The following is a 115,343-nucleotide window of genomic DNA, read 5'->3' on the forward strand; positions in this document are numbered from 1 at the left end:
GATCTAGGCTTAAAAGATATTGCCACCTGTTCTGATGGCACTGTAATTTCAAATCCAAAATTCTATCGAAAATATGAGCAGAAATTAGGTATTGCTCAGAGAGCCAGGAATAAGAAGCGTGTTCGTGTATTACACGCCAAGATTGCAAATAGTCGAAAAGATCATTTGCATAAAGCAAGCACCAAGCTTGTGAATGAAAATGCATTGATTATTGTAGGTGACTTGAGTGCTAAAAAATTAGTAAAAACCAAAATGGCAAAATCTGTTTTGGATACAGGATTTTCTGCACTAAAAACAATGCTCAAGTATAAATGCGAGAACGCAGGCGTATTGTTTGAAGAAGTCCAAGAAGCCTATACCACCCAAATCTGTTCGTGCTGCGGTGAGATCACCTCAAGTAGTCCAAAAGGTAAGACAGATCTTGGAATAAGAGAATGGGAGTGCATGAGCTGTGGTACAGCTCATGATCGAGATATAAACTCAGCTCTAAACATTCTTGCGCTTGGGCATAAGCGTCTAGCTGTAGGAATCACCCTCTTTTAAGGGGGTGAGGATGTCAACTGCCCATGCTTGTTGTTTGGGTTGGTCATAAATCCCGGTTAATGGTGGATGTGCGCCTGCAAAAATAGGCAGATCCCATTCTTTTAAATCGACAATTTCAGTTTCTACGGTACTGTAGTCATAGCTTTCGATTTCTGAAAGTAGCCAGTTGGCAATCTTAATTGCCGTGCGGCCTTCGCGGACACTGCCGACAATAATATGAAGTTTCATCTTATTTCCCGTCTTGTTTTAAAGTCTTGCATTAAATTAATATGAATTCGGTCCGTTGCATATACAGAAAATGTATCGAGTCGATTGATAGTTATAAAAATAGTGATAAAAAAAAGCTCCCGAAGGAGCTTTCATTTGCTGAAACTTAGATCAGTTTCACGCCTTGTTGACCAGCAGGGGTCACTTTGAAAATTTCAACTTCAAAGGTGATATTTTTACCGGCTAGAGGGTGGTTGAAATCCACTTCGGTAATGTCTTCACCTACAGTTTTGATCACCCCATACAGACTTTGTTTGGCTTTATCTTCAAACTCAATCATATGGCCTTCAACAGGACGTTGCTCAAATTTGACAGTATCAAATTTTTGTACGTTTTCCGGGTTCCATGGACCAAAAGCATCTTCAGGAGGAAGGCTCACAGTACGGCGGTCACCTGCACGTAAACCGAATAAAGCTTTCTCAAAACCCGGTAATAAGCTGCCATCACCCATGACAAGGCTGACAGGTTCAGCACGGCTACGGGTATTGTCAATTTCTACGCCATTTTCAATAGCAACAGAAAAGTGAAGGTCTACTTTAGAACCTTCTTCAATACGAGTTTCCTCGTTAGGATTGATAAAATCAGTCATTTTGCGCTTCCGCACGTTGAATTCGGTGTTTTTCTAAGAAAAACGTATCGATAAGAAGCAGAATCGTGCCTAATGTAATGGCACTGTCTGCAATATTAAATGCAGGAAAGTGGCTGTTGTTGTAATACACGTGAATGAAATCCACCACATAACCTAAAGATACGCGGTCAATTAAGTTACCTATTGCGCCGCCTAAAATCAGGGCAATGGCAATTGGAAGGACTTTCACGTTTTTTGGCATACGCATGAGCCAAAATACAAAAATGACAGACACAAGTCCTGCGAGTGAAGTAAAGAAATAACGTTGCCATCCACCGGCATCGGACAAGAAACTAAAGGCAGCGCCATAGTTATGTAGTAATGTCCAATTTAAAAAGGGCATGACAGGTACAGGATCTGCGTAGTTCAGATGTGTACTTGCAATCCATTTGGTCCATTGATCCAAAATAATGGCAACAATGGATAAGCCCACCCACACTAAATTGTGTGGGTAGAATTGAAAGAAGCCCTTTTTTTCTTGTGGATTAGGCATATTTTCTCTCTTCGCCTTGACCTGTAGGAAGGTTAATAATACAACGAGAACAAAGACCTGGATGTTCGTGATGTGTATTCACATCTGGTAGTACATGCCAGCAGCGTGCACATTTTTCACCATCAGCAGCAGAGACTTTGACATTTAAACCGTCAAGGTCAGAGGCTTCACCTTGCGCTGCATCAAACGCATTGACAATCACTTGAGAAGTGATGAGGACAAAACGCAGTTCTTCACCGAATTTGTCTAAAACAGCTTTCAGCTCAGCATTGGCCCAAAGTTCAACTTTGGCAGACAAGTTTGAACCCACAGTTTTTGCAGTACGTGCAGCTTCAATAAACTTGTTCACCGCAGATTTAACGGTGATCAAGGTTTGCCATTCAGCTTCAGTCACCAGATTCGCTGTAGAAGCTACAGGAATGTCATACCACTCCGCAGTAAATACATATTTCTCAGACTGCTCTGGAATCAACGGCCAAGCTTCTTGTGCGGTGAAACTCAAGATTGGAGACATCCAGCGGACAAAGGCTTGAACCAAGTGATACAACGCAGTTTGTGCAGAATGACGCGCTGCAGAGTCTGCTTTGGTGGTGTACTGACGGTCTTTGATGATGTCGAGGTAGAAACCACCCAAGTCATTAATACAGAAGTTGGTCAATGCGCTAGTCACGATATGGAAGTTCATATCTTCATAGGCTTGCTGAATGGTTTTTTGTACTTCCGCCGCACGTTGCAAGATGTATTGATCCAGTGCGATCAATTGATCAACAGGCAAAGCATCAGTCGATGGTTTGAAGCCATTCAAGTTCGCCAACAAGAAACGCAATGTGTTACGGATACGGCGGTAACCATCTGATGCACGGCTGAAGATTTCTTTACCTGCAGTCATTTCATAACGGTAGTCTGCAGACGCAATCCAGAAACGTAGGCCATCTGCACCCATGTCTTTAATGATGTCTTGCGGCGTGATCACGTTACCGATCGACTTCGACATTTTGCGGCCTTTTTCGTCCACAACGAAGCCGTGAGTCAATAAGCCTTTGTACGGTGCGCGGTTATTAATCGCCATAGACGTTAACAATGAAGACTGGAACCAACCACGGTGTTGGTCAGAACCTTCAAGGTACAAGTCAGCTGGGTCTTGCAATTCTTCACGTTCACGGAGTACTGCAAAGTGTGTTGTTCCAGAGTCAAACCAAACGTCTAGAGTGTCACGAACTGCATTGTACTGCTCTGCATCTGCACCGATAAACTCAGACGCATCACGGTTATACCAACCATCAATACCTTCTTGTTCAATCAGCTTCGCCACTTCTTCGATCAGCTCAGGCGTACGTGGGTGAAGTTCGTTAGTATCTTTATGCACAAAGAACGGAATCGGCACGCCCCATGTACGTTGACGTGAGATACACCAGTCTGGACGACCTTCAATCATCGATTGGATACGGTTTTTACCCCAATCCGGTACGAAGCTGATGTCATTTTCAATCGCGTTTAATGCACCTTGGCGTAAACCTTTTGCATCCATGCTGATGAACCATTGCGGTGTTGCACGGAAGATAATCGGTGTTTTATGGCGCCAGCAATGTGGATAGCTATGTTTGATCACCACATGTGCCCAAAGTTTACCTGCTTCGATTAAAGCAGCAATGATTTTTGGATTGGCTTTGTAGATGTGTTCGCCTGCAAAAATTGGTGCAGTCGGTAAATACACACCGTTGCCGCCAACTGGATTGTCGACTTTCAGGTTGTACTGTAAGCCAACTTTATAGTCGTCCACACCATGGCCTGGCGCGGTATGTACAGCACCTGTACCACTGCCGTCTGTGACATGCTCACCTAAAATCACTGGTACTTGGCGTTCAGCAATTAACGGATGTTGTAGTACTAGATTTTCAAGTTTTGCACCAGCAAATTCAGCAATCACTTCTACTGCGTTAAAACCATAACGCTGAGTTGCAGATTCAACCAATGATTTTGCAAGGATGAAGTTTTGCGCTGCTTTGTCTTCGCCAGTTGCTTTCACCAATTGGTATTCAAGTTCAGCGTGTAGAGCAACCGCTTGGTTGGCAGGCATAGTCCAAGGTGTGGTTGTCCAGATTACGATATCTGTAGAATCGCTAACTGTAACACCTAGGCGTGCAGATAAATCAGCTAAATCAACAACGCTAAAACCAACGTCAATCGCATCTGATTTTTTGTCTTCGTATTCCACTTCAGCTTCAGCTAAGGCAGAACCACAGTCCAAACACCAGTTCACAGGTTTAAGACCCGGCTCAATATGGCCTGCTTTGGCAATTTCACCGAGCGAACGAACGATGTCGGCTTCTTGTTTGAAGTTCATGGTGAGGTAAGGGTTGTCCCAATCACCAAACACACCCATACGCACGAAGTCTTTTTTCTGTAATTCAACTTGGGTGTAGGCATATTCACGGCAGGCTTTACGGAAAGTTGAGGCATCTACTTTCACGCCGACTTTACCGACTTTTTCTTCAACTTTCAGTTCGATTGGAAGACCGTGACAGTCCCAACCTGGTACATACGGTGCGTCAAAACCGTCCATTACACGGCTTTTGATGATGATGTCTTTCAGGACTTTATTCACCGCATGGCCTAAGTGAATTTGGCCATTTGCGTATGGAGGGCCGTCATGAAGCACATATTTTTTCTTGCCAATACGCGATGCACGAATCTGCTGATAAATGTTGTCGGCATACCACTCTTCTAACCATTTCGCTTCACGTACTGCGAGATTTGCTTTCATCGCAAATTCAGTACCTGGGAGGTTTAGCGTGGCTTTATAATCCACTGCATTTTCAGGAGTTTGCTTATCGCTCATGCAAGTTGTCTTCCAAATTTATCAGCCCGTTGACTGACGCGTTTTACAATAAATAATCGGGGTTTAAAAGGGGAAATGAGGGTGCTGACCTCGAAACTCAAGGAGCTTTTCGACGTCGTCATCAATTCCGGCTTTCAGTGCTTCAAGCGAAGGGTAGTCCTTTTCGCCATGTAAAAAGTTCAAGAACGTCACCCGCATTAACAGGCCATACAGATTAGCAGAAACATCAGGAAAATGTACTTCTAATCGCCATTCAGGATGTTCCTGTTTAATTGCGGGACGCGTACCAACATGCCCTGCACCAAACAGAGCAGAGGGTGCATAACCTGCAACCCCTAATTTGTCAGCATTTTCGTTTTTTACTTTATCTGTTAAAGATTCGGTTTCACAAATGACATCGACTGCATAAATGCCATTTAAACAAGGTTTATGACGGTTTAAACGCACATTAATGGTAGGAAAATTAATGGTGCGACCGATTTGATCGCCATACTGCACACGACCGGTGATGCTATAAGGACGACCTAAAAGTTTTGCGGCATGGGCAAGGTCGCCTGCTTGTAATGTCTGACGAACCAGTGTCGAACTGACACGTTCGCCATCAACTTCGACATTTTGCAGGGCTGTGACTTGGAAGCCGTATTGGCGTAAAAATTCGCTATTGCCTTGGCGGTTTTTGCCAAAGTGATGATCTTCGCCCAAAACTAAACTTTGTGTATTGAGTTTATTTTTTAAAATATCGGCAAATTCTTCGGCGCTGAGATTACGAAAGGCATTGTCAAATTTCGCCACCACAATATAGTCGACGCCTAGTTCAGTTAAATATTCGACTTTTTCACGTAGTGAACTGATTCGAGGCGGTGCATCATAAGCTTTAAAGAATTCAAGCGGTTGTGGCTCAAAAATCATCACAGCTGTTTTTAAGTTTTGTTGCTGTGCTATGTCTTTGAGCTGGCTGACCATCGCTTGATGACCCAAATGTACACCATCAAAATTGCCAATGGTCACGGCAGTTTTGGGGAGTTCTAAGTGGGGCGCTAAAGCATTCAGACGGAGCAGCTTCATGGGCGAATCAATTGTTGAAAATGTTTGAGGGCTATATATTGCCATAATCTTCTGCGTTCGTCTTGTTGTTGTGTTTTTACTCAAGTTTTTTTATGCAGAGATGAATTTACTATCAATAAAATAAATTATAAAAATAAATATTAATCAATTTTTCTTGTTTAATGGTGTGCTTAAACTATAGACATTCCATTTTGATGAGCATCATGCGATGAAAATGCCATTTTATCAACTCCAGCATAAACAAGACTTGATTCGTCATTTCACCCCAAACTGGTTTACGGTGGTGATGGGCACAGGTGTGGTGGCCCTCATTTTACCATCTATAGCGGTGGCGCCGCAGTGGATGTGGTCCTTCGGAGCAGCGCTGTGGCAGATCAGCATCGTGTTGTTCATATTGTTTAGTGGGATGTATCTCAGCCGATGGATATTGTACCCACAAGCAGATTTTCCAGCATCCAGTGATGAGTTTATTTCTTGGGGCGATCCTCATGGCACTGGCAACCCTGATCAATGGCGCATTGAAATTTGGCACCACGCTATACACAGAGTTTTTGGGCATGAGCATCATCACATGGGCTGAATATTTATGGTATGTCGATGTGTTGATGTCAATAGCGATTGCATGGTGTGTTCCATTTCTGATGTTTAGTCGTCAGCAACATGCGCTGCAAGGCATGACCGCAGTATGGTTATTGCCGATAGTGGCTTGCGAGGTGGTTGCCAGTTCAGGCGGTTTATTGTTGGCGCATTTACCTGCACAGGCCCATTCTGTCCATATTTTGCTGGGGAGTTATCTGCTTTGGGGGATCTCAGTATTTCCTGCATTTGCCATCTTAAGCATCTTGTTGCTGCGTCTGGCTTTACATCAATTGCCAAGCAAGGAAATGGCGATCAGCAGTTGGTTGGCCTTAGGACCGATTGGGACAGGGGCTTTAGCGCTGTTACTTTTGGGCGAGCAAGCCCCACGTATTTTGACAGCAGTAGACTTGGCAGATTTAGGACAGGTGTTGCTTCAAGGCGGCGTGTTCGCAGCCCTTGTTCTACTTGGATTTGGTGTATGGTGGTTCGGAATCGCTATACTCATCACGCTAAAACATTTGCGAGATTTACCCTTTAATCTCGGGTGGTGGGCGATGACGTTTCCATTCGGCGTTTTTAGTTTAGCAGTCATCAATTTGGCGGAACAGACGCAATTACACGCTATTCAACAGTTCGGTACTTTTTTTGCAGTATTGCTCTGTACGCTTTGGTTATTGGTGATGCTGAAAACCATACAAGGGTTTTATCGCGGTAGCTTATTTTTTTCTCCGTGTTTAAAAGCGTATTGTAATGCTCAGCGCGCATCTTAAATGATGTCGGGTGAATGTAAATCCGTTGAAGAAAACTATAGCGCGTTGGCTTTGACGGATTTCAGCAAACAAATATAGAGCTTGTGCAAGCGTGTGATGCAGTTACGTTATTTTGCTATCCATGCAAAACATTCATGTATAAAATTTGCGCGTATTTTCAAGAGATCAACAGGTTTCGAGATATAAACTTGCTTGTAGTGTAGGTGCTAGAGTAAGGATTATGGATTAAAACAAAAAAGATAAAAATAAGGATCGAATTATGTGTAATCAAACCAGTTTTTGGGATGATGCCAAAGGATTATTATAAGAATGGTACGTCGCTTGTACCTCTAAAGAACTCAAAAAAGATCAGCCTTTTTCAGCCACCCTGTATGGTAAAAAAATTGTTCTGTTCCGACAAAAAGATGGAACAGCCGCTGCATTGCTCGATCAATGTGTGCATCGTGGTGTGCCTTTGTCTAAGGGTAAAATGACCGATGGCTGCGTGACATGTCCATATCATGGTTGGTCGTATCAGGGCGATGGGCATGTGGCGCATATTCCTAGTGTCAATGGACAATTTTTTCCAGAAAAACCGCATCCCTTTAAACAGCGTAGTTTTGATGTATGTGAGCAAGATGGGGTGGTATGGATTTATCTCGGTGAAAAGCCCAAACAGGAACGCCCGGAAATATTTAAATTACCGTTTTATGATCAAGCCGGCTGGGTCAGCTATTACATGGTCGGCAGTTATGATGGCGAGATGGGCGCTGTTGCACAGAATATAATGGATGTAACCCATACCATATTTGTCCATGAAGGCTGGTTTCGTTCAGAGTCGGGAAAAGCCGTGGATGCCACCATAGATGTCGGGCCGCGCAAAGTAGTCGTTGACTATCATGACCATGATGCAGATGTCGGCATGATGCCATGGCTGACCAATCCGCATGGTGCTGAACAGGTCCACCGCGACAGTTTTATCGCGCCGAATATTACCTTGGTGGAATACCATTGGGGAGAGCCATCGGGCATGGTGTTTAATAGTCTGATTAGCCCTGTGGGGCCGTATGAGTCACGGGTTTATACCTGTGTCAGTTATAAATTTCCGATTCCAAAATTGTTGTCTAAGGCATTGATGCCGGCTGTGAATGCCTATACTTGGGTGGTCAACAAACAAGACATTAAAATTTTGTCAGCGCGAAGAGCTGGCATCGAGCATATGCCGATGACCCATTCGCATAGTGTACGAGGGGATATGGCACATATTGCCTTAGAGAAGATTTTAGATGCCTTACGTCATGACCAACAATTGGCACCGTCTTTTATTGGCAAGCGGCCGATGCAATTTCAAATTTGATAGCATTCAAATCTGCGTGAGGAATTTATTTTCTGAGCAATGTGATTTTTGAAGATGATTTTTTCTGCGCACGTGCAAATGTATGCTATATGAAGGCATCAATTTGAGGAGACCGCTATGCGTCAGCAAATCGCTTTAATTATGGCACTGCCGAGTGAATCTAAAGGCTTGTTTGAAGCCGCAGGCATTGAAGTACATTACAGTGGTATTGGTAAAGTCAATGCCGCATTTAAAGCCTTTGATGTGATTCAAAAAACCGGATGTCATACTTTGCTGAATTTGGGCACTGCGGGAAGTTCACATTTTGATGCACATGCTTTGGTTGAAGTAGCTCAATTTGTACAACGGGATATGGATGTATCGCCTTTGGGTTTTGATGTGGGGGTGACGCCGATGGATACCGATCATCCTGCTGAAATTCAGCCAGAGAGCATGTTTAGCCATTTGCCTAAAGGAATTTGTGGTACAGGCGACAGCTTTGAAACTGGGCTGCCGAAAGTACCGTGTAATCTTGTCGATATGGAAGGCTACGCAATCGCTAAAGTATGTAAAAAACTGGGTGTTCGCTTTGTATCGGTAAAATATATTACCGATGGTGCGAATGACACAGCGCATCTGGATTGGGAAGAAAATTTATTATTCGGCGCAAAGAAATTATTGAAATTATATCAAACAGTCAAATAAGGCATTTAGCTAATTTCGGTCGGCGACCATAGAATGCTATGGTCGTATGCCAATTCGACCCAATTCAATTTACTTTTCTGGGCGTGGAATTACACCGTAAAGCATCATATGGACGGTATGTTGAATAATCCGTTGTTGCATACTGCGATTACGTAAGGTTTTTCCAGTGACCATTTCCATTTGGGTTGCAAAGTCAGCATAGTTTTGCGTGATTGCCCAAATGTTCAGAATTAAAAGTTCTGGATCAATATCTTTTGAAATTTTACCTTGCTCTTGCCAGTTGCTAATGACTTTGGCTTTGCGTTTCACTAATTTTTTTAGTGGGCCTTTTAAAATTTCAAGAATGTGTGGTGCGCCCTGAATGACTTCAAGTGCGAACAAACGTGAGGCTTTCGGTTGCGTACGAGATACTTCAATTTTCTGCAATAGATAATTGGTGATCGCTTCTTCAGGCTCAAGGTCTGCTTCCAACATTTGTAGCGGAGCAAGCCACTTTTGTAGAACCGTTGTCAGAACTTCAACATAAAGCGCTTCTTTATTTTCATAGTAATAGAAAATATTCGATTTATGCATTTCTGCAATCTGTGCGATCTCATCCAAGCTGGCGCCATTGAAGCCATACAGGGAAAAGACATCCAGTGCTGCATTAAGCAACTGGTGGCGTTTCTGGGTACTCTTTTTTTGTTCCATTAGCTCTTTTAAGAAAATGAAAAGGGAATATTGAATTGTACGGCAAATCAACAGATTTGTGCACAATCATCGTTTTTAATTTTATGAATTTTGGCAGTTTATTCTGTTCAACGGTCAAATAAATACGACGAATGCCATAATATTTCAAATAATCATTTTAGGGTGAAATTTAAATAAATCATTATTTTTAGTCATGGATTTATATGATTTGTCGTAATTTTTGTGATGTATTTGTCAACAGGCGATAAATCTCCCCTCAATGCTAAACGTGGTTATGTTGCGATATTGCTCTAGAACAGGACAGGAAGTCACACAGTTTAAGTGATGATTTCCTGCACAAGTATAGCTTAAGTGGCCAAGACTGCTTGTAAGACTTGTTGTTCAAGTTCAGTAAATTCAATGCCTTTTTTTCGTGGACGGGCCAAATTGACACGAAATTCTTGGGCAATATGGCCTTTATCGAGCAAGATTATACGGTCTGCCAACTGCACGGCTTCACTTACATCATGCGTGACCAAAATCGCGGTAAAACCTTGCTCGGTCCAGAGTTTTTCAATCAAATTCTGCATATCTAAACGTGTTAAGGCATCGAGCGCACCCAGTGGTTCATCTAGCAGCAATATACGTGGTTTATGTGACAAAGCACGTGCCAGTGCAGTACGTTGTCGTTGCCCCCCTGACAGCTGTGTTGGCCAAAGCCCCGCTTTGTCTTTTAAACCGACTTTTTCGAGGAGTGCTGTGGCATTGGCGTGTTGGTCTTTGCTTAAACCAAGTTGTACATTTTTCTCAATGCTACGCCAAGGCAGTAGGCGAGGGTCTTGGAACATCACACGAATATCATCACTGGTGATGCCTTCACGTATATGACGTGCAGACTTAAATTTAATTTCGCCATAACTCGGTTTTTCTAAGTCGGCGATGAGGCGAAGCAGGGTACTTTTACCACAGCCACTACGACCGACAATCGCCAAGAATTCACCGGGTTGAATATGCAGGTCAAGGTCCTCAAGGACTTTAACATCGCCATAAAATTTGTGTAGTTGTTCAATCAGGATCTCTGCGCCCAACACCGCATGGGGGTTGATATCCTCGACTGAAGAACGCTGAGGTTGGGTTGAGTCGTCTGCATGACGGCTTATGCTTAAATCGGTCATCACATGCTCCTTATTTTTGGTAACCCGAGTGCCAACGGAGTAAATATTTTTCTAAGGCAACAGCCAGTACATCGGCCAATTTACCGAGTAGGGCATACAATAAAATCCCGACCAAGACGATATCGGTTTGTAGAAATTCGCGTGCATTCATGGTCATATAACCGATGCCGGCTTGTGCAGAAATGGTTTCTGCCACAATCAACAAAACCCAAACGAGCCCGAGTGAAAAACGCAGACCAACCAAAATAGACGGCATCGCCCCCGGTAGAATGATTTCTTTATAAAGTTGCCAGCCACTCAAACCGTAGCTTTTGCCCATTTCAATCAGTTGAGGGTCTACAGAACGAATACCATGATAGGTATTGATATAAATGGGAAAGAATACGCCAATAGCGACTAAAAAAAGTTTGGCCGATTCATCGATCCCAAACCATAAAATCACCAAGGGAATCAGGGCAAGAGCAGGAATGTTACGGATCATTTGCAGCGTGGTATCGAGTAGCGTCGATGCTGTTTTGGATGAACCATTCAGCAGCCCTAAAAAAAGACCTAATCCACCGCCGACTAAAAGCCCAACCAAAGCACGACCGGCACTGATTTGAACATGCTTCCACAGTTCACCACTGATCAGTAAGTTCCAAAAGACCACCACCACCGCACTTGGCGCAGGCAAAATACGACTTTCTAACAGCCCTGTAACAGAGGCAATTTGCCAAACAATAATTAATGCAATAGGAAACAACCAAGGCAGCAAACGCTGCCCGAGTTGTGTTCCACGTGAAACCTTCGGTGCTTTGAAGGTTTCAACAGAAACAGTTTTGGACATTAGGCCGGCTCCTGAATCTTTTCAGCTTTTTTATTTTCATCTGGTGTGTAATTGTTCGCGACAATCTCACCAAATGGGCCGGTTAAGTTAGGTTGAACCAATTTCTGACGTGTTTCCAATGGCAGTAATGGGAACACTAATTCTGCAAAACGGATAGACTCTTCAAGGTGTGGGTAACCAGAGAAAATAAAGGTGCTAATCCCGAGATCGGCATATTCTTGGATACGTGCGGCGACAGTTTCAGGATCACCAACGAGTGCCGTACCTGCACCACCACGAACCAATCCAACACCTGCCCATAAGTTTGGAGATACTTCTAATTTGCTACGGTCGCCATTGTGCAGTTCAGCCATACGGCGTTGCCCTACAGAGTCCATGGTTTTGAACTTGGCTTGCGCGGCTGCAATGGTGGCATCGTCGACATATTGGATTAGTTCTTCAGCTGCTTTCCATGCCTCTTCATTGGTTTCGCGTACAATGACATGTAAACGAATGCCATAATTCAGTTCACGTCCTTTGGCTTTGGCTTTTTCACGCACCACTGCAATTTTTTCTTTTACCGCAGCAGGTGGCTCACCCCAAGTTAAATAGGTGTCAACTTGATCTGTCGCGAGTTCAACAGCAGCTTCTGACGAACCGCCAAACCATAGTGGTGGATAAGGTTTTTGTACCGGTGGATAGAGTAATTTGGCGTCGTCTACACTCAAACGTTCGCCATGGAAGGTATAGCTTTCACCAGTATGTGAACGGGTTAAAATTTCACGCCAAATTGTGGTGTATTCCGCGGCAGTTTGGTAACGCGTTGCGTGATCTTCATAGACACCATCACCCTTGAGTTCTTGCTCATCACCGCCTGTAACTAAATTCAGTAAGATACGACCGCCAGATAAACGGTCAAATGTTGCAGCCATACGTGCAGTCAGTGCAGGCGTTGTCACCCCTGGGCGTAGCGCGACTAGAAATTTTAGATTTTTAGTGGCATCAATCAAGCTTGCAGCTGTAAGCCATGGATCTTCACATGAACGACCTGTCGGAATCAGAACGCCTTCATAGCCAAGATTATCCACCGCTACTGCAATTTGCTTCATGTAGGCGTGATCGACTTGGCGTGCACCTTTACTTGTTCCTAAGTAGCGACTGTCACCGTGGGTAGGGATAAACCAGAAAATTTTCATGTTCAGTTCCTTGTATTTTTGATGGCTCGGGTATCAATGTGATGAAGGTGTCCAAACTTGCTTTTGGACTTGAATGTTGTTTGGAATCAGTTGGACTTGTTTAAATAAGTCCGCAATATTTTGCTGTGCTTGAATGACCTCAGGTGTCAGCGGGCGCACAGGAGATGGTTTAGATCGGCGAGAAAAGGCTTGCGCAGCAATATTCTTTTGCAGCCCAGTGCTGTTTTGATAAATCTCTAAAGCCACATTTTGGTTCTTCACAATCCACTGATCGGAAGCATCTAGGGCCTTTAAAAATTTAGCTGGGGCATTAGGGTGCGCTTGAACGACTTTTGGATTTGCCACATAAAATGAATAGGTCTTTGGAAAATCACCGGATTGAATCAGCACTTTAGCCTGAGCATCCAACTCCGCAGCAGATAAAAACGGGTCCCAAATGGCCCATGCATCAATTGATTTTTTATCAAATGCGGCACGTGCATCTGCTGGTGGAATCCAAATCGGTTGAATGTCATTCCAAGTCAAACCGGCTTTTTCTAAAGTTTTGGCTAATAACTCATGCGCACTCGAGCCTTTTTGTACAGCAACGCGTTTGCCACGTAATTCTTGAATGGTTTTGATTGAGCTATCCGCTGGAATCACGACAGCAAGCGACTGTTCAGGCACCACTTCATAGCCAATATAATTCAGGTCTTTATTGGCAGCTTGGGCAAAAATAGGCGGGGTGTTGCCGACATAGCCATAATCCACCGCACCGACCGCAAGGGCTTCTAACATTTGTGGGCCAGCAGGGAACTCCTTCCACTCAATGTGAGCACCGGGAAATTGTTGTTCAAAGAGCTTTTGTTCACGGGCAACCAACAAATTTAAGGCTGATTTTTGAAAACCAATAACCAAGGTTTTTACGGCTGTTTCAGTTGGTTTTTCACGATCCTGCTGTGCTGTTTCTTGTTTTTGGCACGCACTGAGTCCAAGGCCCAAAGTGGCTAAAGTCAGTATGGAAAATGTTCTTAGAATACGCATGGCATCGCCCTTATGCTGTAGTCGGCTTATTTGATAATGGCCGACTCAATATTTAATTTATTGGGAATTAATTTTTCGTTATAAAACGCATCAGCGACTTGCTGCTGCTCTTGCGCCACTTGTGTAGTAATCGGCGTCACTTGATTGCCTAAACGGGAAATTGAGGTTTTAAGCACATCTAGACCTAAGCCGGTTTTGCCTTCGAGTAACTTGGCCGCTTCATCTTGATTTTTTGAGACCCATTGCGTGGTCAAATTCAACTCATTCACCACAGCTTGCAGGACTTTTGGATTTTCCTGAGCAAATTTACGATCGGCCAAATAGAACTGGTAGTTCTTCACCAAGTTTTCGCCATTGGCAATGGTGCGAGCATTAAGTTGATGCTCAGCAGCAGAAAGGAACGGGTCCCAAATTACCCATGCATCAACGGCACCTTTTTCAAAAGCAGCACGTGCGTCGGCAGGTGGTAAATACACGACATTGATGTCGCTAAATTTAAGCTGATTGGCTTCCAACAGCTTGAGCAACAGGTAATGCACGTTTGAGCCTTTGTTTAAGGCCACACGTTTACCTTTTAAGTCCTGAATACTGTGAATAGCCGAATCTTTTTGCACAATTAATGCTTCAGCTTTTGGAACTGCAGGTTGGTTGGCAATGTAAACCAAATCGGTTTGAGCGGCTTGAGCAAAGATAGGCGGTGCTTCACCGACTTCACCAAATGACACGCTGCCCACATTGAGCCCTTCAAGCAGCTGTGGACCCGCAGGAAATTCCACCCATTTGATATTTACACCTTGGCTTTTTAAGGCTGTTTCTAAGGTTCCGCGTTCTTTTAAAATTGGCAATAAGCCATATTTTTGGAAGCCAATATTTAAGGTGACATTTTCATCAGCCTCTTTTTTGCCACAGCCCGACATCATCATGGCACCCACAACCGCTGTAGACAGTACAAGTGTTTTTGTCCAAAGTTTTACTTTGTGAGTACGCATGTGTTGCTCCTATAAAGGTCTAAATGTGCAGAACTGTTGATTTATGAACACATAAGCTAAAGAGTTTTCTTTTTCGAAAAAAATAAGAAAACTTAAATTTAAAATCAGGAAAAAAGATAAATAAAAATCAGCAAAACTTATGAAAAATTATGATTTTAGAAAAACATATAATGTGTCAAAGTGTTATTTTAAGTTATTGAAATTATTTATTTATTTGGGTTATTTAAATGGCAGATATGGTTATTCTGTGGCTTGCAAAGTGATTTGAGGGGGATAGCCAAGGGATTAGGCATAACCTTATGCAAAATAATGCTATTCAGCGCATAAAAAAAGCCACTTTAAAGTGACTTTTTACAAACCAATGAGTTTCTTTGGTAGTTGTATAAGGCCTGACGGGCATTCGGTAAGTCATCGACACTGACTTGTTCAAAACCTTGTTCAAGGAACCAATGCGCTGTTCGTGTGGTCAAAATAAACAATTGTTCAATACCTAAATCTCGCGCTTTTTCTTCTAAATAATGCAAAATTTGGCTACCGCGATTCGATTTTCGATACCCCGGATGCACAGCCACACATGCGATTTCAGCAGAGCGTTTTTCATTCCCTGTGACAGGAATCGGATATAACGCAGCGCAGGCCAAAATCGTACCGTCACGTTCAATCACTGCAAATTGTCCAATTTCATTTTCCAGACGTTCACGTGAGCGATAAACCAAAATGCCTTCTTGTTCGAGAGGGCGTAACAGATTGATTAAGCCACCCACATCTTGAATATCGGCAGTACGCACTTCTTCATAATGCGCATCGGTGATCATGGTGCCAGAACCGTCACGTGTGAACAGTTCTTCGATCAATGCGCCATCATAGGCATAGGAAATAAGATGAACACGGTGTACGCCTTGTAGGGAGGCATCTTTGGCAACGCTTAAATGCAGGGCAATATCGGGGTTAGAATCTTGATATTGCAAAATATGCTGATCAAGTTGATGAGGCGTAATTTCGCGTTGTAGTTGCCCATGTTCATTGTGCAAACCGTGTTGTTTGCCCAAGAAAATTAACTTATCCGCTTTTAAACTGATCGCAGTTTTGGTCGCAACTTCTTCAGCCAATAAATTAAACACTTCACCTGTAGTGGAATAACCTGTCGGCCCAAGCACCACAATGTTTTGGCTCTCTAAATGACGTTGAATCGCATCAATATCGACGGAACGAACTTCACCAGACAGTTGAAAATCGATACCGTCACGAATGCCATACGGTTTTGCCGTGACTAAATTACCTGAAACCACATCAATACGCGCGCCGTACATCGGTGAGTTGGCTAAACCCATAGATAGGAGGGCTTCAATTTGCAGACGAATGGAGCCAACAGCATTCATCACTGCAGGTAAAGATTCGCGTGTGGTAATGCGACGATGATGATGAAATGGTGTCTGGATGCCGCTGCTTTGTAAATTATGATTGATTTGCGGACGGGCACCATGCACCAAAATTAGACGAATACCAAGCGAGTGTAATAAGGCAATATCGTGAATAATGTGTTGAAAATTTTCATGTTGCAGCGCTTCACCATCAAACATGATGACAAAGGTTTTGTTACGATGCGCATTAATATAGGGTGCAGAATGACGGAACCAATGCACATACTGTAAGGTTGTGCTGGAAGATGGTTCAGTGATATTCGTTTGCATGCCTATGCCTGTTTATTCGCTTTGGTATGGATGATTCTAAACAAAAACATATGACAGCGGAAAGCAAATATAAAAAAACACCTGAACAGTGTTCAGGTGTTGGGAAAGGGACTCAAGAGATCGTCGAATGATTAGCCATTCTTAATTCGAATGATGCGATCGGTACGATCATTGACTAGCACGTAATCACCATTGATTTTGTACCATTGTTGATAACGACCGGTGTTCGGTAAGCGGCGTGCTTCACGATCACTCACTTTGTAGCGGCTTGAGTCGAAATAACGTGGAAAGCTTTGACCGACACGCCAATCACGGCTTGGGTTTACACGACGAAAGTCATTACGGTCGTAGCGATTATTGTCATAACGGTTGTTGTTATTCCAATTGCCCGGACGGTGATCTTTGTCCCAACGGTTGTCTTGATGTTGGTATGACGGATGGTAACGGCGGTCATCTTGACGATGGTCTGGCGCAGCAATGGCTGCTGTTGTTGCCATCAAAGCCGATACGGAAAGAACTAAACTCGATACGATTTTGTTCATGGGACACCTCTATACATTTCTAATCTGTTTTTCGATGATTCAAAATTAGCGAGAAAGTTCAGAGAAAGCGTGGGGGCAATATAGTTGAATTGTGAAATGTATGGAGGAAATTTGAAGGTGTGTAAATGATCTGAACGTTAGGCAGCATCAGCTTTTGCGGTTAAACATTAAAAAAAGCCCAGAGTTGATCTGGACTTTAAAAATATGGCGAAATTAAATTCAAAACGGCTTACATACCTAAAATTTTCAGAATACTGTTACTATCTGAGTTGACCAATATGTAGTCATTATTGATTTTATACCATTGCTGATTACGCGATGGTTTAGGTAAGTTATGGTCTTTATAATCGACTTTATAACCATTACCACGATAATGCTGTGGCATCACATAGCCCGTTTGCCATTTATGTTGTTGCAAACGTTTGACTCCACGTTGTTCACGCATACGGCGTCGATCTTCAAGATCGTCATCGTCCTGATAACCACGGAAATCACGATCTTTTTTCATTTGACCATATGCATTGCCGCGTGGGCCATCAAAGCCACGTTCATCGTTCTTGAAGTGAGGCGCTGCAGACGTGATGCTGCTTGCTATTAAAGCACTGAAAGAAATAGCCAAAATTGGCAAAATCTTTTTCATGTTCAACCCTCATGAGTAATTTATCTTCAATATCACTACTGTACGCATTAAATGCAGAGAAACTGTGAAGAAAGATGAATATTTCTTTAAATAAAACGAAGAGATTGCGGATATTATGCGATAAATTTGGCGCCGAGAACAATCTTTCCATCTTGAAAGCGATGGTCCGATAATGCGTGCTTTTTATCCTTGCAATGCAGTCTTGATCAAATTTGAGGTCTATTGTAAGCACGATCAAAACAGCCCATCAAGTCTTGACAGGCAAATGAGGGGAGAGATGAAAGACTGAAAATGTTGAGTAACTTCGGGTTTTAGTACCACTGCTCGTTTAGGCATTGGAGTGAATAAATTGCTTGAGCCACATATTCAGCTTGCTCGGCATCGTCCATTGCAGAGATCAAATTTTCAGTCAGTTGTAAGGTTTTAATTGAACGAATGGTTTCAATTTTGCGTTTTTGATCAGCCATTTGGGTCTCCTTGCCGTCGGTCTATGTCATGGCCAGCAGTCTATGCTTTTATACTTAATTTGAAAAACCGAATATTATTATAAAAATAATTTAAAAATACGATCAATGGCAAGTTGGGTAATGAAGCTGTCTATTGATCAAAGCTTGTTGAATTTCAAATGCTAATCTAAGGGTTTAAAAAAAGGGCATCAAATGGCCCTTTTTAGTGCTAAATGTGTCACTTGGAACTTAATTAGTATGCGTATTTCAGGTCGGTATAATCCGTTAATGATTTTTGAATATGAGCTTGAATAAATTCATTAATATCTTCAGGTGTCATTGCTGCACCTTGTTTGGTAATCACATGCTCAAACGGTGCTTGATCTTGCGCAATGATGCGATAAACAAAGTTAGTGATCACTTGAAAGCCTGCTTCTTGCTTTTGAATGCAAGTGACATAGAAATAGGCATGCTCAAAGTTTAAGTCAGTATGCGAAAAAATAAATTGTTCAAATAATTTTGCATTTTGACCGACATCTAAGCCCTTTAAATCGTCCACGATACTCGGGTCGAATTTCATGCCATATTTTGCTGAAATCGGTTGACCATCGACCAGTAGGTTAACCATGCCATCCTCAGTTGGAGTCACTGTAATATTGCTAAAGTCAGACATGTATCAATCCAATGTTTTTAAAGAATGCCCCAAGTATCGGCAAATTTGCTAAAAACTCAAGTCGACTTTCGCGTGGACACCGCGAAATCAGTCGGTTAATGATGTCTTGTAGGCATTCAATACATAAAAAAGGAAGCTCGCGCTTCCTTTTTAAATTGGGTTTTCACCCTATTCATCTTGGGCATCTATGCTGGCACCGGTTAAATGCAAGCTGTCGTCACCCATTAAATATAAATATGCAGGCATAATGCTTTCAGGCGTAGGCAAAGTTTTTGGATCTTCGTCTGGATACGCCTTTGCACGCATGGCAGTACGTGTTGCCCCTGGGTTAATGCAGTTGAAGCGAATATTCGGATGTACATTTTCTTTTGCGAATAAAGTGCTGACCGCTTCAATGGCAATTTTTGAAACCGAGTACGCGCCCCAACGTTCACGGGCTTCACGCCCCACACCTGAACTGGCAAAGACCACTGAGGCATGCTCAGATTTTTGCAGTAGGGGCATCAGCTCTTGAGTCAGTACAAAGGGCGCACGAAGGTTCACCGCCATGACATCATCCCAAACATCCACAGGATAATGTTCTAGTTCAGTTCGCTCACCCAAGATCCCTGCATTATGCAAAATGCCGTCTAGGCGACCAAATTGCTTTTCTAAGGTGTCGACCAATAGCTCATAGTCACGAGGAGAGGCACTAGACAGTTGTAGCGGTAAAATCGCCGGTTGGGGGGCACCCAATCCTTCAATTTCATCGTAAATCACTTCTAGTTTATTCAGTGTGCGTCCATGTAAAACCACGGTTGCGCCATGTAAGGCATAGCTGAGGGCAGCCGCACGCCCAATACCATCGCCCGCACCTGTAATCAGGATAATGCGATCTTTGAGCAGATCGGGGCGAGGTTGATATTCTGAATATTTCATCCGTACCTCCTCGTTTTATTGTGTTGTGTTCTATCGTTATAAAGTCGCTGTGTTTAGCGTTTTCGGTTTGATGACCAAATCATGAATGACTTCATGCAATTCAGCAACAGTCTTCACTATACAATCTGCATGCCAAGCTGTTAAGTCATCTTTGTGCTGTAAAGGTAAATAGCCATAAGCCGCAAGAATTGTGTACATCTGCGCATTACGACCGGCATCGATATCACGTGGATGATCACCGACATAGATACAGTCTTGAGCATCTAGATGAATGTGCTTGGCTGCTAAATACATCGGCTCTGGGTCTGGCTTGGTTTTACTGACATCGTCTGGGCAAACCAATACCGAGCAGCGTTCAGTTAAATTCAACGCTTTGAGCAACGCTTCACTGAGTGAACGCGGCTTATTGGTGACAATGCCCCACGGAATTTGATGTTGTTCTAACTCTGCGAGTAGTGGATACATGCCTTCAAACAGATCGGTATCAACTGCAATATCAGCACCATACAGATCTAAAAAGCGTTGACGATGTGCCAGAAAGACAGGATCTTCAACGTCTAACTCTGGATAGACCAGTTTGACCATGGCACGCGCGCCTTCAGATACCTGTACACGAATGTCGTCAGCACTGACCACCGCAATGTCTTTGTCACGGCACATGTCTTGAATAATACGAATAAAATCAGCCGCGGTATCAATCAGTGTACCGTCAAGATCAAAGAGTACAGCTTTCATTAGGCTTCTTTCACCGTATGAACCATGTAGTTCACATCCACATTCGGTGCGAGCCAATAGCGTTTGGTAATCGGGTTATAATGTAAACCTGTCATATCTTTGAGTTTTAACTCGGCTTGACGAATATCATGAGCTAATTCTGAAGGTTTAATAAACTTGGAATAATCATGAGTGCCTTTCGCCAACATGCGTAAAACATATTCCGCACCAATAATCGCAAACAAATAGGCTTTAGGATTACGGTTAATGGTCGAGAAGAACACATGACCACCCGGTTTTACCAGCTTTTGACAGGCTAAAATGATCGAAGCTGGATCGGGTACGTGTTCGAGCATTTCCATACAGGTGACGACGTCATATTGACCTGCTTGCTCTTCTGCCAATTGCTCTACAGGTACTTGGCGATATTCAATATTTTGTACATTTTCTTGTTCGGCATGTAAGCGTGCAACATTCAACGGCGCTTCGCCCATGTCGATACCCAATACTTGCGCACCGCGACGTGCCATGCTTTCAGCTAAAATACCGCCGCCACAGCCCACATCTAATACTTTCTTGCCAGTGATACCATTTGAATGCTCATCAATCCAGTTCAAACGCAGGGGATTAATCATGTGCAAAGGGCGGAACTCAGAATGCTGATCCCACCATATGGCTGCGAAAGCTTCAAATTTGGCAATTTCTTGTGGATCAACATTCAATTGCGACATCGGTTGCACCTCAATCAAGTCTTTATATTTTAGAAAAAAGTTTATGGGAGTTAGTGTAGCGCGTCCTGAAAAAAAAGCGATAAAAGCCTTAAAAAAGTTCACAGAATGAAAACGAAATCGACAGATTTGATTTATAGTGTTGCCATAAACTAATCATAATGATTTTGAGGACGATAAGTTCAATGAAAAAATTCCTTTTAGGCACGATTACAACAGCTATTTTGGCTTTTTCTGGCAGTGCGATGGCAGCGCAATTTGTCGCGGGGACTGATTACACAGTTATTCCAAAACCGATTAAAGTCGAACGTCCGGGTAAAATCGAAGTCCGTGAGTTCTTTTGGTATGGCTGCCCACATTGTTTTACATTAGAACCGCATATGCAAACGTGGTTAAAGCAATTGCCTAAAGATGTACGTTTTGTCCGTACACCTGCAGCAATGAATCCACTTTGGGAACAAGGCGCGCGTGCTTACTATGCATCGGAAGCACTGGGTGTTCGTCAAAAAGCACATTTACAATTGTTCCATGACATTCATGTGGGTCAAAAAAATATCTTAGAACAAGGCGCATTTGCTAAGTTCTACACCCGTTATGGTGTTCCTGAAGCGAAATTTAACAGCACATTTAAATCATTTGCTGTGTCTTCAAAAATTGCTCAAGCGAAAAGCTTAGCGGCTCAATATCAATTGAGCGGCGTGCCTGCGATTACCGTCAATGGTAAATACATCGTACAAGGTGAAGATGCACGTACCGTTGAAATCGTGAAATTCCTTGTTGATAAAGAACGCAAAGCGAAATAACAGATGTCATAAAAAAGCCGCACTCGATGCGGCTTTTTTTATGACGGTACATTTTGCGTTTTAGGTCGATAAATTTTGCGGATCAGCGATTTGAGCCAAAGATCGATCCCAATGTAAGATGCCACGAAATAAGAGCTGAACTTGAGTCTGAGCTTGGCGGCGAAATTGTTGTAGCGCATCCGTACGTTGTGGAAGGTCAATATGTCGATGTAAGTCAATCCACTGCATTGCCCAACTTAAGGCCAATTCAAACAAAATTTGTCCCAATACTTTGAGGTCTTGTTCGGATTGAATGTGTTGAGTCGCTTCAACTTGAGCCAGTGCATGGGCCAAATCAGTACTGAGAAAATTAAATTCACGTGTAATGGCTTGTCTTAAGGAAGCTGAACCACCCCAACGCTCTGCAATGAGAAACATCCATGCCTCAGGAAATTGCTCAACGGCATGAAATAAATAATCCAGACTCTGTCGTGTACGTGCATCGGGTGCTTGAAAGCATTGCTGACTCAGTTGATTGAGTACATTACGAAGGTGCAGGGCCATTTGGTCGACCAGTTCCAAACCGAGTTCGTCCATGTCCTGAAAATGACGATAAAATGCAGCGGGGACCAAGCCAACATGACGGGAAATTTCGCGTAAGCTCAGACTACTGAAAGAACGGCCTGTGGTACTCAATGCAAGCGCTGCATCAAGGATGGCTTTACGACTTTGTTGCTTACGTTCTTCCCGTATCGACATGCAATTCGTCCTGAATTTTGCGTGGCTTCAGTCTAACAAATTTCCTGATGTCGTACGATGGGCCTATCAAAACTTGGATGAATGGATTTTGTAAATGCACACGAATGCGTCCCGAATCTGGCTGTACCTTCTGTTATAATGTGCCGCAATCAATTTTGTCAGATTAAGGACTCATTATGCGTATCGACCAACGAGCATTAGATCAATTACGTGAAGTAAAAATTACCCGTAACTACACACGTTATGCGGAAGGTTCTGTATTGGTTGAATTTGGTCATACAAAAGTTCTTTGTACTGCAAGTGTCGACAACTCAGTGCCGCGTTTCCTTAAAGGAAAAGGTCAGGGTTGGGTGACTGCTGAATATGGCATGTTACCTCGTTCAACACATACACGTACTGACCGTGAAGCGGCACGTGGTAAACAAAGTGGTCGTACACAAGAAATCCAACGTTTGATCGGTCGTAGCTTACGTGCCATGGTTGATTTGAAAAAATTGGGTGAAAATACCATTAGCATCGACTGTGATGTGATTCAAGCAGATGGCGGTACACGCACAGCATCAATCACAGGTGCAGCTGTTGCTTTGGTCGATGCGATGAATGTCTTGCTTGAAAATAAAAAAATCAAACAAGATCCGCTTAAAGGCTTAGTTGCAGCTGTTTCTGTAGGTATGTATCAAGATGAAGCATTACTTGATCTTTGCTATGAAGAAGATTCAAACTGCCAAACTGACTTAAATGTGGTCATGACACAAGCAGGTGAGTTCATTGAACTTCAAGGCACAGCAGAAGACAAACCATTTACACGTACACAGTGTAATGAAATGCTTGAATTGGCTGAAAAAGGCATTCAAGAATTGATCAAAAAACAACAAGAAGCTTTAGGCTGGTAAGTTGTTTGATTCAGTTCAAACTGAATAAAGAACGCATCTTCGGATGCGTTTTTTATGCGCTGAATATAGAAAATCCAACATGAATCGGCTTTTAAGTAACGTGTCTTTGACTCAAATTAATAGAATCAGGATGCTTTGAAGGACTAAAAATGAAAAATTGGATGATGCATTTTTCTTTATTCAGCGTATTTTTGATCAGTGGTTGTGATTTTTGGGAAATCAGGTTCAAGAGCGTGAAGGTGGTCGTTTTTCTGAACAAAGTGAAAACTCAAAAGATCATGACGATGATCAAGATGAGCGCGAGCAGCATGAAGACGATGCGGAGCATGAAAAGGACTCTGAACATGAAGATGAAACTGAACGAGCTAAACAACAGCAAGATGATGATTACGTCATGCTAGAGGTTAAGCATCAAAAAGGGTGCAATAGCACCCTTTATTTATGTTTAGAGCAAGTCTAGAGCGTTAGGCATTAAAGCGCATAGATAAATCAATCGCTGTGACATCTTTGGTGAGCACACCCATCGAAATATAATCGACCCCTGTCGTTGCCACTTCACGTAAGTTTGCAATAGTGATATTGCCTGAGGCTTCAAGTTTGCAGCGACCATTGACGTGTTTAACGGCATCAATCATTTGTTGCTGACTAAAGTTATCCAACATCACAATATCCGCACCTGCTTCTAACGCTTGGTTGAGTTCATCCCAAGTTTCGACTTCAACTTCCACAGGTTTACCCGGAGCAATGGTATGCGCTTTAGCAATAGCTTGGCTAATGCCACCTGCTGCCATGATGTGATTTTCTTTAATTAAAAACGCATCAAATAAACCTAAGCGATGGTTTTGACCACCTCCGACAGCAACTGCATATTTTTGTGCAATACGTAGGCCTGGTAAGGTTTTACGGGTATCGAGTAAACGAGTATTCAAACCTTCAAGCTGCTGGACATAGGCAGCAGTTTTAGTCGCTACTGCAGATAATGTTTGTATAAAATTTAAGGCTGGACGCTCAACCGTGAGTAAACTACGCGCAGAACCTGCGAGTTTTAAAAAGGCTTCGCCTGCGGCAACACGGTCACCATCATGTTTCAACCAAGTGACTTGGACAGCGGCATCGTAAGCCTGAATGAGTGCATTAACCCAAGGCTGACCCGCCAAGATCATCTCTTCACGGCTGATAATCGTTGCAGTGGCTTGTTCGTCTTCTGGAGTTAACAGGGCTGTAATATCGCCTTCGCCAATATCTTCTTGTAGTGCGTGTTGAATATTGATTTGGATTGATTGTTCAAGCAAAGATTGCGATATGCTCATAAGAAGTTCCGTATCTTTTTAACCCAGGAAAATGTGCGCGTTATATTAGCATTGTTCCTTAAAAATGAGCGATTTTTAACTCCTTTCACAGACTTGAATTGAGATTTCAATGTGAAAGTTTTAGCATTAAACCTTTCAAGTAGGGCTCGGCGTTTTGATCTGCAGCATTGCAGGCCGGCTTAGACACAGGATTTTTTTATGTCACAAGCAACAACATTTCAGGTGCAGGATGGGCAATTGCTAGGTGCGCGTCAAATTCCATCACCGAATTTTAACCAGCGTCCCGCAGATACCGAAATTCAGCTTGTCGTCATTCATAATATTAGTTTGCCACCTTCTCAGTTCGGCGGTGGTTATATCGAACAATTTTTCCAAAATCAGTTGGATTGGTCGAAACATCCTTATTTTCAAACCATTGAAGGTATGGAGGTTTCTACCCATTTATTGATCTTGCGTACAGGTGAAGTACTGCAATTTGTGAATTTTAACGATCGTGCTTGGCATGCAGGGCGTTCTACCTATTTAGCACAAAAAGAATGTAATGATTATTCGATTGGGATTGAGCTGGAGGGCAGTGATGACTTGCCTTTCGAACCTGCACAATATGCCGTGCTGACCGAGGTCGTGGCGTGTTTACAACAGGCTTATCCTAAAATTCAACAACATATTGCAGGGCATTCAGATATTGCACCGGGACGTAAAACTGATCCGGGTTCATTTTTTGAGTGGAACGCTTTTCGTCAACAGCTGCATCATTTTAAAAACAAATAAACAATACATACTGCGTTTAATAAACCAATGAAATTCCTTGACGAGTTTCATTACAATAGGCGCACTTTCAAAAGTGAGAAATACCGATGGCGCTTTGGCGTTCGACAGTCATTGTCAGTGCAATGACTATGTTGTCCCGTGTATTGGGACTGGTACGGGATATTGTCCTGTTAAATGTATTTGGTGCAGGTAAAGACTTCGATACCTTCGTGGTTGCCTTTCGTATTCCTAACTTTTTTAGGCGCTTATTCGCAGAAGGGGCATTTTCGCAAGCCTTTATTCCTGTATTAACTGAATATAAAACCAGTCGAACCCATGCCGAAGTCCAGATTCTGATTAGCCGTGTTTTTGGCTGTTTAGGTCTGGTGATGACTAGCTTGACGTTCATCGCAATGGTGGCGGCACCCGCGATTATTTATATCTATGCACCGGGTTTCCATGGTGATGCAGACAAGTTTGCGTTAGCTACCGATATGTTCCGCCTAACGATTCCTTACTTACTGTTTATGTCCTTAACGGCATTTGCCAGCAGTATTTTGAATAGTTATGGCTCATTCAGTACACCTGCGTTCGCTCCAGTGTTACTTAATGTCGCGATGATTGCCGGTGCGCTATGGTTAACCCCTTATATGGCCGAGCCAATTATGGCTTTAGGTTGGTCTGTTGTCGCGGCAGGCTTCTTACAATTGGCGATTCAGATTCCAGAGCTATGGCGTAAAAAATTACTGATTCCACCGAAAGTTGACTTCAAACATGAAGGTGTTGATCGCATCATGAAGTTGATGCTGCCAGCGCTGTTTGGTGTCTCAGTGACGCAGATCAACCTACTGTTGAACACCATTTGGGCGTCTTTCATGCAAGATGGTTCAGTATCATGGCTGTATAGTGCTGAACGTATGACCGAGCTGCCTTTAGGTTTGATTGGGGTGGCCATTGGTACCGTGATTTTACCGTCATTGTCTGCACGCCATGCTGAACAGGATCAGGACAAATTCCGCCGTATGATTGATTGGGCGGCTAAAGTCATTATCTTGGTGGGTGTGCCTGCTAGTATTGCGCTGTTCATGCTTTCGACACCTATTATTCAGGCCTTATTTGAACGTGGTCAATTTAGCTTTGAAGATACACAAATGACTGCATTAGCATTGCAATGTATGAGTGCTGGTGTGATTTCATTCATGCTCATCAAAGTGTTTGCACCAGGGTTTTATGCGCAGCAAGATACAAAAACTCCAGTACGTGTAGGTTTAATGGCGGTCGCAGCCAATGCCATTCTTAACGTGGTGTTTATTGGGTTCTTTAAACTGATTGATTGGCATGCCGAGCATATGGCTTTGGCATTGGCATCATCGGGTTCCGCTTTAGTGAATGCAGGGATGCTGTATTTTTATTTACATAAGCGCAATATTTTCCGTTTTGGTGCGCATTGGAAAAAATTGGTGATTCAGTTTGCGATTGCCAATGCTGTGATGATTGCTGCACTGTGGTATGGCTTAACATGGTACAACGGTGATGTATCTGCGTGGATGCGTGTCGCGGAAGTGATCATCTTATGTGTGATTGGCATTGCTGCTTATGGGATTGCTTTAATTGCAACCGGCTTTAGACCTCGTCACTTAAAACCTTAAAGCTAAAACCTACAGCGTAATGCGTTTGACGTTGATGTAAAAAATAAGAGCCCATAGGCTCTTATTTTTTTGATTGAGACTCAAGATGATAAAAACCTACGTTTCTTATCCATGAGTCTAAGGGGGTAATTTGTAGTTTAAAACGACATACAATCCGTCGCCTAAACTTTTCCTCGAGAGAGGAAACCAACAATTGCGAGAATGACTGCAATAACCAAAAGAATAACAGCAAAGTCTTTGGATAAGCCTGCCACACCACCAAAACCTAGCAGACTCGCAATCAATGCAATTACAGCGAAAATAATAGCCCAGCGGAACATAGTTTTATCTCCATGTGATTTTTTATTCTGTCTCATCAGTATAGGAGTCACAGAAAGCATGCTATGTATTCTTTTGTTTATTTAATGTTCAATATTCGGTAACTTAAACAAGGAATTTATGTGCGGGTTCAGTTAATATGCCTGCCACCTTCGTTGCGAGCGAGAAGATGACCGATACTCTACGCCCACATTTTTGGAAAAAGCATGCTTTGACTGAACTCACTCATTTGGAGTGGGAGTCCCTCTGTGATGGTTGCGGGCTGTGTTGTTTAATCAAGCTTGAAGATGAAGATACGCAAGAGGTGGCATACACCAAAGTGGCATGCAAACTTTTAGATTGTGAAACTGCCAGTTGTTCCGATTATCCAAATCGCAAATCACATGTTGCAGACTGCATACAGCTGACACCTGAACAAATTCACCAATTTCATTGGCTACCGCCGAGCTGTGCTTATCGTAGAATTTCTGAAGGTAAAGATTTACCGCGTTGGCATCATCTCGTGACGGGAAGTCGTGACAGTATTTTGAAGGCACGAAAGTCTGCCGCAGGGCGTTGCATCAGTGAAGAAGACGTCAACCCTGATGATATTGAAGATTATATTGTGCGTTGGGTACGCTAAAGGACATAGATACGCTCTATCTTGGGGCTAGAGTTGATCTTGTATCATGGCCAGAAAGTCTTGTTCTGACAGAACCTGAAAACCATGCTGTTTGAGGAGTGCTGTGGTTACTCCATAGCCTTCAATTTTTGTACGCGTAAAGGTGCCATCATAAATATAATGACTGCCGCACGACGGGCTACGATCTTTTAAGACCACCACATCAACCTTATGCAATTGGGCCAATTCCAACATGCGGTGGGCACCCGCGATAAATTCAGCACTGACATCTGTGCCCAAGACATCTTTGACTTGGGCTGTACCATTGAGCACATCAGTGGCTTGACCATTTTGAATTTCTGCAGGAAAACGTGGACAGCTCAGGCCGCCCATCATTTCTGGGCAGGCCGTAATGACTTGGTGAGTCTGCATCAGTTGGCAAATTGCTTGTTGTGTATTTGATTTGGCATCATAACGAACGGGTTGGCCTGCCAGACAGGCACTGACTAAATACTTCAGTGTCATCATGTCTTGCTCCACAAGTTTTAGTGACTCAAAAGTTCCATCGCATGGTCATAACTGAGCGGACGATAAAAGTAAAAACCTTGTCCAGTATGACAATTACATTCTTTTAAGGTATCGACCTGTTCCGGTTTCTCTATACCTTCGACTAATATATTCAGGGAAACACTCGCACCAATTTGGGTAATCGCTTTGACAATGGCAAGTGCTGAACAGTCGATATGCATGCGTTCCACAAAATTACGGTCTATCTTAATACAGTCGACAGGGTAATTACTCAAACGTGTTAATGATGAATGACCTGTACCAAAATCATCTAAAGAAATGTGTATGCCATGCTCTTTTAATAAATGGAGAGCGCGAATCACATAATTTGAGCCACGTTCTGACAGGCTTTGCTCGGTAATTTCGACTTCAATAATGTCAGGTGAAATACCAAACTGCTTTAAGCGATTCAGTAGTTTTTCCGCATAATCATCACGTAAAAATTCGACAGGGGCTGCATTTATTGAAATTGGTAGCGGTTGAAGTCCGAGTTCAATCCATTTTTGAATATCTTGAAAGATTTTAATTTGCATCGTTTCACTAATGCGTGAAGCCAATTCATAATCTTGAAATGCAGCAAAAATTTGAGAAGGTAATTGTAATTGTTGGTCTTTATCGTACCAACGCAGCAAAGCTTCAAAGCCGACCACTTGACTGTCAGAAAGGCGAACTTTGGGTTGATAAAACGGAATAATTTGATTGGACTTAATCAGGCTGCGGGCTAGCGTTAATTGGCGAGTGGTGTTTTCAAGAATTTTAAACATGGTGTGGTTGAACATTCGCACCCCACCACGACCACTGCCTTTTAAATCATTCAGTGCAATATCTGCGCATTTAAGTAAATTCGAGGAATTTTGTGCATCGCGTGGGTAGATCGCACAGCCAATACTCATACCTATATTGATGCTTTGTCCATTATAGAAAATCGGCATATCCATTTGCTGACAGGCGATGCTGGCAATATCTGTTAATTGTTGTTGCGATTTTAAGTTCGGAATAGAAATGGCAAATTCATCGCCACCTAAGCGTGAAACCACGATATTTGCATCAAAACAGTGCTGAAAACGCTGTCCAAGGGTATGCAGTAAATGGTCTCCAGCACTATGCCCTAAGGTGTCATTAATATGCTTAAAATAATCCAGATCGATCAATAACAAACCCAGTTGTTGCTGATGTTCTCGTGCCACTCTTAAGTGACTTTTAAAGACTCGACTAAACGCACGGCGGTTTAATAAACCTGTTAAATCATCCTGTTCAATGATCCGTTGGAGTTTATTTTCCGCCAGTCGCTGTACCGTAATATCACGGGAGACACAGAGAATTTCTTTGACTTGACCATATTCATTGAATACTGGGCTGAGCATGTTATCCCAATAAGCCATGGGTTCATCGGCCACTTGGCTCATGCCGACAAAGCGAGAAGTTTTTCCTTGTTTGGCTTCTGCAAAAGCATTCAGACACGCGTCGCGGACTTCTTCAGGCAATAATTTGTGCCATGACATACCAAACTCAGTTTCAGTCGGCGACACACCGAGAGCTAAGCAACCAGCGCGGTTCATATGCAGAATATGACCGTCTAGGCTTAATAATTTAATACAGTCGACACTGGCATCTAACATTTGATTACGGCTGTCGAGTTTTTCGCGTAATTCTGCACATTGGGTATGTTGTAATTGTATATTCTTGGCTTGAGGCATTTGTTGAAATGAATATATAGATAGATCAATGCCTTGTTGAACTTGAGGTATTTGCTTTTGCTTTAATGATTGCTTCATACAATCTGTCCAATTGGGTCAGGCAAGCTAAAAATGGGATATCTAGCCGATCATACTTTAATTTGATCGATAAGGGATAAGATCTCTTGTTACATTATAGTTAACATTCGCCTAAGGATTTTTACATGCAAGATACTTAAATAATGACATCAAACCAGCCTCTTAAATTGAATATCGAATAAAGCAAAGATTCTGCCAAGGCAGTGTTAGAATAGAAAAAACGTCCCCAATTGCCGGAAACGAAATAATAAGATGTCAGACAGCCAAATTCCTCTTCCTGAACGCATGCGTCCTCATGATTTATCTCAAATTATTGGACAAGATCACCTTTTGGGTGAAGATGCACCGTTACGTCAGATGATTGACCAAGGGCATTTACCATCGATTATTTTTTGGGGACCACCGGGTGTAGGTAAAACCACGATTGCATTGTTGTTAGCGCAGGCTGTTGACCGACCATTTATTAGTTTATCTGCGCTTAATACTGGGGTGAAAGAATTACGTGAAATCATCGCCGATGGTGGAGATTTACTGACACCTGTGGTGTTTATTGATGAAATTCATCGTTTTAATAAGTCACAACAAGATGCCTTACTGAATGCTGTCGAAAAGGGCAAAATTACCCTGATTGGTGCAACCACAGAAAATCCCTCATTTGAAGTCAACAATGCCTTATTGTCGCGTTGTCAGGTCTATACCTTAAATGCTCTGGATAATGACGCAATTCAGCGCTTATTGGATCAAGCGATTCAGCAAGATTCGTTTTTAAAAGAGCGTTATATTCAAATCGAAGAATATGAAGCTTTATTTCAATTTGCCGCAGGTGATGCTCGTAAAGCATTAAATCTTTTAGATTTAATCGCCAGTACGTTTGAGCCAGACTTAGAAAATATCATTAACAATGCGGTGGTGGTCAAAGTTGCGCAGCAAAATATTGCACGCTATGACAAATCGGGCGAACAGCATTATGATTTAGTTTCGGCTTTTATTAAGTCGATTCGAGGCAGTGATCCAGATGCCGCTTTGTATTGGATGGCTCGAATGCTCAAAGGTGGTGAAGATCCTGTTTTTATTGCCCGTCGTATGTTGATTGCGGCATCTGAAGATATTGGCAACTCAAATCCAAATGCTTTACTGTTGGCTGGAGAATGTTTCCGATCTGTGCAGGCAATTGGTATGCCTGAGTGTCGAATCATTTTGGGGCAATGTGCGGTGTATTTGGCAACCAGTGCTAAAAGTAACAGCACTTATTTGGCCATCAACAAAGCCTTAGATTTGGCAGAAAAAACCTCGAATCTACCTGTGCCACTACATTTGAGAAATGCACCAACCAAATTGATGAAAGAGCAAGGCTATGGCGTGGACTATTTATATCCACATAATTATCCTGAGCATTTTGTCATGCAGGATTATATGCCGCCTGAACTGAAAGGCACTAAGCTGTATGAGTCTGCACGTAATAAACGTGAAGTTGAAGGTGAGCGTTTGCAGCAACGACGTTGGATGCAACAACAGCAACAATGATTTGAATGATCATAATGGCAAGGCGCTTCGGCGCCCTTTTTTATGTCTATTTCATGCAAAAAAAAGCCCAACTCAAGGCGAGCTGGGCTGAAAAAATAGGATGTCTTTGGGGAGATACATCCTAGAGGGTAGATGGAAAATCTGGTCGGTATACACATTGGAAACTTATAGATCCTAGTGCTGCCTGGTATGTAGCTATCTTAGTGTGAACTTGGGTAAATGTGAAACAGAGGATTTTTATGGTTAACATTTGTTTTTTCGATCATGGATTAATCGAGTAATATTTCATTAAAAAACCGAGCTAAAGAGCTCGGTTTTTCAAATCGATGAACGACTTAGATATCAGAAAGGTCGATACCTAAACGTGCAGCAACTTCTTCATACGCTTCAACCACACCGCCTAAACCTTGACGGAAACGGTCTTTGTCGAGTTTTTTCTTAGTGTCTTTGTCCCATAGACGGCAGCCGTCTGGAGAGAATTCGTCACCCAATACGATACGGTCGTGGAACACGCCAAATTCAAGTTTAAAGTCAACAAGCAGCATGTTGCCTGCATCGAATAGACCTTTAAGTACTTCGTTTACTTTATAAGTCAATTCTTTCATTTGAGCGAGTTGTTCTGCAGTCGCCCAACCTAATGCAATCGCTTGTGATTCATTCACCATTGGGTCGCCTAACGCATCGTCTTTGAAGAACAATTCGAAAGTTGGCGGAGTAAGTTCTTTACCTTCTTCAACGCCTAAACGACGGCAAAGTGAACCTGCTGCATAGTTACGAATTACGCACTCTACAGGAACCATGGTTAATTTTTTCACTAAAACTTCAGTTGGAGAAAGAAGTTTTTCGAAATGAGTTTCGATACCAGCCGCAGCCAATTTCTCCATGATAAAGGCGTTAAAACGGTTGTTCACCTTACCTTTGCGATCCAGTTGTTCAATTTTTTCACCGTTGAATGCAGAAGCATCGTCACGGAAAACTAGGATGAGGTGGTCAGAACTATCTGTTTCATAAACAGATTTCGCTTTACCAGTATAGAGCAAGGTTTGTTTTAACATGAGGGAACCTTTTTCGAGAAAAAATGCCTAGTACGACTAGGCTGGCCAATTTTGGTAAATCTGAGCTAACAGATCTGCAGCTTTTTCTTTGTCTGCAAAACTGTTATCGGCATTGAACACAGCGATGTTATTGCTTGAACCTACAGAAGAAAGTCTTAAGACATAGGTCTGCTGATCGACCTTGACGGTTACTTCGTAACGGTTTTTGCTCTGACCAACAATGGTATGGTTAAGGCTGCTGAGGGTAGCAAGTGTGTATTGCCAAATTGTAGCAGAATTTCCTTCAACTTTGATCAGCGGATTTTGATTTCCATCCACCAATAGTTGAGGACGGCTAATATTTGTACTGTCTGTTGAGGAATTAGCAACGACATTATTTTTTTCCGCGGCTGGACGCGGAAGGGCATAGCGATTGCCGCGCTTATTTTCAAGCTTTGGTGCATGCTCAATTGCTAGTGGGTCAACAGATGGAGCAGGATACAAAGGCGTTGCAGGACGAACCATCGACCCTTCAGGGTATTTCAGTGGTTCAACATCTGTGGTTTGTTTATAGTCCAGTGTGCCATTATTAAAGGCAAGTGAACTACAACCGGCTAATGTAAACACTGAAAGTGCCAGGCTAAGTCCTAAACGTAATTGCATGATGTTTGCTCTTCTTTATTTGATAACGCCCGCAGTGATGAGTGCTTCACGAAGCGGAGTGCGATATTGTTCTGCAAGGGGTGTTAATGGTAAGCGAATGCCTGTTTCAATCAGGTTCATCTCATGAAGTGCCCATTTCACAGGAATTGGGTTCGATTCGCAAAATAAAATTTGATGTAAATTTGCAACAGTATTGTTTTGTTGCTCGGCTTGGACTGCGTCACCCGCCAAAGCGCTTGCACACACTTCGCTCATTTCTTTTGGCGCCACGTTCGCAGTAACCGAAATGTTGCCCTTAGCACCTAAACCCATTAACTGATAAGCCGTTGCATCATCACCTGAGTACACCACCATATCTTTGCCTTTAAGGCCTTCAATGAGTTCTTGACCACGAGGAACATCGCCAGTGGCGTCTTTAATGCCCACGATTTGTGGAATATCAGCAAGACGGATCACGGTGTCGTTGTGCATGTCTACACCGGTTCGGCCAGGTACATTGTATAAAATTTGAGGTAAATCAACAGCTTCAGCAATCGCTTTGTAGTGTTGATACAGGCCTTCTTGGGTAGGTTTGTTATAGTATGGTGTAACTAATAATGCCGCATCTGCACCTAACTCTTTGGCTTCTTTGGTGAGTTCAATCGCTTCGTGGGTTGAGTTTGCACCTGTGCCGGCAATAATTGGAATGCGTTTGTTCGCCACACGGATGATTTCTTTGATCACCTGAGTGTGTTCGGCCATGCTCAAGGTAGAAGCTTCACCTGTAGTCCCTACAGCAACAATACTATTGGTGCCTTGCTTTATATGCCACTCAACCAGCTTCTCGAGGCTCTTCCAATCTACGCTGCCATCTTCAAACATTGGGGTGACGATTGCGACAATTGAACCTTGAATGGTCTGAGCTTGCTGAGTCATTTTGAAAAGCTATCCTATTTGTCCATCCGACAAGATGAAATATTGATTTCTGGATGGTTTCGAATTTTGATTTGTAGCATGTTCATTGGGCTATACCCAAATTGAATAATGCTTACGCAAATTATGACTGATCAAACGCATAAGAACAATATGCTTTGGTCAAAGCCATAAAATTCTTTATACAAATCAAACTTAAAACAATCAAGTGTAAAATAGCGGTTTTTTTGCAGCCTGAAAATTGTTCAGCAGGGGCTGAATCTTGAAAATGTTTTATTCAATCGAGAGGGTTGGCATGGTTGATGGGATTGATTAAATCATCAGCAAAAGGTTGATCTATGTGTATTCCGTGCTTTTTAATCAGAATTTAAGATTAAATAACAATGACTAAAGATTTAAAAACTATATCAATTCGCTCGGGTTTTATTACAAATGATTGTTAAAAACTTGGGTAATAATCTTTTTTATATCTAATAGAAATAGACATGTTTTTATGAGTGTTTAAAAAGATCGCTTGATTTGACTGTTCATTGCACGATTCATATTTTTTTATTTTAAATTTTTAATTGTTTTTACGACTTTGTGACTTAAAGCACAAAAACTATTACACCATGCACGTAATCCAATTTTGGACGAAAGGCTTCAACTTATTGGTAGTTATATCCTTTATAAGGCTCAGCGATGATGCGACTTAATTTGAACGCTGATGACAACAAGGATTCTCCAATGGAAAAGTCAGATAATAAGCATGCTATTGTCACGGTAGCAATCTGCTTCCTTATTGCCGTAATCGAAGGTCTGGATATTCAGGCTGCAGGTATTGCAGCAGCAGGGATTCGTGAATATTTCGGGCTGGATAGCTCGCAGCTAGGGGTGTTTTTTAGTGCCGGTATTTTAGGATTATTACCTGGTGCTTTGGTGGGTGGTCGGATTGCAGACCGAATGGGCCGTAAAAAAGTATTAATTTGGTCTACGGGGATGTTCGCCATCTTTACCTTATGTACGGTATGGGTAAATAGCTTCCATAGCTTACTCGCTGTACGTTTTCTTGCAGGTGCAGGTTTAGGTGCAGCAATGCCAATTTTAATTACCTTGGCATCTGAAGCGGTAACGCCACAAAATCGTGGTCGTGCAGTCGGTTTGATGTACTGTGGTATGCCTGTGGGTGCGGCAATCTTATCATTGGTCGCAATGACGGACTTCGGTGCAAACTGGAAAAATATTTTCTATTTAGGCGGTTTATTACCGATTGTTGTGATTCCATTGATGATTTGGTTCCTGCCCGAATCGCGTGAATTCTTGAAAGCCAAAGATCAAGCGGTTCAAGCGACCGCCAATGGCGAAGTGCAACAAGGTGCTTTCAAAAACCTCTTTAACACAGAAAACCGTTTACGTACTTTCTCAATTTGGGTGAGCTACTTCTTCACCTTGATGGTGGTGTACATCATGTTGAGCTGGTTACCGTCGTTGTTCACCGAACTCGGTTTCACTCGTAAAGATGGTGCAACTGCGCAGTTCTACTTCATGGTGAGTGCAACCATTGGTACGATCATTTTAGGTATGTTGACTGATCGTTGGAAGAAAGCTTATGTGATCATTTTGATGTACGGCGGTATTTTGGCAGGTCTATTTGCGCTGAATGGTGCAGGTTCATTGACTCAAATGTACATGGCGTCAGCTTTAGTCGGTGCATTCGTGATTGGTTGCCAAGGTGTATTGTATGCCTTCGGTGGTATCGTGTATCCGACACAGTTACGTGGTACGGGTGTTGGTGTAGCTTCAGCCGTTGGTCGTGTCGGTGCAATGTTAGGCCCTGCAATTGCTGGTCAGTTATTGGCAGCAGGTTTTGGTGCGGCAGGGGTGATTACCGCGGCAATTCCATGTATCGCAATCTCTGCAATATTTATGTTGTTATTGGTACGTCGTATTCCATCATAAGAAACATGTTATATCAAAAAAAGCCCGCATCATGCGGGCTTTTTTTATGGCGACAATAGAAGTCGCACTAATGCTCTAAACCAATATAAATAAATGTATTTTATGTAAAAATACAGCAGAAAGAGAAAACAAAAAATCAACGTAGAGGGGCTATGTCAGCAAGAAAACTGGTCGCAATTTTTAAAGTTGATCAACGTGAATTCAGTTTGTATCTACATCAATACGAATTTATCTTGGAACTCAAACCTGTATTTCAAAGAAATCGCCAACATCCGAGACAAAATGCGTGGTTGGCCTTTGCCGATGAACCTACCCTAGAAGATGTTGCTGAAAATATTAATGCGTTTGAGGTCATGCAACAGACACGCAGCCATTTATTAAAATATATCTTTCAACATCAACCGCGATATTTTTATTTTCATGCTTCGACTCAGCGAAAAGCCCGTATTTACCCACGCTTTGCACAACGTTTGGTTGAGCATTTGCCCAAGTATCGGTATTGTCAGGAAGGACAGTCATTTTATTTTTACGCACAGGACTGAATACTAAGGCTTTTAAAATATGAGCGAATCAGTAGAGTCGCCGAAAATGCATGACAACGGATGGAGAGATATGCAAAAAAATACAGCGCTGATTGTGGTTGATGTACAAAATGGTTTTACCCCAGGCGGTCAGTTGGCTGTTGCCAATGCCGATCAAATTATTCCAGGGATTAATCAACTGGGGCAATACTTTACGAATATTGTGCTGACTCAAGATTGGCATCCAGCCGACCATATCTCTTTTGCTGAAAATCATCCTGAGCATGTACCTTATGACAGCATAGAGCTGAATTATGGAACGCAAGTATTGTGGCCGACGCATTGTGTACACGGCACACAGGATGCCGAATTGCATCCTGATTTAAATTTACCAACGGCGCAGCTAATTATCCGTAAAGGTTTTCATCAGCATATTGACAGCTACTCTGCTTTTATGGAAGCAGATCAGAAAACTTCAACAGGTTTGGCGGGCTATTTGCGCGAACGTGGTATTGATACAGTCTTTGTGGTGGGCATTGCCACGGATTTCTGTGTTGCATGGACGGCAATGGATGCACGTAAGCTTGGTTTTGAAACTTTTGTGATTGCTGATTTGACCAAAGGGATCGATTTACAGGGTTCTTTACAGCATGCATGGCAAGACATGTTGGCGAATGGGGTGAAGCGTATTTACCTGAAAGATATTGTGCAGCAGCATGCACAGGCATTATCTTTGGCATGACCCAGTGGGCTCAGTTGAGAAAAGGCACAAGGGTGTGCCTTTTTTTGTCCCTGTATTTAAATGGAAGATGCCTATGTCGGCTTTCTTAAAATTCACTCAATTTGTGCAGAAAACATTTGCGATTTGGGTGGTGCTGTTTGCAGCGCTCGCCATGTTTTTTCCCGATGTATTTGTTTGGTTAAAAGCATATATCCCATGGATGCTAGGCATCATTATGTTGGGTATGGGCATGACCATGACACTGCAAGATTTTAAAAGTGTATTGCAAAGCCCTAAAGCTGTGATGATCGGGGTTTTGGCACAGTTTATTGTGATGCCGGGATTGGCTTTTTTCTTGTGTAAATTATTACAACTGCCGACAGAGATCGCGATCGGGGTCATTCTTGTCGGTTGCTGTCCGGGTGGAACGGCTTCTAATGTCATCACCTATATGGCAAAAGGCAATACCGCATTATCTGTTGCCTGTACCTCTGTTTCGACATTACTCGCACCGGTTTTAACCCCTGCGATTTTCTATTTGCTGGCAAGCCAATGGATTGAAATTAATGCGGCATCGATGTTGGTTTCAATTTTACAAGTGGTTTTATTTCCGATCATTGTGGGGTTAATGATTCGAACTGTCTTTAAGCATCGAGTGGATGCTTATATACAGGTCATGCCATTGGTTTCTGTTGTGGCAATTGTGGCGATTGTGGCGGCCATCATTGCGGGTAGCCGAACACAGATTTTGCAATCAGGTTTACTGATTCTTGGGGTAGTGGCCTTACATAATGGCTTGGGCTATCTATTGGGTTTTTGGGCCAGCCGACTATTTAAATTGCCCTATGCAGACTGTAAAGCAGTGTCAATTGAAGTCGGGATGCAAAACTCAGGTCTGGGTGTGGCATTGGCGGCCACCCATTTTGCCGCTTCACCTCTGACCGCTGTGCCGAGTGCGATTTTTAGTTTGTGGCACAATATCTCGGGTCCTGCACTGGCAACCTATTGGGCAGCACGGACGAGTGAGCCCAAAGCATCGGAACAAGACAAGCCTGTGCAATAAACAAAAAAACAATTCAGTAAAATAGAGGGCAATGTCCCTCTTTTTTTGATGTCGAAAATAAATTTTACGATTTGATGAATACGGTTTTAGAGAATTGCATGCTTTTTTAATTGATTAATGCTATTTGTAACATAAGTGTCATATCCGCTGCCTAACATGCCGGCAACCACTTTAGATATAGACTGTTTCAAACAGCATTGAGAGGGTATGCAACATTTTCAGCATTCATCAGAGACCTATTATAATCGTGAATTGTCACTTTTAGATTTTAATCGGCGGGTCTTGGCTCAGGCACTCGATTCAAGTTTACCGTTACTTGAACGCTTGAATTTTCTCATCATTTTTTCACGCAATTTAGATGAATTCTTTGAAATTCGCATTGCTGGGCTGATGAAACAACGAGATTTGAATGCGATTGCACGGACGCCAGATGCCATTCCGACTGAAGTGGTCTTAGATGAACTGTCCCAAGTGATTCATGACACGGTTGCACAGCAATACCAAACCCTCAATCATGCTGTATTGTCTGCACTACAAAGTGAAGGCATTCGTTTTATTCAATTTAAAGATATTTTAGAAAAACATCGGGCGTGGATTAGCCATTATTTTAGTAAAGAAGTTCAACCGGTCTTAACGCCGATTAGCTTAGATCCATCGCATCCGTTTCCACGCTTGGTCAATAAAAGCCTCAACTTTATTGTGAGTCTAGAAGGCAAAGATGCCTTTGGTCGTGCCATTGAAATGGCAATTGTGCCTGCGCCACGCTCATTGCCGCGTTTAATCAAAATGCCCGCCGAGGTTGAAGGCAGTGCAGAGACACAAATTTTCCTGACCGCCATTATTCAGCAACACATTAATGATTTATTCCCGGGGATGAAAGCGACAGGCTGTTATGCCTTTCGAGTGACACGCAACGCGGATTTGGTTCTGGCTGAAGATGTGGATGACTTGGCGGTGGCATTAAAAGATGAATTGTCTTCGCGGCGATTTGGTCGGGCAGTTCGCTTAGAAATTGAAGATGATTGTCCGCAAAGTATTATTGATTATTTGTTAGATGAATTTGATTTGAGTGAGCAGGAGCTCTATCGCATTGACGGCCCGATCAATTTATCGCGTCTCAGTGCCAGTTTTAATCGACCTGAACTGAAATATCCGGTCTATACACCGATTATTCCTAAAGTTTTTCGTAAACAAACCGCGATTTTTGATGTATTAAAAACACAAGATGTGTTGTTACATCATCCGTTTGACTCCTTTCAACCGGTCATTAACCTATTACGTGAAGCTGCAAAAGATCCTCAGGTTTTAGCCATTAAGCAGACGCTCTATCGCAGTGGGCCAGATTCGGACATCGTACAAGTTTTGGCGGAGGCTGCTCGCAACGGCAAGGAAGTAACCGCAGTTATCGAACTTCGGGCGCGGTTTGATGAAGAATCCAATATTACTGTGGCCAATATATTGCAAGAAGCTGGGGCTGTCGTGGTGTATGGCATCGTGGGCTATAAAACCCATGCCAAGATGATTTTGATTGTACGCCGTGAAAATAATCAGCTGCTACGCTACGCCCATTTGGGAACAGGTAATTATCACGCAGGCAATGCGCGGATGTATACCGATTATGGCTTGATGACGACGCATCCCGATATTTGCGAGGATGTGCATCGTATGTTTCAGGAACTGACCGGTATGGGCAAGATGGCGAAGCTGAAAGCTTTATTGCATGCACCATTTACCCTGCATACTGAATTATTGAAACTAATTGAACAGGAAATTGTTGCTGCACAAGCGGGAAAATACGCACGAATTATTGTGAAGGTCAATGCACTTACGGAACCGCAACTGATTGCTGCTTTGTATCGTGCATCGCAAGCAGGGGTACGTGTAGATTTAATTATCCGTTCGATTTGTTGTTTGATTCCTCAGGTCAAAGGTATGTCTGAGAATATTCATGTGAGATCCATCGTCGGACGCTTCTTAGAGCATACTCGAGTGTATTATTTTGAGCATGCAGGCGAAAAACGATTGTACTGTGCCAGTGCCGATTGGATGGGACGTAACTTATTTTCACGGGTCGAAACCTGTTTTCCCATTTTAGAAAGCCGTTTGAAAAAACGCATTATGAAAGATGGTTTACTTAACTATTTGGACGATAATCAAAATGCATGGGAAATGCAGTCGAATGGGCAATGGGAGAGAGTCGTGGTTGAAGCAGGTGACGAGCTGCATAACGCGCAAAAATATTTGATTGCACAGAAAATTTCGACCGTTTAAGACAAAAAAATCCCGACTTAAGTCGGGATTTTTGATTTCGCTCAAACCTTTACGAGGCTTTTGACTGTTTGGATTTTAAAATTTCAGTTCTGAAGTTTTGAGCCAATTCAGCAGCATCACTGTCCATCCCATTGAGCATAAATGCATGACGAGTGAGCACATTGGTCGGATTTGGCAAGCTCACCAATTGGAAATGATCTGAAATCTCTTTGAGCAAAGTTGTCGGCACATGAATGGCACTTTCTTTGGCAACCAATTGTTGGACTAAACGCTCAGCCGCTTGTACAGAAGACAATTGCATGGCTTCGACAGAGCTTGAAATCGCACTACGGGTTTGTAAAACGAAACGTTTTTCTTCACGGTAGCGTTTATATAAAACATCTGAAAGCAATTGGAATACTGAGCTGATCATGGTGAGGCAACGCAGCGCATCTGGAGTGTCAGCGGTCATGCTGATGGTTGCGCCATGTTCATCAAACTTATGCACTGTACTGATGTCAGAACTGTTCAATTTATAATGTTGAACACAGAGTTCTGTGGTTTTATTCAAGAAAATTTGGCAGAGATTAAAATACGGCACAGACACGGTTTTGTTGACGCTATCGAGCAGCTGTTTCGGATCATAAAATTGAATATTTAATGCCAAGCTGTTGCTGTCGAGAACCACTGGTTTCATGTCTTTATGCTGTTTTGCTTTGGCTTGCGCATTTTGCTGCGCTTGAGCAATCGCCAGAGCGGCATTATGTTTTTCTTGTTCTAAAGCCTGCGCTAGCGTTTGAATTTCATGTTTTAGACGTGATTCATTGTTGATTCGCGCTAAATATTCAGTACGACTAGGGCGAGCAATGGCACGATACGCTAACCACAACAAGCCATGTAGGAATAATGAAAATAGAATCGCGGCCCATTGCGTACGTAAGATTTCACCAATACTTGGTTTAATTAAGGTGATTTCAACCGTTCCAACTTTCTTTTCGTTTTGCAGCGCATCTCGAACAAAGATTTCACCGTCACGGGTTTTGGTCAAACCGCCTGTGGCCAAAACTTGATTATTGGCATTTAAAATGCGGATGGAAGCCACGCTCGGGTTGGTTGCATAGCGGTCAGCAAGTAAGGCTAATGATACGGTATTGGCCGGCTCAAGCTCAGATAGGCTGTCTGTAACCAATTGACTGGTCATCAGTTGTCCCTGACTGGCACGGTTTTCGTTCAGTTGGTGGGTTGTTGCCAATACCAATAAAAAGGTATGCAAAGCAAAACAAACTACTAATAGGCTAGCAAATAGCCCTTGTCTAGGCGCATTCAACGTAAACTTCCAAGGCAATTCTATTCAATTTAGATTATGATTCTTACATTAGTTGTAGCTCAGACCCGAGTCAATTCATGCGAGAAATCATTCTTATATCACTTTTAGGACCTGACCAACCTAATCAATTTACACGATTAATGCAGGTTTTGTCCGCACATTCCTTACAGATTTTAGATGTCGGACAAGCAGTCATCCACAATCAGCTGACTTTAGGTATTGTTGTTTCGTCGGAAGACCAGACTGCGACAGCATTAGCCATGAAGGAGATGTTGATTTTAGCACATGATATTGGCTTAACTGTGCGCTTTAAACCAATCTCTACAACAGAATATCAACAATGGGTAAATGAGGGAGGCCGCACACGCTATATCGTTACGGCACTTGCGCCAGAATTACAGGCGTCTCATTTACAGGCAGTTACAAATATTGTGTCGAGCCAAGGCTTCAATATTGAAACTGTGACTCGTTTATCTGGCCGTCCAGAATTAGATGGATCAAGCGAAGGTCCACGCCGTGCCTGCGTTCAATTTGGTTTAAAAGGCCAGATGTTGGATGCCACTGCGATGCGTGCAGCATGTTTACGTCTATCTACCGAACTAGGGGTAGATGTTGCCGTTCAAGAGGACAATGCTTACCGTCGTAATCGTCGTTTAGTCTGCTTTGATATGGACTCAACGCTGATTGAGCAAGAAGTGATTGACGAATTGGCGATTGAAGCGGGTGTCGGCGCTCAAGTGGCTGAAATCACTGAACGTGCTATGCAAGGTGAACTCGATTTCCAACAAAGTTTCCGTGCACGTGTGGCACTGCTCAAAGGTATGGATGCTTCGGTATTGCCTAAAATTGCAGAACGTCTGACTGTCACAGAAGGTGCGGAACGTCTCATTTCAACGCTTAAATCATTGGGTTATCGCACGGCTATTTTGTCAGGTGGTTTTCAGTATTTTGCTGAATATCTACAAGCAAAACTGGGTATCGATGAAGTCCATGCCAATGTACTGGACGTCCAAGATGGCGCGGTAACCGGTGAAGTGAAAGGCCATATTGTGGATGGTGCCCGCAAAGCCTTCTTATTGACTCAAATCGCTGAAGAAATGGAGATTTCATTAGAACAAGCCATTGCAGTCGGTGATGGTGCGAATGACTTGCCAATGTTGTCTTTAGCTGGCTTAGGCGTTGCCTTCCGTGCGAAACCTTTGGTGCGTCAAAATGCCAATCAAGCCATTTCAAGTGTGGGTTTAGATGGTGTTCTTTACCTGCTTGGTGTGCACGATAAAGATTTAAATCGTGCTTAAAACCATTTAAGTCATACTAAAAAACGTAGCCAAAAGGCTGCGTTTTTTTATGCCAAGAATTCAGCTCATCCGATGAACGGTAGAAGAAAATTGTCGATAAAAACAACGATTAACAGCATTCGAAAAATTAATTTTTTTAGCCTAAAATCAGCTGTTTTTTTTGTAATGACACTCGAAACGAGATGCCATCATTGTTCTAGAAATTCTTTAAAAAGAAAAAATGTAATGACAAAATAATGTTGCGACAAGGTGTGTCGCATGGACAAAAAACGAGACTTTTTTTATGCAAAAAACTCAGCATAATGCTTGCAAGAGATTGAGATCGACCAAATCTATTTACTGAAGATACAGTAGTGAGACGGCTCAGCATCCTGTAAGACAAGAGATGTCAGCTGTCAAATGACGGAGGTTTTTATGTTAACAGCGAATTTAGCAACAATCGTTGGCCTGAGCTTGGTATCGGCGGCTGTGATTGCTGTTTTCTTCTCGCCTTATCGTCGCTGGTTAAGTTTTATGCTGGCGGGGATGCTGGTGTGGGGACTCATTGAAGTGATTCGATTTGGCACACAAACCATGTTTGAATTATCAGTGACTTATAGTTATTTAACGGCATTAATGGCCGCAATGGTGGTATTCACTTTAGTATTGTTACGTGAAGACCGTCGTGCAGAGCGTGCGATGGCAAAGCGTCAATGTATAGAGCATACGCCTGTATATGATGAAGAGCAGCAATGTTCGAGCCGATAAATGCCAGAACAAAATTTCAATGAAAATGCGCCTGAGGGCGCATTTTTTTTATGAACGCATTAGTCCGATTTGAGATACAAAGCCTTACTTCTCAAAAGCCAAGTTATGGTAGGATGAAACCAGTCAATTTTCCAACAATTACAATAGGCTTTAAGTCATGAAACTATCATCAATTCCTGTCGTAAAACTACCTTTAGTTGATGTCAGTACGGATCCACTTGATTTACTCGTGGCAGGTTTAGCGCTTCGTATGAAACAGCTTGCACGTACTAGCCCTAAATTCATTGAATTGGTTCATGAACGTCAATTCCGCATTCAAATCGGCACGGATTTAGGTGTTGCACGTCAAATTATTGTAAATAACGGACAGATTGATACTGTTTCAGGCGATGCTGAAAAAGCAGACTTTATTTTGCAATTTGCGGACAGTGAACAGGGCGTGAAAACCCTAATGAAAGGTGATCCAACTGCATTCATGACGGGTATGCAAAATGGCAGTATTAAAATGGAAGGTGATTTTGGTTTACTGGTTTGGTTTAACCAAGTGGCGAAGTTAATTCCACCTAAACTTCCAAAACCGGTTAAAGAAAAAATCAAAATCGCACGTGCGTTTATTAAAGAAAAAACAGGTAAGTAAGATTTACGCCTTGTTCTCCTCCTAAAGGAGAAGCATTAAAAAAAGCCCTCTTTTGAGGGCTTTTTTTAATGCTTCAGTGGTTATTCAACTTCTAAATTAAAGGTCACTGGACCGTCATTAACCAAATGCACTTTCATGTCGGCGGCAAAGATGCCTGTTTGTACATGGTCATATTGGCTCTTGGTGTAATCGACCAGCTGTTCATACAGTGCTTTGGCATCGTTTGGCGGCATGGCAGGGCCAAAATCGGGGCGCAGGCCTTTTTGCGTTTGCGCCATCAGGGTAAATTGAGACACCAAGAGGATACCGCCGCCGGCTTGACTGACATTCCAGCCCATCTTGCCTTGTTCATCATCAAAAAAGCGGTATTTCAAGATCTTATCAATCAGCTTTTTGCCTTTTTCTAAATCGTCAGCTTTGCCAAGGCCTAAAAACACCAAAATACCGTGATTAATTTCACCCGTGATCTCACCATCGACCACCACTTTGGCTTCTAAAACACGTTGTAACAAGGCCCGCATAACTTCTTCCGAGTAGAAAATTGAACATAGGGCAGGGATTGTAGCAAATGCATCCTTCTTTCGAGGCGATGTGTAGAATTTTTTGGGCTCAAACATTTGAAAATGAACTGTATATTTTTTATAAATCTAATAATACGATTGAATTTATAAAAATAATCTGTTTTATCTATTTATTGAATATCAGTATCTTTGCGGGGCAGGAAAGGTATTTAACAGAGAGATTAAGACGATGTTTAAGCGTTCTTTATTGGTTGCGATGTTAGCAACAGCAACAGCGGCGACTCAAGCAGCGCCATTAACCAAAGACAATGGTGCACCAGTAGGCGATAACCAAAACTCGATTACTGCGGGTCCAAATGGTTCAGTTCTACTTCAAGACGTGCAATTGGTTCAAAAATTACAACGTTTTGGTCGTGAGCGTATTCCTGAGCGTGTGGTACATGCCCGTGGTACAGGTGCTTATGGTGAATTCGTTGCAACTAAAGATTTATCTGATCTAACCATTGCTTCATTGTTCAAAGCAGGTACCAAGACTCCAGTTTTCTTACGTTTCTCGACTGTAATTCACGGTAAAGGTTCTCCAGAAACTTTACGTGATCCGCACGGTTTTGCGATTAAGTTCTATACACAAGAAGGCAACTGGGACTTAGTGGGTAACCAAACTCCAGTGTTCTTCATCCGTGATGCGATCAAATTCCCAGACTTCATCCATGCCATGAAGCCTAGCCCAATCAACAACGTTCAAGACGCAAACCGCGTATTTGATTTCTTGTCTAGCCAGCCATGGGCAACCAACATGTTGACTTATGTGTATGGTAACCAAGGCGTGCCTACCAGCTACCGCGAACAAGACGGCTTTGGTGTGCATGCATACAAGCTTTATAACGACAAAGGCGAATACAAATACGTTAAATTCAACTTCCGCTCTAAACAAGGTGTGAAAGGTCTGAACGTTAAAGAAGCTGCTGAGCAACAAGGTAAAGATTTCAACCACTTGACTAACGATCTTTATAACAACATCAATGCTGGTAAATTCCCGAAATGGGATCTTTATATCCAAGTGTTAGATCCTAAAGATTTAAACAGCTTTGATTTTGACCCGCTTGATCCAACAAAAATCTGGCCTACAGATCTAGTGAAAGAAACCAAAGTGGGGACTTTAACGCTGAATCGTATGCCAAAAAACTTCTTCAATGAAACTGAACAAGTGGCATTGGCTCCAGGTAACTTAGTTCCAGGTATCGAGCCTTCAGAAGACCGTCTATTACAAGGTCGTATCTTCTCTTACTCAGATACTCAAATGTACCGTTTAGGCGCGAACCACCAGCAAATTCCAGTAAACCGTCCGCTTGTTGCTGTTAACAACAACAACCAAGATGGCTACATGAATGTTAGCGAGCGTGATTCTGACGTGAACTACGAGCCAAGCCGTAAAGAGCCTAAAGCTGCCACTGAGAAAGCACGTGCAGTTCAAACACCGCTGACTGGCACAGTTCAACAGATCGGTACCAAAGAGCAAAACTTCAAGCAAGCGGGTGAGCTTTACCGTTCATACTCTGCTAAAGAAAAAGACGATTTAATCATGAACTTGGCTGCGGATCTTGGCAACGTAAAAGATTCTGAGACCAAGCACATCATGTTGTCTTACTTCTACAAAGCAGATGCAGATTACGGTATGCGTATGACCAAAGCAGTAAACGGTAACCTTGCAACTGTAAAAGCCAAAGCAGCACAACTGAAAGACTAATTTCGATCAGTCTGAAGGATTGGTAACTAGGGGCTAGAACGTTACCTCAAAAAGTCCTATGAAGCTCCATACCTTTCCTGCACCCTAGGGGGAGTTTCATAGGCACTCCTTAAATATTCATTTTTTTAATGAAATGAATTGTTTCCAATTCAATTCTACATTCGATTTCTGTTGGAGTTCATCATGAAAGTTATGCAACATTTGACTTTAGCCAGTCTTCTAGCGTTTGGTTCCGCATTCGCAAACGTGGCAATCGCGGAAGATATCTCCCCCGCTAAAGCAACTGCAAGCGATCAGATGACCTCACAACAGGAATTGATCGCAATTTTCTTTGCTGCAGCCAAAACTGGCAATGAAGAAGTCATCAATGAATTTCTTAAGCACGGTTTTCCGGTCGATGTGCGCAATGCTTCGGGTTTTACACCACTGATGATGGCGACCTATTATGGTCATCAAAATATTGTGACTCGTTTGCTAGAACAAGGTGCAGACCGCTGCGCACGTGACAATAAAGGCAACACCGCATTGATGGGTGCCATGTTTAAATTAGAATGGGCGATTGCAAAGCAATTACGCCAAGTGGATTGCGATGCAAATGCCAAAAAAATGGGGCAAAAGACTGCAGAACAGTTTGCGCGTGAATTTGGTCAAGAAGAAAAATATCGACAGTTACTCAAAAAATAGTGAGCTTGATCGCGCTCAGCTTCAGCAAAAAAATTGAAAAAAGTCGATGAATCGCGGTGATTTATAAGTTATTCCACTAAATCAATCGGCTTTTTGTCAATAAAGTATGCTTTAATGCAAAGAGTTGATAAAAACTGAAAGTCTTTATGTCTCCAATCATCCAATCCTTATTAGACACAGATCTGTATAAATTCACCATGCTTCAGGTGGTGTTACACAAATTTCCGCAAACCCATAGTGTGTATCACTTTCGTTGCCGTAACTTGGATGATACAGCCTATCCACTGGTTGAAATTTTGGATGATTTAAACATGCAGCTCGACATGCTTTGTCAGTTGAAGTTTAAAGAAGATGAATTGCAGTATTTACGCAGTTTACGTTTTATTAAAAGCGATTTTGTTGATTATCTTGAATTATTTCAGCTTAAACGCCGTTTTATTAAAGCGGGTATTGATGATGAAGGTCGACTCGACATTTGGGTAGAAGGCCCAATGGTTCAAGCGATGATGTTTGAAATCTTTGTTTTAGCCATCGTCAATGAATTATATTTCCAACGTATTCGTACACCCGAAGTTTTAGCCGAAGGTGAGCGCCGTTTGCAACATAAGATTGCCTTGCTGAAGCAGTATGAAGCACGGCAAAATCCAAATGATCCACCATTCTTGGTCTCTGATTTTGGCACGCGTCGTCGTTATAGTTATGCATGGCAAAAGCATGTAATTGAAGAATTAAATCAGGCTTCACCGTATATTTTCCGCGGTACAAGTAATGTTCTGATTGCCAAAGACTTGAACATTACTCCAATTGGTACAATGGCGCATGAGTTCCTACAAGCATTCCAAGCGCTTGATGTTCGTCTACGTAACTTCCAGAAGTCTGCGCTAGAAACATGGGTACAGGAATACCGCGGTGACTTAGGAATAGCCTTAACGGACGTTGTCGGTATGGATGCGTTCCTACGTGACTTCGATTTGTACTTTGCCAAACTATTCGACGGTTTACGTCATGACAGTGGCGACCCGTATGAATGGGGCGATAAAGCCTATGCACATTACAAAAAGCTTAAAATTGACAGTAAAACCAAAATGCTGACTTTCAGTGATGGCTTGAACATTGAAAAAGCTTGGGATTTACACAATTACTTTAAAGACCGTTTCCAAGTGAGTTTTGGTATTGGCACCAACTTGACCAATGATATGGGACAAACTGCACTGAATATCGTGCTGAAGTTGGTTGAATGTAATGGTCAATCTGTGGCAAAAATTTCAGATAGTCCGGGTAAAACCATGACGGATAATGATACTTTCTTAGCGTATCTACGTCAGGTGTTTGACATCTCTGAAGTTAGCGCTTAAACACAGCATTAGATAAAAATAAAAAAGCCGAATCAATGATTCGGCTTTTTTATATCTAAAATATTGCTAAAGGAATGCAAAAATTCAGAATAATAGTGAAAATGACTTATGCTAAGATCGAATTTAATCGCACAAAATACAACACGAACAACGATGACAGCATCTACACTGAATTTTGGTCTGCTGATTGAAGCGGAAGAATTGGTTCCACATCTTGGTAATGAAAAACTACGGATCGTCGATTTGAGTCGTCGTTCGGTTTATGACCAATTGCATATTCCACATGCACTGCATGTGCAGCCGAAACTGTTAGTGCGCCAAGAAGAACAAGCGATGGGGCTATTACCTGACCAAGCTGGCTTAGAACAGCTCATTCGTTATCTGAATATCAGTCCAGAACATCATGTGGTGGTGTATGACGATGAAGGTGGAGCATGGGCTGGCCGACTGATTTGGAACTTGCATTGCCTCGGTTTTGAAAATACCAGTCTACTCAATGGTGGCATCCATGCTTGGCTTGGGGCAGGCTTACCAACCTCGTCTGAAATTGAGCAATTTGAACCCGTGAGCCCATTGGTCGAAGTCAGTGCAGAGGCGCGTGCTCAGTATCAAACCAGCTATGATGAGCTATTGGCTCGTGTGCAGCAGGAGCAGATCCAAGTATGGGACTGCCGTACCGAAGATGAATATACAGGCTTACGATTAGCAGCGCGACGCGGCGGTCACATTCCGGGGGCACGACATTTCGAATGGAGTACTGCCCTTAACCGGGAAAATCATTTAAAATTGCATCCTTTAGAACGCACACAACAACGCTTAGAACAATTGGGATTCAATTTAAACGAACCTGTGGTGGTATATTGTCAGTCCCATCATCGGTCGGGCCTAGCTTATATACTGGGACGTTTACTCGGTTGGAATATTCGAGCTTATGATGGTGCGTGGAGCGAGTGGGGCAACCGACTCGATAGTCCTGTGATCACCGGAGAGTTGCCGTCTTGAGCCTTACATCTCAGTTAAAAAAACAAATTTTTATTCAAGCTCAGCGTGTTGTTCCGCAGCACAAATTATCACGTATCGTGGGTAAATTGGCTGCGAGTGAAAACCCTGTGGTGAAAAATGCTGTGATTACCGCATTTAAAGCACAGTATGGCATCGACATGTCGATTGCTGAGCAAAGTAATGCCCTGAAATTTAAATCATTCAATGAATTTTTCACTCGTTCTTTAAAAGAAGGCGTACGTGTAGTTGATGCAAATGCCAACAGTGTTGTTTCACCCGCAGATGGTGCGATTTCACAACTGGGTAAAATTGAAAATGGTGATGTATTTCAGGCCAAAGGGCAGAAGTTCACTGTTGAAAACCTGATTGCCGATCCACAATTGGCTGAGCCGTTTAAAAATGGTCAGTTTGCTACGGTCTATTTGTCTCCAAAAGACTACCACCGTGTACATATGCCATTTGCAGGGACATTGACAGAAACTTTGTATGTACCGGGTGAATTATTCTCTGTAAACCAAACCACTGCTGAAAATATTCCGGGTTTATTCGCTCGTAATGAACGCATGGTCTGCTTATTTGATACAGAAGTTGGTCGTATGGCGGTCGTACTGGTAGGTGCAATGATCGTGGCAGGTATTGAAACCGTGGCTACAGGTAAAGTTAAACCGACAGGGCGTTTGGAACTGAATCAACACGATTTATTCTTAGAAAAAGGTGCAGAATTGGGCCGTTTCTATTTAGGTTCAACAGCGGTTGTGTTGTTTGAAGAAAACAAAATGCAATGGGATGCGACCTTTAAAGCCAACTCGACTGTGGTGATGGGCGAAGCTTTAGGGCATACCATTTAATGAATTCCCTGTCCCTTTAGGAGAGGGTTAGGGAGAGGTTTTTGAGCTAAGCTGATGTATTCAAAAAAGAATCCCTTCTAACCTCCCTTTATTAAAGGAATGAATAAAAAAAAGCGCCATCAGGCGCTTTTTTTTAATTTCAAAATTTAGCGTTTTACGACAATCGAGTCGATACTGCTATGACGTAAAGTTTGCTGTGCAATCACAGCAGCTTCTTGTGAATCATAGGGGCCAGACACAACGCGATACCAAACTTTGCCGTTTTCATTACTTTGAATCACATCGGCAGATAAACCGTTCAAAATAATTTCAGCACGTCGTGCATCGGCTTGATCAGGATCATCATAACTGCGCACTTGCAGAATATAACTTGCAGCAACAGGCGCAGTTTCTGTGGTTTCTAGTCCAAGCTCTGTGGTTTCAACTGGCTTTTGTTCTGGTGCATCAACAATCACCACCGTTTCTTTATTTTCGGTTTCTGGAACAGCTTGTTCAGGAATTGGCGTCACTTGTTGCTGAGGCAATAGGTCGTAGAAACGATAGTCTTTATTGGTTTCTTCTTGGTAGTGTTCAGAGGTAATTTGACCTTTTGGCTTCACAGGCTCCCAAGGTTTCCAAAGCATGAGCGCAACTAAGAAACTCAACACGATTAAAATGATGACAAGTGTACCTAGCCATGCTGGAATCAATGGTTTTTTAGGCTTATTTGGCCGATCAGATACACCGCGCTGCGTTTTTCCAAACACGTGGAAACCTCATTTAATTTTAATTGTCACGAACCACTTTGGGGCAGCCCAAAGTAGCAAGTCTTGATTGTTATATATTACATGAGTGTCATCAGGAATTTGTTTAATTTTCACAATTTCAGCACAGCCAAGATGACACGGACATATTGCTGAATATAAACGAAATACAGGCTCATTTCGAGCCTGTATTGAAAAGGATTCTTTTTAGCACAATGCAATTGATGACGCTTAAACCCATGCGCTGTGTTTGTGCATGGGCGATGCCGATGAATTTCTATTGTGCTCGCAACATAAAGGGTTGCTTACATGCTTTCAGGCGCACTCACACCCAATAATTCAAGACCATTGCGTAAAACTTGCTGTACGTTTACAGACAGTAATAAGCGCGCTTGAGTCAGTTCTGCATCATCACCCAAGACTTTATTTTCGTTGTACCAACCATGGAACAACGCCGCTAATTCTTTCAAGTAGTTACCCACTTGGTGTGGTTCATAGCTGTTTGCTGCACGAACCACAATTTCAGGGTAAGCCGCAAGTTTAGCAAGAACTTCAGTTTCAGCTTCTAACTCAAGTTTAGCTGCAAATTGACGTGCAGCTTCAGCAGAGAATTGAACGTCTGTCGCAGCGGCTTTTTCGAGCATACGGCAGATACGTGCGTGTGCGTATTGGATGTAGTACACCGCATTGTCTTTGCTTTGAGACACAGCAAGGTCTAAGTCGAAGTCAATGTGTTGTTCTGATTTACGCATGACATAGTAGAAACGAGCAGCATCGTTGCCTACTTCTTTACGTAAGTCGCGTAAAGTCACGAATTGACCTGAACGAGATGACATTTGAACCATCTCGCCGCCACGCCATAGGCTCACAAATTGAACCAAAAGCACCGTCAATTTTTTAGAATCATAGCCAAGCGCATCAATCGCTGCTTTCACACGTGCAATATAACCGTGGTGGTCTGAACCCCAGATATCAATGATATCGGTATATCCGCGTTGTAGTTTATTTAAGTGATAAGCAATGTCGGATGCGAAGTATGTAGTCTGACCATTACGACGTTTCACAACACGGTCTTTTTCATCACCAAATTCAGTTGATTTGAACCAGATGTTGCCATCTTTTTCGTATAAGAAACCACGTTGATCGAGCATTTGTAATGCTTCATCAATTTTTTCAGTCAAGGTTGCTTCGCTGAACCATTGATTGAAAGTCACGCCAAACTCACCGAGGTCATCTTTAATATCATCAAGAATGGCTTTCAGCGCAGCTTGATGGAACACACGGTAGCCCGCAGCCAAATGGTTTTGTGAATTATGAATTAGGCCATCAATGTGTTTTTCTTTATCGCCTGAAACAACGACTTTATTGCCTTCGCTATCGAGTTCAGCGGCATATTGCACATCTTCTGGAACATCTTTGTAGATGTCGGCAACAGGGCGTACATAAGCATCGCCATCTTTGTCGATAATGCTTTGTGCGATTTCTTTAACGTAGTCGCCTTGGTATGCATTTTTAGGGAAGATCAGTTGTTGACCGGTCAATTCTAAATAACGCAAGTAAGTTGATGTCGCCAAGATATCCATTTGACGGCCAGCATCGTTGACATAGTATTCACGGTCAACTTTGGCACCTGTTGCTTCAAGAAGATTGGCAACGGTCATACCATAAGCTGCGCCACGACCATGACCAACGTGTAGGCTAGACGTTGGATTCGCTGAAACGAATTCCACTTGAACACGTTTTTCAGCATTGGCCTGAGTGCGACCGAACTGATCTTTCTGAGCTTGAATTTGGTCTAAGACAGCAAAACGTTGGTCAGCATTTAAAAAGAAGTTAATAAAGCCAGGACCTGCAATTTCTGCTTTGCTGATATCTGCGACTTCTGGAAGATTTGCCAGAATTTTTTCGGCTAAATCACGCGGCTTCATACCTGCAGCTTTAGAGGCAATCATGGCAATGTTTGACGCAAAGTCACCGTGGCTTCGGTCTTTGGTTCGGGTCAAATTGCTAGTATTGTTCCAGTCAGTTGGGAGTACACCTTCAGCTTGAAGGGATTGCACTGCATGATCGAGCGCTGCTTGTATTGCCGTATTCATAATCAGTCGAAAAATAAATGTCGCAGAAAAACGGTAAATATAGCAAATTTCAGGCTCTTTAGGTGAACCCATTTGTTGCGAATAAAAAATATTCGATAAAAGTGAAGCATTGCTTATATCGAAGTAAAACGATATAAGTAGTTTAGCGATTCAGGATCACTGCTTGAGTATATGGACATGTCACAACCCACCCCTAAAATTTTTGGCAATGTGCCGAAGTTAGCTGCACGCTGGGCGCTGATTATCGTGCCGTTTATTTTATCCTGTCTCATGAGCGGTATTATTTCGTTTATTAATATGCTCAGAAATTTAGGCTGGTTTGAGGGATTTCTGACTCTATGGCTGCATAATTGGATGATTTCATGGGCAATTGCTTTTCCCATTGTACTGATTTTATTGCCATTTGTTCGAAAGTTTACAGGCCTGCTGGTTAATATGTCAGGGCCACAGCCACCTGCAAAATAAGCCTGCATGTAAGTCACAGTTGAGTAAAACGGTGACTTACTGCATTTCGCTTTAAATATTTATAGGCTATCGCGACAACTTACTGCTTTAGAGAGTAATTCGGCTTTGTTATTTTGGAAGGTATAGAGTTTTGAGGAATTAAACACTTTAATGACTTTGGCCTGAGCGACAGCGGTTTTAAAGCTTTGGAACTTTTGCTGATGGGCTGTCTCAAACGGATTTCCAAAGTTTTTATTGTCGAGCAGAATTTGAATTTGCCCCACATTTGTATCATGTGCTTTTAGGATCTCTTGGCCATCCGCGTTGCTTATACTGAAAGTTGGGCGCTGAGTGCTGATTTTGCAATTTAATTTGAAGCTCAAAGTGAAATTATCTGCCGATTTATTTTTGAGGGTAGATGTGCCTTGTTGATCATTTTCAATATAGATCCACTGATTTTTCGGCATATTGGTCAGTAGGGTTTCTAACTGTTGTTGGGTACTTTTGCTGATATCGACTGTGCCTTTTTTATCGATTTCAGGGGCTTTTTCTTTACCGAGCATGCCCATCACTTTGTCGCTGACTGTGCTACTGGTTTTGGAAATGGTCTGGCAAGCGCTTAAGCTACTGATAATTAGAATGAATGGTAGTGTATAGATGGCAGGTAAGTGCATAGATTTTATTGTTCTATTAAATTTTCGGATCGGCAAAGTTTAACGGTTCTACGCATAAAGCTCAAACCTGCGGCCAATCTCCTTTGAGGAGGACTGCTGCAGGCGGCTAAAGCAGCCATTCTACACAGGCACGAATAATCCCTAGTGCGAGGCCAATAAAGCCACCGACCACGACACCATTGACTCGAATCATATGCAAGTCGCCACCGACTTCGTTTTCGATCTTATCGATCATTTCACGTGAGTCCCATTCATGTATACGTTCACTGATAAACCGAATAACTTTTTCGCTATATTGATCGGAGAGATTGATGGCAATATCACTCATTTTTTCATTCAGCAATTGGCGTACAGCGACATTAGAGACAATATTTTCGCCCACTTGTTGAATGGCGACACGTAGGTTTTGTGCAATCCCAGAGTCGGGTTTTTCTAAATCAGAACGAATCGCGTCGCATAAAATCACCACTGCGCCACTGATAAAATTCAACATTTGTGGACTATCGAGCATGGCGTCCTTGGTGCTATTCAAACGTTGGCTGGCTACACTTTGATTGTCTGCCAACTCATGCATGAGTTGCTGTGCCATTTCTTCAATTTTACGGCGCCACGGATGTTCATGGTCAGCAAGCATGGACTCGACACGACTGACCAGTGAATCAATGGTGCGCTGCTGTACATCAATACCAATCCAGCTCGCACCTTTGGCGAGCTTCCAAACACCAAGTTCTTTAAACAATTGACGAGATAAATCACGAGTTTGTTCAGGATGCTGTAGCATCCAATCATGGGCTAAATCCAGTCCACGTTGCAGGACGTCTTGATGGAAGTCATTTTCTAAAACTGCTCGCAGCATTTCACTGGCTAGATGGTTGACTTGCGTATTGCGCACCCATTGCACGCTGTTATTTTGGATAAAGCATCCAATTTGTTCCTGACCGACAAATTCGAAAATTTTCGGTACCGTTTGCTGAATGACTTGGGTCACTTGAGCATTATTGTGCGGATTGGCCAACCATTTCCCGACGGCAAGAGAGAGATCCGTCTCCGCTAAGCTTTTTTCAACCACTTGTGGTGAAAGAAAATTCTCCTGAACAAAGCGGCCCATTGACTCGGCAATGCGTGCTTTATTACGAGGAATAATTTCTGTGTGGTCACGTAAAAATTTAGGAATCGGAATCCGACCAAAGGGATTGCGAAATAAAACGGTTATCGCATACCAGTCTGCCAAACCACCAACCACGCCAGCTTCTGCTGAAAGCATCAAAATATGAATGAGCCAGACGTATTCGGGCAGCAATTTAGCTGCGATCATCAATGCAATCCACGCCAGCACAGCCACCACCAAAGCAATGGTGGCAAAGCGTTTACTGCGTTGCAGACTGGGTGAAACAGCGGGCTGTTCAATTGGGTTCATCAATGATCGGGTCTCTATGGGTTGACTTATTTGGTGTCAGGCTCAGCGGCTACAGGCAAAGGATTTCCTTGGCTGTCTAAACCATATTTAGCCCCGAGTGACTGCAAAATCAAGCGAGCATCAAAGGCATCCTGAGGGGCTTTGGCACGATCTTTATAGCAAGTAATACTGTAGGAAACTTGAGTTGGATCGAGTGTGACCACCTGTGGAACGTCATAAAACGGGCCTGGCCAAAAGCCGGGATGGCGACGGTAATAGCCATATGGATAAGGCATAGGGTCTGGGTAAATCACTGCTTGGCGCGGCGGTTTTTGACTCCGATTACTCGGGTCATCCATGACTTTAAAATATTGAAAGCCATTGTGTAGGGTGGTTTGAGCAGCTTTAACCAAGGTGATTTCTTCGGCAGTGCCATAGCTCATATTGGGGCTAGCTTGGAAGCTAATCCGATAGCTTTGAGCATTTAATGGCGTTGCAGCATAACGACCCAATTGTTCGAAGGTTAAAGGCTTCGATGGGGTGCTTGCACAGCCGGTGAAGCCCAGTGCTGCGGTCATGGCTGCTGCGATAATGAGTTTGTTCATGCGCATACTCCTGTTCAGTCGGTTCATGGCAAGGGGGAGATACTGGCCAAAAGCCGTCAATTAAAAGCTAGAATTGGGTTGGGTTAAAAATTCCAATTCCTCTGCTGTAGATGTTCTGCCCAATACCGCATTGCGATGCGGGTAACGTCCAAATCGATCGATAATCACTTTATGCTTTTTTTCAAATTCTAAGTTGATCGGATTGCCCAGTTGCTCAAATAATTTTAACGCGCTTTGATGGATTTTTGTCGATTCGCTATGCATAAAGGGCATATATAAAAATGAGCGCTGTTCAGGGCTTAATTGTAGATCTAAACCCTGCGCGATGGCTTCTTGTGCAAGCGCCAAAGCCAGTGCATCTTGGGCAAAAGCCAAGCCAGAATCACGGAATAAATTTCTAGAAAATTGATCTAAAACAATAATTTCAGCCAAACGACCTTTAGCAGTCGTACGCCATTGCCATAGTTCTGCTTGACTGGCTGCAAGATGGATGTCTTTAAACTTTTTTTCGATTAAAACATCAAAATTATTGCTTTTAGCGAACCAATTGGGCTGATTTTCTGGGTTAAACCAAAATTCGAGAATATCTTGATAATTCATAAGTTTTAAGCATTATTAGCATATATTTGTTTATAAAATCACAAATTTCAAATGTCATATAGAGTAAGTTTGTGATAAAAAATTGCCAAAATAAAATCACGGTTTGTCTCAAAACTATACAGTGGGTCATTTGCCCACTTCAAATCGCGTTATACTGATATAAACTGATGATTTTATTTTAGTAGTTTCTTCCATTTAAGCGAGATAGCAATGAGTCAACCCGAATCGACCTCTCAAGACATTTTACCGACTTGGGTAGATTCTTCGCTGATTAAAGGAATGTTGCGCGGTATTGAGCGTGAAAGCTTACGTATGCAAAGCAACGGTTTCTTGTCTCAGGCCGACCATCCCCAAGCCTTGGGTGCGGCTTTGACTCATCCGCATATTACGACAGACTATTCTGAAGCTTTAATGGAATTTATCACACCGCCAAAAGAAACCATTACAGAGGCGTTGAATTATCTGCAAGATATTCATGCTGTTGCGCATACGCATTTGGAACATGGTGAAAAACTTTGGCCTTTGTCGATGCCATGCATGTTGGATAAAGACGAAGACAGTATTCGTTTAGCGCAATATGGCAGCTCGAATATAGGACGTTTTAAAACCTTGTACCGTCGTGGTTTAGGGGTGCGCTATGGTCGCCGTATGCAGACCATTTCAGGGGTGCATTATAATTTATCCTTCCCAGATCATTTCTTTGAAGCACTACAACAGCACGAAACTGACGATGCCCTCAAAGCATTGAGCTTACAGGATTATCGCAGTCACCGTTATTTTGGCCTGATCCGTAATTTTATTCGTTTAACGCCATTGGTGATGTTTTTGGTTGGGGCGAGCCCGTCGGTGTGTAAATGTTTTATGACTGGACGTGAACATCAGCTGTTACCGCTCTTAAAAGGCACGTTATTTTTACCTTATGCAACGGCACTGCGTATGGGAAATTTTGGCTATCAAAATTCAGCACAAAAACAGTTAGGGATTCACTACAACGACATTCAGGCGTATTTAGAAGGTTTGCAAAAAGCGGTGCATACCCCATATGCCGCATTTAGTCATTTAGGTTTAAATGATGAACAGGGCGAACCGATTCAAATTAATGACCATGTGTTGCAAATTGAAAATGAATACTACAGTTTGGTTCGTCCGAAACAAGTGCCGCAGGATGGTGAAACACCGTCTGAAGCCCTGCAAAATCGTGGCGTAGGTTATGTTGAATTACGTGCGGTAGACGTCAATCCTTATAGCCCGATTGGGATCAATGAAGACACGGCAGGCTTGCTCGAAGTGGTGGCTTTATACTGTTTATTGCAAGACAGCCCAGCATTGTTAGATGCCGAACAAAATGAAATTGAGAAAAATCAGGCGGAAGTAGTAAACCGTGGTCGTGCGCCAAACGCAGTGATTTTACAGCAAGGTCAGGCGATTCCAATTGAAACATGGTGTCGTACACATGTTGCAGCGATGCAACCGTTGGCTGAATTGCTGGATGATTCTTACAACACAGATATTTACACTCAGGCAATGGCTGTGATGCAATCACGCATCGATGAAGTCGATGAAACATTGTCGGCACGTATGATTAGCGATACTTTAGAACAAGGTGGAACTTGGGGCTTTGGTAGCTTTATGGCCTTACAACATGCTGAAGTGTATGAGCAGCATGTCTTGAGCCCTGAAACTGCAGCATATTTTGCACAAGCTGCTGAGCAGTCTTTAGAAAAACAGGCTCAACTTGAGCAAGATTGCACCTTGAGTTTTGAAGAATATTTGAAAAACTTTAGATAAAAAATTTTAAGAGGATTTACCATGAAATGGAGTTTCCGCTTCGTGAGTGGTTTGTTGTTTTTAGCCAGCGTGATCGGTATGTCTTTTGCGCTGTTTTTAGAACATGTACAAGGCTTAGAACCTTGTCCGTTATGCGTATTCCAACGTATTGGTTTGATTGGACTCGGCATCATTTCATTGATTGCATTGATTCACAATCCAGCATCGAATTGGGGTAAACGCATTTACGCATTGTTGGGGACACTATCAATTCTTTGGTCTGCTGGGGTGGCTGCGCGTCATATTTGGCTGCAAAACTTACCGCCAGACAAAGTACCTAGCTGTGGCCCAGGACTGGATTATTGGGTAGAAACGCTGCCTTTAAAATCGGTCTTTGAGCAAGTACTGACCGGCTCTGGTGAATGTGCCAAAGTGGATTGGACCTTCTTGGGACAATCCTTACCGGTTTGGTCATTGGTGTTTTTTGCAGTCTTAACTTTGCTCAGTCTTTGGCAGTTATTGCGTAAATACCCAAGCAGACCAGTGCCACGTTTACGTGATAAATTTTAATTCTATGATGTAAAAAAAAGCCCTCAGTTGAGGGCTTTTTTTACGCATACACATGGTAGAAATTTTACTTTAGGTTAGGGCAATGCCTTCCATACTTTCCAAGTCCATCATAAATTCATAGATATGATCACAAGCTTTATCGTCATTGTTTGGATAGAACCAATGCACGATTTGCTCGGCCACTTGAGGGTGATGCTGAATTTCAAAATGGTTCAGGCCATAAAAAATCGCTTTATGTGAATCTGGCACTTTAAGCTGATAACGTGCATTTGGGTGTTCCCCTAAGGCACTTTTCACGCTGACCAAGTAATCTCCAATCACATGTCGCGTTTTATTGCGACGATGTTCATATTCAATGGTCCCTGCCACGAGGTAGGTATTGATATGTGATGGAATCGGGGCAGGTTTACGGTTGTCGTCCATGAGTCCAATGCGGACATCATTATGTTCCCAATCATCATCACGCACGCTGCCATAGCGCAAATCTAAAATGCCGTTACTGCGAATATTCACCACGTGACCTACGATTTTGACCAAGGGGAAACGCCCCAATTGATCTTGCAAATGAAATCCGACACGTTCAAGTACCGCACCATGATGTGGTGAGCCCAAGCAGACTAGATTTTCAACTTGATGAATCCATTGATACATATTTTGTTTGCCATAAAAAATGGCACTACGGGACACTAAGCCCCCCATACTATGACCAATTAAGTCGATACTGGTAATACCGGGGTTGCGACGGACCAAATCTTCTAATGTATTGGCAAGGCTGCGGCCATTGGTCGAAATACGACGACCCGTGTTGTAATTTAAATACAGCATGGTGTTGTGGTCACGTTGTGACAGTAATTTTTCACCAATGCCGCCATATTTGGCTGTCGACCATGACAGATGATTCATGCAGAGCCCATGAATCAACAGGGTAATACGACCGGTTAATTCGCCTTTTTGTACCGCACCATAATGGTCGTAAACCACCATTGGTAAGGCCATCGGGTTGTGATATTTCAGTAAATAGTCGCCCAAGACCCCATTCAGCGCGCCCACTAAAAAATGTAAAGACGGCGTGAGCGGTTTGTCGTGTAAGCGTGGGAATTTTTCAATAATGCTACGCAGCGTTGGTGCGAGTAAATAATTGCCATAATTGAAAAAGGTGTTGTAAGAAAATTCGTAAATCCGTGCAATGGTCGGCTGCTTATGAAAGGCTTTCGAGCCTTGTTCGCTCATTCCAAAAATACTGATTAAAATTTCACGTTGAATGTTTTTGATCAAGTCATGCACGACATCACTAAAACGCATTGTCACGAGTTGTGCCAAACCTTCCAGCACATCTGCTTGACTGGGTGGTGTGCGGTCCCATTTACAATAGGTTTCATGCAATGGTGTTAAGCTAGGCATAATGTTCCTATCCTTACATTCAATGCTATCCCTCGATTGTATTTATTACTGGAATAGCCTGAAGTTTCATTGTTTATTTTATAAAATTCTCACGAACAGCTTTTACAATACCGATAACAGACCTGTCGGTGAATGCCTTTTGTCTGACAATTTTACTAAAAATTCAAATTTAGAAAATGTGACGCAGTTAGCACTTATATGCCACTTTTAAAGCAATTTAAAGATCAATTTGGAATCAAAATGATGAATATTGTGTATTTGCATGGTTTTCAAAGTAACTCAAATTCAGTGAAAGGACAGATATTGCGACGCTATTGTGCAAACTTAATTGGTGTGCACGTACATTTGCCAGATTTGAATATGCCACCGCTACAGGTAATGCAGCAGATGTCAGAGCTGATAGAAGGTTTGGATGATGTGGTTTTGGTGGGGAGTAGTTTAGGTGGTTTTTATGCGACGCAGTTGATGGCACGGCATCACATTCCTGCGGTGCTCATCAATCCTGCGGTCTATCCATGGCAATTATTTCGTGATTTATTTGGCGAGACGGCATTGCCCTATCAGGTGACAGAAACGTGGTGCTTGGATGATGCACAGCTCAATCAAATGCAGGCTTTGGCTGTATCTAAGGTTGAGAACGCAGATCAACTGTTGGTCTTGCTCCAACAAGGTGATGAAACCTTGGATTATCGAGATGCCGCTGATTTTTATAGTGCGACTCAAGCCGGTATGGCTATGCTGATCACTGAGGTGGGTGGAACACATGGCATGGATGATTTTGCAGAAAAAATACCGATGCTCTTGCAGTTTTTGTCCGATGCTGTCAAAAATATGTCTAAATAAAATGATCCAATACAAATGCTGACATGCCAGATCTAACATACAAAAAATGGGCAGTTACGACATCATTTGACGTTTAAATTGTTTAAGAAAATGGCGGCTGATCGCAAGAGATATGCATTTTAATAAAAAAGCATATACTGTAGCGCTTGAAGAAATGTTTTAACCAAAAATGCAGGGAATTTTGCAACGTGACGCAATATACGGCTCAATCACTTGAAGTTTTATCTGGCCTAGATCCGGTACGTCGTCGTCCGGGGATGTATACAGACACTACACGACCAAACCATTTGGCGCAGGAAGTGATAGATAACGCCGTCGATGAAGCGCTTGCAGGACATGCCAATAAAATTACCGTGACAGTGTATAAAGATGGCTCATTGTCAGTTGAAGATAATGGTCGTGGGATGCCAGTTGACATTCATCCTGAGTATGGTCAAAGCGGGATTGAAATTATTCTGACCAAACTACATGCCGGCGGTAAATTCAGCACAGACAATTATCAATTTTCAGGTGGTCTACATGGTGTAGGGATTTCTGTCGTCAACGCATTGTCTAACCGTGTTGAGGTGGAAGTTCAACGTCATGGCAACCTGTACAAAATGGCCTTTGAACACGGTGAACCAGTTGCGCCACTGGAAGTTTTAGAAGGTAAATGTGCCAAACGTGCGACAGGAACGACTGTGCATTTTTGGCCTGAAGCGAAATATTTTGACTCACCTAAATTTGCCTTAAAAGCGCTTAAACATAATTTAAAAGCCAAAGCAGTATTGGCAGCCGGTCTACAAATCATTTATGTCGATCAAATCAATAACGAAAAAATTGAATGGCAGTTTGAAAATGGTCTGGTTGACTATTTGATGGATGAACTGCAAGACCGTGATATCGTTCCTGCCCCTGCATTTGTGGCGACTGGTGAGGCAGAGCGTGCCAGCGCTGAGTTTGCGATTTGTTGGAATGTGGAAGGCGGTGAGTCCATTCAAGAGTCGTATGTCAACCTCATCCCGACCGCGCAAGGTGGTACCCATGTCAACGGTTTACGTTCGGGTGTGACAGATGCGATTCGTGAATTCTGTGAATTACGGAATTTACTCCCACGGAATATGAAGCTGTCTGCCGAAGATGTGTGGGATGGTGTCAACTTTATTCTGTCTTTGAAATTCCAAGAGCCACAATTTTCGGGTCAAACCAAAGAACGACTTTCAAGCCGTGAAGCCTCTGGTGTGGTGTTAAATATTGCCAAAGATGCCTTTGCACTGTGGCTAAATCAAAACTCCGATATTGCCATGCAACTGGCTGAAATGGTGATTGCCAAGGCCGGTCGCCGTTTAAAAGCCGCGAAAAAAGTGGAACGTAAAAAGATCGTTTCAGGTCCAGCTTTACCGGGTAAATTGGCTGACTGTGTGGGTCATACCCTCGAAGAATCAGAACTGTTTATTGTGGAAGGGGATTCTGCAGGTGGTTCTGCCAAGCAAGCACGTGATAAGAACTTCCAAGCGATCATGCCGATCCGCGGTAAGATCTTAAATACTTGGGAAGTGTCTTCTGATGAAGTCTTAGCATCGCAAGAAGTACATGATATTGCGATTGCGATTGGCGTTGATCCGGGTAGTGACGACTTGTCAGAACTTCGTTATGGCAAGATTTGCATCTTGGCCGATGCCGACTCGGATGGTTTGCACATTGCAACTTTACTTTGCGCACTGTTCGTCAAACATTTCCATACTTTGGTTGAGGAAGGGCATCTGTTTGTGGCGATGCCACCGCTGTTCCGTATAGATGACAATAAAGATGTGCACTATGCCTTGGATGAAGATGAACTAGAAAGCATCTTAAAGAAATGTAAAACCAAAAATCCTCAAATCACACGATTTAAAGGATTGGGCGAGATGAACGCGAGTCAGTTGCGTGAAACGACTATGGATCCCGATACACGTCGTTTAGTGCAACTGGACTTGGATGACGTACAGTTTACTTCAGGTTTACTCGACAAATTATTGGCGAAGAAACGCTCTTCAGACCGTAAGCATTGGCTAGAGCAGAAGGGTAATTTAGCCGATTTGGCAGTTTAAAATGGCAATAAGAAAAAACCACGTAAGTGGTTTTTTTTTGCTTCAAATGTAGGAAAAGCTGCATGATTTGTGTGCTAAAACACCGTGTTTTTTGAAAAACGTCGCAAAATTGTTCAATTATAGGTCAAATGTTGGATACAAGTTTGTATGCATCTTTGCGGTGATTTGACTGTGTTTGAGTCGACCCATAAAAAAATACAAGCAGGTTTTTTGAATATAACTATATGAAAAATAATATTTAAAAATAAATAAAAGCACTCAATCAAAATAAAAAATAAGGCTTGGCACAGTTATTGAATTGCTCTGTTGTGATGAAAGACAACAAATGTATTTTAAAAATGTGACTTACAAGCTTAGGTTGGGAGTGTAAATAATGTTTCAACGTAATGTATTTGCTAAAAGTATTTTAGCGGCAACGATGACTGGGGCGATTGCTTTAACGGGCTGTTCAAAACCTGCAGAAGAAAAAACAGAAAGTGCTGCATCTGAACCAAAAGCCGCTGCAGCAAGTGATGACACCATTAAAGTTGGGATCTTACATTCGCTGTCAGGCACGATGGCGATTTCAGAAACTTCTCTTAAAGATACGGCCTTGATGGCGATTAATGAAATTAATGCCAATGGCGGGGTATTGGGTAAAAAACTAGAACCTGTGGTGGTTGACCCTGCATCGGACTGGCCACTATTTGCGGAAAAAACCCGTCAGTTGATTACCCAAGACAAAGTAGCCGTGATTTTTGGTTGCTGGACGTCGGTATCTCGTAAGTCGGTTTTACCCGTGGTTGAAGAATTAAATGGCTTATTGTTCTACCCTGTTCAGTATGAAGGTCAGGAACAGTCTAAAAATATTTTCTACACAGGTGCAGCACCGAATCAGCAAGCGATTCCTGCTGTTGAATATCTGATGAGTGAAGAGGGTGGTAAGGCAGAACGCTTTGTACTATTGGGCACAGACTATGTTTACCCACGTACCACCAACAAAATCTTACGTGCATTTTTGAAGTCGAAAGGCATTGCCGATGCAGACATCATGGAAGAATATACCCCATTTGGTCATAGCAACTATCAAACCATTGTGGGCAATGTGAAGAAGTTTGCGGCAGGGAAAAAGACTGCTGTGATCTCGACCATTAACGGCGATTCAAATGTGCCGTTCTATCGTGAATTGGGCAACCAAGGCATCAAAGCTGCGGATATTCCAGTGATGGCGTTCTCTGTGGGTGAAGAGGAATTACGCGGTATCGATACCAAGCCGCTGGTAGGACACTTAGCGTCGTGGAACTACTTCATGTCGGTGAAAAATCCAGTGAATACTGAATTCACCAATAAAATGAAGCAGTATGCCGTGGAATACAAACTGCCAAATGCCGATAAATTTGTGACCAATGACCCGATGGAGGCTACCTATGTCGGCATCAATATGTGGAAACAAGCGGTAGAAAAAGCAGGAAGCACAGATGTCGATAAAGTGCGTGAAGCTATGGCCGGCCAAGAATTTAAAGCGCCATCGGGCTATACCTTGCAAATGGATGCGTCGAACCATCATTTGCATAAACCAGTCATGATTGGTCAGATCCGTGCCGATGGTCAGTTTGATGTGGTGCACAAAACCGCAAAAACCATTGCTGCAGAGCCATGGAGCCCGTACATCCCTAAATAATTCAATTCGAATGCCTGTTGCTATTGTGTAGCAGGCCTTTTTTGATGTGATCCCTGTATGGGGTTGTTCTATTACTCAATAGGGATGCTTATAAGATGAAAAAATTACGCAATTTCCCGATCCTGTTTCTATTCCTGAGCCAATTATTCTGTCTGCAAATCGTGCATGCAGAAACAGCAGCAGATGTGGCACCTACGGTGCAATCTGTGCAGCAAGGTGACGCCATTCAGCAATTTGTTCGCGGTAGTTTTACCGAGCGCCGCAGCTTACTCAATCAATGGCCGGGCGATATTGAATCCTTAGATCAGTTGGCCGCATTGGTCGAAAAAGACCAGTTATATAGTGGTCAAAGCGGTCAAACCTATATTTTAGAAACTGACGAAAAATTATTGAGCTATCCTGATTTGCAAACCGTGACGGATTGGCCTGCCGATTTATCTCAAGTCACCTTGGTGAATACCCTTCGTAAAGCCTTAACGTTTGCGCAAGCGAAAGAAAAGCTGCAATCGGATGATTTAAACCAACGTTTGGATGCAATTGATATTTTAGAAAATAACTTGGCTGAGTTGGATGTTAAAAATATTAATCAATTGTATTTAAATGAAAAAAATAACAAAGTTAAAGCCCGTTTAGCGCAGCTTAAAGCGCGCTTGGACTATCAAAACCCTGATGTTTTACAAAAAATACAGGCGGCTAAAGTGCTGCAAGATTCTAACCGTCCCGATGTATTGGCGATGGTGGAACAGGAATTACAACAAGCCAACCTGCATCCCGAGTTAAAAGCCGCACTGACAGAAGCCAAGAGCAATATTAAAACCCGTATTCAGGCCAGTGAATGGACTGGACATGTCTTTTCTGGACTGAGCACGGCCAGTATTTTATTGCTGGCGGCGTTGGGCTTAGCCATTACGTATGGTCTGCTTGGCGTGATTAACATGGCGCATGGTGAACTGATCATGATCGGGGCCTATACCACTTATGTGGTGCAAAGCCTGTTTAAGAGTTATCTCAGTAGCTATGTCGATTGGTACTTGATTGCCGCGATTCCTGCTGCATTTTTTGTTAGCGCTTTGATCGGCATGTTGATTGAACGTACTGTTATTCGTCCCTTGTATGGCCGTCAATTGGAAACGCTATTAGCCACCTTTGGTGTGAGCTTAATTTTAATGCAATTGGTGCGTATGGTTTTTGGAGCGCAGAACGTTGAGGTGTCGAATATTTCATGGCTGTCTGGGGGCATTGCCGTGACACCGAGCCTGATGCTGCCTTATAACCGTATTGCCATTATTGGCTTTACCATTGCGGTACTCCTGTTGCTGGTTTACTTGCTGAATAAAACCCGCTTTGGTTTATTTGTTCGTGCCGTGACGCAAAACCGTCAAATGGCACAGGCCGTTGGTATCCGTTCTAGCCGCATTGACATGATGGCTTTTGGTTTAGGTTCGGGGCTTGCAGGTCTAGCAGGCTGTGCCTTAGCACAAGTCGGCAATGTCGGTCCTGACCTAGGACAAAACTATATTATCGATGCGTTCTTGGTGGTTGTGGTTGGCGGTGTTGGCCAAGTATGGGGCGCAGTATTGGCGGCTTTAGGTCTAGGTGTCAGTGGCACAGTGCTGGAAATCGGCATGGGTGCAGTCTTAGCGAAAATTATTCTACTGGTTCTTGTGATTTTGTTTATTCAAAAACGTCCACAAGGTTTGTTTGCCATCAAAGGCCGTTTTGTGGAGTAAGCGCATGAAAATCACTTCGTTATTATCGGATAAACCCTATAGCGGTATGGCGATTGCCGTGTGCTTTGCCATTTTACTGATTTTACCTTGGTTACATGTATTACCCGCCGATTCAGCACTGCATTTATCAGCGTATTGGGTCACGCTCATTGGCAAGATTATGTGTCTCGCCTTGGTGGCATTGGCCTTAGATTTGGTTTGGGGCTATGCCGGCATTTTAAGCTTGGGGCATGGTTTGTACTTTGCCTTGGGCGGCTATGCCTTTGGCATGTATCTCATGCGTGAAGCGGCAGGCGATGGCTTACCCGACTTTATGCGCTTTTTGAGTTGGACCGAGCTACCGTGGTACTGGATGGGTACTGAACATATCGTGTGGGCATTGGCTTTGGTGGTTTTGGTCCCAGGACTGATTGCCTTCATTTTTGGCTTCTTTGCCTTCCGCTCAAAAATTAAAGGCGTGTATTTTTCAATTATTACCCAAGCCATGACCTTTGCTGCGGCGCTACTGTTTTTCCGCAATGAAACCGGCTTTGGCGGTAACAACGGCTTTACCGGTTTTAAAACCATTTTGGGTATGGATATTACCTCTGCACCAATGCGTGCAACCTTGTGTTTCCTCACGGCACTGACTTTGCTGGTCTGTTTTGTCGGCTTACGCCACCTGATGAATAAACCCTATGGTCGTGTACTCGGTGCAATTCGTGACAGTGAAAACCGTTTGCAATATTTAGGTTACCGCACCTTATGGTACAAGCTCTCTGCATGGGTGTTGTCTGCCGTGATCGCAGGGATTGCAGGCGCTCTGTATGTACCCCAAGTTGGCATTATTAACCCGAGTGAGATGAACCCTGTCAATTCGATTGAAATGGCGGTGTGGGTGGCTGCAGGTGGTCGCGGTACGCTGATTGGCCCGATACTGGGTGCAGGTTTAATCAATGGGGTGAAGACCTATTTCACGGTGGCTTATCCAGAGGCATGGCTATTGATTTTAGGTGCGCTGTTTATTGTGGTAACGATATTCCTGCCAAAAGGTGTGATTGGGTTATTAGAGCGGTTTAAAAAGGAGCGCAGCGAATGAATGATCAATGGGTTCAACCGCATGGCGGTCATGCTGCTGAAGGTTATGGACGACCAAAGGAGCAGGGTGCGGATTTCAGTCACGGCATTGCCTTGTATTTAGAAAAAGTCAGTGTCTGGTTTGATTCTTTCCGTGCATTAAATGATTTGTCGTTATATATCAAAGAAGGTGAGCTGCGCTGCATCATTGGTCCCAATGGTGCAGGCAAAACCACGCTGATGGATGTGATTACAGGGAAAACTCGTCCGACAGAAGGTTCGGCTTTTTTTGGGCAAACCTATGATTTGGCAAAAATGAGTACAGAGCAAATTGCAGAAGCTGGGATCGGTCGTAAGTTTCAAAAGCCTACTGTATTTGAAAATTTTACTGTGATGGAAAACCTGTTATTGGCAGCACCGAAAGATAAACGGGTGAAAAAGAGTTTCTTCAGCAAACTCGATCCAGATGCGCAAAATGCCTTGGACGAATCTTTAGCACAAATCCGCTTAGAAGAATTAATCCATAAACCGGCAGGGCTGTTGTCACATGGTCAAAAGCAGTGGTTAGAAATAGGCATGCTACTGATGCAGCGTCCAAAGTTGATTTTGCTGGATGAACCTGTAGCAGGGATGACCGATGCTGAAACAGAGCGCACTGCAGAGCTATGTTTAGAGTTAAAAAAGAACCACACCCTTATCGTGGTTGAACATGACATGAGCTTTATTGACACCATCAGTGAAAAAGTCACCGTGTTGGCGCAAGGTGCGATTTTGGCCGAGGGTACATTGGCCGAAGTCCAAGCCAATGAAGATGTCATTGAAAAATATCTTGGACGTTAAGGAGCAGACCATGTTAGAAGTCAAAGACGTCAATCAGTTTTATGGTGGCAGTCATATTTTAAGAGATGTGACATTTGCCGCTCCCGTGGGGGCATGTTCAGTGGTGCTCGGGCGAAATGGTGTGGGTAAAACCACCCTCTTAAAATGTTTAATGGGCATTTTACCGATCAAGTCTGGGCAGATCTTACTGGATGGCAAAGACATTTCTAAACTGAGTCCAGAGCAACGTGTACGTGAAGGCTTGGCTTATGTACCGCAAGGACGGGACATTTTTTCAACCTTGACCGTTGAAGAAAATATTTTGATTGGGATGGCAAAATTTAAAGGCGCTAAAACCCGAAAAGTGCCAGAACATCTCTATGAGATTTTCCCCGTATTGGATGAAATGAAACATCGTCGAGGTGGAGATTTATCTGGAGGTCAGCAGCAACAATTGGCGATTGCCCGTGCGCTCGCTTCCGAACCACGGGTATTGATTTTAGATGAACCGACCGAAGGCATTCAGCCGTCGATTATTAAAGACATTGGCCGTGTGATTCGTCAGTTAGCCGCTGGCGGAGAAATGGCGATTGTTTTAGTTGAACAGTTTTATGACTTTGCAGAAGAACTGGCAGATGAATATACCGTGATGGCGCGGGGGCAAGTGATTGCACAAGGTGTCGGTAGTGAAATGCCTGAAAAAGGCATTCGGGAATTGGTGGCGATTTAATATTTAGTTGACTGCGATGTGTGGCGGGCTTGTATCAATCAAGCTCGTTACTCTTTTCATTCAATTTACTACGCTCAAAAAATCGTTGCTGGTCATGGAAATGGCATCAAAAAAACGAGTGGCATAAATTTTTTTTGTTTTAAACCATAAGCTTAAGTTGTTCTCAGTATCGTCATTTGAAGCTTCAGCATGTCGTGCTTCAGTGATGCTAAGTGCAGTACTGAAACTTTGGTAAAGGGCGAATGGGCATCCATCAGTATTCGATCAACTGCAGTCGAATATACAAAATATCTGCTTTATTTTTGTGTGGATTACATTAATCTAAATGTACGACATAACAAGAAGATAAGAATATGGACGCGATATTATATTTGATCCCACCGAATGATTTGGAAACTCTGATTTTAGAAGCAGAAACCCCTCAAGATGTCTTGGATTCACCTTTTGTACAACACTCCTTTTTTTTAGGGGAAGCGTGGCAAGAGTTGAATCCATTATTAAGCGTGAACAGTGATTCAGTTGCGGCACTGAGTTATGCCATTCAGGCAGAACATCCTTTGTCAGAGCGACGACCGGGACTGAGCCTTGCAGTGCATTACAATACTGTAGTTCGCGTTGCAGAAATCCATCAGGCATTACAACAGTTAAGCGTGGATGAAATCAAAAAACGTTATTTGGTCACGATTGCAGAAACCGCACCTGAGCAAGAGCTTAAATTGGCCGAATTAAAACTACTTTTTTTACAGTTACAAGATCTTTATCGTGATGCGGTGCGTCATAATTTATCGGTGCTGAGTGTGATACAAGATGGTATTCGTTTGGATAAATTACCATAAACACAGCTCAATACGGGCTATAACTGAAGTTGCATCAGGACCAGATCACGCCATTCACCAAACTTTTGTCCCACTTCGGGCATATAACCTGTTTGCTTAAAGCCTAATTTTTTGTGCAGGGCAATCGAGGCGCTATTGCCGTGATCAATGCCAGCGATCATGACATGCATACTTTGGCTTTTGGCATGCTGAATTAGGTGCTCTAATAATTGCTGACCAAGACCCTGTCGAGCATAGTTTGGGTCAATATAGACAGAATGCTCAACAGTATGTCGATAGCCAGCAAAATGGCGGAAAGAACCATAGTCAGCATAACCGGCGATTTGCTGTTGATCCTGATCTTCAATCACCACAAAAGGAAAATTTTGCTTTTGGAAATCCTGCAATTTCTGTTGAAAAGAGTCAAGAGTGTAAGCTTGATCATTCCATGTCGCAAAGCCGTTGAGAACTTCATGATTATAGATTGCGAGAATGGCCGCTAAGTCTTGTGGAGTTGCAGGTCGAATGAGAAAAGACATGCGCAAATTTCTGATAAAAATAAAGTCAATTTAAAAACTTAGGCATAAAAAAAGCAAGGTGATGAACCTTGCTTTTTTCTTCATCGCGTTCTGAGTCGAACTTAGAAGTGGTATTTCACCAAAGCGCTGACATCGTTTTGGTCCTGACCTTTCAGGCCATATTTGTTGTTCCAAACCGAGTGTTCAACACCTACGTAGAGCTTAGTCTTAGGAGAGATATGCTTACCTATATTCCATTTATATTGGCTTGTCCAGTTTAATTCACTAGCTTGCGCCCCTTTTTCAGCTGTTGACCAGTCAAGGAAAGCATCTACTAGAAAATCTTCAGAGCCAATTTTAAATGGCACAGCATAAGTGATCGTCATTTGATAATCATCTTTAGTACCGGCTGATTTAGAATCATTATCGGCTTTATAGAAGTTGATGTTTGCATACTGTGTATATGGAATGTCTAAAGCAAAGCCAATACCATACAAGAAGTTATTAAACTCAGAATTTTTGTCGTAGCCGGCATTATGTTCCCAAGTCGTTGCAATCAGAACGTCTTTGATCGGCCCCATAGAAAGGTCTTTACCAGAAACTTCGCCTAAGCTAAGGCGCGGTGCAAGCTCAAGGTAAGTCGATGCTTCATCATCTTTGTCCCAAGCTTGGTCAACGAAGAAGAATACATCTGAATATTTCAGTTTAGCGGCATATTCAGCTGTGATCGTTTTCTGTTCATTGTTGTCACCATCAAAAGGCACAACATAATTTTCACCATATAGGCCAGTTAAGCTGAAATCTTGCCATACGATAGGTGAAGCTTGAGTGAAAGCAGCAGCAGATGCTAATGCACATGATGCAACGATTTGTGTAAGTTTCATTAAAAAATATCTCCCCCGAGAAGCACTGAAAGCATACAGATTATTAAGCAAAAATAAAGCCAAATTTTACTCAACGGCAAAATTGTTTTGTAATTTGAAGGGGAAATACGCTGTGAATGATCGATGACGGTAAAAGCGAGATTTTGAGTTTGAATGGAATTGTGCAAATAGAAGGTGGGCGTCGAGGAAATGCACAAAAATATGACCCAAATCTATTAAAACAATGCAAATCTACAATAAAGTCTTACTTTTTTATGGATATTAAAAAAATATCAAAATAGCACTTGCAAAATTCTAACTTAAGACCGATATTCGAAGTATAAGGACACGGATCTGCAGACTCTAAAGTGTTCATCATTCAATGTGGAGGACGACGTTCCATACAAAGTTGAAGATGGTCATTGCTGTAACATTTACAGCAAATGTAACGTGCCAAGATAATAAGTTTTGCACAAATTTTTATAGCTAATACAGATAGATATGAGGATGATATTATGAACATTGAAATCCGTACAGATAAAAACATTATAAACAGTGATCGACTAATTACATACGTTCGTGCAGAACTTAATGAAGAATTTCAGCGCCATAGTGAACGCATTACCCACTTTTCGGTGCATTTAAGTGATGAAAATGGGGACAAGGGCGGCAGCGACGACATCAAATGTATGATTGAAGCACGTCCAGCAGGTTTGAAACCTGTCGTGGTCAACCATCGTGGTCATAATGTAGATACAGCTATTCACGGTGCAATTGATCGACTTAAACGTAGTCTTGAACATGTGTTCGAAAAGAAAGAGAACCCACGCAGTACGCAACCTGCTTTTGCTGAAGCGGATGACAGCGTAGACGACGAATAAGTCTCAAAATTTAAAAAAAGCCCTGCGGGGCTTTTTTTGTGTGTTTTGTATTTTGTTTTACATGAAATTCAAACAAACGCAGCTTTATTCGGCATAATAGATCAAAATAAATTGAAGTGAGCTTTCCAGATGTTAACAGCGCAACAACAGCTTTTTGTGCAAGCGTTAGAAGAACAAGATCTTGCACAGGTGCAACGCCTGTTGGCAGATGGTCTTAATCCAAATTTTATCGACTTTGAAAAAGGACCTGCGGTTTCTGTATGGTCTGATGGTTTGTTTAAATGGTGGGAAATGGTTTGCGAAGCGTATGAAGCAGGCCAACCCTTAACAGCAGAACAGAAAACACAACATTTAGACGTACATATGCAAATCTTGGAAGCGCTGATTCAAGCCAAAGCCAATGTGCATTTATGGGATGCTGAAGAAATTTATGGTCCATTATGGGATGCCGCGAGTGCAGCATGTGTCCCTGCGGTACAGCGTTTATTGGATGAAAAAGTGAATCCAAATATGATTGATAGCGATGGTTTAACCATTTTGTCGTCGATTAGTGAATTATTTTTTGACTGTGATTTTGACGCGGTAAATTGGTCGGAAGCATTGGAAGAAGAAAAACAAACCTTGGAGCTTTTGCGTAGCCATGGCGCAAAAATGACCAAAGAATTAGCATAATTGTGAGTAAAAACATGACTGTATTTAAAGTTTTAAGCATTGCAACATTATCCAGTTTGAGCCTGTCTGCATTTGCGGCGGATTTTTCATTTGACCGTCCGGGCGCGGGTATGGGCACAGGCATTACCCCTGTAGGTCGTTTGGCATGGGAACAAAGTTTGCCAGCAGCGAGCTATAGTGAAAGTCGTGATGAAAATGGTGAAAAAGTAAAAAGCACCACTTTAAATGCAGACATGTTATTCCGTACTGGTTTGGCAAAAGATTTGGAATTGCAATTGGGTTGGCAAGGTCCTACATGGTCTAAAACCAAAGTTGCGGGTCGCTCAGTTGAAGACGATGGTTTGGGTGATGTCAGCATTGGCCTGAAAAAAGCCATTGATTTGAATGATGAGAAATTGTCGATGGCTATTCTTGCTGAAGCCATTATTGCAACAGGCAATGAAGGCTTTAGTGCTGAAGATGACATTTATAGTCTGACTTCCGCTGTGGCTTATGATTATAGCGATACAATTGGGACTTCAATGACCATGCGTTATGAGGTTCAAGATGGTGATTGGGCTGTGAGTGCCATTCCGGGAATGGAATATCAAATAGCAGGTAATTTATCGGGTTTCTCTGAGCTGGTTTATCGCAAAGCAGAGAGTACCGATCAGGAAGTGTCTTTGGCTTCAGGTCTGACATATGCCGTTTCGGATCGTATGCAGTTGGATGCGAGCGTCGGTCTAGAACTCACCGGCGGTCATAAAAATTATCAGTCCGGTTTGGGCGTATCTTACCTGTTCTAAAAGAACCCTAAATTTTAAAACGTATAAATACAGACTGAGGATGAATTCAGCTGAATGAAACAATGGACTTATGTTGCGGCAGCGGCTGTGCTGTCGTTCAGTATGGACGTCTCTGCTCAGGATGCATTACTTTCAGCTGAAGATGCTTTTCCTTTCTCGGTCGTCTCCGATCGTGCAGATCAGGCGGAGCTGAGTTGGGATATTCCAGCGCATTATTATCTGTATCAGCACAAAATAGAGGTGAAGCAGGGCAATCAAGTTTTGGCTTTGGATTTGCCTGCTGCTGAGGATTTAAAAGACGATAACTATGGTCATACGCAGGTGTATTACCAACAGTTGAGTTTTAAAATTCCAACTCAAAAACTGCAGACTTATCAAGTCAGTTGGCAAGGCTGTGCCAAGGATCGGGTGTGTTATCCACCACAGAGCATCAGCTTTGAAACGGATGCTTCTGGTTTGGTCACACAGCAAAATCTAGCCACTCCAAGCAAACGTTTACTCGACTTTGCAGCAGAAAATAATGCTGAACAGCCTACGGCGAATCGTTTAGATCAGCAGAGGGCAGATAATGCTGCACTGGCTTCTGAACGCTATACCGCAAGCGACCAAATGTGGTCTGAAAAATTAGCGCAAAGCTCTATATTTTATGGACTTTTGCTGTTTTTTGGCCTGGGTTTTTTGCTGGCTTTTACCCCTTGTTCATTGCCAATGCTGCCGATTTTAACCTCACTGATTGTCCGCGACAGCCGAGGTTTAAAAGCATGGATGATTGCACTGACTTTTGTCACCAGTATGGCGATGGTGTATGCCATTCTCGGCTTGGTGGCGTCGTCTGCAGGTTTGAATTTCCAGCGTTGGTTGCAACAACCCTCGACCTTAATTGCCTTTAGCGTACTCTTTGTGGTTTTTGCCCTGAATTTATTTGGTTTATTTGAACTGAAATTGCCACGCAGTTGGGTCAATCGCTTAGACCAAGCTCAGTCGATGCAAAAGGGCGGTAGTCTCGTTGGCGCTGGGGTCATGGGGATGATTTCAGCATTACTGGTCGGTCCTTGTATGACAGCACCGTTGGCAGGCGCATTATTATTTATTTCCCAAACCCAAAGTCAGTGGCAAGGTGCGTTATTGTTATTCACCCTCGGCTTTGGCATGGGGACCCCGCTATTGTTGGCCAGTGTCCTTGGCTCACGGGTATTGCCTAAAGCGGGTTTGTGGATGAATCAAATCAAGGTGCTCTTTGCTTTCATTATGTTGGCATTGGCTTTGTATTTTATTCGACCATTGATCAGTGAAGCTTGGTTACAGTGGTTATCCCTTGCTCTGGGTCTGGTGTTTAGCGCTTATGTGCTTTGGCGCATTTTATGGCGCAGTACTCAGCTCAAATGGCTGTATATCTTGGTGTTCTGTGCCGCCGTACCTTATATTGTGTACAGTCAATATCAACACAGCCAACGTTTTTTAGTCGAAGAAAATCAACAACAAAGTGCTTGGCATGTGGCACATACAGCGGAAGAGTTTCAACGTTTATTAAGTGAAATTCCCCAAGGTCAATCCGCGATTATTGATGTCTATGCCGATTGGTGTGTGGCCTGTCAGCCGATTGAACATAAAGTTTTAAAATCGGCTGCGGTACAACAGGCTTTGGCACCGTATTACTTAATTAAGTTAGATTTGAGTCAGTATGATGCAACCCATCAAGTACTGCTCAATCAATGGGATATTTTAGGGCCACCGACCTATTTATTTTTAGATACAGCGCATCAAGAGATACGTGGACTGCGTTTGACGGGTGCTTTTAGCGAGAAAGAATTGCTCGCGCAATTGGAAAAATTTAAATCGCGTGGAGAATAAAAATGATGCAATTATATATTGCCAATAAAAACTATTCGACGTGGTCTATGCGACCGTGGTTGGTGTTACACGCGTTTAATTTACCCTTTCAAGAGATCTTGATTCCTTTTTCTGAAGAAGCAGATGGCGGAGCATTCAAGCAGCAAATGTTAGCCCTACATGCCAATGGTAAAGTGCCCCTACTGCAACATGACGGTGTGATGATTTGGGACTCATTGGCAATTTGTGAATATTTGGCAGAGCAGTTTCAAGATCTTCCACTGTGGCCTAAAGATCCCGCGCAACGCGCATGGGCACGTAGTATTTGCGCGGAAATGCACAGTAGTTTTATGCAATTGCGTAGCTTATGTAGTATGAATCTGCAGGCGGATTATGGTCGTCATGGTCAGAGATTATGGTCTGAACATGCCGAATTGCGTGCTGAAGTGACTCGAATCGAGCAGATTTGGTCGAGTCGTCCTGCGGTGGATGGCTTTCTATGCGGTGAATTTAGTATTGCCGATGCGTTTTTTGCACCCGTGGTGACACGTTTACAGACCTTTCAGTTACCTGTAAGTGACAACACACAGCGTTATATGCAAAAGATTTTACAGCATCCTTCTGTGGTGGCATGGATCACGGCTGCTCAACAGGAACAGCCAGTCCGTCGTATGGAACAGTATCCACGTTAAAAGCTCAACGCCACGTCTGATCTATATAAAAGTTTTAAACCAAATGGCTAAAGCTTTGTTGTTCAGTGTAGGCCATCACCATGTTACGACCACCAGCTTTAGCTGCATATAGCGCCTGATCAGCATGGGTCAGCAATTGTTGCGGTACCAATTCTGGCGTAGAAATCGCAATGCCAAAACTGGCTGTCACATGAATTGACTGACCATCATGTCCCCAAATTTCAAGCTGCTCAATGGCTTTTCGACAGCGCTCTGCAATGAATATCGCTTGTTCTAAGTTAGAATTTTTTAGCACCAAAATAAACTCTTCCCCGCCAAACCGCCCAACCACATCACTACCGCGTAAATGTTGGTTTAATACTTGGCTGACGAGAATCAAGGTTTCATCGCCTTTATCGTGTCCATATTCATCATTGATGCGTTTGAAATGGTCTAAGTCCAATAAGACCAGTGCATATGTATCTGTTTTAGCACTATCGAGCTGTTCCAAACATTGATTGATACTGCGTCGATTAAATAAATTGGTCAGTGGGTCGACTTGACTAAGTTTTTGAATCAGATGCTCTCGATGACGCCATTGGCTGAGTAAGATTTCAAATAAAGCCAAACAGGTTAATAAAATAGGAACAATGAAAAAGATCATTGAGAAGAGCCAAAAACTATTTTGATAGCCATAGGCATGAGGTTGAAAAATCGGGGCATAGGGGATAATGCCGCGGATGCTTAAATACATGCAAATAGATAAAAAAATCGTGGCTGGGATCAGCATGCTATAGACGATTTTTCGTGTAAATAGTACCAATCCAACGGTCACAAGGCTCACGTAGGAGATCATGGTGGCTGGACTCATAACGCCAATTAAATAACCATCACGACATAAAGAAATGACGAATAAGCCGACCGAAAGATAAGGTAAAATTAGCTGAATCTTGGGATTATCTTTTCCAGCATAGCAAGGCCAAATCAGGAGGACCATTAAGCAAAAAAAGACGATATTGGTCCACAATTGAGAGTGGATGAGATCAAGGTTAACCCACTGCCAAAGTTCTGGCGTGACATAAACATAAAATTTCCAAATGATCCAAAGCAGATGAATGGCTGAGCCAAGCATCAGCATGAGCATACACTTTTTCAGGATACTCCAATTCATCACCACTTCATCTTCCAGCAAATACTGGGCGATTCTATTGCGAAGGATCATGTCACGTATGCTTGATTTCACCGTCATCCTGTGTCATTGCCCTGTTCGAGTTATCAGTTTTTTTCTTAAAGTTTATATAGATATCATTTTATAGGCTTACATTAGCATGAAAATTTACACTTGATAACGGTCAAGAACCGCTCAGTAATTTTAAATTTTTTTACGAGTTTAAAAAGATTGTTCTAAAAATAAAACATAGTGTCATAAGGATCGGGATTATTCTATTTATGAAAAGTGATTACACTAGGCTCAAGTTAATAACAACAGCTTTAGGTTTTAGTCATGAAAATTTTGCATATTGATTCAAGCATCATGGGCGACGCTTCAGTTTCGCGTCAACTTAGCGCTGAAATTGTACAACAGCTACAGCAAAAACATGGGGATGCTGCACAGGTTCAATATCTCGATTTAGCAGTACAGCAGATTCCACATCTCAGCAGTGAAATTTTGATGGGTCAAAATGCAGAACAATCGGCTTTAGGCGAGCAACTGTTACAACAGTATTTGGATGCCGATGTGGTTGTGGTTGGTGCTGCTATGTATAACTTCGGTTTGCCATCAACTTTGAAAGCATGGATTGACCGTATCAGTGTTGCAGGTCGTACTTTTAAATATACAGAACAAGGTCCAGTGGGCTTGGCAGGTGACAAAAAAGTCTACATTGCCAGCAGTCGTGGCGGTGTGTATGGCGATAACAGCCCTGTAGATTATCAAGAAGGTTTATTAAAAGCCGTGTTTAATTTTACAGGTGTCAGCGATATTGATGTGATTCGTGCCGAAGGTGTCAATATGGGACCAGATATGAAAGCACAGGCAATGGCGACAGCTCAGACTCAAATTCAAGCCATTTAATAGATTGACATTTCCCTCTTAGGTCAGCATCTGCTGACCTTTTTTTATGGTGACTTTGATCTGTTCTTAAGGAATTAGTTTTCAGGGATTAGTCCTGATCTAGTCGGTGTGCAAAATCGGCTAAATCACTCAGCGCACGCTGTCCTTCTTCAAACCATGGGCTAAACATTTGGAAGTTATGCCACATGCCAGTGTATAACTTGAATTCGACATCTAGGCCGGCTTCTTCTGCTTTGACTTTAAAGCGCTGCGCATCATCCAATAAAATTTCTTTAGAACCCACTTGAATATGAATCGGAGGTAGTCCTTTGAGCTCTGCAAAAAAAGGCGAGACCAATGGATCAGCTCGATCGACCGAGCGGGGTACATAATAATTAATACCTGTTTCGAGGGCTTCTATGCTTAACAGCGCATCATGCTTACGGTTATAGCGTAGGGATTCACTGCTCAGCGTCAAGTCTAAAAACGGTGACATTAACACCAAACCACTGACTTGTGGAAGTTGGTCCTGTTGAATTTTAAGGGCTAAGGCAAGCGCCAAGTTTGCACCACAAGAGTCGCCTGACAAAATAATGTCTTTGGCTTGAACCCCTTGATCTAATAACACCGCATACACATCAAAAAGGGCATCGAGTGCTTCAGGGAACTGTGCTTCTGGGGATAAAGGATAATCCAAATGTAACACTTGCATTTGCGTGCGTGCCGCAACTTGAGTCAGAAACGCCCGATGCGTGTTCATCGAACCCAAGAAAAATGCGCCCCCATGAATATGAAAAATGAGTTGGGTCGATGCCTGTTGTGGTTTGATTTCTTCGGCTTTTAAGCCGGCTAAGCGAATTGGACGAATTTGTACATCAGGGTTTTGAGGAAATGCACGACACATTTGTTCCAAAGCAAAACGTAAAGTATTGGGCGGTAAATTGAACTGGCTCGGCCCACGGATTGTGGTTTTTAAAATGCTTTCTGTAATCAGTTGTTTCGTCAGTGGTGATATCTTCATTGTCTTTCCATCTTTTTCTATTTTTGGAATCGTGTGAGCATATTTACCAACACAAATTACAAGGTTACACTAAACGGTCACATACAAAAATTGATAAATTGTTGTGACTTTTGGATACTAATGTCGTCTATATCAGACCAGGGAAATAAACAAAAATGAAAAAAATTGCACTAGCATTAGGATTGATGAGTTTAGCCGCATTTGCAAATGCTGCAGACCCGCTAAATGGTACAACTTGGAAAACCATTGATGATAAAACCAAGCAGCCAAAAGCGATTGTAAAATTCACCGAGCAAAAAAATGGTACGCTTTCAGCGAGCATTCAGTCAGTTTTGACACCAGGTGAAGAGAATGCATGTAAAAAATGTGAAGGCCCATATCACAACAAATCATTAAAAGGCTTGCGTATTGTGACCGGTCTTAAAAATGTTGGTGGTACAAGCTATGAGAGTGGTTCAATTTTGGATCCTCAATCAGGTAAAACTTACAAGTTAAAAGGTCAATTGGCTGATGGCGGCAAAAAACTAGAGCTTCGCGGCTTTATTGGTGTTGCTGCTTTAGGTCGTAACCAAACATGGATCCGCGCCAACTAATTTGACGTGATTCCTACAAAAAGCCTGACATCGTCAGGCTTTTTTTATGACTGGTTGCTCAGTCAAAATTGAACAAGGGCAGTGCATGAGTGTGATGAAAACATTTATTTCAATGCACGGTAAGCGTTTTCATCAAAGCCAACCAATAAGTCGCTACCTGTATCGAGTACTGGGCGTTTAATCATGCTGCTATGCGCTGTTAAGCACTGAATCAAATTTTCTTCAGTGGCTAAGGCTGTCTGTTGCTCTTCTTCACTGAGTTTTTTCCATGTGGTGCCTTTTTTGTTGAGAATCACATCAGCACCTTTGGCATCGAGCCATTTTTTTACGGTTTCAGCATCAATCGCTTGTTTTTTATAGTCATGAAATTCGTAGCTTAGGCCTAATTCGTTGAGCAAGTCGAAAGCTTTTTTCATGGTATTGCAGTTTTTGATGCCATAAATTTTAAGCATGAACAGGTGTCCTCAATTATTCAAAACAATAAGATAAAAAATACAATTCAGCATTATCCTACAGGCTAATTCATCAATGCTCAAAGCCCGATCGTGATGTGGATTAAGAAATAAATGTTTTGCTGTACAAGTCGCATGCTGTAAATATTAGGCATTGTCATCAAAACGACATTTTGGCGTTTTAGAATAGCGTACAGAACAAAACGAATCAGAAAAGAAAGCGATGCCATAACTAGAAAATTCAGCCTAAGGTTGCACAGTCAGAAGTAAAAATAAAGCGAGAATAAGAATTTGCTGTGCAGATCGAATTTTTAGCTGTTTTATTTGGGGGAGTCTAGAGATGTAAGGGCTAGATAAGAGAAAACCCGCATTTAATCATCCTGATCATGCGGGTCTCAGTCCAACGTCCATTGTCACATCCTTGAAAACAAGCTAAATCATTTAGTTTGTTTTTATACTTCCTTCGGCGTCCAATCCTTTTGTGTCATCCTGACATGTCCCTTTGCCGTGCGACCATAATGCTACGTTCGAGTTGTGAGATAAATCCACAAATTCGTCATGTAATGTGAGAAATAACCTCTAATTGAGTAAACAATCGTTCACTCAATTAATTGTTGGTAGCTTAAATTTTATAATCAATAATCACAGGGGCGTGGTCGCTAAACCATTCATCTTTAAATATCCAAGCATTGACTGTACGTTCTTTCCAGTCTGGTGAACATGCATGGTAGTCGATACGCCAACCCACATTTTTGGCACGCGCTTGTCCGCGGTTAGACCACCAAGAGTAAAGCTCGGCTTCTTTACGTACCTCACGGAAGGTGTCGACATAGCCAAGCTCATCATAAATATGATCGAGCCATGCACGTTCATGTGGTAAGCAGCCTGAAGCCTTTTGGTTCCCAGACCAATTTTTAATATCAATACGTTTGTGTACGATGTTGTAGTCACCGCAAACAATCACTGACTTATTTTCAGCACGCCATTGCTTCAAAATTTGTTGATATTCGCCTAAAAATAGGTCTTTGCGCGCCTGAGCTTCTTCACCCGATGAACCAGAAGGCAGGTAGAGCGAGCAAATATGTGCAGTTTGTCCAAGTCCTAAATCGAACTCAGCAGAAATAAAGCGGCCTTGAGTGTCTGCCAATTCAAAACCTAAACCATCTGTCACTGAAACAAAAGGTAGGCGGCTATAAATCGCAGTACCGGCATAGCCTGGGCGTTCTGCAGGGAAAAGGTGTGTAAACCAACCTTCGGGTTTAAATTTATCGGTCCATTGTTCATGGGTAATGCGACTTTCTTGCATGCAGATGACATCGGCATCTGAAGTTGCCATCCAGTCAAAAATACCTTTTTTTTCAGCGGAACGCAGACCATTCACATTAATTGAAACGACACGTAAAATTTTTTGATCACTTGGATAGCTACTCTTTGGTATCATGCTCAGGTTTAACCTCAAACTTAAAAAAATGGAGCACCTCATGACAGCGCAAGCGGCATTTAATCCACAAGCTTTTATCGAACTGGCATTATCACGTGGTGTGCTTAAATTTGGTGAGTTTACTTTAAAATCGGGTCGTGTGAGTCCTTATTTTTTTAATGCAGGTCTACTGAACGATGGTGAAGCCTTATCATTATTGGCTTCTGGCTATGCAGCTAAATTAACAGAATGCGATAATGTGGAAGTGGTCTTTGGCCCAGCTTATAAAGGTATTCCATTTGTAGCTGCAACGGCTGTCGCACTGTCACAGAACCATGGTGTGAGCGTACCTTGGGGCTTTAACCGTAAAGAAGCGAAAGACCATGGCGAAGGCGGTGTATTGGTTGGTGCGTCTGTTGAAGGTAAAAAAGTCTGGATTATTGATGATGTGATCACTGCGGGTACAGCGATTCGTGAAGTGGTGACTATTTTGAAAAATGCTGGCGCGCAAATTGCGGGGGTATTGGTGGCGCTAGACCGTCAAGAAAAAGGTCAAGGCGACTTATCTGCGATTCAAGAAGTACAAAAAGAACTCGAAATCCCAGTTCATGCTTTAATTACCATGAAAGATTTGATGACATTCTTAGAGGCTAAAGGTGAGACTGAAGCTTTAGCGAAAATGGAAGCGTACCGTGTTAAATACGGCATCTAATTTTTCGGGATTTCAAAAGGCAGCTGAAGCTGCCTTTTTTACGTCTTTAAATGATGATTGTTGCATCTAACTAACAAAAAACGTGAAATATTGCTTAAAAAGTAGGCGTTAAACGTGAAGAATCAATAAAAAGCCGTCTCAGTGCGCTATTTACTGAAACGGCTTTAGTTAAAGTATTGATGCTTATAGAAAATTTAAAGAATTTCGTATAACGTGTGTTATGTTAATTTAGGAAAACTTACAAAATGTATATGTTAAAGATTATTGTTTGGGTGATCCTCATTTTAGTAATCTTATGGGGAATACAATGGATGTTTCATGGCTTTCCAACAGGAAATTAATATTAAACATTTATAAAAAAATTCATAAATTAGACTTAAGGTAAACATAATAATTAAGGCTTATCTAGATAGCCTAACATCTTAATGTCATGCTTATTACTCTTGAAAGCATCTATATTTTTAAAGGAATTTTCTGAAATAGCTTCAATACTAGGTGTTATATTACTTGAAGAAATGTAATATAAATCATTAAATTTTTTAATAAAAATTTTTATAGAAGTTTCATTGTTCCCCATAACTAAAGAGTTCGTATATTTCATTTTTGCATACTTATTTCCATATTTAGCGTAGATATAATAATCACTATATTTATTGATTTTAGTATTTCTATATTCTTGAATCTGAGCATCCTTATATAAAAATAAACACGTATTTGTCTGACCAATATGTTTACTTGGCTCATAACCATCTAGTAAATAACCATATGTATTTATTATTATTTTTAAATTTTCTTTCCTTATATCTTCATCTAAGTCAATACTGATCTGAGTTTCATATTTCTTTTCAAAATTAGCAGCTATTACCATAATTAGGCCTATAAGGATGATAAAAATTCCAATTTTTTTCTTCAATTTACGTTATTCCTATGATCATTAAATTGATTTTGGAATGCTGTTTCTATTAATACACCATTGATAAATTTTTTCATGGGTAGAGCAGGTGGAGAAGATAGTGGCACACCACGAGTTGCAGCAAAACCATCACCGAATTAATTTCTACAGATTTACAGAATCTATATATTGATTTAAAAGACTATTCAGAATTTTCTAATCCAGTAGAATGGATCAACTTCTATATAAACCGTCTCGCTCCAATTTACCACAAGCAAAGTCAACAAGATTCACTGATGAGTCAGAGTTTTGATTTCTTTTTTCAGACGAAGGATGAATATGTTTATGGCCATATTCCCAACACCCAAAAGTCAGCCCTAGAATTCAAAGAAATTTCATCAAATTTTAAGTCTATTTAACATAAAATCTCTTCATCACACTTCTTACATTCCAACATTACCCCTAACTTTTCTTTCCGTCCTTGCTCAGTGATAACCCAAGGACGGTTTTGCCATGGAGGATCATGGCGGACATGCTGTGTATGACCACAAGCTAAAATGGCATACCAATGATTTTCATCATCCAAGGCAAAATCAACAATGGCTTGCTGCATATTAAACACCTATCTAAATTAAAATGATGCTGAAAAGGGAAAAGAGTTCATGTTGAGCAATCACAACGGCTTGAATATCGAATTGCAAAATAGACTGTGAAATTTGGTTTATTTCTGGCGCACACTTAGGCCGCGACAATTCTATTTTTCCCGCCATGTTTAGCTTTATACAGCGCTAGATCAGCACGTTGAATTGTATCTTCGTAGGTGCAATCTTCAGGCATGATGGTTGTCACTCCTATGCTCACGGTGACATGCGCGTTATCTATTGAAAACCGACTTAATTCTTTTCTGGAATGTTCATGAATCCGTTTGGCAAACTGGATGGCCTGCTCGCAGCCCGTGTTGGGCAAGGCGACCACAAACTCATCTCCACCTAAGCGGCAGGCGCAATCGGTCTTACGCAGCGTTAAACGAAGAATATCTGCGACTGCTCGGATTGCCTCATCACCGACATGATGGCCTTTACTGTCGTTGATTTTTTTGAGGTTATCAAGATCGAACATCAAGATCGAGGTCTGTATGGAATGCCGTAGGTATGACTCATAATGTAATGCTAAGTCATGCTCTAATTTTCTTCGGTTGAAAAGACCGGTTAATTGATCCGTATGGCTGAGTTCCTTCAGCTTGATTTCCAAGTTGTGACGCGCTGAAATATTACTTGCGACCCAAAGTACAACGTCTTCTTCATCTACCGAAAAACTGAGGGCTTGGATGCGCACTTCAAACCAAATGGGCTCTTCAGGACCATAATCGGGCAGACCTTTTACATCCCTATTGCTCAATTCGTACTCTTCGATGAGTAGATTTCCTGATGCTAGAGCTTGGCCGATCAGTTGCATAAACAAGTTGGCTTTATCTGGCTTGATCACATCTGAAATATAGGTACCAACAAGACCGGAACCATTGTGGTAATAGCGATTATCGCGCCCACCAAAAACCGCAACGTATTTTCCACTACGCGATATGACAAAAGCAGGGTCTGGCAAAGCATTAAGAATGATAGCCATCTGCTCAATGTTGATCATTAATTAATTCTATTTCTTTATTTACAATAATTAACACAATAGCTAAAAAAAAATAAAAAGCACGTGTTTTTTCACCAAAAATAGTGATGGGCGAGATGTAGATGTGATGAATATCTGTATCGATTGTTTGGCGTCGATTTACACAGGCCTAACGCCATAATGCTTTCACGGCTTATTTCCTTTATTGAGATAAGGCCGATGATAGAAATATATCGAATTATCGCCTGCATCACACGAATCCATACATACACATGCAAAATCAGAATAAACAAAAGAAAAATCTCGGCTATACTCATTCATAAATTGATAATGAACAGAGCACTGAATAATGCGTGTACTTGTTGTGATGGATCCCATCGAAAATGTAAACCTAAAAAAAGATACCTCAATGGCGATGCTATGGGCAGCAGCACGTCGTGGACATGAGCTAGGCTATGCATTACAGCAAGATTTATATATCGATCAAGGCAAAGCCTTTGGTTTGATTTCACCGCTAAAAGTTTTTGAAGACTACAACCACTATTACGAACTCGGCGAAAAACAAAAAGAACCAATTGCTGCTTATGACGTGGTTTTGATGCGTAAAGATCCGCCGTTTGACATGAACTTTGTCTACACCACCTATATTTTGGAACAGGCTGAACGCGAAGGTGCATGGATTATTAACAAGCCACAAAGCCTACGTGACTGCAATGAAAAATTGTTTGCGACACAATTCCCTGAACTTCAAGTACCAACCTTGGTGACTTCGCAGCAAAGTCTGATTCGTGAATTTTTACAAGAACATGGTGATGTGATTGTGAAGCCATTAGACGGCATGGGCGGCATGGGCATTTTCCGTTTATACCAAGATGGCGTTAATATTGGTTCAACCATTGAAATCCTGACCAATAACGGCACACAGCCGATTATGGCGCAGCGATACATCCCTGAAATTGTGGATGGTGACAAACGTATTTTGATGATCAATGGCGAACCCGTACCGTATTGTTTGGCGCGTATTCCGCAAAATGGTGAAGTGCGTGGCAACTTGGCGGCAGGTGGTTTGGGCGAGGCGCGTCCATTGACCGAAAATGATAAAGCCATTGCAGCCAAAGTCGGACCATTCCTTCGTGAAAAAGGTTTGGTCTTTGTTGGTTTGGATGTGATTGGTAATTACGTGACTGAAATCAATGTCACCAGTCCGACCTGCGTACGTGAAATTGATGCGCAATTTGGCACCTCGATTGCCGATGATTTATTTGATGTCCTTGAGACAGGTTTAAAAGCTTAATTTTGCACTAGATTTAAAAGAGTCCTTCACGGGCTCTTTTTTGTCCTGCGCTAAGGGGAGGGGAGCTAAAAAAGCAAAAAAACTGTAAGTGAATGCAATTAAAGTGAAAAATTGTCTGATTTTTTTTCAATTCTCATAGATTAATAATAAAACTAGTTTAAACTTTTAAAATAGTAGAAAAAAACAATCATACGCCTGTTGAAAAAAAGTAAATTACCTTTCACGGTCATGCGTTTGTGATTACAATTGTTTGCTTAAAATCGAATATCATTAGCCTCTTTTTAGAATTGAAGAATTAGACAGTGACCGAAGTAACGCAAGTAAAGCCGAAACATGTCATGATGATGGCTGCCGGAACCGGTGGTCACGTCTTTCCAGCGCTCGCTGTTGCCAAAGAGTTGCAACAACAAGGCTGTGAAGTTTCTTGGCTCGCAACGCCAACAGGTATGGAAAATCGCCTGCTTAAAAAGCATAATATTCCAATTTATCAAATTGATATCCAAGGCGTACGCGGCAATGGAGTCGTGCGTAAGCTGATGGCACCATTTAAAATTCTCAAAGCTACATTGAGTGCCATGCGTTATATGAAACAACTCAAAGTCGATGCAGTTGCAGGCTTTGGGGGGTATGTGGCTGGGCCGGGTGGCTTGGCAGCTCGTGCATTGGGCATTCCAGTCATTATCCATGAACAAAATGCGGTGGCAGGTTTTACCAATACGCAGTTGTCACGTGTGGCCAAAATTGTTTGTCAGGCATTTCCAAATACCTTTCCAGCACAAGATAAAATCGTAACCACAGGGAATCCTGTACGTAAAGAAATTACAGAAATTTTAAATCCGTCATGGCGTTACCAAGAGCGTGAAAAAGCTGGGTTGCCATTACGGGTTTTAATTGTGGGTGGCTCACTGGGCGCACGTGCCTTAAATGAATGTGTGCCGGCAGCCTTGCAGCAATTAGAACAGCCACTCAGTGTATATCACCAGTGTGGTCAAAATAACGCTGAAAGCACATTGGCTCGTTATGCAAATGCACCTGAACATATGCAAGTTGAAGTTCAGCCGTTTATTGAAGATATGGCAGCAGCCTATTCTGCAGCGGATTTGATTATCTGCCGTGCTGGTGCGCTAACCGTCACTGAAATTGCGACAGCAGGTGTAGCAGCCGTGTTTGTTCCTCTGCCAAGTGCAGTGGATGACCATCAAACTGCAAATGCAGGGTTCTTGGCCAATATCAATGCTGCAAAAATTTGCCCACAAGCGGATATGACCGCAGAAAGTTTAACAGCGTTGTTGAAGCCGCTGATGAATCGCCAACGACTTATGGAAATGGCGGTTAAGGCTCGACAACAGGCACAACCCGATGCGACACAGCACGTGGTTGGTTTAATTCAAGATTTGTAAAATTCGAGTAATCTATGTCTCCATCAACGCCTGCCGATCAAGCGAAAAAGCTCATTAAAGTGCCAGAAATGCGCCGTATTAAACACATCCATTTTATTGGGATTGGTGGTGCGGGCATGTGTGGTATTGCCGAAGTATTGAAAAACCAAGGCTATAAAGTTTCAGGTTCAGATATTAAAGCGTCGAAAACCACGGCTCAGCTTGAAGAAAATGGCATTCAAGTTTTCATTGGTCATGCTGCTGAAAATATTCAAGGTGCCAATGTAATCGTGGTATCAACAGCTATTGATTCTGAAAACCCAGAAGTGAAAGCGGCGATTGAAACCCGTACACCTGTCGTGCGTCGTGCAGAAATGTTGGGTGAATTAATGCGTTACCGTCATGGTATTGCCGTTGCGGGGACGCATGGTAAAACCACGACAACCAGTCTTGTGACCTGCATGTTGGCAGAAGAAAATCTGGATCCAACTTATGTCATTGGTGGTTTGTTAAATCGTACCGGTGTAAATGCTGCATTGGGTGCAAGCCGTTATATCGTGGCTGAAGCGGACGAGTCGGATGCGTCATTCCTACACTTACAGCCAATGGCAACGATTGTCACCAATATCGATGCTGACCATATGGATACTTATGGCGGTAGTTTCGATGTATTGAAAGATACCTTCGTACAATTCTTACAGCGTCTTCCATTTTACGGTTTAGCTGTGATGTGTGGTGATGATGCCAACATCCGTGAAATTATGCCGCGTATTGGTCGTCCTGTCGTGACTTATGGTTTCAATGAAGACAACGACATTCGTGCTGTTGATGTGGCTCAAGAAGGCATGCAATCACACTTTACCGTTTTGCGTAAAGACCGTGAGCCGTTACGTTTAACCATTAACTTGCCGGGTCTTCATAACATCTTAAATGCCTTGGCAGCAATTGGTATTGCAACGGATGAAGGCGTTTCTGATGCTGCGATTGCGCGTGCCTTAGAAAGCTTCAGTGGCGTAGGTCGCCGTTTCCAAGTACAAGGCGAATTTGAAGTTGAAGATGGCTTGGTGAAATTGGTCGATGACTATGGTCACCATCCAAAAGAAGTGGAAGCGACCATTAAAGCAGCACGTGCAAGTCATCCAGATCGTCGTTTGGTGATGATGTTTCAGCCACACCGTTTTAGTCGTACGCGTGACTGTTTTGATGACTTCGTCGATGTCTTGTCTCAAGTCGATCAACTGTTGTTATTAGAAGTTTATCCTGCAGGTGAAAAACCAATTGTGGGTGCGGATAGTCGTGCGTTGGCTCGAAGCATTCGTCTCCGTGGTGAAGTTGAGCCGATTCTCATCGATCCAGTAGAAGGCAACTTACAAGCAGTAATGAAAAAAGTGTTACAAGCAAATGACTTGTTATTAACACAGGGCGCAGGTAATGTTGGAGCAATCTCAATCGAACTTGCTCAAAACAATCTCTATGTAAAATGATCACCGCTTGGTGATCCAAAGTTTGTTTAGACTGTAGATAAAAGTTTAAGGATATAAACGTGTCAAATGCTTCAAAATTCGGCAAAGTTGCCGTGTTATTAGGTGGGAAATCTGCCGAACGTGAGGTTTCTCTCGATAGTGGTAAAGCTGTACTTGAAGCATTGGTGCGTTCGGGTGTAAATGCCGAAGCATTTGATCCGCAGCAACGCAGTGTGACTGAGTTGGTGGCTTATGACCGTGCATTTATCGTACTTCATGGCCGTGGTGGTGAAGATGGTCAAATTCAGGGTACTTTGGAATGGTTAAACATTCCGTACACTGGAACGGGCGTTCAAGGCTCAGCGATTGGTATGGATAAAGTCAAAACTAAACAAGTTTGGCAAGGTTCAGAACTACCGACAGCACCTTATCGTATTGTCAGCAAAGATTCAGATTTACAAGAAATTGTAGATTCAATTGGTTTGCCATTTATCATTAAGCCGGTGCATGAAGGCTCAAGCATTGGTATGAGCAAAGTTGAAAAAATTGAAGACTTTGCAACCGCAATTGCCAAAGCGACCCAGCATGATGCCGTCGTGATGGCTGAAAAATGGATTACCGGACGTGAATTTACCATTGTGATTTTAAATGGTCAGGCATTACCGGTGATTCGTTTAGAACCGCCTGCAGATGTGGCTTTTTACGATTACGAAGCGAAATATAACCGTAACGATGTGCAATATGGTATTCCATGTGGCTTGACTGAAGATGAAGAAAAGCGTCTACAAGCTTTATCTTTACGCGCTTTCCAAGCGGTAGGTGCGAGTGGTTGGGGCCGTATTGACGCGATGCAGGATGCAGAAGGAAACTTCTGGTTACTTGAGGTAAATACTGTTCCGGGTATGACCAGTCATTCTCTAGTGCCAAAAGCGGCCAATGCCGTAGGTTATAGTTTTGATGATCTTTGTGTCGCGATTTTGGAACAAACCCTGACAGGTGCGGCACACTAAATTATGGCTCAACTTCCTGCGTCTATGCGCCGTAAACGTGCAGCAACGACATCGATACATGACAAACCACCGACACGTAAGGAAAAGCTTACCAATGTGGGTGGATGGCTGTTGTTGTTTATTGCATGTGTGGTTTTGATTGCCGGAATTTGGGGGTTATATAAAGTCATGACGGATGCACGTGTGGCTGAACTTGATGTGGTGGGTGTGCGTAGCGCCCAAGAAAAACAACAAGTGATGTCATACGTTTCACCGATGATGACTCAAAATTATTTTACCTCTGATTTACGTGTCATTCGTGACCGTACTTTAGAAATTTCGTGGGTCGATCGCGTGGTGGTATCACGTGCTTGGCCAAATGCAATTCGTGTACGGGTGATGCCGCGTCAAGCGATTGCACGTTGGGGAACTGGGCGACTGTTAAGCGACAGTGGTGATGTATTTGCCGAATTAACCCCGACCAATCATCAGAATTTGCCGTTATTGCATGGGCCGACGAGTCAGTCCAAAATGATGATGCGTCGCTATAATGAAATTAATCAACTATTTATACCTGTTGGCATTCGTTTAAAAGAATTATATTTAACCGAACGAATGACTTGGTTTATGCAGTTTGATTCAGGCTTACGTGTGATTGTCGATCAGGATCAAACCATGAGTAAGTTGCAGCGTTTAAGTTATCTCGCACACAGTGACTTAAAACCTGTTTGGCCACGAATTTCTGCCATCGATTTGCGCTACCGAAATGGTTTAGCGATTCAATGGAAAAACTCTGTGCCAGCAAAGTCGGTAAATGGTCAGTTTGTTGTAACCAGTGATGACATAGGCATTGCGAATGCAGCGCCTGTAAAGCCATAATGATCGGCTTTATAAGTAGAGGCTTTAAGCCATAAATTAAACAAACATGTGAATGGTAGTAGTAAATAATGAATGAAGCTGTTCCCTCGGTTGTTGCGATTGACATTGGGACACACAAAGTTTCAGTTTTGATTGGTAAGGTACACGCGCCAGACAATATCCAAGTGGTAGGGATGGCGACCGCTCGTAACCGCGGCATGAATAAAGGGAAAATTGTCAGTCTCGATAAAGTTGTTACCGCAATTAAAAATGCAGTGCAGGAAGCGGAAGATATGGCGGAATGTCGTGTACATTCTGCGTGGATTTCCATTCCAAGTGCTGAACTAAAAAGTTTTTATGCCTCTGGTCGCACTCCAATTGAAAATAATGACCATGCGATTACCACCAATGAAGTGGTGCGTGCATTAGAACTGGCCAAAGCCAGTCATTTAACGTCTGACCACTATTTGGTGAGTGCTGTACCTTTAGGTTTTGAACTAGATGATGAACCTGAGTGGGTATTAAACCCGATTCGCATGTCAGCACGGAGTATGACAGGGCATTATCATTTGATGATGTTGCCCATCAGCACCATGCAGAATTTGGATCGTGCATTAAAAGGCGCCAATATTGGTGTTGAACGCATGGTCATTTCATCATTAGCAACAGCTGAAGCCAGTTTGCTTAAAGATGAAAAAGAATATGGTGTGTGCTTGGTCGATATTGGTGCAGGTACGACCAATATCGCGGTGTATTTAGATGGTCGCTTGGCGATGACACATACCTTGCAACGTGGCGGTGAGCATGTAACACGTGATATTGCTGCTGTATTGCAAACCACAACAGAAGAAGCGGAACGCATTAAGCTGTTGTATGGTTGTGTCGACCTGAAAGTGGTTAAACCTGAAAGTATGATTCAGTTCCAAGGGATTGATGGTCCACAAACCATTAGCCGTATTGAACTGACCGAAATCATTATTGCGCGCTATGAAGAAATCTTTAATCAAGTGCGTAATGAATTGGTCGATCATGGTGCAATTCATGGTTTATACCATGGTGTTGTACTCACAGGTGATGCCTGCCAAATTGAAGGAATGGTGACATTTGCACGCCGGATTTTAGGTGTCTCTGCACATTTAGGTAATCCACCTATGCAAGTGTATGCCGATGATCAACAGCAAGCAGCTTTACGTCGTTCACAATACGCGACTGCCGCAGGTCTGTTAATTTTCAGTCAAAGCGAAACACAAGATACGATCGTTGAGCCAGAAGATACGGAAAAACTTTCAGTATTGAATCGGGTAAAACGGGCATGGTCGGGCTTCAATGACACCTTGAAGTCGATCTTTTAAGTTGAAATATTTGGGAATATTGTTGGGAAGTTGTACGGATTATTGCTTGTACTTGACAAGCTGGAACTTGGACAGCATTCTAAAAAACAATTTTTATTAAGATCAAGGCAGTATACGGGCTGAAGTGTCTGCCAATTATGGATTAGGAATTTTTTAGGCATGGCCTCATTTGAATTTTTAGAAGATGATCAAAGCGACAGCAACGGTCAAGCCCGTTTCACAGTATTCGGTGTAGGTGGTGCTGGCGGTAACGCTGTGCAACACATGTTGGAATCAGATATCGAGGGTGTGAAATTTGTTTGTGCCAATACAGACAAACAAGCACTCGATCGCATGAATGCACAATTTAAAATCCAACTGGGTGAGCAAAGTACCCGTGGTTTGGGTGCAGGTGCAAATCCACAAGTGGGTCAAACTGCTGCTGAAGAAAGCCGTGAGTTGATTCGCCAACACCTTGAAGGAACGGACATGGTGTTCGTGACTGCAGGTATGGGTGGTGGTACAGGTACAGGTGCTGCGCCAGTTGTTGCTGAAATTGCCAAAGAAATGGGTATCTTAACGGTAGGTGTGGTGACGACTCCGTTTAACTTTGAAGGTAAACGTCGTCAGCAATCTGCTGAGAAAGGTATTGAAGCACTTGAGCAACATGTTGATTCTCTGATTATTATTCCGAACCAACGCCTGCTAAAAGTGTTCCGTGATATCTCGATGAAAGATGCTTACAAAAAAGCAGACGACGTACTGTTAAATGCTGTACGTAGTATCTTCGATCTTGTGGTGCGTCCTGGTCATATCAACCTTGACTTCGCCGATTTGAAAACTGCGATGAGTACACGTGGTTATGCCATGATGGGTGCAGGTTCTGGTCGTGGTGAAAACCGTGCACGTCAAGCTGCTGAACAAGCGATCCGTAGCCCATTGTTAGATAACGTGACGATCATGAATGCAAAAGGCATTTTGATTAACGTAACAGGTGGCGATGACGTAACCTTCGGTGAAATTGAAGAAATCACTGATGTAGTGAACCAAATTGTGGATCTTGATGAAGGTCAAGTTTTCTACGGTACGGTATTTGATCCAGATGCACGTGATGAAATTAGTGTAACTGTGATCGCAACGGGTTTAACGCGTAATTCTGCCGATTCTGCTGAGCCAGTGAAACGCCCTGTCGCACAAGCAACGCGTACAGTCGCTTCTGCACAAGCACCTGTAGATGAAGATGATGTACCAGCGATTCAACGTCAGCACAATGAAGCAGCTGCTCCGGCGGCTGCGGCGGCGTCAGCATCGAATTCACGCCCTACGCCAATGAGTATTCAAGACTACTTGAAAAATCAGCAACGTAAATAACATAAATTCAATGACTTAAGTGTCTATTGATTACAAAAGGTAGCTGATCAGCTACCTTTTTGTTTTTTATCAATGGCTAAATATGCTAACGTATAGCGGTTTTGTGAACTGATGATAGAAGACACATGTTGAAACAACGTACCCTGAAACGCATCGTGAAAGCGAGTGGCATCGGACTGCATAGTGGGCAAAAAGTGATGATTAACTTTGTGCCACATCATGCCGATGGGGGCATTGTGTTTCGTCGTATCGACTTAAATCCACCGATTGATATTCCAGCTGATGCTATGCTGATTCAAGAAGCATTCATGTGTTCTAACTTGGTGCAAGAAAACGCCAAGGTGGGCACAATTGAGCACATTATGAGTGCGATTGCTGGTTTAGGGATTGATAACCTGATTGTGGAAGTGTCGGCATCTGAAGTGCCTATTATGGATGGGAGTGCAGGCCCGTTCATTTATTTGCTTATGCAAGGTGAACTACAAGAACAAAATGCACCTAAAAAATTCATAAAAATACTTAAACCTGTCGAAGCACTGATTGATGATAAACGTGCTGCCTTTCAACCGCATGACGGTTTCCAATTAAATTTTACGATTGATTTTGACCATCCTGCATTTAAGAAAGAATTTCAATCGGCAACCATCGACTTTTCAACCGAAACATTTGTCTATGAAGTCAGTGAAGCGCGGACTTTTGGCTTTATGAAAGATTTGGATTATCTCAAAGCCAATAATTTGGCTTTGGGGGCGAGTCTCGAAAATGCCATTGGCGTAGATGAAAATGGTGTGGTCAATGAAGAGGGTTTACGCTTCTCGGATGAGTTTGTTCGTCACAAAATATTAGATGCTGTGGGTGATTTATATTTGCTTGGTCATCAAATTATTGCGAAATATGATGCCTATAAGTCAGGTCATGCATTAAATAATCAGTTATTACGCAATGTCAAAAGTGATCCAGATAGCTATGAAATTGTAACATTTGATGACATTAATGATTGCCCAATTAGTTATGTGAATGTGACATAAGTCATTGTCTTATAATAGTGATGTTATATTGTATCATTTGTAAGTGTTAAGTCTGTCACATTCTGAGCATTCAAATTTGTCTGTTACAACTGGGTGGTTACTTTTTATTGCTTGCCAAACGCAGCATTGCTTGGCTAAGCTTAGGGTCGCTCACAAAGTCAGCAGCATTACGGAGTAAATCCTGAGTTTCTGTACTGAGGGTTCTTGAAATTTTTTCAGGGGAATGGGGCGTTGGAGACGGAGTTCTCAGACGGACTTGAATCTTGTGCAAATCCTTGAATTCGTATATTTGTGATAATTGTGCAATATATTGCTTTTGCAAATAGGCCAACTGACTAATCAGTGCCTGATTTTCTCCAGTTAATATAAGTACACCATTTATATAACAAACAACTTGCCATTGATCCGGTTGGGGCAATAGCGGTTGAACAATTTTCGTAAGTTTCTGCCATGCAGCAACTTGCGTTGAGAGAAACGACAAGTTTCCTGTTTTTATGTGTTTTCTTGTTGGTTGAAAGACGTTGACAGGTTCTGACATACATATTTCCTACATGTTTATGTCTTAATCTTATGCGCTCCTTTTGGCTGATATCAAGGACGAAATCACACAAGGAACAAAAGAGAACAGTTTATAGAGGTTTTTTATGCATTTACGACGTATTTTATTGGCGTTTTCATTGGCAGCTTCGGCCGCTTCAGTCGCTTTTGCAGATTTAGTTGAATTAAATCAAGCAGACTCATCAGATCGTATTGAACAGTTAACTCGCACTTTGTCTCAAGGTGCTTACTCTGAAAGCAATGATATTGATGTTCCAGCGGAAACGAAGTTGAATGTTCAAATTCGTGAAAAATCAATTGAACTCAACAATGCGACAATCGCAAAAAAATACGGTTCAAGCAATTCCTCTCAAAACTATTCAGCAAGTTCAAATAATCCATATTCATGGTTAATTGCCCACCCACTTCCAGACATGAAGCGCGTGAGCTCAAATTATGGTGGCCGTACCATGGGTGGCCGTGCAGAAAATCATTCAGGTTTAGATCTTTCTGCGGCAAGTGGTACACCTATTTATGCAACGGGTCCAGGCATTGTAACCAAATCAGGCTGGGGCACAGGTTATGGCCAATATGTTGAAATCAACCATGGTAATGGTTACCTGACACGTTATGCACATGCATCACGCTTAATTGCACGTGTAGGCGACCGTGTTGCTGCGGGTGAGCATATTGCTAACGTTGGTTGTACTGGTCGTTGTACTGGCCCACATTTGCATTACGAAGTAGTGAAAGATGGTCAACGCAAAAACCCATCGACGTATTTAGCGATGTTGCCATAAGCGCATACAACATCTGTATACGAAGCCATTGTCTGAACCTCTACAGACAATGGCTTTTTTATTTATCGCTAATAACTATAAAATTATCATTCTAAAAAATATTGTCTGTATGAAATATGGCGAAAATTGACCCAAAAATGTAAATTTGTGTAATTGTTAATCAATAAGTATTTAGTAAATAAATAATAGAGCTATTTCGTATTCATCTGTGGCGATAACTCAGCCTAGCCAAAATATGGTACTAATAGAGCCATATATTTAGCACATAGGATAGGTGAAGTATGGCGTTTTATGGCGATACAGATGCGCAAGAAACCCAAGAATGGCAGGACGCATTTGATTCAGTTTTACAGCACATGGGAACTGACCGCGCTGCATTTTTGCTTGAAAAACTCTATCAACAAGCGATTGCTAAGCACGTTCCCATTCAGCGACTAAATACTCCTTACTTAAATACCATTTCAGTTGAAGAACAACCGCCTATGCCGGGTGATTCGGATATGGAGCGCCGTATTCGTGCGCTGATCCGCTGGAATGCCTTAGCGATGGTACTGCGTGCCAATAAAACAGGTGACGATTTAGGTGGTCACTTGGCAAGTTTTGCATCATCTGCCACTTTATATGACGTGGGTTTTAACCACTTCTTCCGTGCCAATAGCGACAGCTTTGGCGGTGACATGATCTATTATCAAGGTCACTGTGCGCCAGGTATCTATGCACGTTCGTTCTTAGAAGGTCGTTTGACTGAAGAACATTTAAATAATTTCCGTCGTGAAGTTGGCGGTAAAGGTTTACCTTCATACCCACATCCGTACTTGATGCCAGATTATTGGCAGTTCCCAACCGTATCGATGGGTCTAGGCCCGATCATGTCGATCTATCAAGCACACATTCAAAAGTACTTGATGAACCGTGGCCTGATCAAAGAAGAAAACCGTAAAGTTTGGGCTTACCTCGGTGATGGTGAAATGGATGAACCTGAAAGTACAGGTGCCATTTCACTTGCAGGTCGTGAAAAGCTCGACAATCTGATTTGGGTCGTGAACTGTAACTTACAGCGTTTAGATGGCCCAGTTCGTGGTAATGGTAAAATTATTCAAGAACTTGAATCATTGTTCCGTGGTGCAGGCTGGCGCGTAATTAAGGTGGTTTGGGGTCGTCATTGGGATCCGTTACTGGCAAAAGATGATTCAGGTGCCTTAAAAGCGGTGATGGAAGAAGCGGTCGATGGTGACTTCCAGCGTTATCAAGTGAAAGGTGGTGCGTATACGCGTGCACATTTCTTTGGTAAGTATCCTGAAGCTGAAGAGTTGGTGCGCAACTTAAGCGATGAAGATATTGATAACCTGAACCGTGGTGGTCATGACCCATTCAAAGTGTATGCGGCTTATGCCGAAGCGATGAAGGAAACGGGTCAGCCAACAGTTATCTTGGCAAAAACAGTCAAAGGTTATGGTTTGTCGGAAGAGATTGAAGCAGTCAATAAGACGCATCAAATCAAGAAAATGCAGCTTGAGTCGTTGAAATACGTGCGTAACCGTTTCAACTTGCCATTTACCGATGAACAGCTTGAAGAAGTGCCATTCTATCGTCCGAGTGAAAACTCGCCTGAATTGAAATACATGAAGGCGCGTCGTGAGGCATTGGGTGGTTATTTACCTGCACGTCGTAAAGAAAGTGAACAGCTGGCGATTCCTGAATTGTCTGTGTTTGATGCGGTACTGAAAGGCAGTGGCGGTAAAGAGCAATCGACGACCATGTTGATGGTACGTTTGATTTCATCATTATTGAAAGAAAAAGCCATTAAAGATCGTGTCGTACCAATTGTGCCAGATGAAGCGCGTACTTTCGGTTTGGAAGGTATGTTCCGTCAGTTGGGGATCTATGCTGCGCATGGTCAAAAATATACCCCTGAAGACCAAGAACAGTTGATGCATTACCGTGAAGCTAAAGATGGTCACATGTTACAAGAAGGGATTAACGAAGCGGGTGCGATGAGTGCTTGGGCTGCGTTAGGAACCAGTTATTCAACCAATAACTTGCCAATGATTCCGATGTATATGTACTACTCGATGTTCGGTTTCCAGCGTATTGGCGATATTGCATGGGCTGCAGGTGATGCGCAGGCGCAAGGCTTCTTGCTCGGTGCAACTGCGGGTCGTACAACACTGAACGGTGAAGGTTTACAGCACCAAGATGGTCATTCACATATCTTGGCAAATACGATTCCAAACTGTATTTCTTATGACCCATGTTTTGGTTATGAGTTGGCAGTGATCGTACATGATGGTTTAAAACGCATGTACGTGAACCAAGAGCGCGTGTTCTATTACTTAACAGTAATGAATGAAAACTACGAACACCCTGCTATTCCTGAAGGTGCTGAAGAAGGCATTAAACGTGGTATGTATCTCTTCGAAGAAGATGAGAAAGCAACGGTTCAGTTGATGGGTTCAGGTGTGATTCTGCGTGAAGTGATTAAAGCGGCGAAAATCCTTCGTGATGAATATCAAATTCATTCAAACGTGTGGAGCGTCACTAGCTTTAACGAATTAGCTCGTGATGGTATGGCGTGTGAAGAATACAACCGCCTACATCCATTGGCTGAAGATACGAAAGAAGCTTGGATCTCTCAATTACTTCGTGAAAAAGACGGTATTGTGGTATCGGCAACCGATCACATGCGTGCTTATAGCGAACAAATCCGTGCTTATCTTCCAGACAATCGTCCGTTCGTTGCATTAGGTACAGATGGTTATGGTCGTTCAGATACACGTGGCAACTTACGTAGCTACTTTGGTGTCGATGCCGCACATATTGTGGTAGCAACATTGAAAAAACTCGCGGATGAAGGCGAAGTTGATGCACGTTTAGTTAAAGATGCCATCTCAAGCTTTGAACTAGATACTGACCGTCCAGTGGCATGGGCTCCGCAAGAAACGCCGGAACTGCATGCTGTGGCTGACTACAAAGAGGAGAACTAATCATGCAAATTACGACTCCTGATATTGGTGTAGATAAAGCAACGGTCGCTGAGATTTTAGTGAAAGTCGGCGACAGCATTAGCGTCGATGACAGCATTGTGTTGTTAGAGTCTGATAAAGCCTCTGTTGAAGTACCAAGCACTTCGGCAGGCGTGGTGAAAAGCATTGCAGTTAATCTGGGTGACAGTGTTGCTGAAGGTGCTGTGCTGATCGAGTTGGAAGCAGAAGGTCAAAGTACTGCTACAGCTGAGCCAGTACAAAATGCAAGTGAAGACGAAGCAGCAGAACCAACTCCGGTTGTGGAAGCAGAACAAACTGCAGCAGCATCTGTTGCAGCCAATGCTCCTCAGTCGCAAAGCATCGATGTGCAAGTTCCTGATATTGGCGTAGAAAAAGCTACGGTAAGTGAGATTTTGGTCTCTGTTGGTGATGAGATTGATGTCGATCAAAGTATTATCGTGGTGGAATCAGACAAAGCGACAGTCGAAGTCCCAAGTACTGTATCAGGCCGTGTTGAATCGATCACAATCAGTGCTGGCGATGTAGTGAAAGAAGGTGTAGTGATTTTAACGGTGAAAACGGCGGCTTCATCTGCTGCGGTTGAATCGGCTGCTGTGCAAGAAACTGCACAGCCTGTTGCTGCACCTGTTGTTGCAGAAGCAACACCAGCGCCGTCTACGGCTGCGGCGTCTGGACCTGTTGATATTGCAGTGCCTGACTTAGGTGTTGATAAAGCAGCAGTGGCTGAAATTTTAGTCGCTGTGGGTGATGTGGTTGAAAAAGACCAAAGCATCATCGTGGTGGAATCAGACAAAGCAACGGTAGAAGTGCCAAGCTCTACCGCTGGTAAAATCACCGCGATTCATGTCCAGTTAGGGCAAAGTGTCTCTGAAGGCGTCGCTTTAGTGACGATAGAAGCCGAAGGTCAAGCTGTTGCAGCACCCGCACAAGCAGCGAAACCTGCACCAGCTGTAGCACAGCCTGCGACAGTTGCACCTAAAGCTGAAAGCAAAGTTGAAGCAGCTCCACAATCACAAGGCGCAGATAAACTCACCAAAGAGCAAAATGCTGCCAATGCCAAAGTGTATGCAGGACCGGCCGTTCGTAAGCTTGCACGTGAATTGGGTGTGGTTTTGGCAGAAGTCAAAGCATCTGGCCCGCATGAGCGTTTAATGAAAGAAGATTTATTCGCTTATGTGAAAACCCGTTTGACCACTCCGCAAGTTGCACCTGCAGCTCAAGCTGTGGCACAGGTTTCAGGCTTGCCGAAATTGCCAAGCTTTGATGCTTTTGGTGGTGTCGAAGAGAAAGTTTTGACACGTTTACAACAAGTGTCGATTCCGCAATTGTCTTTAAACAATTTTATCCCGCAAGTGACGCAATTCGATGCTGCGGATATTACCGATCTTGAAGCTTGGCGTAATGATTTAAAAGCTAACTTTAAGAAAGAAGGTATTGGCTTAACCATTATGGCTTTCATCATCAAAGCAGTGGCTTATTTGTTGAAAGAAGAGCGTGAATTTGCAGGTCATTTGTCTGATGATGGCAAGTCAGTATTGCTACGCAATGAAATCCACATGGGGATTGCCGTTGCCACGCCTGATGGTTTGACCGTGCCTGTACTGCGTAATCCAGATCAAAAATCGATTAAGCAGATTGCAATTGAGCTGGGTGAGCTGAGTCAAAAAGCACGTGACAAAAAACTATCGCCAAAAGATCTACAAGGTGCGAATTTTACCATTACCAGTTTGGGTTCAATTGGTGGCACGGCATTTACACCGTTGGTCAACTGGCCACAGGTGGCGATTTTGGGTATTTCACCTGCAACCATGCAGCCAGTATGGAATGGTGAAAGCTTTGATCCACGTTTGATGCTGCCGCTGTCATTGTCATACGATCACCGTGTGATTAATGGAGCGGACGCTGCACGTTTTGCCAATAAACTGACGAAGCTGCTCAAAGATATCCGAACTTTATTGATCTAATCTGACCTGTTTAAGTTTCAAAATGAACCCTGCTTTGGCAGGGTTTTTTTATGGCGTGGTGGTGGACTGACAAAGCCAATCAGGAAGTTCAATGGGTGAAGGGTACAGCTTTAATGCCGAGTTTGCGTTGAGGTTGTAGGTGAGTGGAAGCGTACGATGCGGGTGCGCCGTCGGCCAAAGCTTGTGCCTTAAATGTTCAAAGCGTTGGAAGTCTTTTAAAAATAAGCCCCAAAACTTTTCATAATGCTCCAGTTCTTGCACATGTTGATGCTGATAAGCATGTGTTTGACCTTGTTGGTGTTGAAAGTCATAGCCCATCAGCCAAATACGATGCGGTTGAAAGAGATGTGCGAGTGAATAGGCTTGAAGGCCGCAATTATTACCATAAACAAAGTACGGTGAATGAAATAACTCCGCTTGCGTATCGATGCGCACGGTTTTGAAGTTAATCACTTCATGTTCAGGATATGGCCGGTTGTGACCTAAACCACATCCGCTAATGATGTCACCTTGAAAGCAGGCTTTGAGCATGGGCTGATACTGTAACCACCATGCATAGTCTGAATGATGAGCAATTTGAGCCTGAGGAAGTTGAAGAAAACTTTGATTACAGCAAATGATCAGCAGTTTTTTTGAGGGCTGAATGGTGGTTAAGTCGAAATTGAGCTGAGATGGACCACCTGCAATGATTAATACATCCTGCACATGCATATAGTGTTGAATAAATTCTTGAAATTTTTGATTATTGTTTTGCATATCAAATTGAGTCATCGAAAATTAAAATTGCGAAAACATGCATTCCTCGCTAGAATAACATTACTTCATTGGGGAGTAGCCGCTTTTTACGCAAAGTAAAAAGGTGATGGTCAACATATTTGCTCTAAAACGAGCATGGTCATCATAGCAAAGAACCAAATGAGCTCTTCGTAGCTTTCTTTTGTTGGCAAGACCTTTGATTTATCACTCTGCACATTGGCTAGCAGGAGGGATAAGTCATCGGTATATGTTTTTGCTAGCCAGAGAAATGCACCATGTTAACCGCTTTCTTCATTTCCCTTGCTGTTGTTGCCCTGTCAGAAATGGGCGATAAAACACAATTACTTGCTTTACTGCTTGCTGCACGTTTTCGTAAACCCGTTCCGATCTTAATTGCAATTTTCCTCGCGACTGTGGTGAACCACGGGGTTTCTGCTGTGTTGGGTCAATGGATTACCACTGTTTTAAGTCCAACCGTTTTATTGTGGATCGTTTCTCTGGGCTTTATTGCTATGGCGGTGTGGATGTTGATCCCCGATCAATTGGATGATGAATCTGAAAGTATCAATAAGTGGCAAAAATATGGGGTTTTCACCGCCACTTTCGTTTTGTTCTTCTTGGCTGAAATTGGAGATAAAACCCAAATTGCCACTGTTGCACTGGCTGCACGCTTTGACAGTATTGGCTGGGTGACTTTGGGGACGACACTAGGCATCATGTTGGTTAATGCGCCTGCGGTATTTATTGGGAACAAACTAGCAGAAAAACTACCGATTTCACTGATTCATAAAATTGGCGCCCTAGTATTCTTGGTGATTGGTTTGGCTGCGTTGGCACAACACTATTTATTTTAAATAATGATCTCACCATATTAAAAATACATGAAATCCTGAGTTAAAAACTCAGGATTCTTTGCCAATAAATGAGACCCAATTCACTGATATTTCAGATAATATTGACTGAATATTTATTGTAAGTTTCCCTAAATAAATATATGTTATTAACCTATAGAATATATTTTTTTTGATAAAAAATTTGGGGAATGGGAATGGCTTTCGAACGCACAACATCACAGGTACTTTATGATGATGGAAAGCATAAATGTATTAGCTTTACCAGCTTGGTAAAAGGCGAGGGCGTACAGGCGAACCAGTTCCTGATTTTGGATAATGAGCGCGCAGCGGTGCTCGATCCGGGTGGTGACTTGACCTATGTCCCACTGACTATGGAACTGAATAAATATACCCGTTTGACCAATCTTGACTATGTGATGGCCTCGCATCAGGACCCAGACATTATTACCTCGATGCCGCGTTGGTTGGTTTATACTGACGCCAAAGTGGTGGCATCTAAGCTGTGGGCGCGTTTCTTACCGCATTTAAACTCTGCATTTATGAGTGACCGGATGAAAGGCAACTGGTTGGATCGTCTGATCGAACTGCCAGATCATGGTCAGGTGATTCCATTAGGCAATAGTCATTTGGTGGCTGTTCCTGCACATTTCCTACATTCGGTTGGTAACTTCCAATTTTATGACCCGATTGCCAAAATTTTATTCTCAGGGGATATGGGCGCATCTATGGTGGATGATGCCTCTAAACCTTTAGAAAATTTTGCCGCTCATATTCCTAAAATGAAAGGCTTCCATCAGCGCTACATGTGTTCGAACAAAGTGATCCGTCTGTGGGTCAACATGGTACGGACGATGGATGTGGAAATGATCGTACCGCAGCACGGCACGCCATTTATTGGTAAAGAACAGATCAACCAATTCTTAGATTGGATCGAAACCTTGCAGTGTGGTGTCGATTTAATGGATGAAACAGTCTTTACTTGCCCAGTATAATGACTTGAAAATTCAGAAAAAATAATTGAGTTTGCAGATAACATTTTTTAGTATTTTTCGTCCATAAAATAAGCTTTTAGATGACGAGAATAGATAAAAATGTTGTCTCAAATACCGACTCAGGATGCATGTTTAACCTGTGGAGCATGTTGTGCCCACTATCGCGTTTCTTTTTATTGGGCAGAAGGGCTGAATATGCCCGAACATTATACTGAACCGGTTAATGCCGTGTATTCATGTATGGCGGGCACCAATCAAGCGCAGTCTCGTTGTATCGCTTTGGGTGGGAAAATTGGGCAAGCAGTGAGTTGTAGGGTGTACGAGGCTCGGAGTTCCACATGTAAAAGTGTGCAGATAGCTGATGAGCAATGTAATAAAGCACGCATCGCGCATCAAATGATTCCATTGATCAGTATTCCACTGCATGACGCTGAAAATGATGAAGATTTCGATCAAGTCAGTTAAGGCTTTAGTTCCAGAATAAATTTATTGAAATTAAGCGGTAGAGTCTTCGGATTCTGCCTGTATTGAACAAGTTGCTGACTAACCCTCAGTGTATTCTTGCTGAAAACAGCATATTCGATGGTTAATATTGAAAACTCCGTAAAGAATTGCCGCAATTAAAATGAAAATTGAACGGAAATTTGTATATAATGGCTCACGGAAATTACCAGCGAGACTGTTATGTTGACCATCGTTCAAGAAGCCCTAACCTTTGATGATGTCTTATTACTCCCTGCCTATTCTACTGTTCTCCCAAAAGATGTCTCTCTTAAGACACGTTTCACACGTGGCATCAATTTGAATATTCCACTTGTTTCTGCTGCAATGGATACTGTGACTGAATCACGTATGGCGATTGCAATGGCGCAAAACGGTGGTATCGGTATCCTGCATAAAAACATGGATATTGCTGCACAAGCTGCAGAAGTTCGCCGCGTGAAAAAATTTGAAGCAGGTATGGTGAAAGACCCAATTACCGTTACACCAGAAACGACTGTACGTGAGCTGATTGCTTTAACTCAAGCAAATAACATCAGCGGTGTACCAGTGGTGAAAGACGGTCAAGTGGTGGGTATTGTTACTGGTCGTGACACTCGTTTTGAAACCAATCTTGAGCAACCTGTTAGTAACATCATGACAGGCCATGATCGTTTGGTGACTGTTCGTGAAAACGAATCAAAAGAAAACATCCAAGCATTACTTCAAAAACACCGTATTGAAAAAGTCCTTGTTGTAAATGACAACAACGAACTGAAAGGTTTAATCACGGTTACTGATTTCCGTAAAGCTGAAAACTATCCAAACAGCTGCAAAGATGACTTAGGTCGTTTACGCGTTGGCGCTGCAGTAGGTACAGGTGCAGAAACACCAAGCCGTGTAGAAGCATTGGTGGAAGCAGGTGTTGATGCGATTGTTGTTGATACAGCACATGGTCACTCTGCAGGTGTAATTGAACGTGTACGTTGGGTAAAAGCCAACTATCCACAAGTTCAAGTGATTGGCGGTAACATCGCGACTGGTGATGCAGCTCTTGCATTATTAGATGCTGGTGCAGATGCAGTGAAAGTGGGTATTGGCCCAGGTTCAATCTGTACTACACGTATCGTTGCTGGTATTGGTATGCCGCAAATCTCTGCGATTGACAGCGTTGCCAATGCACTAAAAGATCAAATTCCATTGATTGCAGACGGTGGTATCCGTTTCTCTGGTGATATGGCAAAAGCGATTGGTGCAGGTGCGAGTACCATCATGGTAGGTTCATTGATGGCGGGTACTGAAGAAGCACCAGGCGAAGTTGAATTCTTCCAAGGTCGTTACTACAAAGCTTATCGTGGTATGGGTTCATTGGGTGCGATGGCAGGTGCAACAGGTTCTGCTGACCGTTATTTCCAAGACTCAAAAGCCGGCGCTGAAAAACTTGTACCAGAAGGTATTGAAGGTCGCGTACCTTACAAAGGCCCAATGGGTAACATCGTTCATCAAATGATGGGTGGTTTACGTTCATCTATGGGTTATACCGGTTCTGCGGTGATCGATGACTTACGTAAAAATGCACAGTTTGTCAAAATTACTGCGGCAGGTATGTCTGAATCTCACGTACATGACGTGACTATTACTAAAGAAGCACCAAACTACCGTGTTGGTTGATATTTAGTAGCTTTTAGCCGAAAAGGCCGTCATTAATATGACGGCCTTTTTGTTTTTGGTGTAAAGTATTTGCAGTAAAAAGTGATGATTAAGATCACCATTAAGAAGTGAGTACAACATGAGTTATTTTGGTACAGATGGCATTCGTGGCAAATTCGGTGAATTGCCTATTACCCCTGAATTTGCATTAAAACTAGGATTTGCCGCAGGTAAAGTATTAAAACAATACAGTAAAAAAGCAAAGCCCATCGTTGTACTAGGTAAAGATACCCGATTATCGGGCTATATTTTAGAGTCAGCATTACAAGCCGGTTTAAACGCAGCAGGTGTTTATGTTCATTTGCTGGGTCCATTACCTACACCTGCAATTGCCCATTTAACCCGTGCATTACATGCCAGCTTAGGCATCGTGATCTCGGCGTCGCATAATCCGTATTTTGATAATGGCATTAAGTTCTTCTCGAGCGAAGGTAAAAAATTGCCGGATGAAATTCAAGAAGCCATTAACAAAGAACTTGAAAATGACTTGGTGATCGAAGACCCTGCAAACTTAGGTAAAAGTGTGCGTGTAAAAGATGCCAATGGTCGTTATATCGAGTTTTGTAAATCAACCTTCCCGTACCATTTTGACCTGACAGGCTTAAAAATTGTGGTGGACTGTGCCAATGGTGCAGCCTATAGCGTTGGTCCATCGGTATATCGTGAACTGGGTGCAAAAGTGATTGCGCTGTTTAACGAACCGGATGGTTTGAATATCAATAAAGACTGTGGTTCGACGCATCCTGAGTTTTTACAAAAAGCAGTGGTTGAACATCAGGCGGATTTAGGGATTGCCTTTGACGGTGATGCTGACCGCGTGATTATGGTCGATAAAAATGGTCAGCAAATTACTGGTGACCATATTCTTTATATTTTAGCCACTCAAGCGAGTCAAAAACCTGCGGGTATCGTGGGTACTGTGATGAGCAATATGGCGCTTGAAATTGCTTTAGATCAAGCCAAAGTGCCGTTGCTTCGTGCCAAAGTCGGTGACCGCTATGTTTTACAAGGCCTAGAAGAAAAGGGTTGGGTAACGGGCGGTGAGCCATCAGGTCATATCTTGACTTTGGACAAGAGCACCACAGGTGATGCGATCATTGCTTCACTTCAGGTGTTAACGGTGATGGTTGAACAAGGCAAAGCCTTGCATGAACTTGTGGAAGGTTTTGAATTATTGCCAAACGTATTAGTGAATGTACGCCTTGCAGCGATGTTTGACCCGTATGCTGTACCAGCTTTGGTGTCTGAATTTGAAAAAGCTGAAGCTCAGCTTAAAGGGCGTGGTCGCATCTTGATTCGTAAATCAGGCACAGAGCCGGTCATTCGTGTCATGGTTGAAGGTAATGACCTTGAAGAAGTCACCGCGTTGGCAAATCATTTGGCCGATGCTGTTCGTGCCAATGCAGCTTAAATCAAGAGGGGAAATTGCATGAATGATGTGATTAAGGACTTAAGTGAACTGCGTTTAACTTATCAAAAAGGTGAGTTGCATGAAGATCAGGTGAACCGTGATCCACATGAGCAGTTTTTATTATGGTTTAACCATGCCTTAGCAGCACAATTGCATGAACCCTATGCTATGTCTTTGGCGACGGCAAATGCCCAAGGTCGTCCGCACGTGCGGACGGTCTTGTTGCGCGGTGCGACCCATGCAGGTTATGACTTCTACACCAACTATGACAGTCAAAAAGGTAACGATCTGCTCAATAATCCTTATGCAGAATTATTGTTTTATTGGCAAGAGCAGGAACGTCAAATTCGGGTCAGTGGTCGTGTGGAAAAGATATCTCTCGAAGAATCGACAGATTATTACCATAAGCGACCGCGTGATAGCCAAATCGCAGCGCACATTAGTACTCCACAAAGTGGTGTTATCGCTAGTCGTGAAGAATTACAACAGCGTTTCCAAAATTTGCATGATCAAGTGGAAAGCAAAGACGTTTTGGAGAAACCTGAGTTTTGGGGCGGCTATCGTTTAGTTCCGGATTATTATGAATTTTGGCAAGGCCGTCCGAATCGTTTACATGACCGCTTGAGTTATAAACTACAGGATGGTCAATGGGTTTTACAGCGACTGATGCCATAAATGTCTAAACTTTTAATTCAACAAAGACCCTATTTGACGCGCCCTGAAGATATTCAGGGCGTTGCCCCGTTTATTGCTGATTTATTGGCACGTCGCGGGGTTTCTTCCGCACAAGAACTGGAATTGAAGCTCAAGCATTTACTTGCCCCGACCTTAAAAGGCATGCAGCAAGCCATAGAGTTGATCGACCAAGCTATTGATGCACATAAAAAAATTGTCATTGTGGGCGACTATGATGCCGATGGTGCGACCAGTACTGCATTGATGGTCTTGGCACTGCGTGATATGGGTGCGGATGTTGAATATCTGGTTCCAGATCGGTTCAAATATGGTTATGGCCTGACACCCGCCATTGCCGATTTGGCCTTCGTGAGTTTTACCCCAGATGTGCTGATTACAGTCGATAATGGTATTTCGAGCCATGCTGGTGTAGCACAGGCACAGGCGCATGGTATGCAGGTGATCATTACCGACCATCACCTGACCACTAAGGAAACACCACAAGCAGAAGCGGTGGTGAATCCGAATCAGTTGGGATGTGAATTTCCAAGTAAAGCCTTGGCTGGCGTAGGTGTTGCATTTTATGTGTTGGCCAATTTGGCCAGTATGCGTAAAAAAAATGCTAAATCCACAGCCAACCTCAGCCAATATTTGGATTTGGTGGCTTTAGGCACTTATGCCGATGTTGCAAGTCTAGATCTGAATAATCGGATCTTGATCGATGCTGGTTTGAAGCGGATTCAGCAAGGACTATGTCGTCCAGGGATCAGTGCATTATTGGATATCGCTGGTCGTGATCCCGCACAGTTAAAAGCACAGGACTTGGGCTTTGTAGTTGGCCCACGACTCAATGCAGCTGGGCGTATGGAGACTATGGATATTGGGATTGAGTGTCTGATTGCGGCAGATTTAAGTACGGCTTATCCGATTGCGCAGCAGTTGAATCAACTCAATATTGAAAGACGCCAAGTCGAAGGGCAGATTAAACAGGAAGCTCTGGCTGAGTTAGAACATATTCAGCTTGATCAGGATAACTTACCTGCAGCCTTGATCATGTTTGAACAGCATTGGCATCAAGGGGTGATTGGGATTGTTGCAGGGCGTTTGAAAGAACAATTTCATAGACCTGCAATCGTCTTTGCCGCAGATGAGGATGGCGTACATATTAAAGGCTCTGCGCGTTCTATCGAAGGTATTCATATTCGAGACAGTATTGAGCGTATTGCTGAATTACATCCGCATTTAGTGAGTCATTTTGGTGGACATGCTGCCGCAGCAGGACTAACCATTCAAAAGCAGCATTTTTCTGAATTTAAAACCGCTTTTGAAGCACTCATCGCTGCGCAAGATGAAAGTTTATTTCAGGCCACTATTTGGACAGATGGTGAATTGCCTGATTCGGCCATTAATGTCGAAACCGTCGATCTTCTGCAAAATTTAAGTCCATGGGGACAAAAATTCCCTGCACCGGTCTATGAAGGCCTATTTAAAATTTTAGATTATCGTTGGTTGAAAGACCTACATTTGAAATTAAAACTTGCTTTAGATAATGGTTTAATGGTGGACGCAATTGCATTTAATGCGGCAGAAAAATATGAATTTAATCCTATGCAAGATAAAATCCGCTTGGTCTACGAACTCGATAAAAATGAATTTAGAGGAAATGTCAGTGTTCAATTGAGAGTTTTACACTTGGCTCAATAAATTCCATTTTTACAGGCAAATAAAAAACCGCTCAGAAGAGCGGTTTTTTTTATGGTTTTGACTTCAATGGATTAGAAGCGGTATTTCGCTGCTACACCAAATGAATTGTAGTCATTGTTGCGAACTTCACCGAAACCAACACGACCTTCAAGGCTCACTTGTTGGTTGAAGAATTTACGTGCATTGATCCCTACTTCGTTACGATCAGTGACATCGTTGTTGTAGTAGTCAGCACCAACACTGAATGTTTTGTCGATGAAGTAATCCGCTGCTAGATTGAATTCATCTAGATCACCGAATGCTGCACCCGCTTCAAGGTTGATGTCTTTACCATTGCTTAAAGTTGTTACGTATTTAGCACGTAAAGTTGGATCTACACCGTCGTCATCGTCATTGTCCCAACCTTTTAGACCGGCAGCAACTAAGAAACCAGGTGCAGGAAGGTAACCCACTTCAGCTGCATAATAAGTTGTATCATTGTCTACTGTGCCGAATGGAGTGTCAACTTCGACATTATTACGGCTTACATCACCAGATACATAGAAATCTGAGTTTGGTACGAAGTATTCGATACCAACGCCATAAGTATTGTCGTCAACATTGCCACGATCAGCGAAAGTTGCGTGTGCATTTACGTTACTTGCACGGTTTAAGAATGCAGCTTCTGCAAGAGGAGCGTTACGCGTTTGAACAGGGTTGAAGTAATAAGTACCGTTTACACCAAATTCACTGCCAGAGCTTCCATTATCTGGGTCGATGTAACCAGCTGAAGCGCCTACTTCTGCTTGATAAGCATGAGCTGTACCTGTAATAGCAAGTGCAGAAAGAAGTGCTGAAGCAATTGCGAGTTTTTTCATGGAAACTACCCCTCTAAATTGTTTGGCTAAATTGAATACATTTTTTGTTACAAGTTTTAGTCTAGAGAATTTTTAAAGATGGTCAATCGCTGCAAAGTTGCAGAACTGTGTATTCGGTAATTTTATGTAATTTTAATTATTTAAGATATTGAAAAATATATAATTATTATTAATGTTTTGTTTTATTAAAACTGTGTAGATATTATGAATTTGTAGATTATTTGGTCAACAACTGGACTTTTTTTAAAGTAAATATTACATCGAAAAGAAAAAAGCACCTCAAATTTGAGGTGCTTTTTTAATGCACATTCCTAATTCAAACGAAATTAGAAACGTAAAGTTGCATTGATGTTGAACGCTTGAACGTCATCACCAAAACCAACTTGACCACCGATTGCTAGGTTCGGGTTAAGGAAGTATTTTGAACGAATAGCGAAGTAATCTGTATCTTCTTCACCGTTATCAACGATGCTATAAGCAGCGCCAACGCTAAATGCTTGGTCGAAGTAGTAGTCTGCACCAATCGTAACAGCATCTACATCACCAAAAGCACCATCTGCTTCAAGGTTGATGTATTGACCATTGTTCAACGGCGCAACATATTTTGCTTTTACAGCAAAACGGTTGTCTTCGTCTTCATCGTTGTCGCCTTGATAGCCATCAATACCTGCAGCAAGTAATAGGTTTGATACAGGAAGATAACCCACTAATGCACGGTAAGTAGTCACATCGTAGTCTTCATCATAAAGAGTTTGACCAAATTCAGTTTCTTTTTGATTGTATTGACCAAGACCAATTTCACCATTGATATAGAATTGATCGACAAAATATTCAATACCTGCGGTTAAGTGGTGAGTATCAGATTCAAGTTTTGAACCAAAAACTTCATTACTTTCCCAAGTGTTATATGAATAACCAAGATAGGCATTGCTGTTATGACCTAGAAATGCAGCTTCATTTAATGGACCATTACCAGTTTGTACTGAGTCAAAATACAAAGTACCTTTTAGGTTGAATGTATTATCAGTATCAGTAAAATCATCATCCCAATCTGTATAAGTAAAACCGCCATCAATTTGGCCGTCATAAGCAAAACTTGAAGATGCGATTACAGCTAAGCCTAGTGCAAGTAATGTCTTTTTCATAAAACCCTCGAAACATTATTGTTGTAAAAAAAATGTAATAAATAGTAATGCGAGCGTATTGTTCATATTATGTGCATTGAAGTCAATGATTTGGATGATCAATCTGGCTGAAACTGTGCAAATTCTCTGTGATATAATAGGTGGCTATTTAAGCCAAATTTTTTGATTGAGAGTAATTCACGTGGAAATTAATCCGTATCTATTACAGCTAAAAGACTTAAACGACCGTGGTCAAACATTACGGGGGTATCTTTGACTACGATCTGAAAAAAGAGCGTTTAGAAGAGGTTCTACGTGAGCTGGAAGACCCAGCAATTTGGAATGATCAAAGCCGTGCGCAAGCAATGGCAAAAGAAAAAGGTGAACTCGAAAACGTCATTAACGTGCTCGAAGGGCTTTCAACTCAACTAGAAGATGCCCAAGCGATGCTGGATCTTGCGGTTGAAGCAGAAGAAGAAAGTTTACTTGCAGATGTGCAAGCAGAGTTAACTTCAGCAGAAGCAGAGCTTGCGAAATTAGAATTCCGTCGTATGTTCAGTAATCCGATGGACCCGAACCCATGCTATGTCGAAATTCAAGCGGGTTCTGGTGGTACTGAAGCACAAGACTGGGCATCGATGTTACTACGTATGTATCTACGTTGGATTGAACGTCATGGCTTTAAAGCAGAAGTGATGGAAGAGTCTGATGGTGATGTGGCAGGGATCAAGTCTGCAACGATCCGTGTAGAAGGTGAGTATGCATATGGTTGGTTACGTACAGAATCTGGCGTACACCGTTTAGTCCGTAAGTCACCTTTTGACTCGGGTAACCGTCGCCATACTTCATTCTCAGCGGTTTTTGTATCGCCTGAAATTGATGACAATATTGAAATTGAAATCAATCCAGCTGATGTACGTACTGATACCTATCGTGCATCTGGTGCGGGTGGTCAGCACATTAACAAAACAGACTCTGCGGTACGTTTAACTCACGCTCCAACAGGGATTGTGGTGGCATGTCAGAACCAACGTTCACAGCACGCCAACCGTGACCATGCTTGGAAACAGTTACGTGCAAAATTGTACGAACTTGAGATGCAAAAACGTAATGATGCGGCACAAGCGTTGGAAGACACCAAGTCCGATATCGGTTGGGGCAGCCAAATTCGTTCATACGTTTTAGATGACTCGCGTATTAAAGACTTACGTACCAGTGTGGAAAGTTCAAACACCGGCGCGGTACTTGATGGTGATTTAGATAAGTTTATTGAAGCCAGCCTCAAACAAGGTTTGTAATTTAAATTTATATAGAAAACAAAGTTCTATCTGTTTTTGATCATCATATCTAAAAAAATCGATATAAAAATCGAAAAAATACGATATAGTGTATTCAAGATGCTGAATAGAACTTTGTTGTCCAAATTTTTATTTAATTAAACCCGTTTAAATTATGGATATTGATTTAATTTTTAAAGCACTTGCCAATCCGACTCGACGTCAAATCTTGGAATGGTTGAAAACACCTGAACAATTTTTGTCAGAAGAACAATGTGGCGGCTTTAATCGTGGTGTATGCGCTGGCAATATCGAAAAACTCGGTAATGTTTCGCAGTCTACGATGTCTAATCATTTGTCTGTGTTACAACAGGCGGGCTTAATTCAAGCCGAGAAATATGGTCAATGGTCGTATTTTTCGCGCAATGAAGAACTCATTCAGCAATATATTGATTATCTGCAGAACTCACTTTAAATCATTTTTCGCATTTGAAGTGTTAGGCGAGACATATATGGCTGAACTTAATACTCCTCTCATTTTGGGTGATTTACACCTCAAAAATCGCGTTGTAATGGCGCCACTAACCCGTAGTCGTGCAACCATTGACCGTGTTCCAACGCCGATGATGGCTGAATATTATGCACAGCGTGCAAGTGCTGGATTAATCATTTCAGAAGCAACAGTCATTTCAGAAGCAGCTAATGGCTATTTGCAGACGCCGGGTTTATTTACCGATGCTCAAGTTCAGGGCTGGAAATTGGTGACCCAAGCCGTACATGAACAGCAAGGTTTAATTGTGGCGCAATTGTGGCATGTCGGACGTGTCTCACATCCCGACCTTTTGAATGGTGATACACCAGTTTCTGCCAGTGC

At 42.5% G+C, this 115,343-nt stretch carries 111 protein-coding genes, 4 pseudogenes and 1 riboswitch (1 of these 116 running past the window's edge); of the genes and pseudogenes, 66 read left to right on the forward strand and 49 right to left on the reverse strand.

The window, feature by feature from the left end; translation table 11 throughout:
- Window positions 1–543: RNA-guided endonuclease TnpB family protein (locus FTV11_RS02595; RefSeq protein WP_180073332.1), on the forward strand; the 543-nt coding region annotated here is incomplete at its 5' end.
- A gap of 18 nt (window positions 544–561) precedes the next feature.
- Here FTV11_RS02595 and FTV11_RS02600 read toward each other — a convergent pair.
- From FTV11_RS02600 to ribF, 5 genes and pseudogenes are all read right to left on the reverse strand, one after another.
- Window positions 562–771, reverse strand: a pseudogene (locus FTV11_RS02600) (NADPH-dependent FMN reductase); the annotation flags it as partial.
- 145 nt (window positions 772–916) lie between these two features.
- Window positions 917–1,399: a peptidylprolyl isomerase gene (locus tag FTV11_RS02605; RefSeq protein ID WP_078190656.1), complete on the reverse strand. Its 483-nt coding sequence runs from the start codon at window positions 1,397–1,399 to the stop codon at window positions 917–919.
- Entirely contained in the window at window positions 1,392–1,931 is a 540-nt protein-coding gene (lspA, locus tag FTV11_RS02610; protein WP_078190655.1) for a signal peptidase II, read from the reverse strand. The genes FTV11_RS02605 and lspA overlap by 8 nt, the downstream gene beginning before the upstream one ends.
- Window positions 1,924–4,770: an isoleucine--tRNA ligase gene (gene ileS / locus FTV11_RS02615; protein ID WP_180073333.1), complete on the reverse strand. Its 2,847-nt coding sequence runs from the start codon at window positions 4,768–4,770 to the stop codon at window positions 1,924–1,926. Before ileS ends, lspA begins: the two co-directional genes overlap by 8 nt.
- 63 nt (window positions 4,771–4,833) lie before the next feature.
- A complete protein-coding gene (gene ribF / locus FTV11_RS02620) occupies window positions 4,834–5,835 on the reverse strand; it encodes a riboflavin biosynthesis protein RibF (protein ID WP_168379800.1) in 1,002 nt (333 codons plus the stop codon).
- Between the two features lie 208 nt (window positions 5,836–6,043).
- Here ribF and FTV11_RS02625 point away from each other — a divergent pair.
- The 4 genes and pseudogenes from FTV11_RS02625 (at window position 6,044) to FTV11_RS02635 (ending at window position 9,204) form a co-directional block, all read left to right on the forward strand.
- Window positions 6,044–7,184 (forward strand): annotated as a pseudogene (locus FTV11_RS02625) (TDT family transporter).
- Between the two features lie 319 nt (window positions 7,185–7,503).
- Window positions 7,504–7,725 (forward strand): annotated as a pseudogene (locus FTV11_RS16960) (Rieske 2Fe-2S domain-containing protein); the annotation flags it as partial.
- 81 nt (window positions 7,726–7,806) lie between these two features.
- On the forward strand, window positions 7,807–8,520 hold the full coding sequence (locus FTV11_RS17035; protein WP_373686217.1) for a hypothetical protein: 714 nt from the start codon (window positions 7,807–7,809) through the stop codon (window positions 8,518–8,520).
- Window positions 8,521–8,637: 117 nt separating this feature from the next.
- The gene (locus tag FTV11_RS02635; RefSeq protein WP_111886021.1) at window positions 8,638–9,204 is read left to right on the forward strand and encodes a 5'-nucleosidase; all 567 of its coding nucleotides are present in this window, start codon (window positions 8,638–8,640) and stop codon (window positions 9,202–9,204) included.
- Window positions 9,205–9,273: 69 nt separating this feature from the next.
- Here FTV11_RS02635 and FTV11_RS02640 read toward each other — a convergent pair whose 3' ends face one another.
- The 14 genes from FTV11_RS02640 to ubiG form a co-directional block, all read right to left on the reverse strand.
- Window positions 9,274–9,894, reverse strand: a complete 621-nt coding sequence (locus FTV11_RS02640; RefSeq protein WP_078190649.1) for a TetR/AcrR family transcriptional regulator — start codon at window positions 9,892–9,894, stop codon at window positions 9,274–9,276.
- Window positions 9,895–10,241: 347 nt separating this feature from the next.
- Window positions 10,242–11,048, reverse strand: coding sequence for an ABC transporter ATP-binding protein (locus FTV11_RS02645; RefSeq protein WP_111886022.1), 807 nt, complete (start codon window positions 11,046–11,048; stop codon window positions 10,242–10,244).
- A 10-nt stretch (window positions 11,049–11,058) separates the two neighbouring features.
- The gene (gene ssuC, locus FTV11_RS02650; RefSeq protein WP_180004323.1) at window positions 11,059–11,874 is read right to left on the reverse strand and encodes an aliphatic sulfonate ABC transporter permease SsuC; all 816 of its coding nucleotides are present in this window, start codon (window positions 11,872–11,874) and stop codon (window positions 11,059–11,061) included.
- Complete coding sequence (gene ssuD, locus FTV11_RS02655; RefSeq protein WP_168379803.1) at window positions 11,874–13,049, reverse strand: FMNH2-dependent alkanesulfonate monooxygenase; 1,176 nt, start codon at window positions 13,047–13,049, stop codon at window positions 11,874–11,876. Before ssuD ends, ssuC begins: the two co-directional genes overlap by 1 nt.
- 33 nt (window positions 13,050–13,082) lie before the next feature.
- The gene (locus FTV11_RS02660; RefSeq protein WP_180073334.1) at window positions 13,083–14,072 is read right to left on the reverse strand and encodes an aliphatic sulfonate ABC transporter substrate-binding protein; all 990 of its coding nucleotides are present in this window, start codon (window positions 14,070–14,072) and stop codon (window positions 13,083–13,085) included.
- Window positions 14,073–14,098: 26 nt separating this feature from the next.
- A complete protein-coding gene (locus FTV11_RS02665; protein WP_168379805.1) occupies window positions 14,099–15,061 on the reverse strand; it encodes a sulfonate ABC transporter substrate-binding protein in 963 nt (320 codons plus the stop codon).
- A gap of 338 nt (window positions 15,062–15,399) precedes the next feature.
- Window positions 15,400–16,752 (reverse strand): amino-acid N-acetyltransferase, encoded by a 1,353-nt coding sequence (argA, locus tag FTV11_RS02670; protein WP_111886026.1) that lies wholly within the window; start codon window positions 16,750–16,752, stop codon window positions 15,400–15,402.
- Between the two features lie 131 nt (window positions 16,753–16,883).
- On the reverse strand, window positions 16,884–17,294 hold the full coding sequence (locus FTV11_RS02675) for an RcnB family protein (protein ID WP_180073335.1): 411 nt from the start codon (window positions 17,292–17,294) through the stop codon (window positions 16,884–16,886).
- A 229-nt stretch (window positions 17,295–17,523) separates the two neighbouring features.
- Entirely contained in the window at window positions 17,524–17,934 is a 411-nt protein-coding gene (locus FTV11_RS02680) for an RcnB family protein (protein ID WP_078193274.1), read from the reverse strand.
- A gap of 311 nt (window positions 17,935–18,245) precedes the next feature.
- Complete coding sequence (locus FTV11_RS02685) at window positions 18,246–18,401, reverse strand: hypothetical protein (RefSeq protein WP_180073336.1); 156 nt, start codon at window positions 18,399–18,401, stop codon at window positions 18,246–18,248.
- A gap of 232 nt (window positions 18,402–18,633) precedes the next feature.
- Window positions 18,634–19,053, reverse strand: a complete 420-nt coding sequence (locus FTV11_RS02690; protein WP_111885093.1) for a hypothetical protein — start codon at window positions 19,051–19,053, stop codon at window positions 18,634–18,636.
- 168 nt (window positions 19,054–19,221) lie between these two features.
- Complete coding sequence (locus FTV11_RS02695) at window positions 19,222–19,971, reverse strand: YciK family oxidoreductase (protein ID WP_180022987.1); 750 nt, start codon at window positions 19,969–19,971, stop codon at window positions 19,222–19,224.
- 36 nt (window positions 19,972–20,007) lie between these two features.
- Window positions 20,008–20,706: an HAD family hydrolase gene (locus FTV11_RS02700; protein ID WP_180073337.1), complete on the reverse strand. Its 699-nt coding sequence runs from the start codon at window positions 20,704–20,706 to the stop codon at window positions 20,008–20,010.
- Window positions 20,706–21,416 (reverse strand): bifunctional 2-polyprenyl-6-hydroxyphenol methylase/3-demethylubiquinol 3-O-methyltransferase UbiG, encoded by a 711-nt coding sequence (gene ubiG / locus FTV11_RS02705; protein WP_078190637.1) that lies wholly within the window; start codon window positions 21,414–21,416, stop codon window positions 20,706–20,708. Before ubiG ends, FTV11_RS02700 begins: the two co-directional genes overlap by 1 nt.
- 182 nt (window positions 21,417–21,598) lie before the next feature.
- Here ubiG and FTV11_RS02710 point away from each other — a divergent pair, with 182 nt between their 5' ends.
- Entirely contained in the window at window positions 21,599–22,216 is a 618-nt protein-coding gene (locus tag FTV11_RS02710; protein ID WP_111885097.1) for a thiol:disulfide interchange protein DsbA/DsbL, read from the forward strand.
- Between the two features lie 60 nt (window positions 22,217–22,276).
- On the opposite strand, the gene FTV11_RS02715 is transcribed toward FTV11_RS02710, so the two are convergent.
- The gene (locus tag FTV11_RS02715) at window positions 22,277–22,954 is read right to left on the reverse strand and encodes a TetR family transcriptional regulator (protein ID WP_180022311.1); all 678 of its coding nucleotides are present in this window, start codon (window positions 22,952–22,954) and stop codon (window positions 22,277–22,279) included.
- A 176-nt stretch (window positions 22,955–23,130) separates the two neighbouring features.
- Between FTV11_RS02715 and rph the strand changes: the two genes are divergently transcribed.
- Window positions 23,131–23,847 (forward strand): ribonuclease PH, encoded by a 717-nt coding sequence (gene rph / locus FTV11_RS02720; protein WP_180073338.1) that lies wholly within the window; start codon window positions 23,131–23,133, stop codon window positions 23,845–23,847.
- A gap of 211 nt (window positions 23,848–24,058) precedes the next feature.
- On the forward strand, window positions 24,059–24,307 hold the full coding sequence (locus FTV11_RS02725) for a hypothetical protein (RefSeq protein ID WP_180063054.1): 249 nt from the start codon (window positions 24,059–24,061) through the stop codon (window positions 24,305–24,307).
- 4 nt (window positions 24,308–24,311) lie between these two features.
- On the opposite strand, the gene nadC is transcribed toward FTV11_RS02725, so the two are convergent.
- Complete coding sequence (gene nadC, locus FTV11_RS02730) at window positions 24,312–25,157, reverse strand: carboxylating nicotinate-nucleotide diphosphorylase (RefSeq protein ID WP_180073339.1); 846 nt, start codon at window positions 25,155–25,157, stop codon at window positions 24,312–24,314.
- A gap of 198 nt (window positions 25,158–25,355) precedes the next feature.
- On the opposite strand from nadC, the gene ampD reads away from it, so the two are divergent.
- Window positions 25,356–25,928 (forward strand): 1,6-anhydro-N-acetylmuramyl-L-alanine amidase AmpD, encoded by a 573-nt coding sequence (ampD, locus tag FTV11_RS02735; protein WP_180073340.1) that lies wholly within the window; start codon window positions 25,356–25,358, stop codon window positions 25,926–25,928.
- A gap of 86 nt (window positions 25,929–26,014) precedes the next feature.
- Entirely contained in the window at window positions 26,015–27,556 is a 1,542-nt protein-coding gene (murJ, locus tag FTV11_RS02740) for a murein biosynthesis integral membrane protein MurJ (protein ID WP_111885102.1), read from the forward strand.
- A gap of 161 nt (window positions 27,557–27,717) precedes the next feature.
- Here murJ and FTV11_RS02745 read toward each other — a convergent pair whose 3' ends face one another.
- Entirely contained in the window at window positions 27,718–27,876 is a 159-nt protein-coding gene (locus FTV11_RS02745; protein ID WP_005006601.1) for a DUF1328 domain-containing protein, read from the reverse strand.
- 167 nt (window positions 27,877–28,043) lie between these two features.
- On the opposite strand from FTV11_RS02745, the gene FTV11_RS02750 reads away from it, so the two are divergent.
- A complete protein-coding gene (locus tag FTV11_RS02750) occupies window positions 28,044–28,496 on the forward strand; it encodes a YcgN family cysteine cluster protein (protein WP_168379729.1) in 453 nt (150 codons plus the stop codon).
- Window positions 28,497–28,523: 27 nt separating this feature from the next.
- Here the strand turns inward: FTV11_RS02750 and FTV11_RS02755 are convergent, their stop codons facing one another.
- The gene (locus tag FTV11_RS02755; RefSeq protein ID WP_180004334.1) at window positions 28,524–29,000 is read right to left on the reverse strand and encodes a DUF523 domain-containing protein; all 477 of its coding nucleotides are present in this window, start codon (window positions 28,998–29,000) and stop codon (window positions 28,524–28,526) included.
- 20 nt (window positions 29,001–29,020) lie between these two features.
- Window positions 29,021–30,817 carry an EAL domain-containing protein gene (locus FTV11_RS02760; protein WP_180073341.1) on the reverse strand — a complete coding sequence of 599 codons (1,797 nt, stop codon included), beginning with the start codon at window positions 30,815–30,817 and terminating at the stop codon, window positions 29,021–29,023.
- A gap of 252 nt (window positions 30,818–31,069) precedes the next feature.
- On the opposite strand from FTV11_RS02760, the gene FTV11_RS02765 reads away from it, so the two are divergent.
- The gene (locus FTV11_RS02765; RefSeq protein ID WP_111885104.1) at window positions 31,070–32,341 is read left to right on the forward strand and encodes a replication-associated recombination protein A; all 1,272 of its coding nucleotides are present in this window, start codon (window positions 31,070–31,072) and stop codon (window positions 32,339–32,341) included.
- A 335-nt stretch (window positions 32,342–32,676) separates the two neighbouring features.
- On the opposite strand, the gene purC is transcribed toward FTV11_RS02765, so the two are convergent.
- From purC to dapA, 3 genes are read right to left on the reverse strand one after another with little or no spacing between them, the layout of a single operon-like run.
- Window positions 32,677–33,396, reverse strand: a complete 720-nt coding sequence (purC, locus tag FTV11_RS02770; RefSeq protein WP_078190626.1) for a phosphoribosylaminoimidazolesuccinocarboxamide synthase — start codon at window positions 33,394–33,396, stop codon at window positions 32,677–32,679.
- 36 nt (window positions 33,397–33,432) lie between these two features.
- Window positions 33,433–34,038, reverse strand: coding sequence for a lipoprotein-34 precursor (NlpB) (locus FTV11_RS02775; RefSeq protein WP_180073342.1), 606 nt, complete (start codon window positions 34,036–34,038; stop codon window positions 33,433–33,435).
- 15 nt (window positions 34,039–34,053) lie between these two features.
- On the reverse strand, window positions 34,054–34,953 hold the full coding sequence (gene dapA / locus FTV11_RS02780) for a 4-hydroxy-tetrahydrodipicolinate synthase (RefSeq protein ID WP_078193262.1): 900 nt from the start codon (window positions 34,951–34,953) through the stop codon (window positions 34,054–34,056).
- Window positions 34,954–35,676: 723 nt separating this feature from the next.
- On the opposite strand from dapA, the gene mhpT reads away from it, so the two are divergent.
- From mhpT to ppk1, 5 genes are all read left to right on the forward strand, one after another.
- Window positions 35,677–36,888 carry a 3-(3-hydroxy-phenyl)propionate transporter MhpT gene (gene mhpT / locus FTV11_RS02785; RefSeq protein WP_180004342.1) on the forward strand — a complete coding sequence of 404 codons (1,212 nt, stop codon included), beginning with the start codon at window positions 35,677–35,679 and terminating at the stop codon, window positions 36,886–36,888.
- Window positions 36,889–37,040: 152 nt separating this feature from the next.
- Window positions 37,041–37,430: a hypothetical protein gene (locus tag FTV11_RS02790; RefSeq protein ID WP_180073343.1), complete on the forward strand. Its 390-nt coding sequence runs from the start codon at window positions 37,041–37,043 to the stop codon at window positions 37,428–37,430.
- Between the two features lie 70 nt (window positions 37,431–37,500).
- Complete coding sequence (pncA, locus tag FTV11_RS02795; RefSeq protein WP_180073395.1) at window positions 37,501–38,151, forward strand: bifunctional nicotinamidase/pyrazinamidase; 651 nt, start codon at window positions 37,501–37,503, stop codon at window positions 38,149–38,151.
- A 73-nt stretch (window positions 38,152–38,224) separates the two neighbouring features.
- Window positions 38,225–39,193 (forward strand): bile acid:sodium symporter family protein, encoded by a 969-nt coding sequence (locus tag FTV11_RS02800; RefSeq protein ID WP_078190620.1) that lies wholly within the window; start codon window positions 38,225–38,227, stop codon window positions 39,191–39,193.
- A gap of 207 nt (window positions 39,194–39,400) precedes the next feature.
- Window positions 39,401–41,464 (forward strand): polyphosphate kinase 1, encoded by a 2,064-nt coding sequence (ppk1, locus tag FTV11_RS02805; RefSeq protein ID WP_180073344.1) that lies wholly within the window; start codon window positions 39,401–39,403, stop codon window positions 41,462–41,464.
- 49 nt (window positions 41,465–41,513) lie between these two features.
- Here the strand turns inward: ppk1 and FTV11_RS02810 are convergent, their stop codons facing one another.
- Window positions 41,514–42,770: a hypothetical protein gene (locus FTV11_RS02810; RefSeq protein WP_168379711.1), complete on the reverse strand. Its 1,257-nt coding sequence runs from the start codon at window positions 42,768–42,770 to the stop codon at window positions 41,514–41,516.
- 77 nt (window positions 42,771–42,847) lie between these two features.
- On the opposite strand from FTV11_RS02810, the gene serB reads away from it, so the two are divergent.
- The 3 genes from serB to FTV11_RS02825 all read left to right on the forward strand — a co-directional run bounded on the left by serB (window position 42,848) and on the right by FTV11_RS02825 (window position 45,452).
- Window positions 42,848–44,068, forward strand: a complete 1,221-nt coding sequence (serB, locus tag FTV11_RS02815) for a phosphoserine phosphatase SerB (protein ID WP_180073345.1) — start codon at window positions 42,848–42,850, stop codon at window positions 44,066–44,068.
- A 414-nt stretch (window positions 44,069–44,482) separates the two neighbouring features.
- Window positions 44,483–44,815, forward strand: a complete 333-nt coding sequence (gene aciT, locus FTV11_RS02820; protein ID WP_078190616.1) for an AciT family ciprofloxacin tolerance protein — start codon at window positions 44,483–44,485, stop codon at window positions 44,813–44,815.
- A gap of 157 nt (window positions 44,816–44,972) precedes the next feature.
- Window positions 44,973–45,452 (forward strand): SCP2 sterol-binding domain-containing protein, encoded by a 480-nt coding sequence (locus tag FTV11_RS02825; protein ID WP_078190615.1) that lies wholly within the window; start codon window positions 44,973–44,975, stop codon window positions 45,450–45,452.
- Between the two features lie 80 nt (window positions 45,453–45,532).
- Here FTV11_RS02825 and dtd read toward each other — a convergent pair whose 3' ends face one another.
- Window positions 45,533–45,973 carry a D-aminoacyl-tRNA deacylase gene (gene dtd / locus FTV11_RS02830; RefSeq protein ID WP_168379709.1) on the reverse strand — a complete coding sequence of 147 codons (441 nt, stop codon included), beginning with the start codon at window positions 45,971–45,973 and terminating at the stop codon, window positions 45,533–45,535.
- Between the two features lie 229 nt (window positions 45,974–46,202).
- Here dtd and FTV11_RS02835 point away from each other — a divergent pair, with 229 nt between their 5' ends.
- The 5 genes from FTV11_RS02835 to asd all read left to right on the forward strand — a co-directional run bounded on the left by FTV11_RS02835 (window position 46,203) and on the right by asd (window position 51,609).
- The gene (locus tag FTV11_RS02835; RefSeq protein ID WP_168379708.1) at window positions 46,203–47,720 is read left to right on the forward strand and encodes a catalase; all 1,518 of its coding nucleotides are present in this window, start codon (window positions 46,203–46,205) and stop codon (window positions 47,718–47,720) included.
- Between the two features lie 183 nt (window positions 47,721–47,903).
- Window positions 47,904–48,404, forward strand: a complete 501-nt coding sequence (locus tag FTV11_RS02840; protein WP_078193253.1) for an ankyrin repeat domain-containing protein — start codon at window positions 47,904–47,906, stop codon at window positions 48,402–48,404.
- Between the two features lie 146 nt (window positions 48,405–48,550).
- Window positions 48,551–49,759: a nicotinate phosphoribosyltransferase gene (gene pncB, locus FTV11_RS02845; RefSeq protein WP_180011649.1), complete on the forward strand. Its 1,209-nt coding sequence runs from the start codon at window positions 48,551–48,553 to the stop codon at window positions 49,757–49,759.
- A gap of 153 nt (window positions 49,760–49,912) precedes the next feature.
- Window positions 49,913–50,761 carry a sulfurtransferase gene (locus FTV11_RS02850; protein ID WP_180049793.1) on the forward strand — a complete coding sequence of 283 codons (849 nt, stop codon included), beginning with the start codon at window positions 49,913–49,915 and terminating at the stop codon, window positions 50,759–50,761.
- Complete coding sequence (gene asd, locus FTV11_RS02855; protein ID WP_078193251.1) at window positions 50,758–51,609, forward strand: archaetidylserine decarboxylase; 852 nt, start codon at window positions 50,758–50,760, stop codon at window positions 51,607–51,609. Before FTV11_RS02850 ends, asd begins: the two co-directional genes overlap by 4 nt.
- A gap of 146 nt (window positions 51,610–51,755) precedes the next feature.
- On the opposite strand, the gene FTV11_RS02860 is transcribed toward asd, so the two are convergent.
- The gene (locus FTV11_RS02860; RefSeq protein WP_180004357.1) at window positions 51,756–52,355 is read right to left on the reverse strand and encodes an SPOR domain-containing protein; all 600 of its coding nucleotides are present in this window, start codon (window positions 52,353–52,355) and stop codon (window positions 51,756–51,758) included.
- 302 nt (window positions 52,356–52,657) lie between these two features.
- Window positions 52,658–54,448 (reverse strand): arginine--tRNA ligase, encoded by a 1,791-nt coding sequence (gene argS / locus FTV11_RS02865; RefSeq protein ID WP_180073346.1) that lies wholly within the window; start codon window positions 54,446–54,448, stop codon window positions 52,658–52,660.
- 177 nt (window positions 54,449–54,625) lie between these two features.
- On the opposite strand from argS, the gene FTV11_RS02870 reads away from it, so the two are divergent.
- The gene (locus FTV11_RS02870) at window positions 54,626–54,913 is read left to right on the forward strand and encodes a DUF2798 domain-containing protein (protein WP_373685395.1); all 288 of its coding nucleotides are present in this window, start codon (window positions 54,626–54,628) and stop codon (window positions 54,911–54,913) included.
- A gap of 59 nt (window positions 54,914–54,972) precedes the next feature.
- On the opposite strand, the gene FTV11_RS02875 is transcribed toward FTV11_RS02870, so the two are convergent.
- The 4 genes from FTV11_RS02875 to FTV11_RS02890 form a co-directional block, all read right to left on the reverse strand.
- Window positions 54,973–55,566, reverse strand: coding sequence for a hypothetical protein (locus FTV11_RS02875; RefSeq protein ID WP_180073348.1), 594 nt, complete (start codon window positions 55,564–55,566; stop codon window positions 54,973–54,975).
- Between the two features lie 106 nt (window positions 55,567–55,672).
- Window positions 55,673–56,983, reverse strand: coding sequence for a DUF445 domain-containing protein (locus FTV11_RS02880; protein WP_180073396.1), 1,311 nt, complete (start codon window positions 56,981–56,983; stop codon window positions 55,673–55,675).
- Window positions 56,984–57,009: 26 nt separating this feature from the next.
- Entirely contained in the window at window positions 57,010–57,567 is a 558-nt protein-coding gene (locus tag FTV11_RS02885) for a hypothetical protein (RefSeq protein ID WP_180073349.1), read from the reverse strand.
- Between the two features lie 60 nt (window positions 57,568–57,627).
- On the reverse strand, window positions 57,628–58,167 hold the full coding sequence (locus tag FTV11_RS02890; protein WP_180066494.1) for a DUF924 family protein: 540 nt from the start codon (window positions 58,165–58,167) through the stop codon (window positions 57,628–57,630).
- 210 nt (window positions 58,168–58,377) lie between these two features.
- Here FTV11_RS02890 and gshA point away from each other — a divergent pair, with 210 nt between their 5' ends.
- Window positions 58,378–59,955, forward strand: a complete 1,578-nt coding sequence (gshA, locus tag FTV11_RS02895) for a glutamate--cysteine ligase (RefSeq protein ID WP_168379700.1) — start codon at window positions 58,378–58,380, stop codon at window positions 59,953–59,955.
- Window positions 59,956–59,976: 21 nt separating this feature from the next.
- Window positions 59,977–60,504: a disulfide bond formation protein B gene (locus FTV11_RS02900; RefSeq protein ID WP_180073350.1), complete on the forward strand. Its 528-nt coding sequence runs from the start codon at window positions 59,977–59,979 to the stop codon at window positions 60,502–60,504.
- A 69-nt stretch (window positions 60,505–60,573) separates the two neighbouring features.
- Here the strand turns inward: FTV11_RS02900 and FTV11_RS02905 are convergent, their stop codons facing one another.
- Window positions 60,574–61,905, reverse strand: coding sequence for an alpha/beta hydrolase (locus FTV11_RS02905; protein ID WP_180025879.1), 1,332 nt, complete (start codon window positions 61,903–61,905; stop codon window positions 60,574–60,576).
- A gap of 243 nt (window positions 61,906–62,148) precedes the next feature.
- On the opposite strand from FTV11_RS02905, the gene FTV11_RS02910 reads away from it, so the two are divergent.
- The 8 genes from FTV11_RS02910 to FTV11_RS02945 all read left to right on the forward strand — a co-directional run bounded on the left by FTV11_RS02910 (window position 62,149) and on the right by FTV11_RS02945 (window position 71,648).
- A complete protein-coding gene (locus tag FTV11_RS02910; RefSeq protein WP_180073397.1) occupies window positions 62,149–62,748 on the forward strand; it encodes a YqiA/YcfP family alpha/beta fold hydrolase in 600 nt (199 codons plus the stop codon).
- 188 nt (window positions 62,749–62,936) lie between these two features.
- Window positions 62,937–64,817, forward strand: a complete 1,881-nt coding sequence (parE, locus tag FTV11_RS02915; RefSeq protein ID WP_078190600.1) for a DNA topoisomerase IV subunit B — start codon at window positions 62,937–62,939, stop codon at window positions 64,815–64,817.
- A 373-nt stretch (window positions 64,818–65,190) separates the two neighbouring features.
- A complete protein-coding gene (urtA, locus tag FTV11_RS02920; protein WP_180054173.1) occupies window positions 65,191–66,477 on the forward strand; it encodes an urea ABC transporter substrate-binding protein in 1,287 nt (428 codons plus the stop codon).
- Between the two features lie 95 nt (window positions 66,478–66,572).
- Complete coding sequence (gene urtB / locus FTV11_RS02925; protein WP_180022326.1) at window positions 66,573–68,207, forward strand: urea ABC transporter permease subunit UrtB; 1,635 nt, start codon at window positions 66,573–66,575, stop codon at window positions 68,205–68,207.
- 4 nt (window positions 68,208–68,211) lie between these two features.
- Window positions 68,212–69,285 carry an urea ABC transporter permease subunit UrtC gene (urtC, locus tag FTV11_RS02930; protein WP_068532834.1) on the forward strand — a complete coding sequence of 358 codons (1,074 nt, stop codon included), beginning with the start codon at window positions 68,212–68,214 and terminating at the stop codon, window positions 69,283–69,285.
- Entirely contained in the window at window positions 69,282–70,103 is an 822-nt protein-coding gene (urtD, locus tag FTV11_RS02935; protein ID WP_068532837.1) for an urea ABC transporter ATP-binding protein UrtD, read from the forward strand. Before urtC ends, urtD begins: the two co-directional genes overlap by 4 nt.
- A gap of 10 nt (window positions 70,104–70,113) precedes the next feature.
- Window positions 70,114–70,812 carry an urea ABC transporter ATP-binding subunit UrtE gene (gene urtE / locus FTV11_RS02940; protein ID WP_180073351.1) on the forward strand — a complete coding sequence of 233 codons (699 nt, stop codon included), beginning with the start codon at window positions 70,114–70,116 and terminating at the stop codon, window positions 70,810–70,812.
- A gap of 353 nt (window positions 70,813–71,165) precedes the next feature.
- Window positions 71,166–71,648 carry a DUF1877 family protein gene (locus FTV11_RS02945; RefSeq protein ID WP_168379686.1) on the forward strand — a complete coding sequence of 161 codons (483 nt, stop codon included), beginning with the start codon at window positions 71,166–71,168 and terminating at the stop codon, window positions 71,646–71,648.
- Window positions 71,649–71,665: 17 nt separating this feature from the next.
- Here FTV11_RS02945 and FTV11_RS02950 read toward each other — a convergent pair whose 3' ends face one another.
- A complete protein-coding gene (locus tag FTV11_RS02950) occupies window positions 71,666–72,166 on the reverse strand; it encodes a GNAT family N-acetyltransferase (RefSeq protein ID WP_180059748.1) in 501 nt (166 codons plus the stop codon).
- 101 nt (window positions 72,167–72,267) lie between these two features.
- On the reverse strand, window positions 72,268–73,029 hold the full coding sequence (locus FTV11_RS02955) for an outer membrane protein OmpK (RefSeq protein WP_168379688.1): 762 nt from the start codon (window positions 73,027–73,029) through the stop codon (window positions 72,268–72,270).
- A 494-nt stretch (window positions 73,030–73,523) separates the two neighbouring features.
- Here FTV11_RS02955 and FTV11_RS02960 point away from each other — a divergent pair, with 494 nt between their 5' ends.
- From FTV11_RS02960 to FTV11_RS02980, 5 genes are all read left to right on the forward strand, one after another.
- Complete coding sequence (locus FTV11_RS02960; protein ID WP_078190593.1) at window positions 73,524–73,889, forward strand: HPF/RaiA family ribosome-associated protein; 366 nt, start codon at window positions 73,524–73,526, stop codon at window positions 73,887–73,889.
- 129 nt (window positions 73,890–74,018) lie between these two features.
- Window positions 74,019–74,561 carry an ankyrin repeat domain-containing protein gene (locus FTV11_RS02965; protein ID WP_078190592.1) on the forward strand — a complete coding sequence of 181 codons (543 nt, stop codon included), beginning with the start codon at window positions 74,019–74,021 and terminating at the stop codon, window positions 74,559–74,561.
- 14 nt (window positions 74,562–74,575) lie between these two features.
- Window positions 74,576–75,346, forward strand: a complete 771-nt coding sequence (locus tag FTV11_RS02970; protein ID WP_180073352.1) for a transporter — start codon at window positions 74,576–74,578, stop codon at window positions 75,344–75,346.
- A gap of 54 nt (window positions 75,347–75,400) precedes the next feature.
- Window positions 75,401–77,197, forward strand: coding sequence for a protein-disulfide reductase DsbD (gene dsbD / locus FTV11_RS02975; protein ID WP_180073353.1), 1,797 nt, complete (start codon window positions 75,401–75,403; stop codon window positions 77,195–77,197).
- A 2-nt stretch (window positions 77,198–77,199) separates the two neighbouring features.
- Window positions 77,200–77,868 carry a glutathione S-transferase family protein gene (locus FTV11_RS02980; protein ID WP_180073354.1) on the forward strand — a complete coding sequence of 223 codons (669 nt, stop codon included), beginning with the start codon at window positions 77,200–77,202 and terminating at the stop codon, window positions 77,866–77,868.
- Between the two features lie 34 nt (window positions 77,869–77,902).
- Here the strand turns inward: FTV11_RS02980 and FTV11_RS02985 are convergent, their stop codons facing one another.
- Window positions 77,903–79,069: a GGDEF domain-containing protein gene (locus FTV11_RS02985; protein ID WP_228145159.1), complete on the reverse strand. Its 1,167-nt coding sequence runs from the start codon at window positions 79,067–79,069 to the stop codon at window positions 77,903–77,905.
- A 282-nt stretch (window positions 79,070–79,351) separates the two neighbouring features.
- On the opposite strand from FTV11_RS02985, the gene FTV11_RS02990 reads away from it, so the two are divergent.
- The gene (locus FTV11_RS02990; protein WP_180073355.1) at window positions 79,352–79,921 is read left to right on the forward strand and encodes an FMN-dependent NADH-azoreductase; all 570 of its coding nucleotides are present in this window, start codon (window positions 79,352–79,354) and stop codon (window positions 79,919–79,921) included.
- Between the two features lie 88 nt (window positions 79,922–80,009).
- Here the strand turns inward: FTV11_RS02990 and FTV11_RS02995 are convergent, their stop codons facing one another.
- A complete protein-coding gene (locus FTV11_RS02995; protein ID WP_180073356.1) occupies window positions 80,010–80,921 on the reverse strand; it encodes an alpha/beta hydrolase in 912 nt (303 codons plus the stop codon).
- A 155-nt stretch (window positions 80,922–81,076) separates the two neighbouring features.
- Here FTV11_RS02995 and FTV11_RS03000 point away from each other — a divergent pair, with 155 nt between their 5' ends.
- A complete protein-coding gene (locus FTV11_RS03000) occupies window positions 81,077–81,514 on the forward strand; it encodes a DUF2147 domain-containing protein (protein ID WP_078190586.1) in 438 nt (145 codons plus the stop codon).
- A 104-nt stretch (window positions 81,515–81,618) separates the two neighbouring features.
- On the opposite strand, the gene FTV11_RS03005 is transcribed toward FTV11_RS03000, so the two are convergent.
- Together FTV11_RS03005 and FTV11_RS03010 are read right to left on the reverse strand one after the other, a co-directional pair.
- Window positions 81,619–81,966, reverse strand: a complete 348-nt coding sequence (locus FTV11_RS03005) for a Spx/MgsR family RNA polymerase-binding regulatory protein (RefSeq protein ID WP_180073357.1) — start codon at window positions 81,964–81,966, stop codon at window positions 81,619–81,621.
- Window positions 81,967–82,588: 622 nt separating this feature from the next.
- On the reverse strand, window positions 82,589–83,407 hold the full coding sequence (locus tag FTV11_RS03010; protein WP_078193225.1) for an exodeoxyribonuclease III: 819 nt from the start codon (window positions 83,405–83,407) through the stop codon (window positions 82,589–82,591).
- A 40-nt stretch (window positions 83,408–83,447) separates the two neighbouring features.
- On the opposite strand from FTV11_RS03010, the gene pyrE reads away from it, so the two are divergent.
- Entirely contained in the window at window positions 83,448–84,098 is a 651-nt protein-coding gene (gene pyrE, locus FTV11_RS03015; RefSeq protein ID WP_078190583.1) for an orotate phosphoribosyltransferase, read from the forward strand.
- Window positions 84,099–84,492: 394 nt separating this feature from the next.
- Here the strand turns inward: pyrE and FTV11_RS03020 are convergent, their stop codons facing one another.
- Window positions 84,493–85,011 (reverse strand): hypothetical protein, encoded by a 519-nt coding sequence (locus FTV11_RS03020; protein WP_257223147.1) that lies wholly within the window; start codon window positions 85,009–85,011, stop codon window positions 84,493–84,495.
- A 134-nt stretch (window positions 85,012–85,145) separates the two neighbouring features.
- On the opposite strand from FTV11_RS03020, the pseudogene FTV11_RS17040 reads away from it, so the two are divergent.
- Window positions 85,146–85,409: pseudogene (locus FTV11_RS17040) on the forward strand (hypothetical protein); the annotation flags it as partial.
- Here FTV11_RS17040 and FTV11_RS03025 read toward each other — a convergent pair.
- Both FTV11_RS03025 and FTV11_RS03030 read right to left on the reverse strand, forming a co-directional pair.
- Window positions 85,406–85,603, reverse strand: coding sequence for a DUF3565 domain-containing protein (locus FTV11_RS03025; protein WP_180073358.1), 198 nt, complete (start codon window positions 85,601–85,603; stop codon window positions 85,406–85,408). The pseudogene FTV11_RS17040 and the gene FTV11_RS03025 sit on opposite strands and share 4 nt — an antisense overlap.
- A gap of 125 nt (window positions 85,604–85,728) precedes the next feature.
- Complete coding sequence (locus FTV11_RS03030) at window positions 85,729–86,631, reverse strand: sensor domain-containing diguanylate cyclase (RefSeq protein ID WP_180073359.1); 903 nt, start codon at window positions 86,629–86,631, stop codon at window positions 85,729–85,731.
- Window positions 86,632–86,959: 328 nt separating this feature from the next.
- Here FTV11_RS03030 and gshB point away from each other — a divergent pair, with 328 nt between their 5' ends.
- The 8 genes from gshB (at window position 86,960) to lpxC (ending at window position 96,323) form a co-directional block, all read left to right on the forward strand.
- A complete protein-coding gene (gene gshB, locus FTV11_RS03035) occupies window positions 86,960–87,904 on the forward strand; it encodes a glutathione synthase (protein ID WP_180002674.1) in 945 nt (314 codons plus the stop codon).
- 302 nt (window positions 87,905–88,206) lie between these two features.
- On the forward strand, window positions 88,207–89,304 hold the full coding sequence (murG, locus tag FTV11_RS03040) for an undecaprenyldiphospho-muramoylpentapeptide beta-N-acetylglucosaminyltransferase (RefSeq protein WP_180073360.1): 1,098 nt from the start codon (window positions 88,207–88,209) through the stop codon (window positions 89,302–89,304).
- A gap of 14 nt (window positions 89,305–89,318) precedes the next feature.
- Entirely contained in the window at window positions 89,319–90,767 is a 1,449-nt protein-coding gene (gene murC / locus FTV11_RS03045; protein WP_078190576.1) for a UDP-N-acetylmuramate--L-alanine ligase, read from the forward strand.
- A gap of 59 nt (window positions 90,768–90,826) precedes the next feature.
- A complete protein-coding gene (locus FTV11_RS03050) occupies window positions 90,827–91,756 on the forward strand; it encodes a D-alanine--D-alanine ligase (RefSeq protein ID WP_078193219.1) in 930 nt (309 codons plus the stop codon).
- A gap of 3 nt (window positions 91,757–91,759) precedes the next feature.
- Window positions 91,760–92,614: a cell division protein FtsQ/DivIB gene (locus FTV11_RS03055; RefSeq protein WP_078190574.1), complete on the forward strand. Its 855-nt coding sequence runs from the start codon at window positions 91,760–91,762 to the stop codon at window positions 92,612–92,614.
- Between the two features lie 68 nt (window positions 92,615–92,682).
- Entirely contained in the window at window positions 92,683–93,945 is a 1,263-nt protein-coding gene (gene ftsA, locus FTV11_RS03060) for a cell division protein FtsA (RefSeq protein WP_078190573.1), read from the forward strand.
- Window positions 93,946–94,104: 159 nt separating this feature from the next.
- The gene (gene ftsZ, locus FTV11_RS03065) at window positions 94,105–95,295 is read left to right on the forward strand and encodes a cell division protein FtsZ (protein ID WP_168379400.1); all 1,191 of its coding nucleotides are present in this window, start codon (window positions 94,105–94,107) and stop codon (window positions 95,293–95,295) included.
- A 125-nt stretch (window positions 95,296–95,420) separates the two neighbouring features.
- A complete protein-coding gene (lpxC, locus tag FTV11_RS03070) occupies window positions 95,421–96,323 on the forward strand; it encodes a UDP-3-O-acyl-N-acetylglucosamine deacetylase (protein ID WP_168379401.1) in 903 nt (300 codons plus the stop codon).
- Between the two features lie 97 nt (window positions 96,324–96,420).
- Here lpxC and FTV11_RS03075 read toward each other — a convergent pair whose 3' ends face one another.
- The gene (locus FTV11_RS03075; protein ID WP_180054185.1) at window positions 96,421–96,861 is read right to left on the reverse strand and encodes a DciA family protein; all 441 of its coding nucleotides are present in this window, start codon (window positions 96,859–96,861) and stop codon (window positions 96,421–96,423) included.
- A gap of 106 nt (window positions 96,862–96,967) precedes the next feature.
- Here FTV11_RS03075 and FTV11_RS03080 point away from each other — a divergent pair, with 106 nt between their 5' ends.
- The 3 genes from FTV11_RS03080 to FTV11_RS03090 all read left to right on the forward strand — a co-directional run bounded on the left by FTV11_RS03080 (window position 96,968) and on the right by FTV11_RS03090 (window position 102,629).
- Window positions 96,968–97,660 carry a M23 family metallopeptidase gene (locus FTV11_RS03080; protein ID WP_180059327.1) on the forward strand — a complete coding sequence of 231 codons (693 nt, stop codon included), beginning with the start codon at window positions 96,968–96,970 and terminating at the stop codon, window positions 97,658–97,660.
- A 281-nt stretch (window positions 97,661–97,941) separates the two neighbouring features.
- The gene (gene aceE / locus FTV11_RS03085; RefSeq protein ID WP_078193212.1) at window positions 97,942–100,644 is read left to right on the forward strand and encodes a pyruvate dehydrogenase (acetyl-transferring), homodimeric type; all 2,703 of its coding nucleotides are present in this window, start codon (window positions 97,942–97,944) and stop codon (window positions 100,642–100,644) included.
- 2 nt (window positions 100,645–100,646) lie between these two features.
- Window positions 100,647–102,629, forward strand: a complete 1,983-nt coding sequence (locus FTV11_RS03090; protein WP_180025893.1) for a 2-oxo acid dehydrogenase subunit E2 — start codon at window positions 100,647–100,649, stop codon at window positions 102,627–102,629.
- 48 nt (window positions 102,630–102,677) lie between these two features.
- Here FTV11_RS03090 and FTV11_RS03095 read toward each other — a convergent pair whose 3' ends face one another.
- Window positions 102,678–103,385 carry a methyltransferase type 11 gene (locus tag FTV11_RS03095; RefSeq protein WP_180054188.1) on the reverse strand — a complete coding sequence of 236 codons (708 nt, stop codon included), beginning with the start codon at window positions 103,383–103,385 and terminating at the stop codon, window positions 102,678–102,680.
- A gap of 58 nt (window positions 103,386–103,443) precedes the next feature.
- A riboswitch (yybP-ykoY riboswitch) is annotated at window positions 103,444–103,586 on the forward strand.
- A gap of 74 nt (window positions 103,587–103,660) precedes the next feature.
- On the opposite strand from FTV11_RS03095, the gene FTV11_RS03100 reads away from it, so the two are divergent.
- From FTV11_RS03100 to recJ, 7 genes are all read left to right on the forward strand, one after another.
- On the forward strand, window positions 103,661–104,239 hold the full coding sequence (locus FTV11_RS03100) for a TMEM165/GDT1 family protein (protein WP_180041739.1): 579 nt from the start codon (window positions 103,661–103,663) through the stop codon (window positions 104,237–104,239).
- Window positions 104,240–104,433: 194 nt separating this feature from the next.
- Complete coding sequence (locus FTV11_RS03105; protein ID WP_078190564.1) at window positions 104,434–105,231, forward strand: MBL fold metallo-hydrolase; 798 nt, start codon at window positions 104,434–104,436, stop codon at window positions 105,229–105,231.
- A gap of 99 nt (window positions 105,232–105,330) precedes the next feature.
- Window positions 105,331–105,696, forward strand: coding sequence for a YkgJ family cysteine cluster protein (locus FTV11_RS03110; RefSeq protein ID WP_180073361.1), 366 nt, complete (start codon window positions 105,331–105,333; stop codon window positions 105,694–105,696).
- A gap of 219 nt (window positions 105,697–105,915) precedes the next feature.
- A complete protein-coding gene (guaB, locus tag FTV11_RS03115) occupies window positions 105,916–107,382 on the forward strand; it encodes an IMP dehydrogenase (RefSeq protein WP_078190562.1) in 1,467 nt (488 codons plus the stop codon).
- 118 nt (window positions 107,383–107,500) lie between these two features.
- Entirely contained in the window at window positions 107,501–108,832 is a 1,332-nt protein-coding gene (gene glmM / locus FTV11_RS03120) for a phosphoglucosamine mutase (RefSeq protein WP_111884469.1), read from the forward strand.
- 18 nt (window positions 108,833–108,850) lie between these two features.
- Window positions 108,851–109,507, forward strand: coding sequence for a pyridoxamine 5'-phosphate oxidase (pdxH, locus tag FTV11_RS03125; protein ID WP_180073362.1), 657 nt, complete (start codon window positions 108,851–108,853; stop codon window positions 109,505–109,507).
- A complete protein-coding gene (gene recJ, locus FTV11_RS03130; protein WP_180073363.1) occupies window positions 109,508–111,211 on the forward strand; it encodes a single-stranded-DNA-specific exonuclease RecJ in 1,704 nt (567 codons plus the stop codon).
- 71 nt (window positions 111,212–111,282) lie between these two features.
- On the opposite strand, the gene FTV11_RS03135 is transcribed toward recJ, so the two are convergent.
- On the reverse strand, window positions 111,283–112,068 hold the full coding sequence (locus tag FTV11_RS03135) for a putative porin (RefSeq protein WP_180073364.1): 786 nt from the start codon (window positions 112,066–112,068) through the stop codon (window positions 111,283–111,285).
- Window positions 112,069–112,394: 326 nt separating this feature from the next.
- Window positions 112,395–113,213: a putative porin gene (locus FTV11_RS03140; protein ID WP_180022756.1), complete on the reverse strand. Its 819-nt coding sequence runs from the start codon at window positions 113,211–113,213 to the stop codon at window positions 112,395–112,397.
- A gap of 181 nt (window positions 113,214–113,394) precedes the next feature.
- Between FTV11_RS03140 and prfB the strand changes: the two genes are divergently transcribed.
- From prfB to FTV11_RS03155, 3 genes are all read left to right on the forward strand, one after another.
- Window positions 113,395–114,490, forward strand: a protein-coding gene (prfB, locus tag FTV11_RS03145) for a peptide chain release factor 2 (RefSeq protein WP_111884474.1) whose coding sequence is annotated in 2 segments (ribosomal slippage) — window positions 113,395–113,466 and window positions 113,468–114,490 — 1,095 coding nt in all. Because the reading frame shifts where the segments join, the coding sequence is not laid out codon by codon here.
- 154 nt (window positions 114,491–114,644) lie between these two features.
- Window positions 114,645–114,944 carry a helix-turn-helix transcriptional regulator gene (locus FTV11_RS03150; protein ID WP_078190555.1) on the forward strand — a complete coding sequence of 100 codons (300 nt, stop codon included), beginning with the start codon at window positions 114,645–114,647 and terminating at the stop codon, window positions 114,942–114,944.
- 37 nt (window positions 114,945–114,981) lie between these two features.
- A protein-coding gene (locus FTV11_RS03155; RefSeq protein WP_111884475.1) for an alkene reductase crosses the window boundary here: on the forward strand, window positions 114,982–115,343 show its 5' end (the start). 727 nt of this gene lie beyond the right edge of the window; 362 of the gene's 1,089 nt are visible here — the first part of the coding sequence; its start codon is at window positions 114,982–114,984; its stop codon lies beyond the right edge, outside the window.

Source organism: Acinetobacter sp. YH12231, assembly GCF_013417755.1.
In the GTDB taxonomy this organism is placed as follows: Bacteria; Pseudomonadota; Gammaproteobacteria; order Pseudomonadales; family Moraxellaceae; genus Acinetobacter; species Acinetobacter amyesii.

Excerpts from the sequence above, each read along its gene's own strand:
- argS (WP_180073346.1), bottom strand. The coding sequence starts at position 54,448 with ATGAATACGGCAATACAAGCAGCGCTCGATCATGCAGTGCAATCCCTT.
- FTV11_RS02980 (WP_180073354.1), top strand. The coding sequence starts at position 77,200 with ATGATGCAATTATATATTGCCAATAAAAACTATTCGACGTGGTCTATG.
- FTV11_RS02665 (WP_168379805.1), bottom strand. The coding sequence starts at position 15,061 with ATGCGTACTCACAAAGTAAAACTTTGGACAAAAACACTTGTACTGTCT.
- FTV11_RS02685 (WP_180073336.1), bottom strand. The coding sequence starts at position 18,401 with ATGGCTGATCAAAAACGCAAAATTGAAACCATTCGTTCAATTAAAACC.
- FTV11_RS02875 (WP_180073348.1), bottom strand. The coding sequence starts at position 55,566 with ATGCACTTACCTGCCATCTATACACTACCATTCATTCTAATTATCAGT.
- ribF (WP_168379800.1), bottom strand. The coding sequence starts at position 5,835 with ATGAAGCTGCTCCGTCTGAATGCTTTAGCGCCCCACTTAGAACTCCCC.
- FTV11_RS02825 (WP_078190615.1), top strand. The coding sequence starts at position 44,973 with ATGAAACTATCATCAATTCCTGTCGTAAAACTACCTTTAGTTGATGTC.
- FTV11_RS03150 (WP_078190555.1), top strand. The coding sequence starts at position 114,645 with ATGGATATTGATTTAATTTTTAAAGCACTTGCCAATCCGACTCGACGT.
- FTV11_RS02745 (WP_005006601.1), bottom strand. The coding sequence starts at position 27,876 with ATGTTCCGCTGGGCTATTATTTTCGCTGTAATTGCATTGATTGCGAGT.
- ileS (WP_180073333.1), bottom strand. The coding sequence starts at position 4,770 with ATGAGCGATAAGCAAACTCCTGAAAATGCAGTGGATTATAAAGCCACG.
- argA (WP_111886026.1), bottom strand. The coding sequence starts at position 16,752 with ATGCAAACGAATATCACTGAACCATCTTCCAGCACAACCTTACAGTAT.
- FTV11_RS02970 (WP_180073352.1), top strand. The coding sequence starts at position 74,576 with ATGACTGTATTTAAAGTTTTAAGCATTGCAACATTATCCAGTTTGAGC.
- FTV11_RS02870 (WP_373685395.1), top strand. The coding sequence starts at position 54,626 with ATGTCACAACCCACCCCTAAAATTTTTGGCAATGTGCCGAAGTTAGCT.
- FTV11_RS02790 (WP_180073343.1), top strand. The coding sequence starts at position 37,041 with ATGTCAGCAAGAAAACTGGTCGCAATTTTTAAAGTTGATCAACGTGAA.
- FTV11_RS02985 (WP_228145159.1), bottom strand. The coding sequence starts at position 79,069 with ATGATCCTTCGCAATAGAATCGCCCAGTATTTGCTGGAAGATGAAGTG.
- FTV11_RS02635 (WP_111886021.1), top strand. The coding sequence starts at position 8,638 with ATGCGTCAGCAAATCGCTTTAATTATGGCACTGCCGAGTGAATCTAAA.
- mhpT (WP_180004342.1), top strand. The coding sequence starts at position 35,677 with ATGGAAAAGTCAGATAATAAGCATGCTATTGTCACGGTAGCAATCTGC.
- murC (WP_078190576.1), top strand. The coding sequence starts at position 89,319 with ATGTCTCCATCAACGCCTGCCGATCAAGCGAAAAAGCTCATTAAAGTG.
- FTV11_RS02880 (WP_180073396.1), bottom strand. The coding sequence starts at position 56,983 with ATGAACCCAATTGAACAGCCCGCTGTTTCACCCAGTCTGCAACGCAGT.
- serB (WP_180073345.1), top strand. The coding sequence starts at position 42,848 with ATGCGAGAAATCATTCTTATATCACTTTTAGGACCTGACCAACCTAAT.
- FTV11_RS03080 (WP_180059327.1), top strand. The coding sequence starts at position 96,968 with ATGCATTTACGACGTATTTTATTGGCGTTTTCATTGGCAGCTTCGGCC.
- aceE (WP_078193212.1), top strand. The coding sequence starts at position 97,942 with ATGGCGTTTTATGGCGATACAGATGCGCAAGAAACCCAAGAATGGCAG.
- FTV11_RS03110 (WP_180073361.1), top strand. The coding sequence starts at position 105,331 with ATGTTGTCTCAAATACCGACTCAGGATGCATGTTTAACCTGTGGAGCA.
- pyrE (WP_078190583.1), top strand. The coding sequence starts at position 83,448 with ATGACAGCGCAAGCGGCATTTAATCCACAAGCTTTTATCGAACTGGCA.
- FTV11_RS02680 (WP_078193274.1), bottom strand. The coding sequence starts at position 17,934 with ATGAAAAAGATTTTGCCAATTTTGGCTATTTCTTTCAGTGCTTTAATA.
- FTV11_RS02710 (WP_111885097.1), top strand. The coding sequence starts at position 21,599 with ATGAAAAAATTCCTTTTAGGCACGATTACAACAGCTATTTTGGCTTTT.
- FTV11_RS02900 (WP_180073350.1), top strand. The coding sequence starts at position 59,977 with ATGAAATGGAGTTTCCGCTTCGTGAGTGGTTTGTTGTTTTTAGCCAGC.
- FTV11_RS03055 (WP_078190574.1), top strand. The coding sequence starts at position 91,760 with ATGGCTCAACTTCCTGCGTCTATGCGCCGTAAACGTGCAGCAACGACA.
- FTV11_RS02960 (WP_078190593.1), top strand. The coding sequence starts at position 73,524 with ATGAACATTGAAATCCGTACAGATAAAAACATTATAAACAGTGATCGA.
- FTV11_RS03100 (WP_180041739.1), top strand. The coding sequence starts at position 103,661 with ATGTTAACCGCTTTCTTCATTTCCCTTGCTGTTGTTGCCCTGTCAGAA.
- pdxH (WP_180073362.1), top strand. The coding sequence starts at position 108,851 with ATGAATGATGTGATTAAGGACTTAAGTGAACTGCGTTTAACTTATCAA.
- FTV11_RS02950 (WP_180059748.1), bottom strand. The coding sequence starts at position 72,166 with ATGTCTTTTCTCATTCGACCTGCAACTCCACAAGACTTAGCGGCCATT.
- FTV11_RS02990 (WP_180073355.1), top strand. The coding sequence starts at position 79,352 with ATGAAAATTTTGCATATTGATTCAAGCATCATGGGCGACGCTTCAGTT.
- FTV11_RS03075 (WP_180054185.1), bottom strand. The coding sequence starts at position 96,861 with ATGTCAGAACCTGTCAACGTCTTTCAACCAACAAGAAAACACATAAAA.
- pncB (WP_180011649.1), top strand. The coding sequence starts at position 48,551 with ATGTCTCCAATCATCCAATCCTTATTAGACACAGATCTGTATAAATTC.
- gshB (WP_180002674.1), top strand. The coding sequence starts at position 86,960 with ATGCGTGTACTTGTTGTGATGGATCCCATCGAAAATGTAAACCTAAAA.
- ssuC (WP_180004323.1), bottom strand. The coding sequence starts at position 11,874 with ATGTCCAAAACTGTTTCTGTTGAAACCTTCAAAGCACCGAAGGTTTCA.
- urtA (WP_180054173.1), top strand. The coding sequence starts at position 65,191 with ATGTTTCAACGTAATGTATTTGCTAAAAGTATTTTAGCGGCAACGATG.
- FTV11_RS02905 (WP_180025879.1), bottom strand. The coding sequence starts at position 61,905 with ATGCCTAGCTTAACACCATTGCATGAAACCTATTGTAAATGGGACCGC.
- FTV11_RS03010 (WP_078193225.1), bottom strand. The coding sequence starts at position 83,407 with ATGATACCAAAGAGTAGCTATCCAAGTGATCAAAAAATTTTACGTGTC.
- FTV11_RS03005 (WP_180073357.1), bottom strand. The coding sequence starts at position 81,966 with ATGCTTAAAATTTATGGCATCAAAAACTGCAATACCATGAAAAAAGCT.
- FTV11_RS02965 (WP_078190592.1), top strand. The coding sequence starts at position 74,019 with ATGTTAACAGCGCAACAACAGCTTTTTGTGCAAGCGTTAGAAGAACAA.
- FTV11_RS02715 (WP_180022311.1), bottom strand. The coding sequence starts at position 22,954 with ATGTCGATACGGGAAGAACGTAAGCAACAAAGTCGTAAAGCCATCCTT.
- FTV11_RS03000 (WP_078190586.1), top strand. The coding sequence starts at position 81,077 with ATGAAAAAAATTGCACTAGCATTAGGATTGATGAGTTTAGCCGCATTT.
- dsbD (WP_180073353.1), top strand. The coding sequence starts at position 75,401 with ATGAAACAATGGACTTATGTTGCGGCAGCGGCTGTGCTGTCGTTCAGT.
- urtC (WP_068532834.1), top strand. The coding sequence starts at position 68,212 with ATGAAAATCACTTCGTTATTATCGGATAAACCCTATAGCGGTATGGCG.
- recJ (WP_180073363.1), top strand. The coding sequence starts at position 109,508 with ATGTCTAAACTTTTAATTCAACAAAGACCCTATTTGACGCGCCCTGAA.
- FTV11_RS02800 (WP_078190620.1), top strand. The coding sequence starts at position 38,225 with ATGTCGGCTTTCTTAAAATTCACTCAATTTGTGCAGAAAACATTTGCG.
- gshA (WP_168379700.1), top strand. The coding sequence starts at position 58,378 with ATGAGTCAACCCGAATCGACCTCTCAAGACATTTTACCGACTTGGGTA.
- FTV11_RS02885 (WP_180073349.1), bottom strand. The coding sequence starts at position 57,567 with ATGAACAAACTCATTATCGCAGCAGCCATGACCGCAGCACTGGGCTTC.
- nadC (WP_180073339.1), bottom strand. The coding sequence starts at position 25,157 with ATGAGCATATCGCAATCTTTGCTTGAACAATCAATCCAAATCAATATT.
- ftsA (WP_078190573.1), top strand. The coding sequence starts at position 92,683 with ATGAATGAAGCTGTTCCCTCGGTTGTTGCGATTGACATTGGGACACAC.
- urtE (WP_180073351.1), top strand. The coding sequence starts at position 70,114 with ATGTTAGAAGTCAAAGACGTCAATCAGTTTTATGGTGGCAGTCATATT.
- FTV11_RS03135 (WP_180073364.1), bottom strand. The coding sequence starts at position 112,068 with ATGAAAAAACTCGCAATTGCTTCAGCACTTCTTTCTGCACTTGCTATT.
- FTV11_RS02955 (WP_168379688.1), bottom strand. The coding sequence starts at position 73,029 with ATGAAACTTACACAAATCGTTGCATCATGTGCATTAGCATCTGCTGCT.
- ppk1 (WP_180073344.1), top strand. The coding sequence starts at position 39,401 with ATGCAACATTTTCAGCATTCATCAGAGACCTATTATAATCGTGAATTG.
- dtd (WP_168379709.1), bottom strand. The coding sequence starts at position 45,973 with ATGCGGGCCTTGTTACAACGTGTTTTAGAAGCCAAAGTGGTGGTCGAT.
- FTV11_RS02835 (WP_168379708.1), top strand. The coding sequence starts at position 46,203 with ATGTTTAAGCGTTCTTTATTGGTTGCGATGTTAGCAACAGCAACAGCG.
- FTV11_RS02695 (WP_180022987.1), bottom strand. The coding sequence starts at position 19,971 with ATGAAATATTCAGAATATCAACCTCGCCCCGATCTGCTCAAAGATCGC.
- FTV11_RS02995 (WP_180073356.1), bottom strand. The coding sequence starts at position 80,921 with ATGAAGATATCACCACTGACGAAACAACTGATTACAGAAAGCATTTTA.
- lspA (WP_078190655.1), bottom strand. The coding sequence starts at position 1,931 with ATGCCTAATCCACAAGAAAAAAAGGGCTTCTTTCAATTCTACCCACAC.
- purC (WP_078190626.1), bottom strand. The coding sequence starts at position 33,396 with ATGTTAAAACAAACCTTGCTCTATACTGGTAAAGCGAAATCTGTTTAT.
- FTV11_RS02945 (WP_168379686.1), top strand. The coding sequence starts at position 71,166 with ATGGACGCGATATTATATTTGATCCCACCGAATGATTTGGAAACTCTG.
- ssuD (WP_168379803.1), bottom strand. The coding sequence starts at position 13,049 with ATGAAAATTTTCTGGTTTATCCCTACCCACGGTGACAGTCGCTACTTA.
- FTV11_RS03090 (WP_180025893.1), top strand. The coding sequence starts at position 100,647 with ATGCAAATTACGACTCCTGATATTGGTGTAGATAAAGCAACGGTCGCT.
- ampD (WP_180073340.1), top strand. The coding sequence starts at position 25,356 with ATGTCACAAGCAACAACATTTCAGGTGCAGGATGGGCAATTGCTAGGT.
- FTV11_RS03105 (WP_078190564.1), top strand. The coding sequence starts at position 104,434 with ATGGCTTTCGAACGCACAACATCACAGGTACTTTATGATGATGGAAAG.
- FTV11_RS03030 (WP_180073359.1), bottom strand. The coding sequence starts at position 86,631 with ATGATCAACATTGAGCAGATGGCTATCATTCTTAATGCTTTGCCAGAC.
- FTV11_RS03095 (WP_180054188.1), bottom strand. The coding sequence starts at position 103,385 with ATGCAAAACAATAATCAAAAATTTCAAGAATTTATTCAACACTATATG.
- FTV11_RS02775 (WP_180073342.1), bottom strand. The coding sequence starts at position 34,038 with ATGCAATTACGTTTAGGACTTAGCCTGGCACTTTCAGTGTTTACATTA.
- FTV11_RS02750 (WP_168379729.1), top strand. The coding sequence starts at position 28,044 with ATGACCGATACTCTACGCCCACATTTTTGGAAAAAGCATGCTTTGACT.
- urtD (WP_068532837.1), top strand. The coding sequence starts at position 69,282 with ATGAATGATCAATGGGTTCAACCGCATGGCGGTCATGCTGCTGAAGGT.
- FTV11_RS02605 (WP_078190656.1), bottom strand. The coding sequence starts at position 1,399 with ATGACTGATTTTATCAATCCTAACGAGGAAACTCGTATTGAAGAAGGT.
- ftsZ (WP_168379400.1), top strand. The coding sequence starts at position 94,105 with ATGGCCTCATTTGAATTTTTAGAAGATGATCAAAGCGACAGCAACGGT.
- FTV11_RS02640 (WP_078190649.1), bottom strand. The coding sequence starts at position 9,894 with ATGGAACAAAAAAAGAGTACCCAGAAACGCCACCAGTTGCTTAATGCA.
- guaB (WP_078190562.1), top strand. The coding sequence starts at position 105,916 with ATGTTGACCATCGTTCAAGAAGCCCTAACCTTTGATGATGTCTTATTA.
- lpxC (WP_168379401.1), top strand. The coding sequence starts at position 95,421 with ATGTTGAAACAACGTACCCTGAAACGCATCGTGAAAGCGAGTGGCATC.
- FTV11_RS02850 (WP_180049793.1), top strand. The coding sequence starts at position 49,913 with ATGACAGCATCTACACTGAATTTTGGTCTGCTGATTGAAGCGGAAGAA.
- FTV11_RS03025 (WP_180073358.1), bottom strand. The coding sequence starts at position 85,603 with ATGCAGCAAGCCATTGTTGATTTTGCCTTGGATGATGAAAATCATTGG.
- urtB (WP_180022326.1), top strand. The coding sequence starts at position 66,573 with ATGAAAAAATTACGCAATTTCCCGATCCTGTTTCTATTCCTGAGCCAA.
- pncA (WP_180073395.1), top strand. The coding sequence starts at position 37,501 with ATGCAAAAAAATACAGCGCTGATTGTGGTTGATGTACAAAATGGTTTT.
- murJ (WP_111885102.1), top strand. The coding sequence starts at position 26,015 with ATGGCGCTTTGGCGTTCGACAGTCATTGTCAGTGCAATGACTATGTTG.
- FTV11_RS02660 (WP_180073334.1), bottom strand. The coding sequence starts at position 14,072 with ATGCGTATTCTAAGAACATTTTCCATACTGACTTTAGCCACTTTGGGC.
- FTV11_RS03140 (WP_180022756.1), bottom strand. The coding sequence starts at position 113,213 with ATGAAAAAGACATTACTTGCACTAGGCTTAGCTGTAATCGCATCTTCA.
- ubiG (WP_078190637.1), bottom strand. The coding sequence starts at position 21,416 with ATGTCGCAATTGAATGTTGATCCACAAGAAATTGCCAAATTTGAAGCT.
- FTV11_RS02645 (WP_111886022.1), bottom strand. The coding sequence starts at position 11,048 with ATGACCGATTTAAGCATAAGCCGTCATGCAGACGACTCAACCCAACCT.
- FTV11_RS02675 (WP_180073335.1), bottom strand. The coding sequence starts at position 17,294 with ATGAACAAAATCGTATCGAGTTTAGTTCTTTCCGTATCGGCTTTGATG.
- FTV11_RS02755 (WP_180004334.1), bottom strand. The coding sequence starts at position 29,000 with ATGACACTGAAGTATTTAGTCAGTGCCTGTCTGGCAGGCCAACCCGTT.
- FTV11_RS02690 (WP_111885093.1), bottom strand. The coding sequence starts at position 19,053 with ATGTCTGACTTTAGCAATATTACAGTGACTCCAACTGAGGATGGCATG.
- rph (WP_180073338.1), top strand. The coding sequence starts at position 23,131 with ATGCGTATCGACCAACGAGCATTAGATCAATTACGTGAAGTAAAAATT.
- FTV11_RS02890 (WP_180066494.1), bottom strand. The coding sequence starts at position 58,167 with ATGAATTATCAAGATATTCTCGAATTTTGGTTTAACCCAGAAAATCAG.
- FTV11_RS02910 (WP_180073397.1), top strand. The coding sequence starts at position 62,149 with ATGAATATTGTGTATTTGCATGGTTTTCAAAGTAACTCAAATTCAGTG.
- glmM (WP_111884469.1), top strand. The coding sequence starts at position 107,501 with ATGAGTTATTTTGGTACAGATGGCATTCGTGGCAAATTCGGTGAATTG.
- FTV11_RS02765 (WP_111885104.1), top strand. The coding sequence starts at position 31,070 with ATGTCAGACAGCCAAATTCCTCTTCCTGAACGCATGCGTCCTCATGAT.
- aciT (WP_078190616.1), top strand. The coding sequence starts at position 44,483 with ATGTTAACAGCGAATTTAGCAACAATCGTTGGCCTGAGCTTGGTATCG.
- FTV11_RS02700 (WP_180073337.1), bottom strand. The coding sequence starts at position 20,706 with ATGAAAGCTGTACTCTTTGATCTTGACGGTACACTGATTGATACCGCG.
- dapA (WP_078193262.1), bottom strand. The coding sequence starts at position 34,953 with ATGACTCAGCAAGCTCAGACCATTCAAGGTTCAATTGTCGCAATCGTC.
- FTV11_RS02840 (WP_078193253.1), top strand. The coding sequence starts at position 47,904 with ATGAAAGTTATGCAACATTTGACTTTAGCCAGTCTTCTAGCGTTTGGT.
- FTV11_RS02760 (WP_180073341.1), bottom strand. The coding sequence starts at position 30,817 with ATGAAGCAATCATTAAAGCAAAAGCAAATACCTCAAGTTCAACAAGGC.